At 71.7% G+C, this 114,797-nt stretch carries 103 protein-coding genes, 3 tRNA genes, 4 pseudogenes and 1 other annotated feature (2 of these 111 only partly in view); of the genes and pseudogenes, 41 read left to right on the top strand and 69 right to left on the bottom strand.

Annotated features, from left to right (window positions below; genetic code table 11):
- Positions 1-1,170, bottom strand: partial view of a M13 family metallopeptidase gene (locus QWY29_RS07805; protein ID WP_300960151.1) — the 5' portion only. It extends 774 nt beyond the left edge of the window; the window shows 1,170 of its 1,944 coding nt (coding positions 1-1,170); its start codon is at positions 1,168-1,170; its stop codon lies off the left edge, out of view.
- Positions 1,171-1,233: 63 nt separating this feature from the next.
- On the opposite strand from QWY29_RS07805, the gene QWY29_RS07800 reads away from it, so the two are divergent.
- On the top strand, positions 1,234-1,530 hold the full coding sequence (locus QWY29_RS07800; RefSeq protein WP_300960150.1) for a putative quinol monooxygenase: 297 nt from the start codon (positions 1,234-1,236) through the stop codon (positions 1,528-1,530).
- A gap of 135 nt (positions 1,531-1,665) precedes the next feature.
- Here the strand turns inward: QWY29_RS07800 and QWY29_RS07795 are convergent, their stop codons facing one another.
- Complete coding sequence (locus QWY29_RS07795) at positions 1,666-2,631, bottom strand: NADPH:quinone oxidoreductase family protein (protein ID WP_300960149.1); 966 nt, start codon at positions 2,629-2,631, stop codon at positions 1,666-1,668.
- A 9-nt stretch (positions 2,632-2,640) separates the two neighbouring features.
- Complete coding sequence (locus QWY29_RS07790) at positions 2,641-3,303, bottom strand: MOSC domain-containing protein (RefSeq protein ID WP_300960148.1); 663 nt, start codon at positions 3,301-3,303, stop codon at positions 2,641-2,643.
- A gap of 80 nt (positions 3,304-3,383) precedes the next feature.
- On the opposite strand from QWY29_RS07790, the gene QWY29_RS07785 reads away from it, so the two are divergent.
- Complete coding sequence (locus QWY29_RS07785) at positions 3,384-5,414, top strand: vWA domain-containing protein (RefSeq protein ID WP_300960147.1); 2,031 nt, start codon at positions 3,384-3,386, stop codon at positions 5,412-5,414.
- A 7-nt stretch (positions 5,415-5,421) separates the two neighbouring features.
- Here the strand turns inward: QWY29_RS07785 and QWY29_RS07780 are convergent, their stop codons facing one another.
- From QWY29_RS07780 to QWY29_RS07740, 9 genes are all read right to left on the bottom strand, one after another.
- On the bottom strand, positions 5,422-6,696 hold the full coding sequence (locus QWY29_RS07780) for a serine/threonine-protein kinase (protein ID WP_300960146.1): 1,275 nt from the start codon (positions 6,694-6,696) through the stop codon (positions 5,422-5,424).
- Positions 6,697-6,797: 101 nt separating this feature from the next.
- Positions 6,798-8,048, bottom strand: a complete 1,251-nt coding sequence (locus tag QWY29_RS07775; protein ID WP_300960145.1) for a M15 family metallopeptidase — start codon at positions 8,046-8,048, stop codon at positions 6,798-6,800.
- A gap of 80 nt (positions 8,049-8,128) precedes the next feature.
- Positions 8,129-9,520, bottom strand: a complete 1,392-nt coding sequence (locus QWY29_RS07770) for an MFS transporter (RefSeq protein WP_300960144.1) — start codon at positions 9,518-9,520, stop codon at positions 8,129-8,131.
- Positions 9,520-10,110 carry a TetR/AcrR family transcriptional regulator gene (locus QWY29_RS07765; RefSeq protein ID WP_300960143.1) on the bottom strand — a complete coding sequence of 197 codons (591 nt, stop codon included), beginning with the start codon at positions 10,108-10,110 and terminating at the stop codon, positions 9,520-9,522. The genes QWY29_RS07770 and QWY29_RS07765 overlap by 1 nt, the downstream gene beginning before the upstream one ends.
- A gap of 115 nt (positions 10,111-10,225) precedes the next feature.
- Positions 10,226-10,441 (bottom strand): ferredoxin, encoded by a 216-nt coding sequence (locus QWY29_RS07760; RefSeq protein ID WP_300960142.1) that lies wholly within the window; start codon positions 10,439-10,441, stop codon positions 10,226-10,228.
- Positions 10,441-11,889, bottom strand: a complete 1,449-nt coding sequence (locus QWY29_RS21055) for a fatty acid desaturase (protein ID WP_300960141.1) — start codon at positions 11,887-11,889, stop codon at positions 10,441-10,443. The genes QWY29_RS07760 and QWY29_RS21055 overlap by 1 nt, the downstream gene beginning before the upstream one ends.
- A gap of 105 nt (positions 11,890-11,994) precedes the next feature.
- Entirely contained in the window at positions 11,995-12,750 is a 756-nt protein-coding gene (locus tag QWY29_RS07750) for an ABC transporter permease (RefSeq protein WP_300960140.1), read from the bottom strand.
- Entirely contained in the window at positions 12,747-13,811 is a 1,065-nt protein-coding gene (locus QWY29_RS07745; protein WP_300960139.1) for an ATP-binding cassette domain-containing protein, read from the bottom strand. The genes QWY29_RS07750 and QWY29_RS07745 overlap by 4 nt, the downstream gene beginning before the upstream one ends.
- Before the next feature lie 138 nt (positions 13,812-13,949).
- Entirely contained in the window at positions 13,950-14,318 is a 369-nt protein-coding gene (locus tag QWY29_RS07740) for a hypothetical protein (protein ID WP_300960138.1), read from the bottom strand.
- A 133-nt stretch (positions 14,319-14,451) separates the two neighbouring features.
- Between QWY29_RS07740 and ppgK the strand changes: the two genes are divergently transcribed.
- Positions 14,452-15,225 (top strand): polyphosphate--glucose phosphotransferase, encoded by a 774-nt coding sequence (gene ppgK / locus QWY29_RS07735; RefSeq protein ID WP_300960137.1) that lies wholly within the window; start codon positions 14,452-14,454, stop codon positions 15,223-15,225.
- Positions 15,226-15,364: 139 nt separating this feature from the next.
- Positions 15,365-15,955, top strand: coding sequence for a hypothetical protein (locus QWY29_RS07730; protein WP_300960136.1), 591 nt, complete (start codon positions 15,365-15,367; stop codon positions 15,953-15,955).
- Between the two features lie 55 nt (positions 15,956-16,010).
- Here QWY29_RS07730 and QWY29_RS07725 read toward each other — a convergent pair whose 3' ends face one another.
- Positions 16,011-17,351, bottom strand: a complete 1,341-nt coding sequence (locus QWY29_RS07725) for an NAD-dependent malic enzyme (protein WP_300960396.1) — start codon at positions 17,349-17,351, stop codon at positions 16,011-16,013.
- A 208-nt stretch (positions 17,352-17,559) separates the two neighbouring features.
- On the opposite strand from QWY29_RS07725, the gene QWY29_RS07720 reads away from it, so the two are divergent.
- Positions 17,560-18,153 carry a TetR/AcrR family transcriptional regulator gene (locus QWY29_RS07720; protein ID WP_300960135.1) on the top strand — a complete coding sequence of 198 codons (594 nt, stop codon included), beginning with the start codon at positions 17,560-17,562 and terminating at the stop codon, positions 18,151-18,153.
- Positions 18,154-18,244: 91 nt separating this feature from the next.
- On the top strand, positions 18,245-20,569 hold the full coding sequence (locus QWY29_RS07715) for an MMPL family transporter (RefSeq protein ID WP_300960134.1): 2,325 nt from the start codon (positions 18,245-18,247) through the stop codon (positions 20,567-20,569).
- A 134-nt stretch (positions 20,570-20,703) separates the two neighbouring features.
- On the opposite strand, the gene QWY29_RS07710 is transcribed toward QWY29_RS07715, so the two are convergent.
- The 6 genes from QWY29_RS07710 to zwf all read right to left on the bottom strand — a co-directional run bounded on the left by QWY29_RS07710 (position 20,704) and on the right by zwf (position 26,660).
- The gene (locus tag QWY29_RS07710) at positions 20,704-21,189 is read right to left on the bottom strand and encodes an SRPBCC family protein (RefSeq protein ID WP_300960133.1); all 486 of its coding nucleotides are present in this window, start codon (positions 21,187-21,189) and stop codon (positions 20,704-20,706) included.
- The gene (locus tag QWY29_RS07705) at positions 21,189-21,698 is read right to left on the bottom strand and encodes a glutathione peroxidase (RefSeq protein ID WP_300960132.1); all 510 of its coding nucleotides are present in this window, start codon (positions 21,696-21,698) and stop codon (positions 21,189-21,191) included. The genes QWY29_RS07710 and QWY29_RS07705 overlap by 1 nt, the downstream gene beginning before the upstream one ends.
- A 108-nt stretch (positions 21,699-21,806) precedes the next feature.
- Positions 21,807-22,445: a hypothetical protein gene (locus tag QWY29_RS07700; RefSeq protein WP_300960131.1), complete on the bottom strand. Its 639-nt coding sequence runs from the start codon at positions 22,443-22,445 to the stop codon at positions 21,807-21,809.
- Positions 22,446-22,589: 144 nt separating this feature from the next.
- Positions 22,590-23,264, bottom strand: coding sequence for a bifunctional 4-hydroxy-2-oxoglutarate aldolase/2-dehydro-3-deoxy-phosphogluconate aldolase (eda, locus tag QWY29_RS07695; RefSeq protein ID WP_300960130.1), 675 nt, complete (start codon positions 23,262-23,264; stop codon positions 22,590-22,592).
- Between the two features lie 10 nt (positions 23,265-23,274).
- The gene (gene edd / locus QWY29_RS07690) at positions 23,275-25,176 is read right to left on the bottom strand and encodes a phosphogluconate dehydratase (RefSeq protein WP_300960129.1); all 1,902 of its coding nucleotides are present in this window, start codon (positions 25,174-25,176) and stop codon (positions 23,275-23,277) included.
- Entirely contained in the window at positions 25,173-26,660 is a 1,488-nt protein-coding gene (gene zwf / locus QWY29_RS07685; RefSeq protein WP_300960128.1) for a glucose-6-phosphate dehydrogenase, read from the bottom strand. The genes edd and zwf overlap by 4 nt, the downstream gene beginning before the upstream one ends.
- A gap of 84 nt (positions 26,661-26,744) precedes the next feature.
- On the opposite strand from zwf, the gene QWY29_RS07680 reads away from it, so the two are divergent.
- Positions 26,745-27,929: an ROK family transcriptional regulator gene (locus QWY29_RS07680; protein ID WP_300960127.1), complete on the top strand. Its 1,185-nt coding sequence runs from the start codon at positions 26,745-26,747 to the stop codon at positions 27,927-27,929.
- Between the two features lie 238 nt (positions 27,930-28,167).
- Here the strand turns inward: QWY29_RS07680 and QWY29_RS07675 are convergent, their stop codons facing one another.
- Positions 28,168-28,581 (bottom strand): lipopolysaccharide assembly protein LapA domain-containing protein, encoded by a 414-nt coding sequence (locus QWY29_RS07675; protein ID WP_300960126.1) that lies wholly within the window; start codon positions 28,579-28,581, stop codon positions 28,168-28,170.
- 188 nt (positions 28,582-28,769) lie between these two features.
- Here QWY29_RS07675 and QWY29_RS07670 point away from each other — a divergent pair, with 188 nt between their 5' ends.
- Both QWY29_RS07670 and QWY29_RS07665 read left to right on the top strand, forming a co-directional pair.
- Positions 28,770-30,917 (top strand): DUF5005 domain-containing protein, encoded by a 2,148-nt coding sequence (locus QWY29_RS07670; protein WP_300960125.1) that lies wholly within the window; start codon positions 28,770-28,772, stop codon positions 30,915-30,917.
- Positions 30,918-30,980: 63 nt separating this feature from the next.
- Positions 30,981-31,415 (top strand): DUF309 domain-containing protein, encoded by a 435-nt coding sequence (locus tag QWY29_RS07665; RefSeq protein WP_300960124.1) that lies wholly within the window; start codon positions 30,981-30,983, stop codon positions 31,413-31,415.
- Positions 31,416-31,458: 43 nt separating this feature from the next.
- Here QWY29_RS07665 and QWY29_RS07660 read toward each other — a convergent pair whose 3' ends face one another.
- Positions 31,459-32,319, bottom strand: coding sequence for an aldo/keto reductase (locus tag QWY29_RS07660; RefSeq protein WP_300960123.1), 861 nt, complete (start codon positions 32,317-32,319; stop codon positions 31,459-31,461).
- An 836-nt stretch (positions 32,320-33,155) separates the two neighbouring features.
- Here QWY29_RS07660 and QWY29_RS07655 point away from each other — a divergent pair.
- From QWY29_RS07655 to qatD, 4 genes are read left to right on the top strand one after another with little or no spacing between them, the layout of a single operon-like run.
- Entirely contained in the window at positions 33,156-35,024 is a 1,869-nt protein-coding gene (locus QWY29_RS07655) for a KAP family P-loop NTPase fold protein (protein WP_277500418.1), read from the top strand.
- Positions 35,005-35,865 carry a Qat anti-phage system associated protein QatB gene (qatB, locus tag QWY29_RS21035; RefSeq protein ID WP_336621832.1) on the top strand — a complete coding sequence of 287 codons (861 nt, stop codon included), beginning with the start codon at positions 35,005-35,007 and terminating at the stop codon, positions 35,863-35,865. Before QWY29_RS07655 ends, qatB begins: the two co-directional genes overlap by 20 nt.
- Positions 35,862-37,139 (top strand): Qat anti-phage system QueC-like protein QatC, encoded by a 1,278-nt coding sequence (qatC, locus tag QWY29_RS07645; RefSeq protein ID WP_277500421.1) that lies wholly within the window; start codon positions 35,862-35,864, stop codon positions 37,137-37,139. Before qatB ends, qatC begins: the two co-directional genes overlap by 4 nt.
- A complete protein-coding gene (gene qatD, locus QWY29_RS07640; protein ID WP_277500422.1) occupies positions 37,136-37,930 on the top strand; it encodes a Qat anti-phage system TatD family nuclease QatD in 795 nt (264 codons plus the stop codon). Before qatC ends, qatD begins: the two co-directional genes overlap by 4 nt.
- Before the next feature lie 999 nt (positions 37,931-38,929).
- On the opposite strand, the gene QWY29_RS07635 is transcribed toward qatD, so the two are convergent.
- The 9 genes and pseudogenes from QWY29_RS07635 to QWY29_RS07595 form a co-directional block, all read right to left on the bottom strand.
- Positions 38,930-40,099 (bottom strand): serine/threonine-protein kinase, encoded by a 1,170-nt coding sequence (locus QWY29_RS07635; RefSeq protein ID WP_277500423.1) that lies wholly within the window; start codon positions 40,097-40,099, stop codon positions 38,930-38,932.
- A complete protein-coding gene (locus tag QWY29_RS07630) occupies positions 40,096-40,590 on the bottom strand; it encodes a hypothetical protein (protein WP_300960122.1) in 495 nt (164 codons plus the stop codon). The genes QWY29_RS07635 and QWY29_RS07630 overlap by 4 nt, the downstream gene beginning before the upstream one ends.
- 588 nt (positions 40,591-41,178) lie before the next feature.
- On the bottom strand, positions 41,179-41,841 hold the full coding sequence (locus QWY29_RS07625) for a DUF6338 family protein (RefSeq protein ID WP_277500425.1): 663 nt from the start codon (positions 41,839-41,841) through the stop codon (positions 41,179-41,181).
- Between the two features lie 770 nt (positions 41,842-42,611).
- A complete protein-coding gene (locus QWY29_RS07620) occupies positions 42,612-43,709 on the bottom strand; it encodes a BtrH N-terminal domain-containing protein (RefSeq protein ID WP_179516883.1) in 1,098 nt (365 codons plus the stop codon).
- 133 nt (positions 43,710-43,842) lie between these two features.
- Complete coding sequence (locus QWY29_RS07615) at positions 43,843-44,454, bottom strand: TetR/AcrR family transcriptional regulator (RefSeq protein WP_277500426.1); 612 nt, start codon at positions 44,452-44,454, stop codon at positions 43,843-43,845.
- 64 nt (positions 44,455-44,518) lie between these two features.
- The gene (locus tag QWY29_RS07610) at positions 44,519-45,286 is read right to left on the bottom strand and encodes a lysophospholipid acyltransferase family protein (RefSeq protein ID WP_300960121.1); all 768 of its coding nucleotides are present in this window, start codon (positions 45,284-45,286) and stop codon (positions 44,519-44,521) included.
- A 62-nt stretch (positions 45,287-45,348) separates the two neighbouring features.
- On the bottom strand, positions 45,349-46,551 hold the full coding sequence (locus QWY29_RS07605; protein ID WP_277500427.1) for an NAD(P)/FAD-dependent oxidoreductase: 1,203 nt from the start codon (positions 46,549-46,551) through the stop codon (positions 45,349-45,351).
- A gap of 5 nt (positions 46,552-46,556) precedes the next feature.
- Positions 46,557-47,954 (bottom strand): annotated as a pseudogene (locus QWY29_RS07600) (cytochrome P450); the annotation flags it as partial.
- Positions 47,955-47,970: 16 nt separating this feature from the next.
- Positions 47,971-48,291 carry a 2Fe-2S iron-sulfur cluster-binding protein gene (locus QWY29_RS07595; RefSeq protein ID WP_068121188.1) on the bottom strand — a complete coding sequence of 107 codons (321 nt, stop codon included), beginning with the start codon at positions 48,289-48,291 and terminating at the stop codon, positions 47,971-47,973.
- 165 nt (positions 48,292-48,456) lie between these two features.
- On the opposite strand from QWY29_RS07595, the gene QWY29_RS07590 reads away from it, so the two are divergent.
- Positions 48,457-49,428 (top strand): helix-turn-helix domain-containing protein, encoded by a 972-nt coding sequence (locus tag QWY29_RS07590; RefSeq protein WP_277500430.1) that lies wholly within the window; start codon positions 48,457-48,459, stop codon positions 49,426-49,428.
- An 11-nt stretch (positions 49,429-49,439) separates the two neighbouring features.
- Here the strand turns inward: QWY29_RS07590 and QWY29_RS07585 are convergent, their stop codons facing one another.
- Together QWY29_RS07585 and QWY29_RS07580 are read right to left on the bottom strand one after the other, a co-directional pair.
- Positions 49,440-50,126 carry a transglutaminase-like domain-containing protein gene (locus QWY29_RS07585; protein ID WP_277500431.1) on the bottom strand — a complete coding sequence of 229 codons (687 nt, stop codon included), beginning with the start codon at positions 50,124-50,126 and terminating at the stop codon, positions 49,440-49,442.
- 778 nt (positions 50,127-50,904) lie between these two features.
- Positions 50,905-52,002 (bottom strand): BtrH N-terminal domain-containing protein, encoded by a 1,098-nt coding sequence (locus QWY29_RS07580; RefSeq protein WP_068124011.1) that lies wholly within the window; start codon positions 52,000-52,002, stop codon positions 50,905-50,907.
- 100 nt (positions 52,003-52,102) lie between these two features.
- On the opposite strand from QWY29_RS07580, the gene QWY29_RS07575 reads away from it, so the two are divergent.
- From QWY29_RS07575 to QWY29_RS07560, 4 genes are all read left to right on the top strand, one after another.
- Entirely contained in the window at positions 52,103-52,714 is a 612-nt protein-coding gene (locus tag QWY29_RS07575) for a TetR/AcrR family transcriptional regulator (RefSeq protein WP_179516878.1), read from the top strand.
- Position 52,715: 1 nt separating this feature from the next.
- On the top strand, positions 52,716-53,210 hold the full coding sequence (locus tag QWY29_RS07570; RefSeq protein WP_179519313.1) for a PaaI family thioesterase: 495 nt from the start codon (positions 52,716-52,718) through the stop codon (positions 53,208-53,210).
- Between the two features lie 224 nt (positions 53,211-53,434).
- A complete protein-coding gene (locus QWY29_RS07565) occupies positions 53,435-54,022 on the top strand; it encodes a TetR/AcrR family transcriptional regulator (RefSeq protein WP_068124016.1) in 588 nt (195 codons plus the stop codon).
- 58 nt (positions 54,023-54,080) lie between these two features.
- Positions 54,081-54,716 (top strand): hypothetical protein, encoded by a 636-nt coding sequence (locus QWY29_RS07560; protein WP_277500432.1) that lies wholly within the window; start codon positions 54,081-54,083, stop codon positions 54,714-54,716.
- 575 nt (positions 54,717-55,291) lie between these two features.
- Here the strand turns inward: QWY29_RS07560 and QWY29_RS07555 are convergent.
- A complete protein-coding gene (locus tag QWY29_RS07555; protein ID WP_277500433.1) occupies positions 55,292-57,610 on the bottom strand; it encodes an MMPL family transporter in 2,319 nt (772 codons plus the stop codon).
- A 29-nt stretch (positions 57,611-57,639) separates the two neighbouring features.
- Entirely contained in the window at positions 57,640-58,239 is a 600-nt protein-coding gene (locus QWY29_RS07550; RefSeq protein ID WP_181642504.1) for a TetR/AcrR family transcriptional regulator, read from the bottom strand.
- Between the two features lie 623 nt (positions 58,240-58,862).
- Here QWY29_RS07550 and QWY29_RS07545 point away from each other — a divergent pair.
- The gene (locus QWY29_RS07545) at positions 58,863-60,041 is read left to right on the top strand and encodes a cytochrome P450 (protein WP_179516874.1); all 1,179 of its coding nucleotides are present in this window, start codon (positions 58,863-58,865) and stop codon (positions 60,039-60,041) included.
- Between the two features lie 51 nt (positions 60,042-60,092).
- Here the strand turns inward: QWY29_RS07545 and QWY29_RS07540 are convergent, their stop codons facing one another.
- Positions 60,093-60,395, bottom strand: coding sequence for a DUF2243 domain-containing protein (locus QWY29_RS07540; protein WP_218848686.1), 303 nt, complete (start codon positions 60,393-60,395; stop codon positions 60,093-60,095).
- A 56-nt stretch (positions 60,396-60,451) separates the two neighbouring features.
- Between QWY29_RS07540 and QWY29_RS21260 the strand changes: the two genes are divergently transcribed.
- The 3 genes and pseudogenes from QWY29_RS21260 to QWY29_RS07530 all read left to right on the top strand — a co-directional run bounded on the left by QWY29_RS21260 (position 60,452) and on the right by QWY29_RS07530 (position 62,700).
- Positions 60,452-60,745: a transposase gene (locus tag QWY29_RS21260; protein WP_218848685.1), complete on the top strand. Its 294-nt coding sequence runs from the start codon at positions 60,452-60,454 to the stop codon at positions 60,743-60,745.
- A 296-nt stretch (positions 60,746-61,041) separates the two neighbouring features.
- Positions 61,042-61,407 (top strand): annotated as a pseudogene (locus QWY29_RS21255) (transposase); the annotation flags it as partial.
- 52 nt (positions 61,408-61,459) lie between these two features.
- A protein-coding gene (locus QWY29_RS07530; RefSeq protein WP_277500435.1) for an IS3 family transposase occupies positions 61,460-62,700 on the top strand; the annotation gives its coding sequence in 2 pieces (ribosomal slippage) (positions 61,460-61,742 and positions 61,742-62,700; 1,242 coding nt in all).
- Positions 61,741-61,869: a sequence feature (AL1L pseudoknot), on the top strand. It overlaps the preceding gene by 129 nt.
- Before the next feature lie 8 nt (positions 62,701-62,708).
- On the opposite strand, the pseudogene QWY29_RS21250 reads toward QWY29_RS07530, so the two are convergent.
- The 5 genes and pseudogenes from QWY29_RS21250 to QWY29_RS07510 all read right to left on the bottom strand — a co-directional run.
- A pseudogene (locus QWY29_RS21250) lies at positions 62,709-62,870 on the bottom strand (ISL3 family transposase); the annotation flags it as partial.
- A 98-nt stretch (positions 62,871-62,968) separates the two neighbouring features.
- A complete protein-coding gene (locus QWY29_RS07525; protein ID WP_277500436.1) occupies positions 62,969-63,157 on the bottom strand; it encodes a hypothetical protein in 189 nt (62 codons plus the stop codon).
- Positions 63,158-63,199: 42 nt separating this feature from the next.
- Positions 63,200-64,449 (bottom strand): IS3 family transposase gene (locus tag QWY29_RS07520; RefSeq protein ID WP_277501680.1). Its coding sequence is split into 2 segments (ribosomal slippage): positions 63,200-64,176 and positions 64,176-64,449, totalling 1,251 coding nucleotides; the frame shifts between segments, so codons are not numbered across the junction.
- A gap of 34 nt (positions 64,450-64,483) precedes the next feature.
- Entirely contained in the window at positions 64,484-65,824 is a 1,341-nt protein-coding gene (locus QWY29_RS07515; RefSeq protein ID WP_277500507.1) for a tyrosine-type recombinase/integrase, read from the bottom strand.
- 108 nt (positions 65,825-65,932) lie between these two features.
- A tRNA-Leu gene (locus QWY29_RS07510) sits at positions 65,933-66,016 on the bottom strand.
- Positions 66,017-66,207: 191 nt separating this feature from the next.
- Between QWY29_RS07510 and QWY29_RS07505 the strand changes: the two genes are divergently transcribed.
- The 7 genes from QWY29_RS07505 to pknB are packed head-to-tail and all read left to right on the top strand — an operon-like array spanning position 66,208 to position 75,113.
- A complete protein-coding gene (locus QWY29_RS07505) occupies positions 66,208-66,936 on the top strand; it encodes an FHA domain-containing protein (RefSeq protein ID WP_300960120.1) in 729 nt (242 codons plus the stop codon).
- A complete protein-coding gene (locus QWY29_RS07500; protein WP_300960119.1) occupies positions 66,929-67,414 on the top strand; it encodes an FHA domain-containing protein FhaB/FipA in 486 nt (161 codons plus the stop codon). The genes QWY29_RS07505 and QWY29_RS07500 overlap by 8 nt, the downstream gene beginning before the upstream one ends.
- Positions 67,411-68,862, top strand: coding sequence for a PP2C family protein-serine/threonine phosphatase (locus tag QWY29_RS07495; protein WP_300960118.1), 1,452 nt, complete (start codon positions 67,411-67,413; stop codon positions 68,860-68,862). The genes QWY29_RS07500 and QWY29_RS07495 overlap by 4 nt, the downstream gene beginning before the upstream one ends.
- A complete protein-coding gene (locus QWY29_RS07490) occupies positions 68,862-70,265 on the top strand; it encodes an FtsW/RodA/SpoVE family cell cycle protein (protein WP_300960117.1) in 1,404 nt (467 codons plus the stop codon). Before QWY29_RS07495 ends, QWY29_RS07490 begins: the two co-directional genes overlap by 1 nt.
- Positions 70,262-71,734, top strand: coding sequence for a peptidoglycan D,D-transpeptidase FtsI family protein (locus tag QWY29_RS07485; RefSeq protein WP_300960116.1), 1,473 nt, complete (start codon positions 70,262-70,264; stop codon positions 71,732-71,734). The genes QWY29_RS07490 and QWY29_RS07485 overlap by 4 nt, the downstream gene beginning before the upstream one ends.
- On the top strand, positions 71,731-73,353 hold the full coding sequence (locus QWY29_RS07480) for a serine/threonine-protein kinase (protein WP_300960115.1): 1,623 nt from the start codon (positions 71,731-71,733) through the stop codon (positions 73,351-73,353). The genes QWY29_RS07485 and QWY29_RS07480 overlap by 4 nt, the downstream gene beginning before the upstream one ends.
- Positions 73,354-73,409: 56 nt before the next feature.
- On the top strand, positions 73,410-75,113 hold the full coding sequence (gene pknB, locus QWY29_RS07475; RefSeq protein ID WP_439117412.1) for a Stk1 family PASTA domain-containing Ser/Thr kinase: 1,704 nt from the start codon (positions 73,410-73,412) through the stop codon (positions 75,111-75,113).
- Between the two features lie 43 nt (positions 75,114-75,156).
- On the opposite strand, the gene QWY29_RS07470 is transcribed toward pknB, so the two are convergent.
- Positions 75,157-75,963, bottom strand: coding sequence for a DUF881 domain-containing protein (locus tag QWY29_RS07470; RefSeq protein ID WP_300960113.1), 807 nt, complete (start codon positions 75,961-75,963; stop codon positions 75,157-75,159).
- An 86-nt stretch (positions 75,964-76,049) separates the two neighbouring features.
- On the opposite strand from QWY29_RS07470, the gene QWY29_RS07465 reads away from it, so the two are divergent.
- Positions 76,050-76,511 carry a cell division protein CrgA gene (locus QWY29_RS07465; RefSeq protein ID WP_300960112.1) on the top strand — a complete coding sequence of 154 codons (462 nt, stop codon included), beginning with the start codon at positions 76,050-76,052 and terminating at the stop codon, positions 76,509-76,511.
- Positions 76,512-76,887: 376 nt separating this feature from the next.
- Here the strand turns inward: QWY29_RS07465 and QWY29_RS07460 are convergent, their stop codons facing one another.
- Both QWY29_RS07460 and QWY29_RS07455 read right to left on the bottom strand, forming a co-directional pair.
- Entirely contained in the window at positions 76,888-77,829 is a 942-nt protein-coding gene (locus QWY29_RS07460; RefSeq protein WP_300960111.1) for a rhomboid family intramembrane serine protease, read from the bottom strand.
- Positions 77,830-77,886: 57 nt separating this feature from the next.
- A complete protein-coding gene (locus QWY29_RS07455; RefSeq protein WP_300960110.1) occupies positions 77,887-78,393 on the bottom strand; it encodes a peptidylprolyl isomerase in 507 nt (168 codons plus the stop codon).
- A 206-nt stretch (positions 78,394-78,599) separates the two neighbouring features.
- On the opposite strand from QWY29_RS07455, the gene QWY29_RS07450 reads away from it, so the two are divergent.
- On the top strand, positions 78,600-79,361 hold the full coding sequence (locus QWY29_RS07450; RefSeq protein WP_300960109.1) for a hypothetical protein: 762 nt from the start codon (positions 78,600-78,602) through the stop codon (positions 79,359-79,361).
- Between the two features lie 30 nt (positions 79,362-79,391).
- Here the strand turns inward: QWY29_RS07450 and QWY29_RS07445 are convergent, their stop codons facing one another.
- The 16 genes and pseudogenes from QWY29_RS07445 to QWY29_RS07370 form a co-directional block, all read right to left on the bottom strand.
- The gene (locus tag QWY29_RS07445) at positions 79,392-80,435 is read right to left on the bottom strand and encodes a 1-acyl-sn-glycerol-3-phosphate acyltransferase (RefSeq protein WP_300960108.1); all 1,044 of its coding nucleotides are present in this window, start codon (positions 80,433-80,435) and stop codon (positions 79,392-79,394) included.
- Positions 80,436-80,449: 14 nt separating this feature from the next.
- Entirely contained in the window at positions 80,450-81,310 is an 861-nt protein-coding gene (locus tag QWY29_RS07440; RefSeq protein ID WP_300960105.1) for a patatin-like phospholipase family protein, read from the bottom strand.
- A 7-nt stretch (positions 81,311-81,317) separates the two neighbouring features.
- The gene (locus QWY29_RS07435) at positions 81,318-81,734 is read right to left on the bottom strand and encodes a DUF3817 domain-containing protein (RefSeq protein WP_300960395.1); all 417 of its coding nucleotides are present in this window, start codon (positions 81,732-81,734) and stop codon (positions 81,318-81,320) included.
- Complete coding sequence (locus QWY29_RS07430) at positions 81,734-82,486, bottom strand: SURF1 family protein (protein WP_300960104.1); 753 nt, start codon at positions 82,484-82,486, stop codon at positions 81,734-81,736. Before QWY29_RS07430 ends, QWY29_RS07435 begins: the two co-directional genes overlap by 1 nt.
- 322 nt (positions 82,487-82,808) lie before the next feature.
- Positions 82,809-83,741 carry a hypothetical protein gene (locus QWY29_RS07425; protein WP_300960103.1) on the bottom strand — a complete coding sequence of 311 codons (933 nt, stop codon included), beginning with the start codon at positions 83,739-83,741 and terminating at the stop codon, positions 82,809-82,811.
- A gap of 1 nt (position 83,742) precedes the next feature.
- Positions 83,743-83,815, bottom strand: a tRNA-Ala gene (locus tag QWY29_RS07420).
- Positions 83,816-83,865: 50 nt separating this feature from the next.
- Positions 83,866-83,991 (bottom strand): DLW-39 family protein, encoded by a 126-nt coding sequence (locus QWY29_RS07415; protein ID WP_300960102.1) that lies wholly within the window; start codon positions 83,989-83,991, stop codon positions 83,866-83,868.
- A gap of 50 nt (positions 83,992-84,041) precedes the next feature.
- A tRNA-Ile gene (locus tag QWY29_RS07410) sits at positions 84,042-84,115 on the bottom strand.
- Positions 84,116-84,225: 110 nt separating this feature from the next.
- Positions 84,226-84,744: a DUF3566 domain-containing protein gene (locus tag QWY29_RS07405; protein ID WP_300960101.1), complete on the bottom strand. Its 519-nt coding sequence runs from the start codon at positions 84,742-84,744 to the stop codon at positions 84,226-84,228.
- Complete coding sequence (gene gyrA / locus QWY29_RS07400; RefSeq protein WP_300960099.1) at positions 84,744-87,530, bottom strand: DNA gyrase subunit A; 2,787 nt, start codon at positions 87,528-87,530, stop codon at positions 84,744-84,746. The genes QWY29_RS07405 and gyrA overlap by 1 nt, the downstream gene beginning before the upstream one ends.
- Positions 87,531-87,603: 73 nt before the next feature.
- The gene (gyrB, locus tag QWY29_RS07395; RefSeq protein ID WP_439117401.1) at positions 87,604-89,748 is read right to left on the bottom strand and encodes a DNA topoisomerase (ATP-hydrolyzing) subunit B; all 2,145 of its coding nucleotides are present in this window, start codon (positions 89,746-89,748) and stop codon (positions 87,604-87,606) included.
- A gap of 249 nt (positions 89,749-89,997) precedes the next feature.
- Positions 89,998-90,588: a DciA family protein gene (locus QWY29_RS07390; protein ID WP_300960098.1), complete on the bottom strand. Its 591-nt coding sequence runs from the start codon at positions 90,586-90,588 to the stop codon at positions 89,998-90,000.
- Positions 90,581-91,735, bottom strand: coding sequence for a DNA replication/repair protein RecF (gene recF / locus QWY29_RS07385; RefSeq protein ID WP_300960097.1), 1,155 nt, complete (start codon positions 91,733-91,735; stop codon positions 90,581-90,583). Before recF ends, QWY29_RS07390 begins: the two co-directional genes overlap by 8 nt.
- Before the next feature lie 10 nt (positions 91,736-91,745).
- Positions 91,746-92,753, bottom strand: a pseudogene (gnd, locus tag QWY29_RS07380) (phosphogluconate dehydrogenase (NAD(+)-dependent, decarboxylating)); the annotation flags it as partial.
- A 49-nt stretch (positions 92,754-92,802) separates the two neighbouring features.
- A complete protein-coding gene (dnaN, locus tag QWY29_RS07375; RefSeq protein WP_300960095.1) occupies positions 92,803-93,948 on the bottom strand; it encodes a DNA polymerase III subunit beta in 1,146 nt (381 codons plus the stop codon).
- Between the two features lie 455 nt (positions 93,949-94,403).
- Entirely contained in the window at positions 94,404-94,829 is a 426-nt protein-coding gene (locus tag QWY29_RS07370) for an organic hydroperoxide resistance protein (RefSeq protein WP_300960393.1), read from the bottom strand.
- 43 nt (positions 94,830-94,872) lie between these two features.
- On the opposite strand from QWY29_RS07370, the gene QWY29_RS07365 reads away from it, so the two are divergent.
- Positions 94,873-95,319 carry a MarR family winged helix-turn-helix transcriptional regulator gene (locus QWY29_RS07365; protein ID WP_300960094.1) on the top strand — a complete coding sequence of 149 codons (447 nt, stop codon included), beginning with the start codon at positions 94,873-94,875 and terminating at the stop codon, positions 95,317-95,319.
- Positions 95,320-95,391: 72 nt separating this feature from the next.
- On the opposite strand, the gene dnaA is transcribed toward QWY29_RS07365, so the two are convergent.
- Entirely contained in the window at positions 95,392-96,912 is a 1,521-nt protein-coding gene (dnaA, locus tag QWY29_RS07360) for a chromosomal replication initiator protein DnaA (protein ID WP_439117411.1), read from the bottom strand.
- Positions 96,913-97,471: 559 nt separating this feature from the next.
- On the opposite strand from dnaA, the gene rpmH reads away from it, so the two are divergent.
- From rpmH to QWY29_RS07320, 8 genes are all read left to right on the top strand, one after another.
- Positions 97,472-97,609 carry a 50S ribosomal protein L34 gene (rpmH, locus tag QWY29_RS07355; RefSeq protein ID WP_011758123.1) on the top strand — a complete coding sequence of 46 codons (138 nt, stop codon included), beginning with the start codon at positions 97,472-97,474 and terminating at the stop codon, positions 97,607-97,609.
- Between the two features lie 38 nt (positions 97,610-97,647).
- Complete coding sequence (rnpA, locus tag QWY29_RS07350; RefSeq protein ID WP_300960090.1) at positions 97,648-98,010, top strand: ribonuclease P protein component; 363 nt, start codon at positions 97,648-97,650, stop codon at positions 98,008-98,010.
- Complete coding sequence (yidD, locus tag QWY29_RS07345) at positions 98,007-98,261, top strand: membrane protein insertion efficiency factor YidD (RefSeq protein WP_300960089.1); 255 nt, start codon at positions 98,007-98,009, stop codon at positions 98,259-98,261. Before rnpA ends, yidD begins: the two co-directional genes overlap by 4 nt.
- Before the next feature lie 3 nt (positions 98,262-98,264).
- Positions 98,265-99,260, top strand: coding sequence for a membrane protein insertase YidC (gene yidC / locus QWY29_RS07340; protein WP_300960087.1), 996 nt, complete (start codon positions 98,265-98,267; stop codon positions 99,258-99,260).
- Positions 99,257-99,805, top strand: coding sequence for a Jag family protein (locus QWY29_RS07335; RefSeq protein ID WP_300960086.1), 549 nt, complete (start codon positions 99,257-99,259; stop codon positions 99,803-99,805). Before yidC ends, QWY29_RS07335 begins: the two co-directional genes overlap by 4 nt.
- Positions 99,806-99,922: 117 nt before the next feature.
- Positions 99,923-100,609 carry a 16S rRNA (guanine(527)-N(7))-methyltransferase RsmG gene (rsmG, locus tag QWY29_RS07330; RefSeq protein WP_439117400.1) on the top strand — a complete coding sequence of 229 codons (687 nt, stop codon included), beginning with the start codon at positions 99,923-99,925 and terminating at the stop codon, positions 100,607-100,609.
- A gap of 155 nt (positions 100,610-100,764) precedes the next feature.
- Positions 100,765-101,718, top strand: a complete 954-nt coding sequence (locus QWY29_RS07325; protein ID WP_439117399.1) for a ParA family protein — start codon at positions 100,765-100,767, stop codon at positions 101,716-101,718.
- On the top strand, positions 101,715-102,728 hold the full coding sequence (locus QWY29_RS07320) for a ParB/RepB/Spo0J family partition protein (protein ID WP_300960083.1): 1,014 nt from the start codon (positions 101,715-101,717) through the stop codon (positions 102,726-102,728). The genes QWY29_RS07325 and QWY29_RS07320 overlap by 4 nt, the downstream gene beginning before the upstream one ends.
- A 220-nt stretch (positions 102,729-102,948) precedes the next feature.
- On the opposite strand, the gene QWY29_RS07315 is transcribed toward QWY29_RS07320, so the two are convergent.
- Both QWY29_RS07315 and QWY29_RS07310 read right to left on the bottom strand, forming a co-directional pair.
- The gene (locus tag QWY29_RS07315; RefSeq protein ID WP_300960081.1) at positions 102,949-103,716 is read right to left on the bottom strand and encodes a lysophospholipid acyltransferase family protein; all 768 of its coding nucleotides are present in this window, start codon (positions 103,714-103,716) and stop codon (positions 102,949-102,951) included.
- A gap of 56 nt (positions 103,717-103,772) precedes the next feature.
- Positions 103,773-104,987, bottom strand: coding sequence for a pyridoxal phosphate-dependent aminotransferase (locus QWY29_RS07310; protein ID WP_300960079.1), 1,215 nt, complete (start codon positions 104,985-104,987; stop codon positions 103,773-103,775).
- Positions 104,988-105,041: 54 nt separating this feature from the next.
- Between QWY29_RS07310 and QWY29_RS07305 the strand changes: the two genes are divergently transcribed.
- Positions 105,042-105,713, top strand: a complete 672-nt coding sequence (locus QWY29_RS07305) for a GNAT family N-acetyltransferase (RefSeq protein WP_300960077.1) — start codon at positions 105,042-105,044, stop codon at positions 105,711-105,713.
- 6 nt (positions 105,714-105,719) lie between these two features.
- Here the strand turns inward: QWY29_RS07305 and trxA are convergent, their stop codons facing one another.
- The 7 genes from trxA to QWY29_RS07270 form a co-directional block, all read right to left on the bottom strand.
- Positions 105,720-106,049 (bottom strand): thioredoxin, encoded by a 330-nt coding sequence (trxA, locus tag QWY29_RS07300; protein WP_300960076.1) that lies wholly within the window; start codon positions 106,047-106,049, stop codon positions 105,720-105,722.
- 115 nt (positions 106,050-106,164) lie between these two features.
- Complete coding sequence (gene trxB, locus QWY29_RS07295) at positions 106,165-107,181, bottom strand: thioredoxin-disulfide reductase (protein ID WP_300960075.1); 1,017 nt, start codon at positions 107,179-107,181, stop codon at positions 106,165-106,167.
- 127 nt (positions 107,182-107,308) lie between these two features.
- A complete protein-coding gene (locus QWY29_RS07290) occupies positions 107,309-108,103 on the bottom strand; it encodes a hypothetical protein (protein ID WP_300960074.1) in 795 nt (264 codons plus the stop codon).
- On the bottom strand, positions 108,100-108,846 hold the full coding sequence (gene sigM, locus QWY29_RS07285; protein ID WP_300960072.1) for an RNA polymerase sigma factor SigM: 747 nt from the start codon (positions 108,844-108,846) through the stop codon (positions 108,100-108,102). Before sigM ends, QWY29_RS07290 begins: the two co-directional genes overlap by 4 nt.
- Entirely contained in the window at positions 108,843-110,774 is a 1,932-nt protein-coding gene (locus tag QWY29_RS07280) for a protein kinase family protein (RefSeq protein WP_300960070.1), read from the bottom strand. Before QWY29_RS07280 ends, sigM begins: the two co-directional genes overlap by 4 nt.
- 77 nt (positions 110,775-110,851) lie before the next feature.
- Positions 110,852-112,570, bottom strand: a complete 1,719-nt coding sequence (gene murJ / locus QWY29_RS07275; RefSeq protein WP_300960069.1) for a murein biosynthesis integral membrane protein MurJ — start codon at positions 112,568-112,570, stop codon at positions 110,852-110,854.
- A protein-coding gene (locus tag QWY29_RS07270; RefSeq protein WP_300960067.1) for a DUF6049 family protein crosses the window boundary here: on the bottom strand, positions 112,567-114,797 show its 3' portion. It continues 1 nt past the right edge of the window; 2,231 of the gene's 2,232 nt are visible here — the last part of the coding sequence; the start codon is cut by the window's right edge — 2 of its three bases fall inside, at positions 114,796-114,797; the stop codon is at positions 112,567-112,569. Before QWY29_RS07270 ends, murJ begins: the two co-directional genes overlap by 4 nt.

The following is a 114,797-nucleotide window of genomic DNA, read 5'->3' as shown; positions in this document are numbered from 1 at the left end:
GGGCCGGAAGGTCGCGAGCTTCTCGTAGGCCCGCTCCTTGGTCTCCTCGGTCATCCAGTCCAGCGTGGAGATCGACTCGCGGTAGGCCGCGAGCAGGTTGGCGACCAGGTCGTCCATGAGCGCCTTGGAGGTCGGCGGGAAGTGCCGCGCGACGTACTCCTTGCCGACCGCCTCGCCGATCGCGCCCTCGACGAACGCCACCCCGCGCTTCCACCGCGCCCGCAGCTCGGGGGTGCCGTTGAGGGTGCGGCCGTAGAAGTCGAAGTTGGTCTCGACGAAGTCGTCGGTGAGGTACGCCGCCGACGACCGCAGCACGTGGCTGAGCATCCACGGGCGCCACGCGTCGATCGGCACCTCGTCGAGGACGGTGGAGAGATGGCCGAGGTACGACGGCTGGCGCACGCACGCCTCGGCGAGAGTCTCGTCGGTACCGCCCAGGTTGGTGACGTAGGCGTCCCAGTCGAACGCCGGGCACAGCGCCTTGATGTCGTCCAGCGTCAGCAGGTTGTAGGTCTTCTGCACGTCGCGGGTCGCGGCCCGCTCCCAGTGGCCGGCCGCGAGGCGGGTGTCGATCTCGAGCACGGTGCGCGCGGCGGCCGCGGGGTGCGGGTGGTCGGCGAGGGTGAAGAGCCGTTCGAGGTAGGCGACGTACGCGTCGCGGATCTCGGCGAACTTCTCCTCGCGGTAGTACGACTCGTCGGGCAGCCCGAGCCCGCCCTGCACCAGATGCATGAGGTAGCGGTCGGAGCGGCGGTCGTCGGTGTCGACGTACGACCCGAACAGGCCGTGGCCGCCGACGCGCTCGAACTCGCCCAGGAACGCCGCGAGGTCGCGCACGTCGCGCAGCCCCTCCACCGCGTCCAGCAGCGGGCGGATCGGGCGGGTGCCGCGCCGGTCGATCGCCTCGGTGTCCATGAAGGAGGCGTAGAGGTCGCCGACCTTGCGGGCGTCGTCGGTCATCGTGGCGGGGTCGCCGGCGGCCAGCCCCTCGATGATCTCCTTGACGTGCGCCTCGGCGGCGTCGGCCAGCTGGACGAACGGCCCCCAGCTCGACCGGTCGTCGGGGATGTCGGTCTCCTCCAGCCAGCGCCCGTTGACGTGTCCGAACAGGTCGTCCTGCGGACGGATGTCGGGGTCCATGCCCGGGCGGGCGTCATCCAGGATCGTCACGGGACGACACTAACCGCCGCGACCCACTGCGCCCGGCCGCGCAGCACCGCTACGTTCGGCGCCATGAGCAACCCGATCCGCGTCGTCGCGACCCTGCCCGTCCAGCCCGACCAGGCCGACGCCGCCCGCACCGCCCTGGCCGCCCTCGCCGCCGCCTCGCTCGCGAACGACGAGGGGTGCGTGCAGTACGACGCCTTCGAGTCCGCCACCGCCCCCGGCACGTTCATCACCATCGAGGCGTGGGAGTCCCAGGCCGCCATCGACGCCCACATGGCCGCCCCGCACGTCGCCGAGGCCTTCGGCGTGCTCGGCCCGATCCTCGCCGGCGAGGTCGGGCTGCACCCGCTCCGCGCGGTCTGAGCGCGGTCTGAGCGCGGGCGGCGAGCCGGCTTGTAACGCGACGTTCGCCGCGGTGTAGGCACGCTGCAGCGTGCCTACACCGTCGGGAACGGGCCGACAGAGCAGGGAACAGCGCGTTACATGCGAGCCGCCGGGTCAGCCGCGGACGCGGACGACCGACTTGCCGAGGGTCTTGCGGGCGTCCATGTCGAGGAGCGCCTGGGAGAAGTCGGCCAGGTCGTAGGTCGCACCGATCGGGGGCTTGACGACGCCGGAGGTCATCATCGGGACGAGCCGCTCCCACTGCTGGGCCATGAAGCCCTCGCGGACCATCGCGTAGGCGCCCCAGCCGACGCCGCGGACGTCGATGTTGTTGAGCAGCAGCCGGTTGACCTTGACCTGCGGGATGCCCTGGCCGGCCGCGAAGCCGACGACCATCAGCCGCCCCTGCGGCGCGAGCGAGCGCAGCGAGTCGGTGAACAGGTCGCCGCCCACCACGTCGACGACGACGTCGACGCCGACCCCGCCGGTGAGCTCCTTGACGGCGTCCTTGAACCCGTCGACCAGGACGGCCTCGTCGGCACCGGCGTCGCGGGCGACCTGCGCCTTCTCCTCGGTGGAGACGACGGCGATCGTCCGCGCGCCCATGCCCTTCGCGACCTGGATGGTCGCGGTGCCGACGCCGCCCGCGGCGCCGTGGACCAGCACGGTCTCGCCCTCGCTCAGGCCGGCGCGGTCGTGCAGGGTGAAGTCGGCGGTCAGGTAGTTCATCGGCAGCGCTGCGCCCTCGTCGTACGACACCTCGTCGGGCAGCGCGAAGACGAACCCGGCCGGGTTGGCGACGAGCTCCGAGGCCCCGCCCCAGCCACCGACGCCGGCGACGCGCTGGCCCGGCTCGAAGCCCGGCCCGGAGACGACGGTGCCGGCGAAGTCGACGCCGAGGGTGAACGGCGGCTCGGGCTTCATCTGGTACTCCCCGCGGCTCAGCAGCAGGTCGGGAAAGGACACGCCCACGCTGTGGACCTCGACGAGCACGTCGCCCGGGCCGGGCGTCGGCTCGTCGACCTCCTCGACACGGACGTCGGCGGGACCGGTGGTGGCGAGGACTCTGGCTGCACGCATGAGGGGAGGTTACCGAGCGTCCGCTCGGTCCTCCAGGAGGACGTCCACGCCGACCTGCACCTCGCCGCCGCCGATCACGTCGACCACCACGCCCGCGCAGCCGCCGTTGACCCGGGTGACCTCGGCGAGCACGTCGGCGCCGACCATCACGCACCGCGGCATCGGCCCCCGCACGCGCAGCACCGCCCCGCCGACGCGCACCTCGCGCCCGACCCAGCCGTCCTCGGCGAAGGCGGCCAGCCCCGGCGCGTCGACCACGAGGTTCGCCCGCAGCGTCGGCCCGTCGGTGCCGAGGCGGGCCAGGGTCGCGGTGGTGACCAGGTGGAGCGGCCCCTCGTCGTGGTGCGCGACGTCGGCCTCCCGCGCGAGGGCGACCGGCCGGCCGACGTACGCCGTCAGGGCCGCGTCGAGGTCGGCGTCCGGACCGCGCCACGACCGGCCGTCGGGGAACGAGACCACCGGCACCACCCCGTCGTACGCCGCGTGGAGCTCGAGCAGGCCGGCCATCCGCCGGAAGCGGCGGGTCGACTTGCCGCTGCCGAGCTTCCCGTCGGGCTCGCGCAGCGCCCACAGCCGGTCCCCGTCGAGGCCCCGGGGGCCCACGTCGGCCCGGTCGAGCGACTCGCCGTGGAGGGACTTGACCGGGTACCGGTGGACCGCGACGACCCGCACGTGCCGACCGTAGCCGGGTTTCCGCCCGCCCGCCGCGGGGAGGGTGGGGTGACCGCCTGTGCTGTCCGAGGAGCTCGTCCATGGGGACCACCATCCGTTCGCTGCCTGCCCTGCTGGCGCTCGTCGCCCTGCTGCTGGCCCCGGCGCCGGCGACCACCGCAGCACCCGCGCCCGCCGCCGCTGGCGCTGCGGCTCCGGCTGCCGCTGCTGACGACGAGGAGGACCTCGGCCAGCTGCTGCTCATGCTCGACGCGTCCGGCTCGATGAAGGAGCCCGACCCGTCGGGCACCACCAAGATGGTCGCCGCCAAGCGGGCCCTCACCTCGGTGGTCGACACGCTGCCGGAGGACGCCACCGTGGGCCTGCGCGTCTACGGCGACCGCTCCGACTCCTGCCGCGACTCCCGCCTCGTCGCACCGCTGACCACCCTCGACCGGCCGGCCCTGCGCTCCGCGATCGAGCGGACCAGGCCGACCGGCGAGACCCCCATCGCCTACTCCCTGAAGCAGGCGGTCGAGGACCTCGGCCCCGAGGGGCGGCGCACCATCGTGCTGGTCTCCGACGGCGAGGAGACCTGCGCGCCCGACCCGTGCAAGGCCGTCCGCGCCCTCGTCGGCTCCGGCGTCGACCTGCGCATCGACACCGTCGGCTTCGGCGTCGGGGCCCCGGCCCGCAGCCAGCTGCAGTGCATCGCCGACGCCGGCGGCGGCACCTACTACGACGCCGCGGACGCCGAGGCGCTCACCGCGTCGCTCGCGAAGCTCTCCCAGCGCGCCACCCGGCCCTTCACCGTCACCGGCGAGCCCGTCGAGGCCACCGAGCTGCCCGAGGAGGCGCCGGTGCTGGAGCCGGGTCAGTACACCGACCGCTTCGCCACCGGCTCCCCCGTCCGCTACTACCGCCTCGCCCGCCAGCCGGGCTCCACGGTCCGGCTCTCGATGACCTCGCGCCCGCTCGCGACCGCCGGCAGCTTCGACGTGGAGGACGTCGACGTCACCGTCACCACCGAGTCCGGCGAGTCCTGCCAGACGGGCACCGCGACCCGCTTCGACCCCGTCGGGCTCGGGCAGGTGCTCGTGCTCACCGTGCAGGTGCCGGGCGCCACCCCCGAGGCGCTCGAGGCGGCCCGTGCCTCGGCCAGCGCCGAGGCGAGCCCGCCGCCCACCGACGCGACCCCGGAGGAGACGCCGACGTCCACCGAGAAACCGGTCGAACCCGCCGACGCGTGCGCGACCGCCGAGGAGCTGCTCGTGGGCGTGACCCGCACCCAGGGCGGCGCGCGTCCCGTGCCGTTCGAGGTGGTCTACCTCGAGGAGCCGGTCGTGACCGACCGGGCCGACCTGCCGCCCCAGCTGACCGGCGTACCGCCCGAGCCCACGCCCGTCCCCGCCGAGGGGAAGGGGACGCGCGTGGTCGGCGGCGGCGGGTTCTCCGACGCGCTGGAGCTCGAGGACGGCACCTACCGCGAGACGCTGCTCCCCGGCGAGCAGATCTTCTACCGGCTGCCCGTCGACTGGGGGCAGGTCGCGACCGTGACCCTCGACGTCCCCGCGCCGGGCCAGGCGCTCGCGCTGTCGCCGACCACCTACATCAACGTCCAGGCCGACCTGTTCACCCCCGACCGGGTGCGGGTGGGCAACTACGCCGCCATCCCGGCGATCAGCGACTACAACCGCGCGACCCAGACGACCCGGACCATCCCCGAGGTGCGCTACCGCAACCGCGAGGCCGAGCCGACCAACGACCCCGGCTGGACCTACGCCGAGCTGCGGGCCTCCGCGCTCGCCGGCGACCACTACCTCGCGCTGTCCCGCGAGCAGGCCGAGCCGGGCACCCCGGAGGCGCAGCCCCTCGACATCCGGTTCCGCGTCGCCGTCACCGGCGAGCCGACCGGCGCCCCGTCGTACGACGGCGCCGACCCGACCGCGGAGGAGTCGCCCGCGGCCGAGGACACCTCCGCCCCGGACTCGTCCGCGGCCGACGGGTCGGACGGGTCCGACGCGGACGCCGACGACGGCTCGGGGTCGGCGCTGCCGTGGATCCTGGGCGGCGTGGGGCTCGTGGTCGTGCTGGCCGTGGCCGCCTTCGCGCTGGTGCGCCGCCGGACCTGAGGTCGCGTCAGCCCGCCCGGCGCCAGGCCGGGTCGCCCCCGCCGGCGGCCGCCCGGCACACCACGTCGACACCCGTCAGCGTGGTCTCGGCGAGCCCCAGCTCGGCGGTCTCGCACGGCTGGCCGACCCGGGTGACCACCCGGCCGACCTCGACCGACCCCGACGACGGCGCGGCCGGGGTGGACGGCGTGGACGGCGTGCCCGTCGCCGGCTCGGACGGCGACGGTGCGGACGAGGCGGCGGGCGAGGCGGAGGGCCGCGGCTCGGCGTCCTCCTGGACGACCGGCTGGTCCCAGGGCCGCCACAGGGCGAGCACCAGCGCGACGGCGGCGCCGGCGACGAGCGCGGTCAGCAGCGCGACGAGCACCGCCGGCCGGCCACGCCGGGCGGGCAGCTGACGGACCCGCGTGGGCTCCGGGGTGGTCGACCGCTCCGCGGCGCGGGTCGCAGGGCCGAGGGGCGGGGTGACGGCGTCGAGGCGGACCTCCCCGAGCGCGTCGGGGTGCCAGGTGAGGGCGGGGTGCCGCAGCCGGTCCAGCGCCTCGGCGGCGGTCGGCCGGGCCCCGGGGTCGGCGCGGAGCAGGTCGGCGAGAAGGGCCCAGAGCGGCTCGGGCACGCGGTCCGGACGCGCCGGGAGCACGGCCGGGACGGCCGAGGGGGCGCCGGTGAGCAGGTGCAGGGCGACCTGCCCGGCGGCGTACAGGTCCGCGGAGGCGGCCGGGCCGGCGCCGCCCGCGGCCTCGGGGGCGAGGTAGCCCGGCGTGCCGACGACCGCGCCGGTCTCGGTCAGCCGCGGCCCGGCGAGGTCGACCGCGACCCCGAAGTCGGAGAGCAGCAGGTGGGGGCGGTCGGCCCCGGTCGGGCGGAGCAGGAGGTTGGCCGGCTTGACGTCGCGGTGCACCACGCCGGCGTCGTGGACCGCGCCGAGCCCGGCGAGCAGCTGGCGCAGCAGCTCGGCGACGAGCAGCGGCGGCAGCGGTCCGTGGCGGCGTACGACGTCCTCGAGCGACCCGCCCTCGACGACCGGCATCGTGAACAGCACCAGGTCGTCCTCGCCGGCCCAGCCCAGCGGGGTGAGCACGTGCGGGTGCTCGACGCGGGTGGCCTGCTCGCGCACGAACCGCAGCAGCGAGGCCGCGTCGGTCTGGCGCAGCACCTTCGCCGCGACCACCCGCTGCTGGCGCTCGTCGACCACGCGCCAGACCGTGCCCATCCCGCCCTCGCCGAGCAGGTCGAGCAGCCGGTAGCGGCCCGCGAACACGGTCGTCGGCGCCGGCTCCATGCCGGGCAGGCTAGACGAGGGGTGGCCGGGCGCGGCCCGGTCCGGGGCGTCGACGGCCCCCAGAAGGCGACCAGCCCGAGAAGACGACGGCCGAGGAGCGCTCAGGTCCGCGGCTCGACGATGGCGACCATCTCGAAGTGCATGGGGTCGGTGTAGCGCCAGTCGCCGCCCCAGCCGAAGCCCCACTTCTTGAAGATCGCGACGACCGTGCGGTCCATCTCGCCGACGGTGCCCCGCAGGTTGCCGGGGACGTTGAAGTCGAGGGCGAGCCCGAAGGAGTGGTTGGACAGCTTGGTGGAGCCGGCGATGAAGCGCGGGTAGTAGCAGCCGGCGTACTCACCCGGGTTGATCTCGGCCGCGAGGCCGCGGTCGACGACCTCCTGGAGCGCGGCGCGCAGCTGCGGGAAGATCGCCTTGTTGCAGGTCACCGAGCCGAGGATCGGCACCGGCTCGGTGCGGATGTGCTCGGTGACCCACGCGGGGTCCGGCGCGATCCGGCCGCCGCCGAGCACGGTGTAGTTGAAGGTGCCGACGGCATCGGCGACGCTGCCGACGAGGAACGCCGTCTGCTGCACGCTCGTGTCGAGGTCGGGGCCGAGGATCTGCACCGAGGCGTCCGTGCCGGCGATCCGCTGGATCGGCTTGCGCAGCGCCTGCGGGGCGGTGATGTCGGTGGAGACGAGCAGGGCGTTGCCCGGCTTCATCCCGAGCGCGTCGCGCCACTTCTCGTTGACGACGGCGTCGACCTGGGGCACCTGCGCGACGTACGCCCCGACGTGCGCCTTGGGCGCCGCGGTCGCGTTGCCGAGGGAGAGGAAGCCCTGGTCGTCCATGGGGATCTTCTTCCTCATCCCCGGCAGCACCGCGATCTCGCCGGCCGCGACCCGCTTCCACGCCTCGAGCAGGCGGGCGCTGGCGAGGTCGGGCACGAAGCGGCGGTACGTCGCCGGGTCGACGGCCGCGAGGTTGATGACCTTGTCCTCGACCGGCACCTGCGCCATCGCCATCGGTTCGACCGCGTCGACGCCCTCCAGCCCGGAGATCCGCTCCACCATGTCGTCGCTGAGCGAGTCCTGGCTGTAGACGAGCATGTCGGGGCCCTCCAGCGTGCTGCCGCGCAGCGGGCCGGGCGGCTCGACGGCGAAGTCGCCGACCGGCTTCCCGGTGCTGGCCGACCCTGACGCGGAGGCCGACGACGCGGACCCGGAGGGAGACGTCGAGGAGGTGGGCGACCCGGCGGCCGGGGTGGTCCCGGGGTCGGGCGAGGCCGAACCGCCGCAGCCCGCGAGCGCGGCGGAGGCCAGCAGCACGACGGCCGCCACCAGCGGCGTCCGGGCACGCGTCGGTCCCACAGGTCCTCCTCCCCGAGCTCCCGCGTCCAGGGTAGGCGCGACCCGCAACGCCCGCCGGCGAACCCCGACGGTCCCGGGCGTCACTGCTCGAGCACGTCGGGGCGCACGGCGAACCACGAGACCGCGCCGCCCAGCACGAGCAGGGCGGCGCAGGCCACCATCGCGGAGCGGTACGCCGCGTCGAGGGCCAGCGGGTCGGCGTACTGGTCGCCGCCGAGCCCGACCGCCACCGGCAGCGCCGCGACCGCGAGGAGCGACCCGGCCCGGGCGACGGCGTTGTTGACCCCGCTCGCGAGGCCGGCCTGCTCGTCGGGGGCGGCCGCCAGCACGGTCGCGGTCAGCGGGGCGACCATCAGCGCGAGGCCGAGGCCGAAGACGGTCAGCCCCGGGAGCACGTCGCGCACGTAGACGACGTCCTGGCCGACCGCGAGGAGCAGCAGCACGCCGCCGGCCATCACGACCGGCCCGACGCTCATCGGCACCCGCGGCCCGATCCGCGCGCCGAGCGCGCCGCCGCGGGCGGCGAGCAGCAGCATGCAGACGGTGACGGGGAGGGTCGCGGTGCCGGCGGCCAGCGCGGCGTACCCACCGACGGTCTGCAGCTGGAGGACGAGGAAGAACATCACCGCGCCGAGAGCGGCGTAGACGAGCAGCGTCATCGCGTTGGCGGCGCTGAACGTGCGGTCGGTGAACAGGCCCGGGTCGAGCATCGGGTCGGCGCGGCGCCGCTCGACGACCACGAAGGCGACGAGCGCGAGGACGGCCACGACCGCCGAGGGGAGGGCGAGGGCGTCGCCCCACTGGATGAGCGCGTAGGTCGTGCCGGCCAGGCCGAGGGTCGCCAGGGTGGCGCCGGCGAGGTCGAGGCGGCCGGCCTCGCGCGGGTCGCGGGTCTCGGGGACCGCCCGGAGCGCGACGGCCACCGTCACCGCCGCGAGCGGGAGGTTGACCAGGAAGATCCAGCGCCAGCTCGCGTGGTCGATGAGCACCCCACCGACGAACGGGCCGACTGCGGTAGCGATCCCGCCCAGGCCCGACCACGCGCCGATCGCCCGGGGCCGGTCCTCGGCGACGAACGCGCCCTGGATCATCGCCAGCGAGCCGGGGGTGAGCAACGCGCCGCCGACGCCCTGGAGCACGCGGGCGGCGATGAGCGTCTCAGCGGTCGGCGCCAGCCCGCAGGCCAGCGACGCGAGCGCGAACCAGACCGTGCCGACCACGAAGACCCGGCGCCTGCCGAACCGGTCGCCCAGCGACCCCCCGAGCAGGATCAGGCTGGCCAGGGACAGCAGGTAGCCGTTGGTGACCCACTGCAGCTGGGCGAGCGAGGCGTCGAGGTCCGCGCCGATCCGGACCAGCGCGACGTTGACGACCGTCCCGTCGAGCAGGGTCATCCCCGACCCGAGCGTCGCGGCCGCGATGACCGCGCGGCCAGTGGGCGTGCCGAGCCGGACCGCCGCCGGTCCGACCATCAGGCCGGGACGCGCAGCACGCGCTCGACGAGCCAGGCCAGGCGGTCGGCGGTGTCGGCCGGGCTGCCGGAGGGCTGCATCACGTGGCTGAGCACCACCCGCACGACCATGTCGATGGCGGCGTCGACCTGGTCGGCGGCCAGCCCGACGTCGTACGGCGCCACCCGCTCGGCGACGACCGCGTGGGCGGTCGCGAGCAGGTTGTCGGCCTGGGTGGTCAGCAGCGGCAGCAGCTCGGTGTCGGCGCCGTGGGTCGCGCTCACGACGGCGTGCAGCAGGGGGTTGTCCTGGGCCACCTCGAGCACGGCCCGGGTCGCCTCGCGGATCCCGGCGACCAGGTCGTCGGGATGGGCGTCGAAGGAGACGGTCACGACGCCGAGGAAGCGCTCGAGCTCGCGGGCGACCATCGCCTCGGCGAGGCCGGCCTTGGTGCCCATCTCGTTGTAGACGGTCTGCCGGCTGACCCCGACCTCGTCGGCCAGCCGCACCATCGTCACCCGCGCCCAGCCGAGCTCGATGGTCATCCGCACCGCCGCGTCGACCACCCGGTCGCGCGTCGTGGTCGGCGCTGCGCCCGGGGAGCTCGTCATGGCTCCAGTCTAGGAACCGGGGTGGGCGGGCAGGCCGCGAACCGGCGCCCTGACGGCGGGGGGGACCACCGGGCGCCGGCCCGCGACCAGGCATGGGTGCCCTCTCGGGCGCGGGTCATACCGGGTCGAGCGCGAGCGCGAGCACCGGGCAGGCCTCGACCGCGGCGTGCACCCGGCCGCGGTCGGCCTCGGCGGGCGTCTCCTCCAGCACCGTCATCACCTCGTCGTCGTCGAGCTCGAAGTAGTCCGAGGCCATCGCCTCGCACATGCCGAGCCCCTCGCAGCGGTCGCGGTCGACGCGGATCCGCACCGGGCCGGTCGGCGCGCCCATCAGGCGTCCGCCCGGGCCAGCGGGACGAAGTCGACCTTCTCGCGCACCCCGCAGTCGGGGCAGCACCAGTCGTCGGGGATGTCGGCCCACGCCGTGCCGGCCGCGAACCCCTCGTGCTCGTCGCCGGCCTCGACGTCGTAGACGTACTCGCAGCTCGGGCAGCGGGCCGCGAGCACCTCCTCGACCGCGCCCGGGGTGGCGTCGGCGCGCTCGGCGGCGGTGGGCTCCACGACCGGGGTGGGGTACGCCGCCAGGACGGCGTCCCGCTTGCCGGGCTGGATGTTCGCGCGGCTCATGTCGCCGCCGAAGTGGCCGTGCACGCGGGGGTCCATCACCCGCCGCCACAGGGGCGGGAACAGCGCGAGCACGATCATGCCGGCGTACCCCGTGGGCAGCACCGGGGACTCCTCGAAGTCGCGGAGCGTCTGGTAGCGGCGGGTGGGGTTCGCGTGGTGGTCGCTGTGGCGCTGCAGGTGGTAGAGCAGCACGTTGGTGGCGATGTTGTTGGAGTTCCACGAGTGCGAGGGGTCGACCCGCTCGTAGCGCTGCCGCTCGCCGACGCCGACCTTCTGGCGCAGCATCCCGTAGTGCTCCATGTAGTTGACGACCTCGAGCAGCGAGAAGCCGATGACCGCCTGCAGCACGAGGTAGGGCAGCACGACCGGGCCGAGCCACACCACGACCGCGGCCCACAGCACCGCGGACATCACCCAGGCGTTGAGCACGTCGTTGCCGAGGCGGAAGGGGTGCTGCTGCTTGCGGGCGTAGCGGCGCTTCTCCAGGTTCCACGCCGAGCGGAGCGAGCCGCCGACCGTGCGCGGCCAGAAGCGGTAGAAGCTCTCGCCGACGCGGGAGGACGCCGGGTCCTCTGGGGTGGCGACGCGGACGTGGTGGCCGCGGTTGTGCTCGATGTAGAAGTGGCCGTAGAAGCTCTGCGCCAGCGCGATCTTGGACAGCCAGCGCTCGTGGCTCTCCTTCTTGTGGCCCAGCTCGTGGGCGGTGTTGATCCCGATGCCGCCGATGCAGCCGATCGAGACCGCCAGGCCCACGGCCTCCCAGACGGCCAGGTCACCGCCGCCACGGCCGACGCCGGAGAGGGGGTCGCCCGCGGCGATGAGGTACATCGCGCCGAGGAAACCGGCGTACTGCACCGGCAGGAAGAGGTAGGTGATCCACCGGTAGTAGCGGTCCTCCTCGAGCGCCTCGATCACGTCGTCGGGCGGGTTGGAGCGATCCAGGCCGGCGACCAGGTCGATCGCGGGGACGACCACGAGGATCACGACCGGGCCGAGCCAGAAGAAGCCGCCGAAGCCCGTCAGCTTCCACCCGGCGTACGCGAGGAACGCCAGGGACGGCACCACCAGGCCGATCAGCCACAGGTAGCGCTTCTTGTCGGTCCACTGCTCGGTCGAGCCCTCGGGGACGGTGCTGTGCGGGATCGCGGTCATCGTCGTGCCTCCTGCCGATGCGGTTGACAGAACCGTACGGTCTGTCAACCTCCTTGACAAGAGGTACGCCGATGTAAACCTTCTCGGCCGCCGTCCGGCGTGGGGTCAGGCGTTCTCGCGGCGGAACACCGCGGTCCCCCACCAGACCGCCAGCCCGAAGAGCAGCACGGTCCAGCCGACGCCCCAGCCCATCGTCGAGGCGTCGAAGTCGCCGAAGAACGCCCCGCGCACCGCGTCGACGACGTGGCGGATCGGCATGAAGTCCGCGAGCGTGTCGAGCCAGGCGGCGCCGAAGCTCATCGGCAGCAGGATCCCCGAGAGCAGCAGCACGGGCATCATCACCAGGTTGATGACCGGCGCCATCACGTCCTCGCTCTTGACCGTGAGCGCGAACGCGTTGGACGCCGCCGCGCACGCCCCGCCGAGCAGGATCGTCAGCACGACGCCGAGCAGGATGCCGCCGGGGTTCCACTCCATGCCCATGACCAGGCCGAGCCCGACGAGGATCAGCGCCTGGACGAGCAGCTGCAGCAGGTCGCGCCCCAGCCGGCCCATCAGCAGCGCGGACCGGCTCGCCGGGGTGACCCGCTCGGCCTCGATGACCCCCTCGCGCCACTCGCCGATCAGGCTGAAGCCGGCGAAGAACGCGCCGAAGATGCCGAGCTGGACGAGCATCCCGGGGACGAACCAGGTGTACTGGTTGACCCCGAGCTGGCCGATGACCGGCTCCAGCAGCGGCCCGAAGAGCAGCAGGTAGAGCACCGGCTGCAGCATGCCGATGATCACCCACGCCGGGTTGCGCAGGTTCATCCGCAGCTGGCGGTTGAAGACGATCGAGGTCTCGCGCAGGAAGGTGCTCATCGGGTGGCTCCCGTCGTGGTGGGGACGACCTGGTCCGGCGCGTCGCCGGGCGGCCCGTCGCCGTCCGGCGCGCCCGCCCCCGCGCCCGCCCCCTCGGTCGCGGCCTCGGCGTCGCGCAGCGAGCGACCGGTCAGGGTCAGGAAGACGTCGTCGAGGGTCGGCCGGGCGACCTCGATCGAGTCGAGGGCGACCCCGGAGGCGTCCAGGTCGCGCAGCAGGCCCGGCACGGCGCGGCCGGCGCGGGAGACCCGGCCGCGGACGTGGCGGCCCTCGACGGTGACGTCGGGGGCGAGCGAGCCGAGCTTGTCCCGGGCGACCGCGACGTGCTCGTCGGCGCTGACCTCGAGGTCGACCAGGTCGCCGGCGACCTGCGCCTTGAGGTTGTCGCTGGTGTCGCTGGCCACGATGCGGCCGCGGTCGATGATGATGATGCGGTCGGCGAGGGCGTCGGCCTCGTCGAGGTAGTGGGTCGTCAGGAACACCGTCGCGCCCTGGTCGGTGCGCAGGCCCGCGATGTGCTCCCACAGGTTGGCCCGCGCCTGCGGGTCCAGCCCCGTCGTCGGCTCGTCGAGGAAGACCAGCGACGGGGAGTGGATCAGCCCCATGACGATGTCGAGGCGGCGCTTCTGCCCGCCGGACATGTTCTTGGGCATCCGTCGCCACAGCCCGTCGAGCTGGAGCCGGTCGAAGAGCTCCTGGCCCTTCGCGACCGCGTCCTTGCGCGACATCCCGTAGAGCATCCCGTGGTCGACGACCTCGTCCCCGGCGTAGGCGCCGGAGAAGGTCGAGCCGACCTGGCTGCAGTAGCCGATGCTGCGCCGCACCTGCACGGGCTGCGTCGCCACGTCGTACCCCGCGACCGTCGCCGTGCCCGCCGTCGGCCGCAGCAGCGTGGTCAGCATCCGCAGGGTCGTGGTCTTGCCGGCGCCGTTGGGGCCGAGGAAGCCGACCACCTCGCCCTCGCTGACGTCGAGGTCGACGCCGTCGACGGCCTGCACCGCCGTCTTCTCCTTGCCACGGCCGGTGGAGAAGGTCTGCACGAGTCCTCGCGCATGGATCATCCGAGCTCCTTCGCTGGTCCGGTCGGTCCTGCCCCGGTCCGGGCAGTCTCCCGACCCGCGCCCGCCGCCGTCGAGGCGATTTCCTCCGGCGCTGTGCGCGCAGGGTGTCCGACCGCCCGGCGACGCCGGACTCATCGGTCAGGCGCGCCGCGATCCCGGCACGAGCAGCGGGGCGACCAGCTGTGCGAGCGCCGGGGCGCCCAGGCAGCGGAACGACACGACGTGGCGGGTGGTGCGCACCCGCAGGACCTTCTGCACCAGACCGGCGCCGACCTCGACGCCGGCGAGCTCCCGCACGGCCAGGTCGAGCATCGCCGTGCCGCGCCCGGAGCGGTGCGGGATGAAGGAGACGTGCAGCCGGGTCAGCGTCAGCCGGCCCGGCACCCAGGCGCCGCCCCACACCTCGTGGAACCGGTCGAGCGCCGCGTCCGCCTCTCCGCCCCCGGCGACACCGGTCGCCTCCACCAGCAACGTGGCGGAGCGCGAGGCGAGCACGCCGTACGACATGGCCCCCACCGTCCTCCTGCGCCGCGGGGGTGTCACGCCCGACCGGACCACCCGACCGGACCACCCGACCGGACCACCCGACCCGCCCACCCGCTCCGGACCCGCCCTACCGCTGCCGTGGTGGGATGGCCCGATGAGCAGCACCCCCACGACCACCTCGACCGACGCCGGCGCCCCGGTCGGCATCGACTTCGGCGGCACCGGCATCAAGGGCGCGCCGGTCGACCTCGCGGTCGGCGACTTCGCCGCCGAGCGGGTCCGTGTCCGCACGCCCCAGCCCTCGACCCCGGCGGTCGTGGCGGCGGTCTTCCGCGACCTGTTGGCCGCCTTCCCCGACGTGCAGGGCCCGGTCGGCGTCACGGTGCCGGGCATCGTCCGCCACGGCGTGATCGGCTCGGCCGCCAACATCGACCCCGCCTGGATCGGCACCGACGCCGACGCGCTCTTCACCGAGGCGACCGGCCGCGACGTGCACGTCGTCAACGACGCGGACGCCGCCGGCCTGGCCGAGGTGCGGTACGGCGCGGCGCGCGGCCGCCAGGGGCTGGTCATCGTCACCACCCTCGGCACCGGCATCGGCTCCGCGCTGGTCCACGACGGGCGGCTGGTCCCCAACAGCGAGCTCGGCCACCTCGAGCTCGACGGCCACGTGGCGGAGAAGCGGGCCGCCAACAGCGCCCGCGAGCGGGAGAAGCTGCCGATGGCGGCGTGGGCCGAGCGGCTCACGGCGTACTACCGCCACCTCGAGCGACTCTTCTCCCCCGACCTGTTCGTGGTCGGCGGCGGGGTGAGCAAGCGGTCCGAGGAGTTCCTGCCGCTGCTGCGCCTGGACACCGAGATCGTCCCCGCCACCCTGCGCAACAAGGCCGGCGTGGTCGGCGCCGCGCTGCACGCCACCGGCGGCTGACCCCCTCCCCTGCTGATCTCCGGCTCGTCCAGGGCTCGTCCAGGGCTCGTCCGGGGCTCCCAGGCCCTTCCCAGGCGGGGACCCCAGGGGGCACGATGCCGGGGACGGCCGCTCGCGGGGTCGGGCGAGGAGGTCTCCGATGGGACGCACGACGCTGGTCGTCGCACCGCTCCTGGTCCTGCTCGTGGTCGCCGGCGCGACCGGGGCCCGCCTGCTGCTGGCCGAGCCGGAGCGCGCGGACGCCTCGGGTGCGGTGACCTGCTGGGACGGCTCGAGCGCCTCACGCGTCGCCGACTGCAGCCGGCCCCGCGGCCTGGCCGGCCTGGCCTGGGTCTTCCCCTCCGCCGACCTCGACGACCCGGCCTGCCGCGGCGGCGAGCGCAGGGGCGGGGCGCGCTGGCGCTGCACGCTCACGGTCGGGGGCACCCCGGTGGAGGTGGTGTACGCCGGGGCGCGCGACGCCCGCAGCACCCTGCGGCGCGTCGAGCGGACCTACGCCGGTGGCGACCGCGCCGCGGCCCGCGCGGCCGACGGCACCGTCAACCGCTGGGTCTGGCGGCTCGCCGAGCCCGACGCGACCGGGTCGTGGGTGGTGACCTCGGTCTACCGGCAGCACCCGTGGTCGGTCACGGTCGCCGCCGGCACCCGGCGGGCCCGCGACCTGGCGCTGCGCACGCTCGTGGAGCAGCGCGACGCCGCCGAGGTGCGCGGCGCCCCGGCCGCCGGCTGAGCACCAGGTCCAGCACCAGGTCCAGCGCCGGGTCCAGCGGCGGGCCCGGCTGGGCTCAAGCCCCCCGGACGGCCGCGGCGACGGCCTTCGGCACGTCGGGGTGGAAGACGGTCGGGATGATGAACGAGGGGTTCAGCTCGTCGTCGCGCACGACGTGGGCGATCGCGTCGGCCGCGCGGAGCAGCATCTCGACGGTGATCTCCGAGGCGCGCGCGTCGAGCAGGCCGCGGAAGACCCCGGGGAACGCCAGCACGTTGTTGATCTGGTTGGGGTAGTCCGACCGGCCGCTGGCCACCACCGCGGCGTACTTGTCCGCCTCGACGGGGTCGACCTCCGGGTCGGGGTTGGCCAGCGCGAAGACGACCGGGTCGGTGGCCATGTCCTTGATCCACTCCGGCTGCAGGATGCGCGGGGCGCTCACCCCGATGAAGACGTCGGCTCCGGCGAGCACGGTGTGCAGGTCGCCGGTGGCGCGACGGGGGTTGGTGACCTCCGCGAGCTGGCGGTGGGCGCCGGCGAGGGTCTCGTCGTCGGCGCAGAGCGCGCCGGCGCGGTCGACGACGACGACGTCGCTGACGCCGGCGGCGAGCAGCAGGGTCACGATCGCGGTGCCGGCCGCGCCGCCGCCGGAGACGACGATGCGGACCTTCGACATCTCCTTCTTCACCACGCGCAGGGCGTTGGTGAGCGCGGCGAGCACGACGATCGCGGTGCCGTGCTGGTCGTCGTGGAAGACCGGGATGTCGAGGCTCGCGCGCAGGCGGCGCTCGATCTCGAAGCAGCGGGGCGCCGCGATGTCCTCGAGGTTGATGCCGCCGAAGCCGGGGGCGATCATCTCGACCGCGCGGACGATCTCGTCGGTGTCCTGGGTGTCCAGGCAGATCGGCCAGGCGTCGATGTCGGCGAACCGCTTGAACAGCGCCGCCTTGCCCTCCATCACCGGCAGCGCCGCGCCGGGGCCGATGTTGCCCAGCCCGAGCACGGCCGAGCCGTCGGTGACGACCGCCACGGTGTTGCCCTTGGTCGTCAGGCGCCAGACGTCCTCGGGGTGCTCGGCGATCGCGCTGCTGACCCGGCCGACGCCCGGCGTGTAGGCCATCGAGAGGTCGTCGCGGTTGCGCATCGGGACCTTGGAGGTGACCTCGATCTTGCCGCCGAGGTGGAGCAGGAAGGTGCGGTCGCTGGTCTTGTGGACCGTGACGCCGTCGATCTCGTCGACGGCCTGCTCGAGGACCTTGGCGTGGTCGGCGTCGCTGGCCGAGCAGGTCACGTCGACGACGAGCCGCTCGTGGCTGGACTCCGAGACGTCCATCGCGGTCACGATGCCGCCGGCCTGGCTGATGGTCGTGGCCACCGCACCCACGACCCCGTGGTCCGGGGCGGTGTGCAGCCGCATGGTGATGGAGTACGACGAGGTGGTGGCGGCTGATCGGTTGGTCACCGGCCCACTCTCCGCGCGTGCAGTGGTTACCGGCAAGTCACCTGGGGCCGATCGGGTGTGAGGTTCGTCGGCCTCCTCCCGACGCCGCTGCGCACGCGGTTACCGCCTCGTGACGGCGGTCACATTTCTGCACTTCTTGCACGCGCGTGCAACACTGCACTCCGTGACTGGAAGTGCAACCGAGCTCTCGCGCCGCGACGCCAAGCGCCGCGACACCGAGGACCGCATCTCCGACTCCGCCCAGCGGCTCGTGGAGCAGCACGGGCTCGACGGCTTCACCATGGAGGACCTCGCCGCCGCGGCGGACGTCTCCCGCCGCACCCTGTTCAACTACTTCCCGAGCAAGCTCGACGCCGTCCTCGGCAACGTCCCCGAGATCCCCGCGGACGTGCGCGCCGCCTTCGTCGCCGGCGGCCCCCACGGCGTGCTCGTCGACGACCTCGCCGTGCTCGCCCGGTCGATCCTGGACAGCCACCGGGTCCACCGCGACCAGGTGCGCCGCCTCCAGCACATCCTGCAGGTGACCCCGCGGCTGCTCATCGCCGTGCACGCCCGCTTCGAGGAGGTCTGCGCCGACATCGCCGCGCTCGTCGCCCAGCGTGATCCCTGCCTCGGCGGCGTGCGCGCACGCTTGCTCGTCCGGCTCCTGGTCACCGTCTTCGACAGCGTCATGGCGGCGTACGCCGACGGCGACGACCGCCCGCTCGCCGACCAGTTCGACGAGCACCTCGCCGCCGCCCGGCTGCTCCTGTCCTAGCGGACCACCGGCGCCCCCAGCTCGACGCACCAGCCCCACACCTGCCCGACACCTGCCCGACACCACAGCCCGACACCACTGAAGGAACCCCATGGCCACCCTGTTGCACCGCCTCGGACTCACCGCCTACCGGCGGTGGCCCCTCGTCATCGCCACCTGGGTCGTGCTGTTCATCGCGCTCGGTGCGTCCGTCGCGGCGTTCTCCAAGCCGATGAGCGACTCGTTCTCCATCCCGGGCATCCCCTCGGAGAAGGCTGCCGACATGCAGGCCGAGCTCTTCCCCGGCGCCCCGGACCCGTCCGAGCGCGCGACGGTCAACGTCGTCGTGGCCGCGCCGGCGGGCGAGGAGCTGGCGGACCGGGAGTGGACGAAGGCGACGGGCGCGCTGGTCGAGGAGCTCTCCGGCCTCCCGCAGATGCCCGACACCCCGCTCGCCGACCCGGTGACGGCGGCCGAGCAGCAGCGCCAGCAGATCGTCGAGGCGGCGAAGGAGGCCGGCGGTGACGTCGAGACCGCCGAGGCCAACGCCGCCGCGCTCTCGCCGCTGTCCGACGACGGCCGGGTCGGCACCATCACCTGGGACTTCGCGGTCGAGTCGGTCGCCGACGTCAAGCCCTCGACCATCGAGGCGCTCGAGGACGTCATGGCCGAGGCCCGCGACAGCGGCCTGACCGTCGAGGCCAACGGCTCCGGCAGCGCCGGCATCCCCGAGATCGGCGGCTCCTCGGAGCTCATCGGCATCGCGGTCGCCCTGGTCGTGCTCGTGCTGACCTTCGGCTCGCTCGTCGCGGCCGGCCTGCCGATCGTCACCGCCGCCGTGGGTGTCGGCTTCGGCGTGACCGGCATCAGCCTGATGACCGCGTTCACCGACATCGGGTCGACCACCCCGCTGCTGGCCACGATGATCGGCCTCGCCGTCGGCATCGACTACTGCCTGTTCATCCTGGCCCGATTCCGCGCCGAGATGGAGCACACCTCCGACCGGCAGGACGCCACCGGCCTGGCCGTCGGCACCGCCGGATCCGCGGTCGTCTTCGCCGGCCTGACCGTGCTCATCGCGCTCGCCGCGCTCTCGGTCGTCCGCATCCCGTTCCTCACCTCCATGGGCATCGCGGCCGCCGGCACCGTGCTCGTCGCCGTGCTCGTCGCGCTGACCCTGCTGCCCGCGCTGCTCGGCATGCTCGGCTCCAAGGTGTTCGCCGGCACGATCCGTCGCTACCGGCCCGCCCGCGACCACGACGGCCGCATCCTCAACAACGGCGTCCGCTGGGCCCGCCTCGTCGGCAAGCAGCCGCTCGCCGTCGTCGCGCTGGTCGTCATCGCGCTTGGTTCGCTCGCGATCCCGATGAAGGACCTGCACCTGGCCTTCCCGACCGACAGCACCGCCTCGCCGGCCACCACCCAGCGCCAGGCCTCCGACCTGGTCGCCGACGCGTTCGGCCCCGGCCGCGACGCCCCGCTGCTGCTCGTGGTCGACGGGCGCGACGTGCCCGTCGACGAGCGCCAGGCGGCGTACGGCGAGGTCGTGGCGTGGGCCGCCGGCCAGGACGACGTCCGCAACGCCCAGGTCGCCGGCCAGAACGAGGACGGCTCCGGCGCCCAGGTGCTCGTCACCCCGGAGACCGGCCCCGAGGACACCGCCACCGAGGACCTGCTCACCAACCTGCGCGAGGGGCAGGCCGACATCGAGCAGAGCACCGGCGCCGAGATCGGCGTGACCGGCACGACGGCGATCTTCACCGACGTCTCCGAGCGGCTCAGCGACGCGCTGCCGATCTACCTGCTCGTCGTCATCGGCCTGGCGTTCATCCTGCTGATGATCGTCTTCCGCTCGATCCTGGTGCCGCTCACCGCGACCCTCGGGTTCCTGCTGTCGGTGCTCGCGACCCTCGGCGTGACCGTGGCGGTCTTCCAGGAGGGCACCTTCGGCCTCGTCGAGGGCCAGCCGATCGTCAGCTTCATGCCGATCTTCCTCATCGGCCTGGTCTTCGGCCTGGCGATGGACTACCAGGTCTTCCTGGTGACGCGGATGCGCGAGGCGCACGTGCACGGCATGTCCACCCGCGACGCGGTCGTCGACGGCTTCCGCAACAGCGCCCGCGTGGTCGCGGCCGCCGCGGTCATCATGATCTCGGTCTTCGCCGCGTTCATGCTGATCGACGAGCCGATCGTGAAGTCGATGGGCTTCGCGCTCGCCGTCGCGGTCTTCCTCGACGCGTTCGTGATCCGGATGGCGCTCGTCCCGGCCCTGCTCTACCTGATGGGCGAGAAGGCCTGGTGGCTCCCGGCCTGGCTCGACAAGCTCCTGCCGAACGTCGACGTCGAGGGCGAGAAGCTCCAGCGCGGCACCGGCGGCGAGCTCGTCCCCGACGAGGCCACCCCCGGCAAGCACGCCGCCGACCGCCAGCCGGTCTGACGCACCTCCGGCGTACGTCGCGGCTCTCCCCGCGGCGTACGTCGGGGTAGTAACGGTCGGAAACGTCCGTCACGGTCACCGTGGCGGACGTTTCTGTCTGTTACTACCCCCGGAACCGGCCCCGAGGCTCGGGATCAGCGTTCGGAGACGCCGAGGTGGGCGAGCAGGTTCCTGGAGAACCGCTCGCCCATCTGTCCCATCACGCCCCGCATGGCGGCGGTGACGGCGGGCGAGGACAGCCTGGGCAGCGGCAGGTCGAGCGTGATGTCGAGGCTCGTGGCCAGGTGCGTGCCGCCGCCCTCCGACTCGGGCACCTCGGTGAGGACGTACCAGCCCTCGACGCCCGCGCGCTCGTCCACGCCGACCGGCGGCTCGTGGACGAAGTCGATCCGCTCGAGGTCGCGGTAGCTCATCCGCTCGGTGAAGGTCGGCTTGACCTTCACGCCGAGCACGTCGATGCCGGTCATGTGCCAGGTCCAGTGCTCGCCGTCGGCCTCGATCCGCTGCAGCAGCGGGGTCAGCTCCGCGACGAGGGCGGGGTCGGTGAGCACGTCCCAGATCGCCTGCCGCGGCGCGAGGACGACCGCCTCGGCCTTGGTGCCAGAGGTGAAGCGCGCCATCAGGCCGGCGCCTGCCCGTCGGGGACCGGGGCGGCGAGGGCGGCCTCGACGTCGGCGGCGATCTTCTCCGGCTTGGTCGTCGGCGCGTAGCGGTCGACGACGCGGCCGTCGCGGCCGACGAGGAACTTGGTGAAGTTCCACTTGATCCGGTCGCCGAGCACGCCACCCTTCTCCGAGCGCAGGTGCTCGAAGACCGGGTGGGCGCCGGGGCCGTTGACCTCCACCTTGGCGAACAGCGGGAAGGTCACCCCGAAGTTGCGCTCGCAGAAGCCCGAGATCTCCTCGTCGCTGCCCGGCTCCTGCCCGCCGAACTGGTCGCACGGGAAGCCGAGCACCGCGAAGCCGCGGTCGGCGAACCGGTCGTGCAGCGCCTGCAGGCCCTGGTACTGCGGGGTGAACCCGCACTGCGAGGCGGTGTTGACCACCAGGACCACCTGGCCGGCGTACGCCGCGAGGTCGACGTCGCTGCCGTCGATGCCGCGGGCGGAGAAGTCGTGCAGGGTCGTCATGGCCGCCAGCATGGCAGCCCGCCGGTTGCCCCCGGGCCGAGTCCGGGCGGGTCCGGGGCGAGTCCGCGGCGAGTCCGGGTCGGGTCCGGCGGCGGCCGTGGCGGGTGCTCAGCCGAGCAGCCGGCCGGTGACCCGCGCGGGCTGCTGGTGGCCCACGGGGTTGGCGTGGCCGCCGAGCAGCACCTCCACGCGGCGGTCGCCGAGGTCGAGCACCAGCGCGTCGTCGCCGATCTCGAGCACGTCGCCGCACGCGACGTACCGGTCCTCGCCGACCTGCTCGAGCGAGGCACCCGGCGGGCAGCGCTCGACGTCGCGCACCGCGACCATCCGCACCTGCGGGTCCCGGCGGCCGCGGAAGTGCCACAGCAGGCCGAGCATCAGCACGAGCGCCGCGTCGGTCAGCAGCACCACGACCAGCCCGACGCGGCTGCGGACCTCCCCGGCGACGCGGTGGGTGCTGGGCTCGTCGGGCAGCAGGCGCACCTCGACCTCGCCGGTGCGGACCGCAGCCTCGTAGACGTCCTCCTCGACGTCGGCGACGTAACCCGAGCCGGCGACGACGTAGTCGAGCAGGTGCCGCCCGCCCGCCTCGCGGTGCGCCTCGACCCGGACGGACCGGTCGACGCCGTCGGCGGCGAGCTGCCGGTCGAGCACGACGCCGTGCAGGACGGGGAGGTTCACCAGCGCTGCCACGAGGACCACCGGGAGCACCGGCACGCGGCGCGGCCGGCGGCAAGGGGCGGTCACCCCGTCAGTATCCCGGGCCGCGCCCCCGGCCGCCCCGTGCGGACGTCCCCGCCCTCCCCCCACGGTCGAGCGGGGACGCCGTGCCCGGCGGGCTCGAGACCTGCAGGGCGAGCACACAGTAGGGCGGGCGACCCCCGCGGTCCATCACCCCGCGAGCTGGTCCTGACCGGGCGCGCGCAGGGCGGCGGTCGCCCCGGCCAGGGCGGTCACGCGGGCCCAGTCGCCGGCGGCCAGCGCGTCCTTCGGGGTGAGCCAGGAGCCGCCGACGCAGGCGACGTTGGGGAGCGCGAGGTACGCCGCGGCGTTGCCGGGCGTGATCCCGCCGGTGGGGCAGAAGCGCGCGGTGGGGACCGGCGAGGCGACCGAGCCCAGGAAGCCCGCCCCGCCCGACGCCTCGGCGGGGAAGAACTTCATCTCGGTGCGGCCGGTCTCCAGCACGGCCAGCACCTCGGAGACCGTCGCGGTGCCGGCGAGGAACGGCAGGCCGGTGGCGTCCATGGCGGCCAGCAGGCGGGGGGTGGCGCCGGGCGAGACGAGGAACTGCGCACCTGCGGCCCGGGCCTGCTCGGCCTGGTCGGGGGTGACGACGGTCCCGGCGCCGACGAGCACCTCGGGCACCTCGGCGGCGATCGCGCGGATCGCGTCGAGGGCGACCGGGGTGCGCAGGGTCAGCTCGACGACCGGCACGCCGCCGGCGGCCAGCGCCCGGGCGACCGGCACGGCGTGGGCGAGGTCGTCGACGACGACGACCGGCACGACCGGGGCGCGCTCGGCGAGGGCGTCCAGCAGGGACTCGGCCGGCGACACGGCCGGCGACACGGCCGGCGACTCAGACGGGCTGGACAACGGGCACCTCGCGGGGGGTCGGCTGGACGGGGGCGTCGTAGGAGGGGAAGACGCTGGCCCCGGCGTCGGCCGGGCCGACGGTGGCGCGGAAGGCGGCGAAGAGCTCGCGACCGGTCCCCGCGATGGCGCCCTCGCCCTCCGGCGCGCGGCCGGTGGGCTCGCGGGAGGCGAGGTCGGCGCCGTCGTGGGTCTCGATCGACAGCAGCCCGCGCTCGGCGTCGACGGTGACCAGGTCCCCGTCGCGGACCCGGCTGAGCGGTCCACCGAGCGCGGCCTCCGGGGTCACGTGGATGGCGGCCGGGACCTTGCCCGAGGCGCCGGACATCCGCCCGTCGGTGACGATCGCGACCTGCTGCCCGCGGTCCTGCAGCACGCCGAGGGCGGGGGTGAGCTTGTGCAGCTCGGGCATGCCGTTGGCGGCCGGGCCCTGGTAGCGCACGACGGCGACCAGGTCGCGCCCGTCGAGCAGGCCGTCCTGGAAGGCCTGGAGCAGGTCGGCCTGGTCGTCGAAGACCATCGCCGGGGCGCGGACGACCCGGTGCTCGGGACCGACCGCGGAGGTCTTGACCACGGCCGTGCCGAGCGGGCCGTGCAGCACCTCGAGGCCGCCGGTGGCCGAGAACGGGTCGTCGGCGGGGCGCAGCACGTCGAGGTCGAGGCTGGTCTTCGGACCCTCCTCCCAGGTCAGGTCGCCGGTCTCGCCGTCACCGCGCAGCACCGGCTCGGTCGTGTAGTGGCGCAGGCCGCGGCCGGCGATCGTCCACACGTCCTCGTGCAGCAGCCCCGCGCGCAGCAGGGTGTGGACGAGGAAGGCGATGCCGCCGGCGGCGTGGAAGTGGTTCACGTCCGCGGCGCCGTTGGGGTAGACCCGGGCCAGCAGCGGCACGACCGCGGACAGGTCCGCGAGGTCGTCCCAGGTCAGCGTGATGCCGGCGGCGCGGGCGATGGCGACCAGGTGCAGCGTGTGGTTGGTCGACCCGCCGCTGGCCAGCAGGGCGACGCAGGCGTTGACGACCGCCTTCTCGTCGACGACCTTCGCGATCGGTGTCGGCTCGCCGCCCTGGCGGGTGATCTGCACCGACCGGGTCGCGGCGGCGCGGGTCAGCGCCTCGCGCAGCGGGGTGCCGGGGTTGACGAAGGACGAGCCGGGCAGGTGCAGCCCGAGCACCTCCATGATCAGCTGGTTGGAGTTGGCGGTGCCGTAGAACGTGCAGGTCCCGGCCGAGTGGTACGACGCGGCCTCGGCCTCGAGCAGCTCCTCGCGGCCGACCTTGCCCTCGGCGTACAGCTGGCGCACCCGGGCCTTCTCGCCGTTCGGCAGGCCCGACGCCATCGGCCCGGCGGGCACGAAGACCGTCGGCAGGTGGCCGAAGGACAGGGCGCCGATGAGCAGGCCGGGGACGATCTTGTCGCAGACGCCGAGCATGAGCGCGCTGTCGAACATGTCGTGGGCGAGCGCGATCGCGGTCGACATCGCGATCACGTCGCGGCTGTAGAGGGAGAGCTGCATGCCGTCGCGGCCCTGGGTGATGCCGTCGCACATCGCCGGCACGCCGCCCGCGACCTGGGCGACGCCGCCGGCGCGGACGACCGCCTTCTTCAGCACCGGCGGGTAGGTGCCGAAGGGCTGGTGGGCGGAGAGCATGTCGTTGTAGCTGGTCACGATCGCGACGTTGGGCTTGACCCGGCCGCGCAGCGCGGCCTTGCCGGCCGGCTCGGAGGCGGCGAAGCCGTGCGCGAGGTTGGCGCAGGCCAGCCGGTGGCGGGCGGGGGCGCGGTCGGCGGCCTGCTCGACGCGACGGAGGTACGCCGCGCGGCCGGCGGCGCTGCGCTCGGTGATCCGCGCGGTCACGGCCGCGACGGTGGGGTGCATCTGCTGGCTCACTGGTCGGTCTCCTGCCAGGTGCGGCCGTCACGCTCGACGAGGTCGGCGGCGGCGGTCGGTCCGGACGAGCCGGCGGGGTAGGTCTCGGGGCGCTCCTCGAGCTCGGCGGAGCGCTGGGCCCAGCGGGCCAGGATCGGCTCGACCCAGGTCCAGGCGGCCTCGACCTCGTCGCGACGCATGAACAGCGTCGGGTTGCCGCGGACGACGTCCATGAGCAGCCGCTCGTAGGCGTCGGGCGAGCGCTGGTCGAAGGCGGTCGCGTAGGAGAGGTCGAGCGAGACCGGCCGCAGCCGGATGCCGCCCGGGCCGGGCTCCTTGGCGGTCAGGTGCAGCTTCATGCCCTCGTCGGGCTGGACCAGGATGTGCAGCCGGTTGGGCGCGGTCGTGCCCTCGCTCTGCGGGAACATCGCGTGCGGCGGCTCCTTGAAGACCACGACGATCTCCGAGGCGCGCTGGTCCATCCGCTTGCCGGTGCGCAGGTAGAACGGCACGCCGGCCCAGCGCCAGTTCTGCACCTCGGCCTTGAGCGCCACGAAGGTCTCGGTGCGGGAGTCGGGGTGGTCGACCTCGTCGGCGTACCCCTCGTAGGCGCCGCGCACGGTGTCGCGGTCGACGTCGGCGGGGGTCAGCGGCTTGAGCGCCTGGAGGACCTTGAGCTTCTCGTCGCGGACGGTCTCGCGACCGACGTACGTCGGGGGCTCCATCGCGACCAGGCACAGCAGCTGGAGCAGGTGGTTCTGCACCATGTCGCGCAGCGCGCCGGCGTTGTCGTAGTAGGGGCCGCGCCCGCCGACGCCGACGGTCTCGGCGACGGTGATCTGCACGTGGTCGACCCAGCGGCTGTTCCACAGCGGCTCGAGGAAGGCGTTGGCGAAGCGCGTGACCAGCAGGTTCTGCACGCTCTCCTTGCCCAGGTAGTGGTCGATGCGGAAGACCTGGTGCTCGGCGAAGACCCGGCCGACCGCGTCGTTGACCGCTCGCGCGGAGGCGAGGTCGTGGCCGATCGGCTTCTCCATCACCACGCGGGAGCGCTCGTCGACCAGGCCGAGCTCGTCGAGGCGCTCGCAGGTGGGGCCGAACAGGCCCGGCGCGACGGCCAGGTAGTAGACGCGGACGGTCTGGTCGGCGCCCGGGCGGTCCTTGAGCAGGCCGTGCAGCTCGTGCCAGCCCTCGGGCTGGTGGGCGTCGAGCTCGAGGTGGTGCAGGCGGGAGAGGAGCCGCTCGACCGCGGCCGGCTCGAGCTCGCCGGCGGGGACGTGGGTCTCCAGCGCCGAGCGGACCAGCGAGCGGTAGCCGTCGGTGTCGAGGGCGCTGCGGGAGACGCCGACGATGCGGTGGCCCGGGAGCAGCTGGCCCTCGCGGTCGCGGTGGTAGAGCGCGGGGAGGAGCTTGCGCAGGGCCAGGTCGCCGGTGCCGCCGAAGACGGTGAAGTCGCAGTGCTCCGGGAGGGCCGCGTGCGGGGACGGGCTGTCGGAGGCGTTCATGGGTCCACGGTCTCAGGACTTTTGGATCGATACAACCCCACTTGGGACTTTTCGTGGACAAAGTGCCCGTGCTTTCATCTGCAGGTGAGCACCTCCCCCGGTCCCGTCGAGACCACCGCCGGCGGCCTGCTGTCCCTCGTCCGCGGCGGCGAGGCGACCACCCGCGCCGACCTCGGCCGCGCCACCGGGCTCTCCCGCACCGCCGTCTCCCAGCGCGTCTCCGCCCTGGTCGGCGCCGGCCTGCTCGTCGAGGGCGGCGGCCTGGCCTCCACCGGCGGCCGCCCCGCCGGTGCGCTCGCCTTCAACGTCGACGCCGCGGTCGTCGTCGGCATCGCCGTCGGCCGCTCCCGCACCCAGGTCGGCGTCTTCGACCTCGAGGGCCGCGAGATCGTCGGCGACACCCGCGACCACGAGGTCGGCAGCGGGCCCGACGAGGTGATGACCGGCGTCGCCGAGCGGCTGCGGACGCTCCTGGTGGGGATCGAGCCGCCCGTCCTCGGGATCGGGCTCTCGCTGCCCGGCACGGTCGACCCCGAGCGGCGGGTCAGCGTCGACGCCCCGGTCATGAAGGGCTGGGACGGCGTCGCGCTGGCGCCGTACCTCACCGACGCCTGCACCGCCCCCCTCCACCTCACCAACGACACCTCGGCGCTCACCCGGTCCGAGCTGTTCGGCCCCGCCCCGCTCGGCAGCGACGTGCTCGTGGTCAAGGCCTCCACCGGCCTCGGCATCGGCGTCATCGCCGACGGACGGCTGGTCAACGGCTCCCGCGGCGTCACCGGCGAGCTCGGCCACACCCGCGTCGAGGGCGCCGACGAGCTGCTGTGCCGCTGCGGCGCCCACGGCTGCCTCGAGACCGTCGCCGCCGGCTGGGCCATGGTCAACCGGCTCGTCGAGGGCGGCGCCGAGGCCCGCCACGTCCGCGACCTCGTCGCCCTCGCCCTCGACGGCGACCCCGTCGCCCGCAGCCTGCTGCGCGAGAGCGGCCGCCGCGTCGGCGAGGTGCTCGCCGTCGCCGTCAACCTGCTCCACCCGCAGACCGTCGTCGTCGGCGGCGACATGGGCTCCGCCTTCGACCTCTACACCGCCGGCATGCGCGAGTCCGTCTACGCCCGCGCCGCCGGCTCGGTCACCCGCGACCTGCGCTTCGCCCCCGCCGCCCACGGCGACTCCGCCGGCCTCGTCGGCTGCGCCGCCCTCGTCATCGACCACGAGCTCTCCCCCGCCGCCGTCGACGCGCGCCTCCGCGCGGCCCGCGCGGAGGCCTGAGGCGGGGGGTGCAGGCGTACCACCTATAGGTGGTACGCCAGACCTTCTGGGGTGATGCATCGGCCCAGAACGTCCTGCGGAGGCCCAACACCTCCGCTTCGGATACCCCATGGGGGTACCTACGTGGCGCGCACATCCCACGTCAACTTGGGATGCTCACGCTTCGCGGCCATCGCATCGGCCGCGGAGCGGGAGGGATGGCCGTGAAGTGACGGCCGACTCTTGACGCGGGCGGGCGTCAGCGCCGGGCGCGCTTGGTCTCGCGGCGGACGCGGCGGCGGACCTGCCACAGGCGCAGCGTGCCGGCGAGGGCGGTGAGCAGCAGACCGGCGGCGACGGCGATCAGCAGCGCGACGGCCAGCGGGGTCTCGCCCTCGAAGCCGAGGAACCGGACGAGCACGGGCTCGGTGTTCTGCGCGATGAAGACCACGAGCAGCACCAGCACGAGGCCGAAGGCGACGAGCGCCGCCCAGACCCCGCTGGTCAGCGAGCCGCGGAGCGGGTCCCCGCCGCGCGACGAGGGCGCCTGGGCGGCCGGCTGGCCAGCGGGCTCGGTGGCCGGGGTGGCGGAGGTGGCCGGGGAGGTCGGCTCGGGACCGGTCCCCGCGGGGGTGCTCGGGCCGGTCGCAGCCTCGTCGGGCGTGTGCGTCATGACGTCCCGGTACCCACCCAGGACCCCCGCGCGTGGCGTACGGCTGAGGGGCGCCCTTCCTCGCCTGCACCGCCGCGTGGCTGCTCGCGGCCGTGACCACCGGGCTCGTCCTGCTTGCACGGGTGACCCGAGGGTGACCGGGTGACCGGGGGTGAGCGGCCACCGGGTCGAGTGGGCAGACTGGCCCGGTGAGCACTCGGCGGCGCCTGCGCACGATCGCCGGCCTGGTGGTCCTGCTCGCCGCGCTGGTGGCCGTGCTGCCCGTCCTCGACGACGCCGCGGCCGGCCGCACGCACCGGGCGCCGGTGCTCCTGGTCGGGCCGGAGGTCGTGGTCGGACCGCTCGCCGGCGACGTCGACGCGCTGCCCGGCGCGCCCTTCGACGCCGCGCCCGAGGGCGACCGGGCCGAGGCGGAGCGGGCGCTGGCCGACGGCGAGGTCGTCGCGGTCGTGGTCGTCGACCTGAGCAGCACCGAGGACACCCTGCTCCTCCCCCGCCTGCGCACCCCCGAGCTCGACCGCGCCGTCGTGGCCGCGGTCCGGGCCGCCGAGGAGCGTCGGGGCCGGACGGTGTCGGTCGAGCGGGCGGGAGCGGGGGCCGGGGCGGTGCGCGACGCGCCGGCGTACGACGTGCTGGGGCTGGCCGCTGCCGGCGGCGGGTTCGTCCTGGTGCTGGTCGTCTCCCTGGTGTGGGGGCCGTTCGCGCGCACGCTGCCGCGCGGCCTGCTCCGGCTCGCGGCGGTCGGCGCGCTCGCGATGCTCGCGGTCGGGGTGACCCCGCTGCTGCCCGACGTGCCCGGCGGCGCGGCGACCGAGGTCGCGACGGTGCTGGCGCTGGGGGTGCTCGCCGCGGGCTTCCTGACCCTGGCCCTCGAGGCGCTGCTCGGGCTGGCCGGGCTGCTCATCGGCGCTGCGGGCCTGCTGGTGCTGCCCGCGCCGCTGCTGGTGGCCGACGACCCGCTGCTGCTCCCCGGGCCGTGGGCCGACCTGGTGCGGTGGACCAGCGCCGGGGCGGCCGCCGACGGGGTCCGGGACGCGGCGGCCGGCGGCGGGGCGGGCCGCGCCCTGTGGTTCCTCGGTGCCGTGGTGGCCACGGGCCTGCTCGTCCTGGCGCTCACCCGGTTCGACGGCGTGCGGCACAGCCCGGCGGCGGCCGGACCGTCCGGCGTGGCCGACGACGTGCCCACGAGCGGTCGCTGGCGGCTGCAGCTGGTCGCGGTGCTGGCCGCGCTGGCGGCCGGGACGGTGCTCACCGTGACGCTGCTCCCCGGGTCGGACGACGCGGCGGCGTACCCCAGCCTCGCCTCGGCCAGCACCTGCGAGCCCACCGGACCCGTCCGCACGGTCGACGACCTCAACCGGATCACCGAGCTGCGCGGCTCGCCGCAGTTCCGCGGCGGCGACGTCGGCGCGCAGGCCGGGCTGCAGGACGGGCGCAACATCTGGGTCTTCGGCGACACCCTGCGCGGCGGCGAGGGCGATGAGCGGTTCGTGCGCAACTCGATGCTCGTCGTCGAGCCCGGCTGCCTCCAGGTCGTGGTGCCGGCCGGCGGCGGCGCGGTCGTGCCGGACCGCGACCGCGAGGTCGGCTACTGGCCGATGTCGGTCGTGGCGAGCGGCCGGCCCGGCTACGACCTCGTCACGGTCACCGCCCAGCGGGTCCGCTCGACCGACCGCGACGACGCGTTCGGCTTCGAGAACGTCGGCCCCGCGGTCGCCCTCTTCGTCGTCCCCGAGGGCGGTACGCCGCAGCTCGTCGACCGCGTCGACGTCGGCCCGGACTCCGCCGACACGACCCGGCCGATGTGGGGCGCGGCGACCGCGCTGGAGGGCGGGTGGCTGTACCTCTACGGCACCGCGCGGCCCGACGACGGGACGCCGACCGGCTTCTCCCTCCGCGTCGCCCGCGTGCGGCCCGACGACGTGCTCGACCCCGACCGGTGGCGCTACTGGGACGGCGCCGGCTGGGTGCGCGACCCGGCCGCGGCCGCGGAGCTCGTCGCCGCGGCCGGCGGGACCTCCCAGACGCTCAGCGTCTTCGAGCGCGACGGCCGGTGGTACGCCTTCAGCAAGCGCGACGAGTTCCTCGGCTCCGACCTCGTCTTCTGGACCGCCCCCGCCCCGACCGGGCCGTTCACCGCCCAACCGCCCGTCGCCGACCTGCCGTCGGACAGCTCGACCGGCGAGCTGCGCTACATGCCGCTCGCCCACCCCGACCTGCTCCCCCGGCCGGGGTCGGTGGTCGTGTCCTACAGCCGCAACCGCACCGACGTCGGCGAGGTCCTCGACGACCCGCTGCTCTACCGGCCGCGGTTCCTCCGCCTGCCGCTCCCCTGACCCAGACGCTGACCCTGCCGCTCCCCTGACCCGGCGCCACCACGGCGGTGGGAGGGTCGTGGCATGGAGCGCGGAGGCAGGGAACGGGACCGCAACGCCCACGGCCGGGCCGAGCAGGCGCGTCCGCGGGACGAGCTGGGCCGCCCGCTGCCCTACGGCCGACCCGGCGTCGAGCCGATCTCCGAGGAGCCGCTCCCGGGCGCGGAGACCGTCTCCTACGCCCGCGAGCTGCTCGACCTCGGTCGCCCCTTCGCCGCCCACGAGGCGCTGGAGGTCCGGTGGAAGTCCGGCCCCGAGGCCGAGCGACCGCTGTGGCAGGGACTCGCGCAGCTCTGCGTCGGCCTGACCCACGCCGCCCGCGGCAACGCGGTCGGTGCGGGTCGGCTGGTCGAGCGCGGCGCCGCCAACCTGGCGACGTACGCCGCCGGTGACGGCCCGGCCTACGGGCTCGACCTGGTGGCGGTCGTCGCGTGCGCCCGGTCCCGGGTCGACGCCTGACCCCTGACGGGACCGGCGCGACCGGGGCCGGGACCGGGCGAGGTCAAACGGCCGCCTCGAGAGCGGCGAACTCCTCGTCGGTCAGCTCGATCGACGCCGCCGCCATGTTGTCCTCGAGGTGCGCGACGCTGGAGGTGCCCGGGATCGGCAGCATCGCCGGCGAGCGACGCAGCAGCCAGGCGAGCGCGAGCTGCGAGGCCGACGCGCCCTTCTCCTCGGCGATCGCGGTCAGCGGGCTGCCGGGGCCGGACAGCTGGCCGGTGGCGAGCGGGAACCACGGGATGAACCCGATGCCCTCCGTCGCGCAGTGGTCCAGCAGCTCCTCGGCGGAGCGGTTGGCGAGGTTGTAGAGGTTCTGCACGGTCGCGATGTCGGCGACCTTCCGCGCCTGCTCGACCTGCTCGACGGAGACCTCGGACAGGCCGATGTGGCGGACCTTGCCCTCCTCCTGCAGCTTCTTCAGCTCGCCGACCTGGTCCTCCAGCGGGACGTCGGGGTCGACGCGGTGCAGCTGCATCAGGTCGATCCGCTCGACGCCGAGGTTCCGCAGCGAGAGCTCGGCCTGCTGGCGCAGGTACGCCGGTCGGCCGACCGGCGTCCACACGTCCGGGCCCTGCCGGGTCAGACCGGCCTTCGTCGCGACGACCAGGTCGTCGGCGTACGGGTGCAGCGCCTTCCTGATCAGCTGCTCGGCGACGACGGGGCCGTAGGAGTCGGCGGTGTCGATGAAGTTCACGCCCAGCTCGACCGCGCGGCGCAGCACGCGGACCGCCTCGTCGGGGTCCTTCGGGTCGCCCCACACGCCCGGGCCGGTCAGCTGCATCGATCCGTAGCCGAGGCGGCGGACCTCCAGGTCGCCGCCGATGGTGAAGGTGCCGCTCTGCTCTCCGAGTGTCGTGGTCATGGGGACCCCAACAACGATCGGCTGCAGGCATTCCACCGACGCCCCACGAGCACGGGAACGACGAAGCCCCGGAGAACGACGAAGGCCCCGGGGTGACCCGGGGCCTTCGGTTGCTCGACGTGCGCGAGGGGGGAGTTGAACCGTAAGACCAACACGCTCGATCACGCGTGAACGACCGTTCTGAGCGTGAAACCGGCGTCCGTTGCCTCCAGTTGCCTCCCGTTTCCTCGGGTCCGTGCACCCCCGGGGTGCACCAGCCAGTGTTCAGTTGAGCGAGCTCCAGTTGCTCGCCTCACCCTACGTGTCATGGCGCGGAGTTGAGGCGCGGAGTTGAGGCGCGGCCGCCGGAATCCCTGAGGTTGCGAGCATCGACCTAACGCGAGCTGACCAGTGCGGCACCAGGTTCGTCCGGGTCGCGCAGGCGCCTCGGCGAGCGTGACCGCGGAGAGCCACCACTGTGCTTCTGAGGCCGCGATGGCGTAGGGGTGGTCGCCCGGCGACCAGTGACCAGGGGACGCGTCGTTCATCAGCCGTTCTACACCGCCGCGGCATCTAGATCTCCGCGCATCAAAGTCCATCCAGATTCCCAGATTCAAGGCCGACGGCACTGGCCCTGCCGACGGACGACACGCCAGGCGGACCTTCGATCCGACCCGAAAACGCCTTCCGACCATCGGTGCGGGATCTCCGCAGTCCCGAGTTGCATGCATGGTGAAACAGGGCGGTCGGGCGACGAAAGTGCGGTCCATGGCCTTGGGTCTTCGTAGAGTGGTGACTCGGGTGTCAGAGCTCGGTTGTCCAAGGTGTAGCCGTCGCGGGGAGGGAGCCGGATCTCGATGTGGCCGGACAATGAGACGGACCGCGATCTGCTGAACTTCGATGGCGTCGCGGCCACCGTCGCCGAGCTCGTCGCGCAGGCGAGCGGTCGACCAGTCTCGATCGGCATCTCCGGTGCCTGGGGCGTCGGCAAGTCATCGATGATCAAGCTGACCAAGGTCGCCTTCGATCGGCACCAGCCGAAGGAGGGGCCTAGCAGGTACGTCTTCGTTGAGTTCAACGCGTGGCTCTACCAGGGCTACGACGACGCTCGGGCCGCGCTGCTGGAGGTGATCGCGGCCAAGCTTGCCGAAGAGGCGCAGGCGCGCAAGACCGGCCTGGACAAGGTCAACGACTTCCTCAAGCGGGTCCGCTGGCTGCGACTGATCAAGCTGGTGGCCGCTCCGGCTGCCTCGCTGGCGCTGGGCCTCCCACCCGTGGGGCTTGCCGGGCCGGTCGCTGGCCTGGTGAAGGAAACCCTTAGCGGAGACCTCGACGCCACGGAGCTCGCCGCCGGCGATCAGGCAGCCGGGGAGCTGGCCGCCGCCGCATCCGGGCTGCTCGACCCCAAGCAGAGCTCCACGCCGCCCAAGGAGATCCAGGCTCTGCGCGACGACTTCGAGGCCGCGCTGGAGGCACTTGGGATCACCCTGGTGGTCCTGATCGACGACCTCGACCGCTGCCTACCGTCGACCACGATCTCGACGCTGGAGGCCATCCGGCTCTTCCTGTTCCTGCAGAACACCGCGTTCGTGATCGCGGCGGACGACGACATGATCAGGTACGCGGTGCGTCAGCACTTCCACGGCCTGCCGGACGACTCGTTGGTCACCAACTACTTCGACAAGCTCATCCAGATTCCGATCAAGGTTCCAGGGCTCGGCACCCAGGAAGTCCGCGCGTACCTGATGATGCTGTTCGTCGAGAACAGCACGCTGAGCCTGCCGGACAAGAACAAGATCCGGGACGCGGTCGCCCAGCAACTGAAGCGGGCGTGGCAGGGCAAGCGGGTCGATCGAGGGTTTGTCCAGGGCCTGGGGGTGACCCTTCCGGCGGACCTGGTGGCCCGCCTCGACACCGCCGACCGGCTGGCACCGCTGATGGCGACGGCCACCGGGATCGCCGGGAATCCGCGACTCATCAAGAGGTTCCTCAACGCCCTGTCCATCAGGATGGCCATCTCCGCGGCCCAGGGCGTGGGCGTGAATGAAGCGGTGCTCACCAAGTTGCTGCTCTTCGAGCGGCTCGCACCGGCCGGGGTCTACTCAGAGCTGGTGGCCGCGGTGAGCAGCAGCGACCGAGGCACACCGAACTTCCTGGAGCCCTGGGAGACCGCTGCAGTCGCTGGGGAGGAGCTCAACCTTGAGGGCGGCTGGAGCGACCCACCGCTCATCGAGTGGCTCGCGCTCCCGCCGGCGCTGGCCAACGAGGACCTGCGTGGCGCGCTCTACGTCAGCCGGGAGCATGCGCCCCTGGTGTTCCCCGAGGACCGCCTCTCCTCGGAGGCAGCCGAACTCCTGTCGGCCTTGCTCGAGCACCCGGACATGGCCCATTCGCTCGGTGACCGGCTCGCCCCGCTGGCGCCGGCGGACACCTCGGTCATGATGCGCCGGTTGCTCGATCGCGCCGGCCAGGAACAGGAGTGGGGTGCACCACCGATCCTCGATGCCTGCCTGGCCCTCGCCCACAGCGAACCCATGCACGCCGACAGCCTGGCCGGCTTCCTCATCGAGCGACCACCCAACCAGATCCAGGCCAGCATCGTGCCCAAGATCGGCGACCAGCCTTGGGCAGGCCAAGTCTTCACCGCCTGGCGATCCAAGGGCGTGAGCGGGCCCGTCAAGGCGGCCATCACTCGTCAGGAGACCCGTGGGAACCTCGCAAAGTAGCTCTGGGCCGGGTGCAGGTGTTGCCCTTGTTCCGCCATGGGCCGCCGACCTGCCACCCGAACCCGAGCCCGAGCCGGACTCGCCGTCCCCGGATCCCAGCGACACCGAGCCCGGTGATGCGGAGCCCAGCGACACCGACGATTCACCACCGGGACCCGCCACCTCTCCCGTGGCTGTTCCTGGCAGGTTCCGCGACGCCCGACGCTCACTAGGCAGCTTCGCCCGCCGCGGCGACACCGTCGACCTACGGCGAGCGGTCGGCCACTACGTCAGCAGTGGGTACGGCGGAGCCAGCACCATGGGCCGCCGCCTCGCAGCCACCTCCGCGACGGCGAGCCGACTCGGCGGCGTCGTCACGTCCGGGCAGAGCCCCGACGGCACCGACCTGCGCGACCAGGTCCTTGCCTCCGGCGCTGACGCCAACCAGATCGTGGACGCGATCGTCGAAGCCGTGCGTCCCGTCGACGGCACCCAGGACGCCGAGGCGTCACGCCGCGCCGTGCGCGATGCACTCTCCGACCTCCTCGAGCAGTTCCCAGACGCTGACCCCCTCGCCTTGGACGCAGCCCAGCGAGACTTCGTCATCGAGCGCTACACCGCTCTCGACGTCTACAACCGGTTCGCCCTCGACATGCAGCGCACCGTCATCGAGAAGGCACCCGACGCCACCACCGCCCTGTCGCGGATGAAGCAGATCCAGGCCTACATCAGGGAGCAGGTCGCGGCCGGCTTCCGACGAGTCCGCGATCGGGGAGCGACCCCAACCTCGCGGGGCGTAGCCGCGATGGTGCGATCGGCGCTCGCCGAGACGTTGTTGATTTTCGAGGAGTACCTGGGATGAGGTTCGAATGCGGTCCCCGCGCGGTCGCCGAGAGCGCTGCCGATGGAGCAGTGGGCATCTGCCTCTTCGACGGCGCTCCGGGTGCTGGCCTGGCCGGGGCCGGCGGTGCCGCGAGCGCGCGCATCCGGAGTCGCAAGCTCGCCCCCGCAACGTTGGCCTGGGACTTCGCCTCGCTCGCTCTCGCCGCCGTCGTGGCCGACACCACCGCCTACCGCTCCAGCAGCCCCGACGGATGGACCCGCGAACTGGAGTTGAACGTAGCGGTCTCGGATCCTGAACTGTGGAACAGCGTGACCCAGCCCCTCACCGGGGCGCTGAACTTCCTCACCACCGACCGGTGGAGCCTGCACTTCACCGGCGGTGCACAACATCCCTCGACGCCGGCGAAGGTGCATCGCCCCGACGCAGACGCGGTCACCTTGCTCTCGGGAGGCCTCGACAGCCTGATCGGGGCCATCGACCTCACCGCGGGAGGTCAGTCGCTATTGGCGGTCAGCCAGACGGTCCGCGGCGATCGCAGCACCCAATCGAAGTTCGCCGCCAGCATCGGCGGCGGCGTCGAGCACCTCGCGCTGAACCACAACGCCACCCCGCATCGGCCCGGGAAGGAGACCTCTCAGCGAGCACGATCACTGGCGTTCATCGCGTTCGGCATCCTCGCGGCCTCCTCCACCGCACGGTATTACGCAGGCAAGGACGTCACGCTGTACCTGTGCGAGAACGGCTTCATCGCGATCAACCCGCCCCTCACACCGGCACGGCTGGGCAGTCTCAGCACGCGCACCGCCCACCCGCAGTTCCTGGGCGCCATCCAAGAAGTCCTCCAAGCCGTCGGTCTCGAGGTCGTGATCGAGAACCCCTTCCGCGAGCACACCAAGGGAGAGATGCTGCGCGACTGTTCCGACCAGCCACTGCTGTCCTCGCTCGCTGGCGAGTCGACCAGCTGCGGGCGATTTCAGCGCTTCGGGTACCGACACTGCGGCCGCTGCGTGCCCTGTCAGGTCAGGCGCGCAGCCTTCCTCAAGTGGGGCACCCCCGACTCCACCGATTACGTCTACAGCGACCTGGGGCGCCGCGACGAGGACCACGCTGCCTTCGACGACGTGCGGTCAGTCGCGATGGCAAGAGCATCAGTAGACGCCGATGGCATCGACCGTTGGATCGGCCCGTCGCTGAGTAGCCCCTACATCGAGGACCGCGAGGCCATCCGGGCGATGCTCGGCCGCGGAGTCGACGAACTCGCTGCACTCCATCGACACCTCGGAGTCTCGTGATCGACTTCCACTGCCACCTCGACCTCTACCCCGACCCGCACAAGGTCGCAGACCGAGTCCAACACGAGGGCATCGGGATCGTCTCGGTGACCACGACTCCGTCCGCATGGCCAGGAACCAAGGCACTCGAGAACGGCAGGCCATGCGTCCGGACAGCGCTAGGGCTTCACCCAGAGTTGGCAACGGCGCGGCGTGCCGAGCTCGACCTGTTCGAGACCTACCTCGCCGACACTGCATTCGTCGGCGAGGTGGGCCTCGACGGAGCAGCAGCCCAGAGCACACGGCACGATCAGCTCGATGTGCTCGAACACGTTCTCACCACCTGCTCGCAAGCCGGAGGAAAGATACTTTCGATCCACAGCCGGCGAGCCGCCAGCCCCGTCCTAGAAGCACTTCAGCGACACCCAGACTCCGGCGTGCCAATTCTGCACTGGTTCTCCGGCTCCATGTCGGACCTCGACCAGGCGATAGACCTGGGCTGCTGGTTCAGCGTTGGACCAGCAATGCTTGCCGGCGCGAAGGGACGCGCGCTCGTCAGCAAGATGCCGCGGGCACGCATGGTCCTGGAGAGCGATGCGCCTTTCGCGCGTGTGAAGACCGATCCCATCCACCCGTGGGACCTCGAGTCCGCAGCCGTCACGCTTGCCGGAATCTGGGACATCCCCGCCCAGGCCGCGCGAACCCAGCTGGAGCAGAACGAACGCGAACTCAGCTCGAGCGTGGCCGATGTAGGGAGCACGGACCGCCGTGATTTGGGCGCGCACCCACCCAGTTGCACTGATAGCTCCTGACAACGTCTGACGTGAGGACCGAGCCTGGTCCTGCCGCGGTCCTGACCGCCTCCCTCTCTAGGTTGCATGCTGCCTGCTCCGGAGAACCCCGAGAAGGAACCTAGACACGTCTACGGCTGCCACGAACGCGAACTTGAGGGTGTTCCAAGCGAAGAGCAGCAAGAGGACGTTGAGGTCCCCGGGTCCTCCACGCTGAAGGACCGTGGCACAGATGCTCATGGCGAGCGGAGCCTTGACGGCCGGGCGTCAAATGCTAGTCGTACTGGCCGGGGACCAGCGCTGGGCCTCACACCTAGCCCGCAGTACGCGGACCTGGCCGGTGCTTCCGGAACAGTAGGACGTCGCCCTCAACCTCGACATCACCCAGTGGTGCCTCCCGAACCAACGCCGTTCGATACCTCTGTAGAAGGTCCCTTAACTCGTCACCCGAAGGATCAGCGCCGAGGAGGAGCGCCGCTAGCAGCTCACGCCGGCTGGTGTTCTCGCCAACCGAATCAGCACGGCCGAGCAGGTCATCGAGACGTTGATCTAGCGCGATCGGCCACCGAATCGAGACCTGCTTGTCGGCAGAGTCACGCAAGCGCTCATCTGGGTTCACTGAGTGTCGCTCGCGGGTCACGCCGGTGCCATCTCGTAGAATCGAAATATGTCTTTCAGAGGTCTGTCTGACCTCATCGTCACCATGATGGCGGCCGGTGGAGTCCGTGCGCTACTCGCTCACGACCAGCAGCTGCTGCACCGTGAGCTCGCGGCTCTCGCCGGCGACGACACCCCCGCGGCAGAGCGACTCTGGACCCGAGTCGGCGGACGCCCCAAGGTGGTGAGTTCCGAGAGCAAAGTGCGCGGACTCCCCGCGACCCTCTGGTCGGCGGTGAACTCCGGTGCCATGACCGCGACCGAGTACGCGGACGGCTCTGGCGCGTACGTGCTCACCCACGCTCAGCAGGTGGCCGGACGTCGGCTGTTGCTCTCCCTGCCCGCCGACGAAGCCGAACTCGTCTACCGGACTGGCGCTGCCTGGGCCGCCTCCTCGACGACACGGAAGAACCGGGCGAGCGCTGCTGAGTCTCCTCGCGCGACCCGCCGGTCGAGCCTCGCATAGCGTCGCCACGTCCCCGGACCCGGACCACGCCACGAGGCCTGCAGCTTGACCTGCCCTGCGTACCGGCCCTTCTCGACCGGCGCCGCCGTGATCCGCACCGTGCGAAGTTGCCGGGCGCGCGCACCCGGCGGCCAGGTGCCCTCCCAAACCCCGAGGAGACCCGTCCCGTCGACCCGACTCCAGTCGACGTACCGCGCGTCGTCCAGACGCCGGCGCGCCTCGGCAGCTGAGCCAGGACGACGGCCAGGGTCCGGGTCAGTCATCGCGCGCGCAACGGTTGCGACGGCAGGCGGCACCCACGGCGCCAGCTTGTAGAACTTCTGCGGCAGTGCTCGCTTGCTGCTGTCGACGTTGGCCTCCATCTTGGCCTCGTCGACGCTCTCCCAGTCGTAGGGCCCGTTGAGCATTTCGATTAGCACCATGCCGGTCGAGTACACGTCCGAGCACGGGTGGAGCTCCCCCGCCGCGCTCTCCGGCGGCAGGTAGGCAAGCGTTCCAGCCCCTGCGGGCGAACTCCCGTCGGTCAGCGCGGCCACGCTCCCCAGGTCGCCCAGGAAGCCGGTCGTCCGGGAGCCGTCGAGCATCACGTTGCCGGGCTTGACGTCGCGATGCAGCAGCTCGTGGTCAAGGTGCATGTAGTCGAGCGCGGCGAGCACCTGCGAGCAGATCGTCACGGCCTCCCGGATGGAGAAGACGTGTCCCTCCTCGAGGGCGGTGAAGACGCTCTGCCCCTCGCAGTAGTCCGTGGTGAACGTGACCACCTTGAGCGCAGGGTCCATGTCCGGCGTCCACTGCGCCTCCCGTACCGTCAGGAGGTTGTCGTGCTTGAGGTTCTTGAGGAGCTGAGGCTCGGTGAGTGAGCCAGGGATCCCGAACAGTGCCACGGTCTTCGCGACGACGTCGTGCTCGAAGACCTCGTGGCGGTACCGGTAACACTCCCCAGCCGCACCCTCGTTGATGCTCTGCAAGAAGGTGTACGAGGGCTTCGCCAAGTACTGGCCGTGAAGCTCCGGGGCCTCGCTCGCCGTCTGGAGGCTCGCCTCGGCGGCTCCCAGCTCGGCGCTCACTGTGAGTCCTGCAGCTCGCTGAGCGCAGCCAGAACGGTCGCCACGGCTAGGTCACGCTTGTTCGGTCCCCAGTTGGGCGTGATCTTCTCGGGGACCAGTTCGACGGCGATCTCCTGCAGCTTGCCGCTGTCGTAGCCAAGGCGGGACCGCACGGTCTCGCGCGCCACCCGGCGGAACTCGACGTCCTCCTCCGCGGCGGCGAACGCGACAACCGTCTCCATGGTGATCCGCGGAACAAGCGCGTGGTAACCCTGCTTGAAGCGCTTGTCGTACTCGGCCGACAGCAGCCAGACCAGTCCGATGTCGTACGCGCGCAGGACCCGACAGATGTCCTTGCGGGCGATAATCAGCGCCTGGCCGGTGTCCAACCCTTTGGGCAGGTCGAGCCGATAAGCGTTGCCGAGATCGATCAGCGTCCCGTCGGGCTCGACAGCCGCGAACCAGAGCACATCGCTCGCAGCGTGCACACCCAGCGCCCGCATCCGGTCCACCTCCCCGCCCAACCCATCAGCACCAATCCTAGTTGCCGTCAGGTTCTGAAGCGGGCTACTTGGACTTGGATCCGCCACCCTCGCCAGACGGCGGGACGGGAGGCCTGACGGGCGGCTTGGGCGGCTTTGCCGAGGAAGCCTTTGCCCGGTAGCCGTGCTCCAGGCCGTCACCGTTCATCGCGGAGCCGCTCAGGGTGCCCTTGGCAGGACGGCGCTCGGAGTCGGTCACCAGAGTTACGCCTTCTTTGAGCCGCCGCCCTGGCCAGACGGTGGGGTCGGGGGCTTGGCGACGGGTCGGGCCGGCTTGTGAGCGGTGGGCTTATAGCCGTGGGTCTCGCCGCTGGAGACCATCTTGGTGGTGGTCGGGACTGCCTTGGTCACTCGGCGGTCAGTCACTGTCCTGGTCCTTCTTGGAGCCGCCGCCTTGCCCCTTAGGTGGCTTTGGGAGCTTGGTATACGCACCGGACTTGGCGCTCCGCGAGACGGTCGTGGTGGAGCCAGACGCTCGGTAACCGCTGTGGCGCGGTGGCAGGGTCTTCGAGCTCGTCATCTAGGCCCTCCTCGTCATCTTCCGGATTCCATTGTGCCTCACTCGTCGGAATCCGGCCCGGGGAGCAGCAGTTCGACCAGGACCGCGTCGGTGCAATCGATCACGGCCCCGTTCGAATTCTCGACCGCTTGACCGAGGGTGCCGTTGTCGTCGACATGGAAGCTGACCTCGACATAGAGCGATCGCGGGTCGGGCCACGACGATGCGTATGAAGCTTTCCCGAACCAGCCGGCGTACCAGCCGCCGTCATTCATCCTCACGCGAACGAAACAGGGAGAAAGGTCCGCGAACGCGACGTCCCAACCGGAGGGTCGGGGGTCGATCCGGTTCCATCGCTGGTCAACCCACGAGTCCCTGAACTTGTCCTGAAGCCACCCCCAAGTGCTGATCCAGTAGTAGAGCCCGGCCGCCACCGCTGGGATAACGAACGCGGCAAGGAGGGCGAGGAGGGCGTACTTCTGCAGATGGTTGAGTGCCTCGTCCGGATTCTGGTTCGCGAGCGCCTCGATCTGCGGTCCCGCGATAGCCAGATAGACGAGCGCAAAGACGGTGCTTGCGACGATGGCACGCATCAGGCGGGAGGAGAGGTCAGCGTCGGCGGGCGTGCGGCCCCGGAGCCGGACCAGAACACCGAGGAACACGAACCCCGGGACGATCAGGACCAGCGTGATCAGCAGCTGGGTCGCTGAGCTCGGGATCATGTTGTCGATCTTGTCAGGCCGAGGCCGCGGTGTCGGCCAGGCTTCTGTGAAAGCCACGGACTCGTCGGCAGGCGAGGGGTTGTGGACGATGTCGCCGGCGCGGCTGACGAGGTCTTGCAGGCGGTGCGCGAGCAGCCAGAGGCCACTCGATCCGCAGGCCGTGCACCCTGGGGGTGCACGGCCGGTCCAAATTCTCCATTCGCCTCAGAAAGTTGCCGCAGATTGATCGCCCGCGGGCACGGCCAAGACTTTGGTGACTGAGACGAGCACCAGCAACCGAAACGAGGAGGACGACGCCGCGGCCACGGCGGCAACCGAACATCGGGCATACCGCCCTCGCCGGGCGAGTCCGAAATGGACGAAGCCCCGGATCTGGAACCCGGGGCCAGTCACTACGTGCGCGAGGGGGGAGTTGAACGTAGGAACACCACGCCTGATCACGCGCGACCGCCGTCCTGAGCGTGAAACCGGCGTCCCGTTACCTCCGGTTGCCTCCCGTTTCCTCGGCTCCGTGCACCCCAGGGGTGCACCAGCCGTATTCAGTTCGCCCCAGCCTACGTCTCGAGCCCGATCCTCTGGGTGACGAGACCTCAGATCTCGGGGAAGTCGAAAGGCGAGATGGCTCCAAGAGGCGTTCGTCAGCACGGCGGCGCAGCGATGGCAGAAACAACAGTCAAGGTCGATGGACCTGGGAATGCCTGGACTGCCCCAAGCACGGAGCCTCGGCGGTGGTGCTCGCGTGCTGCGTCCGCTGACTTGCCTACGATTGGTCACCCATCCCTGAGTTCGCCCGCCGCTTTGCGCATCTGAGAGATGGCATGGTCTTCATCGCTGGGGAGCGTCGCGGCGAGCTCATTCACCCGTCGCCAGCGGTCGAACGTCGCTCCGTCTCTACGGCCGGCCGCAGCCAGAGCCGACCACGTGTCCGCGCAGCGCAGGAGCGCGGTTCCGGCCTTGGCCATCTCAGCGGACCCCGTTAGCCGCGCCACGTCGGCACAGAACTGTGCCTGCAACCGGCGGAACAGGCCGCCGCCGGTCCCTGCCTTCTCCACAAAGGCGTGGAGTGAACGCAGTGCGACGTCCAGTTCCGGTTCGGGCATGAGTCCCGGCCACCGGTCGACATCTTCGGCGAAGACCGCGACCCCGCTGATCCCGGCAGCCGCCACGGCATCCGGTGGCAGCGCCGAGGTGTCCGGGATAATTGCGGTTACCGCCGCTTGCATGTTCTCGACCGAGGCGACGAGGGCCGAAGCTGCGGTCGGGCGGAGATCGGGGAGGGTCTGGGGCCAGTTCACGAAGTACGTGGTGTGCCTCGTGGGCACAGGGAAGGACCGTGACGCGCGCGCCCGCGCAAGAGCATCGTAGGGGACTTCCTGCACGTCGGCTCGGTCGTTGTCCACGACGAAAGCCGCCTCGGTGTCGTCGTCGTAACCGATCACGACGATGTCATGCCGACTCATCTGAAGGCGGACATTGAGGTAGGGCAGTTCAGCGATGTCCGCCCACATCAGCACGGGACGGCCTTGCTGAAGCTCGCGGCGGACCCAGCCCCAGCCGGTCACGGGGTCGTCGGTGCCACGGACGTCGACCTCGGCACCCAGCCTCGAAAGAAGGTCGACCTCGAGGTCACTGCTACGCCCGACGCTGTAGATGGGCGGGGTGAGACCGGGCATCCGCAGGTAGGTGAAACCCAGACCACCGCCCATTCCGAAGACCAGACCTTCGCTCGGTACCTCCTCCCAGCCGAGACCGGCCCACTCCAGGAGGTCTCTCAGCGCTCCGGAACCGCAATGACCGGCCTCACGGTGGGGATAGTCCAGCAGGATCCGCCGCGGCTCCGGTTGTCGGGGCAGGATCTCAGCTGACATGGCAACTCCTGAACCGGCTCGCAGCGCTCTGTGCGTACGCCGGTGGGTCGGGCGCGGTGGGTTCCGCGACTCTACATTTAGCTCAGGCACGCAGGGGCTCGCGGTCGACGGCGGTTGTGACGGCTGGTGCAGGTCACGATTCGAGGGAGAGGAACCGTACGGCGACTTCGGAGATCTTGCTCGCCGTCGCGGTCCGGTCCCACTTGGGCAGCGCCAGATGACTGACCGTCAGGCGCACCATGGTGTCGGCCGCGTCGACGACGTCGTCTGGGGGAAGGCTCGGGTAGCTCTCCGCCACCCATCCGGCCAGGGTGTCGGAGGCGAGGTCGAGAAGCCGCGCGGATGTCGTGAGCAGCGGGAGCATCCCCGTGGACGCCTGACTGCCCGCATCCAGGTCGCGGTTGGAGATGAGCACTGCCTTGAGCAGGGGGCTGCGTTCGGCCTCGTTCAAGGTGTAGTCGACGGCTGCTGCGATGCCGCGTTTCGCATCGCCGATGTGTGCCTCCAGCGCCTTCTGGATGCCCTCCAGGAAGCGCGAGGCCTCGCGGAGTACGACGGCTTCTCCGAGGCCGGCCTTGTCACCGAACTCCTTGTAGAGCACCGCCCGGGACACCCCGGCACGATCCGCGACCTCCCCCATACGCACCCGGTCCCAGCCGCGGTCGACGATCAGGTCGTGGGCAGCCTCGAGGACAGCGGCGCGCATGTGCTGCCTGAACCGTTCGCGCATGGACGGTGCCCGCATGACAGAGAGGTTAGCGATGTGTCTCGCGACCGACTCGCGTCCCTGACCTGGACACGCCCGCACGCTACCTAGCGTGCTCGTCGGCCAGTTGGTCGACCATGGCGGCGAGGGTGTCCTGGAGTCTCTGCACCCCTACAGTCACTGCCGTCGCCCTCGGAAAATTTCGGAGGTCCTCGAGTGGCACCGGGTCCCCGACCAGCAGGGTGACCCGACGACGGCGGCGGCGGCCTAGCACTACCCTCCCTTCGTAGGCTGGCACGATCGCCTGCACGCCCCATTGAGCGACGGGAATCAGTGGAGCTGACGTCTCCAGCGCGATGCGAACAGCACCTGACCTGAGCGACATCAGGCGCCCATCCGGTCGCTTCGTGATCGATCCTTCCGGATACACGACGACAAGAGCGCCACGCTCCACGGCTTTGACCGCGGCACGGATCCCAGACCGGCCGTCGGACCGATCGACCTCGACGTGGCCGGCCGACCGGAACCACCAGCCGACTGCTCTACGGTGAAACAGGCTCGCCTTGGCCATGAACCGGGGGGTCCGGCCCTGGGCGAGGATCATCTCCCCCAGGAACAGCGGGTCGGCCTGGGAGACATGGTTGGCGGCGAGCACCGCGCCTCCCGACCCGGGCAGGCGTTCGGTGCGGCGCCAGTCCGCTCTCCTGCCCAGCAGGAGCAGCGGTTTACAGACGAGCAAGGCCAGCCACCACGCAGGCCCGCGGGCGTCTCCGGGGACGCGTCTCTCACCCGCGGGCCGACGCGAGTCACGCAAGTCCGGAGCGATATGCAGGACTCTCACCGCCGTCCAGACCGTCGACCTCCAAGCCATCCTTGCTCAGCTCGGCGGGCGATGGCTCGGTGGTGACCACGACCAGCGGTTACTGCGGCTTCTCACACCGCCACCTCCGCTTTCAGTGCGGCCATGTCGATCGCGGTCCCCTGGGTGAGCATGCGTTTGGTGGCCATGAAGTCGCGGGGACGGTTGACACAGTCAGCGGCTATCGGCTCGCCCTTCCGGAGGTAGTAGCAGGTGAAGTGGCGGTCACGGGTCGGGTCACCGCTCACGACGATGTCGTCATAGCCGGTGTTGAGTCCCGCGATCTGGAGCTTGAGGTCATACTGGTCCGACCAGAACCACGGGAGCGCCGCCAGCTCCTTGTCCTTTCCACAGATGGTCGCTGCTGCCACCTTGGCCTGCTCCACTGCGCTCGGGACCGACTCCAGCCTGATTCGTCGGCCGTAGCGGGGGATGTCCTGCGACGTGCAGTCCCCGGCCGCCACGATGTCAGGGTCACTGGTGCGGGCGTGGGCGTCGATGAGGATCCCGTCGTCCACGACCAGGCCGGCTGCCTCGGCGAGCTCGGTGGTCGGCTCGATACCGATGCCGACGATCACAAAATCGGCTCGGACCGATTCGCCGCTGGCCAGGACCACCTCTCGCAGGCGGGTGTCGCCGACCAGGGCCTCGACCGAGGCGTCCGTCCGCACGTCGACGCCCTCTTCTTGGTGGATCCGCGTGAAGAAGGCCGACACCTCAGGGGCGGTGACCCGCTCGAGGACCCGGTCTGCGGCCTCGAGGACCGTGACGTGGAGGCCCGACGAGCGCAGCGAGGCAGCGGTCTCCAGCCCTATATACCCACCACCCACTATGACGGCGTTGCGTCCGGGGATCGCGTCCTCGCGAATCCGCTCCACGTCCGACGACCGACGCAGGTAGTGCACCCCGTCGAGGTCGGCACCCTCGGCACGGAGACGTCGGGGGTGCGCTCCCGTGCAAAGAGCAAGAGCGTCATAGGACAGGCGGTCCCCGGTGCCGAGCACGAGCTCGCCCGCCGACCGGTCGATCGACTGCACGCTGGCAGTCAGGGGCTCGACGTCCTGCTTGACGTAGAAGTCCTCAGACCGGATGGCCAGCTCCTTCAGCGAGCACTTCCCGGCCAGATATCCCTTCGACAGCGGAGGTCTTTGGTACGGCAGCGCCGACTCGTCACCGACCAGCACGATGTCACCCGACCAACCCTCCTGGCGGAGGCTGGTGACCAGCTGTACCCCGGCATGGCTGGCGCCGACCACCACCGCGCGTTCCGTGCTCATCCGGCGCCCTTGGGGGTGAGCTCGACCATCAGCTTGCTGATGCCGCGAACGAAGTTGGACTGCACGTACTGCGGCTCCCCGACCACATCGATCCTCTCGAAGCGCGGGAGCAGCTCCTCCCAGAGGATCCGCAGCTGCAGCTCGGCCAGCCGGTTGCCCATGCACCGATGCACGCCGAAGCCGAAAGCAATGTGGTTGCGGGCGTTGGGCCGGTCGATGATCAGCTCGTCCGGTCGCTCGAACACCGTCTCGTCGCGGTTGCCGGACGCGTACCACATGACCACCTTGTCGCCCTTGCGGATGAACTGGCCGTTCAGCATGGTGTCGGTCTTGGCGATCCGCCGCATGTAGGCAAGGGGGGTTTGCCAGCGGATGATCTCAGAGACCATGTTCGGGATCAGGTCCGGGTTGGCCTTGAGCTTCTCGAACTGGTCGGGGTACTGGTTCAGCGCGAGAACTCCGCCGCTCATCGAGTTGCGTGTGGTGTCGTTGCCGCCCACGATCAGCAAAACGAAGTTGCCGATGAACTCCATCGGACGCTTGATCAGGTCCTTGGTGCTCTCATCGCTCTGCAGCATCGTGACCAGGTCGAACCCGGGCTCTTCGCCGGCCGCGAGCCGGGCGGCCTTGGCGTGCCAGAGTTCCGTGAGTCCTCGCGCCATCTCGAGCATGCCGCGGAACAGCTCGTCGTTGTCGGTAGTGGCGGGGCCGCCGTTGGTCTGCTCCATCGAGGTTGCCAGGTCCGACCACTCGACGAGCTTGTGCCGCTCCTCGAAGGGGAAGTCCAGCAGCGTGGCCAGCATGCGGGCGGTCAGCTCGATCGACACCGTGCTCACCCAGTCGAACGGTTCGTTGACGGGCAGGTTGTCCAGGACGTCCCTGACGCGCTCGCGAATGAGGTCCTCCATCTCATGGAGGTTCTTCGGCGCAACGACACCTTGGACGGCGCGACGCTGTATGTCGTGTTTGGGTGGGTCCATGGCGATGAACATCGCGACGTCCATGAACCGCGGGGGTGTTCCGATGACGATGAGAGGCTCGGCGGAGAAGACCTCGTGGTTCTTGTCCACCGCCATGATGTCGGCGTGACGCGTCACCGACCAGAACGGGCCGAAGGGACTGTGGGGCTGGTAGTGGACCGGAGCCTCGTTGCGCAGACGTTCGAAGTAGGACGCCCACCGCCCCTGTCGGTAGAGGAACGGGTTGCTGAGGTCGATGTCGGCGAGGGGGACCTCTTCGACCGGCGGGATCGGGGCCTCGACGAACATCGGCCCGTTCGCGCCGGTGAGCCACCGCCGGCCCTTGTCGTAGAGGCGCGCGCCCTGGATCTGTCGCTCCAGGGGGATGGCGGACTCGACCTTCGTCTTCACTGTTTCTGGGATCTTGACTTCTGGGAACTTCATCTGGCTTGACCTCCTGCTACATCTGGAACTCGGGCAACTGCACGGTCAAGCCATCCCACGATTCGCAGACTTTGACTTGGCACGACAGGCGAGACGTCGGCTGTCGCTCGGGGTTCATCGAGAGCATCTCCTCCTCCTCGGGACCGGACCGGCCGACCTTGTCGGCCCAGGCGGGATCAACGATCACGTGACAGGTGCCGCATGCGGCCTCGCCGCCGCAGTCGGCATCGATGCCCGGGATGGCGTTGTTCGTCGCCACCTGCATCAGCGAACTGCCCTCCTCGAGCGGGGCCTCGTGCTGCTCCCCGTCGTGTGACATGAAGGTGACCACTGCCATCGACAATTCTCCTGACTTTGCCTACTGGATGGACGTTCTGGCGATGATTGTTGTCGGCGGTCCGCTGGCAAAGCCATGTCGTATCGTGTCAGTATGTTGTGAATTCGGATCACGTGAGGGTTGCCTGTGTGGACAGACGAGCCAGGCGTCCCGTCGCTGGCCTTCGTGCAGCTGCTGAGCAGTCCGGCGATCGACGAGGACGCCGTCGAGCGTTTTCGCGTCGTCATGGCGCGCGAGGGAACCGGTGAGCTGACTCTCATCCAGACCCAGGGCGAGGCACCGCTGCGGTGGTTCCGCGAGGTCTATCCCGACCTCGACGGCGAGCAGGCCACCCGGCTCGGGATCGCCTGCGCAGAACACGCACAGCTCACGTCCTTCGGACCGTTGAGTGTCCCGTTGGTCAGCGCGTGCACCGTCGCAGAGGTCGTGGAGCTGCTGACCTACCTGCCCTTGATCACCAAAGCGGTCACCACGCAGTTCCATCCGCGGCAGGACGACCTGACGATCAGGCTGTTGGGGAACGCAGGCGACCCCGATCTCGACTGTCTGGTCGTCACTTACTGCGGACTGGCACTCATGCGGTTGATCGACCTGCTGGTCGGCGAGCCGTCGGAGGCGACCATGCACAGCCACTGGCCGGAGCCGAGCGGGCTACCCCGAGAGGCCGAGAGCCGGTCCCGACTCGAGTTCGACGCCCCCTTCTCCTACCTGCACATGCCCGCGAGGACGCTTCGTGCTGCCTGCCGCTTCCCCGACCCGATCACCTACGGACTCGCCGTCACCGAGCTCCAGCAGGCGCTCGCGCGCCGAGCCGGCACCCCGGAGTTCGCCCGCAGGGTCCGGGCGTTGCTCGACGACGGGCCCGGGGCGAGGACGATCCAGTCCGTCGCAAACGAGTTCTCGATGTCCTCGAGCACCCTGAAGCGCCGCCTCGCCGCTGAGGGGACCAGTTTCCGGGAGCTGCTGCAGCAGTCGATGGTCGACCGCGCCAGGAAGCGGCTTCTCGACCCCTCCACGTCGGTCAGCGAGGTCGCCAACGAGCTCGGCTACAGCGATCTCACCAACTTCTCGCACGCCTTCAAGAGATGGACCGGCAGCTCACCGAGCCACTTCCGAGGTGAGCACGAGCACCGATGAGGCGAGAGTGCTCAGTCCGAGCTCACCGACGGGTTCACGGCTGCATGCTCGGTGGCCTCCCCGGTGTCGGCAGGAGCAGCGAAGGTGTCGTCCGCAACCCCTAAGCCGGGGGTCATGCGGCCGTAGGCCTGGTCGAGGGCCGTCAGGGTCCGGTCCAGCGAGAGGTCGTCGAAGCTGTCGAAGTCCATCGGGGCACGTCGAAGCTCTCGCACAGCTCGCCATTGAAGGCCGGCGTCGCCTTCAACCATCGGTCGTCGAGGTGGACGCTGCAGTACCCGTGGTACACGAACAGGTCCGCGCCACCCATGAGGGCCCGCAGGTTGTCGGTCCGCAGGTGGTTGAGGAAGTCGGCGAAGCCCACCCGGGCAGGGATGCCCACGGCCCGCAGCGCTGCGGTCAGCAGCACCGGCCTTGGGAACGCTGTAGGCGCGGCCTGCCTCGAGCACGTAGCTGGCCCGGTAGTGCTCAGGGTCTCGGGGCACCGAATGGGGGTCGTACCAGACTCTGTCCCGGACCGCTGCGAAGAGCAGGCTCGCCCGCTCACGCGGCGTCGATGCGCCGGCGACCACCTGCTGCGTGAAGTCGCGCACCGCAGCGCTGTCGTGATCGAGGAAGAAGGCCGACTCAAGGTGCGGTCCCGCCGTCGGCGTCATCGCCACCGCCAGGTGGTCGTCGGCCTTCCCGACCTCGACGACCATGCGTCGGCCTCCTCTTCCCAACGCGGCTGCGCACAGTGCGCGCCGTCCACACGCTGGAGCGGTCCTCATCGGACGCTCAAGTAGCTGTCGTCGTCGAAGCCGAGCCCGACGCTGTCAGCGAGATTGCGCGGGTCAACCACACCTGGTGTGCGATCCGGGCGACGACCTCGTCGTGCGACTCGTCGTGGTAGTCGAGCCAACAGATGGTCCCAGCATCGACCGGGTGCCCATCAGCCCCGCCATGACGCCGTCCCGGAAGGTCGACCTCGGGGTTGCGCAGGTACGCCCGACGCGGCGGCCACCAACTCCCCCGGAACCGCGTGCGCCCCAAGCCTGGCCCGACGCATCTCCCTGTTCTGCTGGCGCACTGCCATGAAGCGATCGAGGGTCGGATGCTCGGCCGCCCAACCGAGTGCAGCCCCGATGGCACCCGGATGATGGCAGGGCCGGTGCCACTGACCTGCATCGCGGGCCGAAGGGTGGTCGATGACCTGGTCCGCCGCGCACCGCAGCACCTCGCCGACGAGATCTTCCTTGCTGCGAAGTGGCGGTAGACGTGGGGCCGCGCATGCCTGCGCGTTCGGCGATCTGAGCGGTGCCGACCCCGGCGCCGTGATCCTCGATCGCGTCAGCCGCCGCCACTAGCTGTTCGCGCCGCGGACCTCGATGGGAGACGAGTCGAGATGACTCGGCGATCGGCTTGGAATGCTTAAGCTGTGGAGCGGGGATCGTCGGCGGTGGTGTTCGCGTATTGCGTTCGCCGACCGGCCACGATCGGTCACCCACCCCGGAGTTCGCCCGCAGCAGTGCGCATCTGGGAGATGGCATGGTGCTCGTCGCTGGTGAGAGTCGCGGCGAGTTCATTGACGTGTCGCCAGCGAGCGAGCGTCGATCCGTCGCTACGGCCGGCGGCAGCTAGAGCCGACCATGTGGCCGCGCAGCGCAGGAGCGCAGTTTCAGCCTTCGCCATCTCAGCGGACCGCGTTCGCCGCGCCACGTCGGCACAGAACTGCGCCTGCAACCGGCGGAACAGGCCGCCGCCGGTCCCTGCCTTCTCCACGAAGGCGTGGAGAGAGCGCAGCGCGACGTCCAACTCAGGTTCGGGCATGAGTTCCGGCCACCGGCCGACATCTTCCGCGAAGACCCCGATTCCATCGATCCCGGCACCAGCAACGGCATCCGGCGGCAGCACCGAGGTGTCCGGGATGATCGCGGTCGCCGCCGCTTGCATGTTCTCGACGGAGGCGACGAGGGCCGAAGCCGCGGTCGGGCGGAGATCCGGCAGGACCTGGGGCCAGTTCACGAAGTAGGTCGTGTGCCTGGTGGGCACGGGGAAGGATCGTGACGCGCGCGCCCGCGCAAGCGCATCGTAGGGGACCTCCTGCACCTCGGCTCGGTCGTTGTCAACCACGAAAGCGGTCTGGGTCTCGTCGTCGTAACCGATCACGACGATGTCGTGCCGACTCATCTGGAGGCGGACATTCAGGTAGGGCAACTCAGCGATGTCTGCCCACATCAGCACGGGACGACCTTGTCGTAGTTCCCCACGGACCCAACCCCAACCGGTGGCGGGGTCGTCGGTGTGCCGGACGTCGACCTCTGCACCCAGCCTGGCAAGAAGATCCACCTCAAGGTCACTGCTACGCCCGACGACGTAGATGGGCGGGGTGAGACCAGGCACCCGCAGATAGGTGAAGCCGAGCCCACCGCCCATTCCGAAGACCAGACCTTCGCTCGGCACCTCCTCCCAGCCCAGGCCGGCCCACTCCAAGAGGTCTCTCAGCGCTCCGGACCCGCAATGACCTGCCTGACGGTGGGGATAGTCCAGCAGCACTCGACGCGGCTCCGGCCGAAGCGCAGCGACCTCAACTGACATGGGAACTCCTGGAGTAGTCGGAGCACTCTGCGCGAGCGTGTGCCCGTCAAACGGTGGGCGCGAATCTACATGCATTCATGCACGCATGTAGACTCAGGCTGTGCCGCTGAAGCTAGGACGACAAGAAGACCGCTCGGCTGCTACCCGTCGGGCATTGCTGGACGCGACGGTCACATGCCTTGCCGAGCTCGGCTATACGGGGACAACCAGCGCCGCGGTCGCGGCTCGAGCGGGCCTTTCTCGCGGCGCGCAGCTGCACCACTTCGGGACACGCGACCAGTTGGTCGTGGCGGCGGTTGAGCACTTGGCGCAGCAGCGCCTGCGCCGCGTCCGAGAGCAGATGGCCCAGCTCGAGCTCCGTGACGCCGAGGACGGGGGGGCGACCGACCACAGGAGGCGAGGGACGGCGCTCCGCCTGCTATCAGATGCGCTGTCGGGGCCCTTGTATGCGGCGAGCCTCGAACTGTGGGTGGCCGCCCGCGCTCACGAAGAGCTGCGGGCAGAGTTGGTCCCCACCGAAGACCGCGTGAACGCGGAGCTCGCCGAGATGTGCCGCACCTACGTCACACAGGACCCCATCGAAATCCGACTCACCCTGGATCTCCTTCTCGGTCGAGGGGTTAGCGGTCTGCTCGCTCCTCATTCCCATGAACGGCAGAGCGAAGTCTTGGCTGCCTGGGCGCAGCGCCTCCAGGGCGGTCCTCGTGGCTGACATGCAAGCGCTGCTGGCCATGTGGGCGGAGAAGTTCACCGTCTACCCGGACGGGGCTGAACTCCCGACTCACCACGACCACTGCCTGGGGTGCGGCCCGAACAATCCCCATGGGCACCACCTCCGGGCCCTGCGGCACGGGGATGGTGTGCAGGCTTGGCACACGTTCGACAATCGTCACGTAGGCGCACCGGGCATTGTCCATGGCGGCGCAGTCGCCACCGTTGTCGATGACCTTTACGGTTGCCTGCTTTTCCTCGAAGGAGGCCCTGCCGTCACCCGCCAACTGACGATCGAGTATTTGGCACCGGTACTCATCGGAGCGGAGTACCGACTCCAGGCCGATGTCGTCCGGCGCGAAGGGCGCAAGCTGTTCGTCGCTGCCCGTGCAACCGAGCCAGCCGGTCGCGCGGTCATCACTTCTACGGCCGTGTTCGTGAAAGTGTCTGTCGAGCACTTCGCTCAGGGCAGTCCACCTGGCGTGCCTGCGGATTGACCGCGCCCGTCCTTGCAGGGCCGCCTCGGGCCATCGCTCGCGGCCTGCGGCCTGCGCCTCCAATCCGGGCATCCGCTGACGCTCACACCCGGGATCGGGACCACTCGAGCGGCTCGCCAATCCGGCCCCGACCCCGGGCCGTCGGCTGACGCGGTCAGTTGTGCAGATGGACGCCATGTTTGTACTCTCGGTACAAGCCCAGCACAGCGAAGGGATCCACGTCGGTGCGTACTGTCCCGGCTCACACGGCGGTCAAACTCAGCGTCGCAGCGGAGCTGTTCGCCGATCACGGTGTCGAGCAGACCAAGATCGAGGACATCGCTGCTGCCACTGGGATTCCCAAGGCGACGTTGTACTACTACTTCGCCGGCAAGGAGGAGATCCTTGCCTTTCTGTTCCGCGACACCTTGAACCGCGTTGCGGATGAGGTGGCCATCGCCGTCGAGTCGGAAGGGTCGGCAGCGGCCCGGCTCGCCGAGGTGATTCGAGCGCAGTTGCGGGTGATGGCGGAGCAGCCGGCGATCTGCCGGGCTTTGGTGGGTGAGCTAGGACGTGCGGGCCGTATCCCTGAGATCGCAGCGATGATTCATGCGGCCTACTACCAGCCCGTACAGTCGCTGATCGAGGACGGCGTGACTGAGGGCTCGCTGCGGCAGGTGCCCGATCCGGAGTCGGGTGCCATGGCGGTCTTCGGTGCGGTCACCATCAGCGCCCTGTCCTACCTTGTCACCGACCAGGCCCTGGACCAGGAGCGCATCGCGAGCGCCGTGACGACCCTGGTCCTCGACGGCCTGCGGCTGCGTCAGCGCTGACCCCGACCGCGCGGCCGCAAGCGACGGTGCCGGTCCCGACAGACGAGGATCTTACGACGTGCTAAACCAAGCCCTGCCGATCTGGGCAGTCCGCGTACTGACCGCTGTCCTCGCACTGGCACTGTTCGTCCTCACCGTTGCGGTCGCCCTGCTGCTGCCGCACATCCCCCGGCTGGTGCGGGCGGCCTCCGACATGCCGGCGGCCCTAGAAGTGGTTGACCGAGCGCCGGACACCCTGGACCAGGTAGAGAGGATCGACCGCAATGTCGAGAGCCTCACTCCCCCTGTGGCCACCGCGACCGAGGACCTCTCCGCGGTCGCGCCGCACATCGAAACCCTCGCCGGCCAGATCAACCAACTCTTGGATGACCTGGCGGCCCTGCAGCGGACCTCCAAGCCGCTCGGCGAGGCCGCCCCCAAGATCGCGGCCCTCTCCGGGCAGCTCGAGGGCCTCCAGACCTCGCTACGTCGGCTCGATCGCGACCTCGTCGAGCCACTGACGGAGGTGAGGAGGCCGATGCGGAGGCTCGCAGACACCGCGGGGCCACTCCCCGAGAGCCTGGAACGTCTCAACCGGAGCACCGCCGTGCTCGAGCAGCTACCCGGGTACTTCGACCGACTGCAGCGAATCCTCGTACGTGTCGCGCGGCATGTGCGAAATCTCGATGAGAAGACAGGCCCGAACCTCTGGTGATCCGGGTGGCCGAGCGCTACCCACTCGTGACGGACTTACGTGCATGCACGACGGCATGTAGCGTGCTGCCATCCGGACGCTTCTCTCTTCCCGTTCGCGTCCGTTGGGGGTGACCCAATGAACCGCGGGCCTGTCTGGCAGCCAATGGCGGACCTGCTCTCCGACGTGGTGTGGCATGCGGCGTGGTGGCTCTATGGCGGAATGGTGGCCTTCGGGAGTTGCTGGTGGTTCGGATGTGGCGGCTACCGCGAGTGGCAGCAATGGGAGCGTGACTGGCTTGAGCGGCGCGAGCAGCGACGAAGGAGCCGTATCGACAGAGACATCGCGCGCGGCCTGCGCGAGATCGAGGAATTCCTCCGGCTTCGGTGCTCCCCGCCGGTGAATGAGCCTCACGGCGGGACGCGGCCAAGGGTACGCCACGGCCGACCGAGGCCGCTTCGATAGTCGCGCGAGCGGGCGGATCCCTTCATCCCGTACGGGCCGAGCCAGGCTCGCTACATGTGCCGGTGACGCAGACCAGCACGCGCCCCGGCCACACCGCCCCCTCCTTCGCACGCGGCCGTGAGGGCGGGCCACTACTTGCCGATGACCTCAGGACGACGCGCCACCTCCGTGTCCTGACGTTCCGTGAGCATGCGCAGGAGCCTGTCGCCCTCGACATCGAGGTCGGGCAGCATCCGGTCCAGCCAACGCGGCAACCACCAGGCCTTGTCGCCGAACAGCGACATCAGCGCCGGAGTCAAGGTCATGCGGACCAAGAAGGCGTCGATGAGGATGCCGATCGCAAGCGCGAAGCCGATCTGCTTGATCATCACGTCATGGCTGAAGATGAAGCCGGCGAACACCGAGACCATGATCACCGCGGCGGCGACCACGACACGGCTGGCCTGATCGAAACCGTGAACCACGCCGGCCTCGCCGTGGTGGCCGTGGACGTGGGACTCGCGCATCGAGGAGACCAGGAAGACCTGGTAGTCCATCGCTAGCCCATAGAGGATTCCGGTGACAATGACCGGGATGAAGCTGAACAATGGCCCGCCGGTGTCGACCCCCACCATCCAGCCAAGCCATCCCCAAGAGAACACCGCAGTGGTCACCCCGAAGGTCGCCAAGATGCTGAGCAGGAACCCGAGCGTGGCCTGGATCGGTACGACGAGTGACCGGAACACCACCAGCAGAATCAGGAGCGACAGCCCCACAATGATGATCAGGTACAGCGGGACGATCTCGGCGAGCCGGTCGGACATGTCGATGCCGATAGCGGTGAAGCCAGTGACGCCGATCACGACGTCATGATCCTGGGCGACAGCCGAGCTGGGTGAACGGAGCGCCTGAACGAGGTCGGCCGTGGCATCGTCGTCTGGGCCCGAGGTGGGGATGACACTGAGGACTGCCATCTCCCCGTCCTGACTGGTGCCCACTGGCACCGCAGCGACGATCTCCTTGCGCTGCTGGAGCTGTTGGGTCACCGCGCCGAGGGTCCGAGGCGTGACGGCGGCGCCATCGGCGGACTCCACGGTCACCAGCAACGGACCGTTGTACCCCTCACCGAACCCGCGGGTGACCGCCTCGTAGCTCTGCCGCGCGGCGGTGTCGGTGTTTGCGCTGGCACCCGTCGGCAAGCCGAGGTCCATGCTCGCCGCGGGAACAGCACCCACCCCCAAGACCGCCACTACACCGAGGATCACCGGCCAACGGAACCGCACCACCGCCTTGACCCAGTGGTCGGCCACGCTGTGGCTGTCCTCCTCCCGGCGGGTATGCCCCTTCTTGCGGGCTTTGGCCGACACGATCCGCTCCCCGATCAGTCCGAGCAGAGCCGGCAGCAGGGTCAGCGCGATGAGGACAGCGAGCAGCACCGTGGCCGCGGCGACCAGAGCCATGGTGGTGAGCATGGAGATGCCAATGACGGTGAGCGCGACCAAGGCCACGATCACGGTGAGACCGGCGAAGAGCACGGCGCTGCCTGCCGTTCCAACCGCCCGGCCAGCCGCCTCGCGGGCGTCGAGGTCGCGATCGATGATCAGTCGCCGCTGCCGGTTGACCACGAACAACGCGTAGTCGATTCCCACCGCGAGGCCGATCATCAACGCCAGGACAGGGGTTGCGGTGTTCATCTCCACCGTCGTCGACAGGGCAAACGCCGTTCCCACGCCCACCCCGACCCCGACGAGGGCGGTGATCAATGGAAGGCCAGCGGCGACGAGCGAGCCAAGCGTAAGAACGAGGACCACGGCCGCGACCGCGAGACCGACCACCTCGGCGGCGCCGACCGGGATCTCGATCGCCTTCAGCGAGTCACTCGGCAGGACCCGCAGACCGGTGCCCCGCTCCGCATCCTCGACGACCGACAAGACCGCGGAGACCTGATCGTCGGTCAGCGACGTGGACGGCACGGTGAACTGGAACTGGAACAGCGCCACTGGCGCCTGAGTCGAGACCAGCACCCCCGGCACCGGGGTCCCGTCGAGGACCAGCGGCTGGTACGGCGGCGCCGTCCCCGGCCCGCTTTCCGGCTGGTCAGCCCCAGGCCCTCCCGGCGGCTGCCCCTGACCCTGGCTCAAGTCAGCCGGGTTGATGACCTGGTCCAGCTCGTAGACGTCCTGGACCGTCTCAGCGATCGCGGCCATCCGCGCGGGGGTATCCAGCCGGTCGCCGTCTGGAACGGTGAACACCACACTGGCCTGGCCTCCCGATGCCTCCGGCAGCTCCCGAGAGACCCGATCGAGAACCTGCTGGGCCTCGGTGTTGTCGATCTTCATCTCCGAGGTCACCTTCACCCCGTTGACCACCAGTGCAGCGACGACGGCAGCCAGCACCAACACCCACCCGACGATGATGGGCCAGGGCTTGCCGAAGCAACCGCGCCCGAGGCGGTACAAGAACGTGGACATGGGCTGCTCCTCAGCGAGTGATGTGCGGGTCAGAACCCGGTACGGAGGTGATTGAAGACCTCAGTCAGGAACTCGTCGAACTCCACGGCGTCGCGACTCGGCGGATCGCCAGGAAGGCGGACGTCGACGAGCCCCTCCAGCGCGGTGGAGACCATGCCGTAGACGGCGCCGACCAACAGGGTGAGGTAGGAAGCCGGATAGCGTCCGGCCGCCACGGCGGCCACCCGCTCCTCGACCTCCAACCGCATCCGGTGCTGGACGTGATAGACGTGAGGCTCCAACGATGGATGCGCGCGCGCCAACGCCAGCACCTCCCGCATCCGGGAAAGCCCCGCTGTCGTCAACTGCAGCCGCAGCACGACCTCGACCGCGTCCAGTAACGGGCGCCCATCCGACACGTCCTCGAGTGCGTCGGCGGCAGCCTCAATACCGGCGTAGGCGACCGATGCCACCGCCGCTTCCTTGCAGGGGTAGTGGTTCGCGAATGTACGACGCGAGTAGCCGGCCAACTCTGCGACCTCGTCGATCACGAACCCGTCCAGGCCGCGCTCCTTCGCCAGGCCAAAGGCAGCCTCGGCAAGCGCCTGTGCCGTCGCCGCACGCTTCCTCTCCCTCAGGCCTTGGGTCACGGCCATAGCCTCCCAGGCACTTGCCCAACAGGCAAAATTGCCTGATCTGCACATCACATTCTGGTCGCGGCCCCCCGGACCGGCCGCTGCGCAGTCGCCGGCCGCGCGACCCCTCCTCGGAGCGGCTGGTCACCGGCGCGGCACTGCTGCCGATCGCCCTGCTGGGCGGCGCCGTTCAACCTGACCCGGTTCATACCCGGCAGCTCGCCCTACGACCAGCACAGCATCCCCCAGCGGATCCTCGGAATGCCGACCGCCCTGCTGAGCCAAGACCTGATCGTCATCACCGCTGCTCTGGGCCTCGCCATGAGGCGAGCGGCGCGGCGTGGGTGAGTCCTCCGTCTGGGGTGCGCTGAGTCGGCACCGGACGACACTTTGGCGCCGCCAGGAGTCTCGACTTGAATGACGGGGTGTGCTGTACTCAGAGTACAAACTCATTGTTGAAACTGAGAGGGTTGTCTGATAGTCCACGGCCCCAGGCCGATCGCCGCCTCCTGCCGTTGCGCCCCTCGCGGCACTGCACAGGCGAACCACACGCCACACCAGATCCGGCCGTTCGAAGGTGGAGCGGCGTCGAGGGCGCCTGGGAACGAAGCAGACGATGAAGCCACCTGGAGATACCGATGAGCAACCAGCAGCTGACCTACAGCCCGTTCGATCCCGACATCATCGCTGACCCTTACCCGGTCTACCGGCAGCTGCGCAGTGAAGTCCCCGCCTACTGGTCGGAGCAGGCGAACACCTGGGTGCTCAGCCGATACGTCGACGTCTGCGCGGCGCTCGCCGACCCGGCGACCTACTCCTCTGCGTCCGGGATCTTCCCGACCCCTCCCGGGGTGGACATGACCCAGTTGTTCTTGCCCATGCTCATCATGACCGACCCACCGCGACACACCGCGCTGCGCAAGATCGTCAGCAAGGCGTTCACCCCCCGGCGAATCGCCGCACTCGAACCCCACATCCACTCCATCGTGGACGATCTGCTCGATGATTCACCGAAGTCGGATGGGTGGGACTTTGTCTCTGGGTTCTCCGGACCGCTGCCGGCCATCGTGATCGCCGACATGCTGGGCGTGCCGCGGGCAGACCGTGACCGTTTCCGCACGTGGTCCACCACTCTCATACAGTCCAACCCCGCCCGTGGCGAGTTCGGCCCCGGTCTGGAGGCCGCCACATCCCTCTACGACTACTTCTCAGAGTTTCTTGCTGAACGACGCGCGCGCCCTCAGGACGACCTCATGAGCGCGCTGGTCCAGGCCGACGCCGACGGCGAACGCCTCAGCGAGGATGAGCTCCTCGGCTTCTGTCTGCTGCTGCTCGTGGCCGGACACGAGACCACCACGAACCTGCTCTCCAACAGCGCGGTCGTGCTCGCTCAGCAGCCCGATAGCCGCCGGCAACTGGCGGACCGCCCAGAACTCGTTCCCGGCGCCGTCGAAGAGCTGCTCCGCTACGACTCCCCCGTCCAGGGCCTGTCGCGCACCCTTACCCGGCCGGTCGACGTGCACGGACAACACATGGCGACTGGCGAAACCGTGCTGCTGCTCTTCGGCTCCGCCAACCGAGACGACCAGGCATTCTCAGACGCCGACCACTTCGACCTCCATCGCGCTCCCGAACGGCAGGTCGCGTTTGGACGTGGGATCCACTTCTGTCTCGGCGCGGCGCTGGCGCGGCTCGAAGCGCGCATCGCGCTGCAGGCACTCCTCGCCCGCCAACCGGACTGGGAAGTCGACCTGGATTCGGCCGTTCGACTCCGCTCTGGCCCCATCCGCGGCTACCTGTCCCTGCCCCTGGAGTAGCGCAGGTCGGCGGAAGGTCCGGCGCGGGCGACAGCCACACGCAGTTCCTCTTCAGCTGCCGACCGAGGCTCGGCGTGCCACTGCTCGTGCCCGTCGCTCCATCACCGCTGAACCGCGCTTGTGCAGCAGCCACCCACTGATGACCAGTGGCACGCCGAACGCTAGGAACCCGAGATCCCACGACAGTGGGGCGCCGATGTCGTCGCGCACATGGTGAACACCGAGCAGGTGATGATTGACGATGCCCTCCAACAGGTTGAAGATCCCCCACCCCGCGAGAACCAGGCCGAAATGGAAGGACCAACTCGGAGCGAAACGGCCTCCACGCCAAGCCTTGATTGGGGACTGCTGCACGAATAGGTGACATCTGATCTGTGGTGCCGAGAGGTGCCGCTGGAAGGATGTGCACTGTGCCGAAGCCGTACCCCAAGGAGTTCCGCGACGACGTCGTTCGCGTCGCGAGGAACCGTGAGCCGGGAGTCCACCTCAAGCAGATCGCTGCCGACTTCGGCATCAGCGAGTCGTGCCTGACGAACTGGATGAAGACCGCAGACGTCGAGGATGGCGTGAAGCCGGGGACGACCGCTGCCGAGAGCGCCGAACTTCGTGAGGCGAGGAAGAGGATCCGGCTGCTGGAGCAGGAGAACGAGGTGCTGCGCCGCGCGGCGGCCTATCTGTCGCAGGCGAACCTGCCGGGAAAATGATGTACCCGCTCGTCCGCGAGCTGGCCGTGGACGGGATCCCCGTTACGGTGACGTGCCGGGTGCTCAAGATCGCGCGTCAGCCCTACTACCGCTGGCTCCAGCGTCCGGTCACCGACGCCGAGCTGGAGGAGGCCTACCGCGCCAATGCGCTGTTCGACGCCCACCGTGACGATCCCGAGTTCGGCTACCGGTTCCTGGTCGACGAGGCACGCGAAGCCGGCGAGCCTATGGCGGAGCGGACCGCGTGGCGGATCTGCTCGGACATGGGCTGGTGGAGCGCGTTCGGCAAGCCCAAGCGCGGGAAGGCGAAGAGGCCCGGCCCACCGGTCCACGACGACCTGTGCGCCACCGTCGACAAGCACGGCGTGATCCGGCACGAGTTCAATGCCGATGGGCCGAACGAGCTGTGGATCGGCGACATCACCGAACACCGCACCGGCGAAGGCAAGCTCTACCTCTGCGCGTTCAAGGACGTCTACTCCAACCGGATCGTGGGCTATTCGATCGACTCGAGGATGAAGTCCCGGCTCGCGGTCGCGGCGCTCAACAACGCGGTCGCCAGGCGCGGCGGCGTGGTCGGCTGCATCGTGCACACGGACAGGGGCTCGCAATTTCGGAGCCGGAGATTCGTCCGTGCACTCAACCGTCACCACATGGTCGGATTGAACCGCCCCGGCGAGTCCGGAGAGCTGATTCGTTGGAAGGATCACTCTCATGGCACGTCCCTCGAAGTACCCGACCGAGCTGCGTGAGCGCGCGGTGCGGATGGCGATGGAGTCCCGGCAGGACTATCCGCATGAGGCCGCGGCGATCAGGTCGGTGGCTGCGAAGTTGGGCATCACCTCGACCGAGTCGTTGCGCAAGTGGATCCGGCAGGCCGAGATCGACGGCGGGGTCCGTCCGGGCAAGACCAGCGAGGAGATCGCGGAGATCAAGTCGCTGAAGAAGGAGGTCGCCGAGCTGCGGCGGGCCAACGAGATCTTGAAGGCGGCCTCGGCTTTCTTCGCGGCGGAGCTCGACCGCCCCAACAGGTTCTGATCGACTTCATCGCCGATCACCGCGGGGAGTTCGGGGTCGAGCCGATCTGTCGCGTGCTCGCAGAGCACGGGATCAAGGTCGCCCCGTCCACCTTCTACGAGGCGGTCTCGCGGCGGCCCTCGAAACGAGTGCTGCGGGACGCGGAGCTGGTCGCGCTGATCGAGTCCGAGCGTGCCCGGCAGAAGCTGCTCGCGAGGTTCGGGGCGAGGAAGATGTGGCTGCACCTGCGCGGGAAGGGTCACGACGTGGCTCGGTGCACGATCGAGCGGCTCTACCGCGAGCAGGGCTGGGTCGGCGCGCTGCGGTTGAAGAAGGTCCGCACCACGATCGGTGACCCCGCGGCGGCACGGCCGGGCGATCTGGTCGACCGGCAGTTCTGGGCGAGCCGTCCCGACCAGCTGTGGGTAGCCGACTTCACCTATGTCGCGACCTGGTCCGGCACCGTCTACGTCGCGTTCGTCTTCAACGTCTTCTCCCGCCGGATCGTCGGATGGCGCGCAGCCACCCGGATGACCACGGACCTGGTGCTCGACACCCTCGAGCACGCGATCTGGACCCGCCAGCAGGCCGGCATCACCGACTTGTCGGGGCTGATCCACCACACGGACGCGGGGTCGCAATACGTCAGTTTCGCCTTCACCCAGCGGCTTGTCGACGAGGGTGTCGACCCGTCGGTGGGGTCGGTCGGTGATGCCTACGATAACGCGCTCGCGGAGTCGCAGATTGGGCTCTACAAGGCCGAGCTGATCCGCCCCGAGGGTCCCTGGCGCGGCGTCGAGCACGTCGAACTGGAGACCTTGAACTGGGTCGACTTCTTCAACCACGAGCGTCCCCACGAGTCCCTCGACGACCTGACCCCGATGGCCGCCGAAGAACTCCACTACGCTGCAAAGAACGAGCTCAAGCCGACCGGCTGAGCCACCAAACCCAGCCTCCGGACATGCCGGGGCGGTTCAACTCGGCACGCGAGCACGGCACGGTCGGGGCTGAGTCGTTGGCCGGTGACGACCAGGCCGAGCTCATCGAGACGAGCGAAGGTGGTCAGGTCGGGGCAAGCGAAGCCCGCCTGCGGGGTAGCGTCAGGCACGTCGAGGTCTTCCGGATGGGCAGTGTGAGAACTTCCATCCTTGGGAGACCTCGACGCCTGCCCCAGGACCTACGCGCGCCGACTACCTCACACGCCTGCTACACCCTCAACTGTGAAGAGCCGTCAAAGGGGATGCACCCGTACCCGAGGTTCAGGTTCGACAGCCGGGAGTTCGGCTCCCAGTAGTACTGCGCCTTGAGGACCTCGTTCCGCATCCGTAGGAGCAGGTAGCGAAGAATGTTGTAGCCCCGCCGCTTGCCCCGAATGATGCGGCGCGCCTCGTCCATGGCCGGAAAGATCTGTGAACCGTCACGGGTTCTCTGCCGCTTCTATACGGGGTGCGGCTCTCGGTCGAGGGCAGCGTAGTAGTCGTGCTCGTGCTCGGCTGGTGGGATCTGGCCGATGCTGGAGTGCAGGCGGCGGTAGTTCCACCAGTCGACCCAGCCGGCGGTGGCGTACTCGACGTCGACGAGAGTCTTGAACGGACCTTCGTGGAAGACGTCGGTGGCGATGGCCTCGGTCTTGTACAGGCCGATGATGGACTCCATGAGGCCGTTGTCATAGGCATCGCCGACTGTCCCGATCGAGGGCGCGATGCCCTCGAGTGCGAGGTGCTCGGTGTACCGCAGCGACGTGTACTGACTGCCCGCATCCGAGTGACAAACCAGCGTGCCGGGCTCGATCGGGTGGCCGTGGCGGTCGCGGTCCCACATCGCGATCCGCACCGGCGTCAGCACCAGGTCGGTGACCTTCGTCGTGGCGGCGTGCCAGCCCACGATCCGCTGGGCGAAGCAGTCGACGACGAACGCGACGTAGACGAACCCGGCCCAGGTGCGGACGTAGGTGAAGTCAGCGACCCACCTGGTGTTGGGCGCTGTGGCGGTGAAGTCGCGGTCCAGCAGGTCACCGGCCCGGTGCCCGTCACGGCCGGGGATGGTGGTGCGCAGTTTCTTGCCGCGGCGCACGCCGTTCATGCCGAGGTCGCGCATCAACCGGTCCACCGTGCAGTGCGCCACGTCCAGCCCTTGACGGCGCAGGTGCGCGGTCATCTTCCGCCGCCCGTAGAGCCCCTCAGGTGTCCCGACGGTGGCAAGCAGGGCGTCGACGATCATCGCGTCCGAGACGGTCCTGGCCGCGACCGGCTGGTTCGAGCGTCGCCAAGCCCTGTAGGTCCGCGCCGCGACGCTGCAGCCGTGTGCGGTGAGCACCCGGCAGGTCGACTCGACGGCGTGGCCCTCGGCTCTCATGTCTTCGATGAAGGACATGATCAGCGGTTGCGGGGGTCGAGCTCCCCGGCGAAGAAAATCGAGGCCTTGCGCAAGATCTCGTTGTCCTCACGCAGTCGACGGTTCTCGGCCTTCAGTTTCTTGATCTCAGCCGATTCTTCGCTCGTCACGCCGGGCCGGGCGCCGGCGTCGATGTCGGCCTGGACCGCCCACCGCCGCACGGTCTCCTTCCCGAGACCGAGCTGCTCGGCCACGACCTGCGCGACCGCGGTCAACGACCTGTAGTCGCCGCGGTGCTCCGCGACCATCCGAATCGCCCGCTCCTTCACAGCGGGATCCACCTTCTTAGGCATGTGCTCATCCTCCTTGACTCACAAGGAAGCGGCATCAAACCCGTGACGGTTCACCCTGATCCCGAGCCGGCTTGGTGCGCTTCTCGGACTTCTTTCCCTTGCCCTTCTTTCCCATCGACGATCCAGGGCCGGGGCGGATCGTCCCTCCGGTCAATGCAGTGTCGATGATGCCGGAGATGAGTTCGTCACCAGCTGGGAGCAGGTGGCCATAGGTGTCGATCGTCGTCGTGATCGACTCATGCCCTAACCGGGCCTGGATGTGAGGCAAGGGCGCGCCGCCAGCCACCAACCACGCGACGTGGGTATGCCGCAGGTCATGGAATCGGAATCGAGCAATGCCTTCGGCCTCGAGCGCCGTCATCAGCTTTCGCCACACGTGCGTGCTGAAGTCCCCGTTGTGCAGCGGGTATCCAGCGTTTGAAACGAACACGAAGTCATCAGCAGCCTTGCCTTCAATGCGCTTGCGCAAGACGGTGACCAGGGCGGGCGAGATGGTGATCGTCCGGCGCGACTTGGTTGTCTTGGGCACGCCCAAGTGGTGGTCGCGCATCGTGTGCTTGGGCTTCAACAGCTTGGCGAGCCACCCTGGAACGTCAGTGGCATCGTCCTCTCCGTTGCGCTTCCACGCCTTGTTGATTCGGACTGTGCGGCGCTCGAGGTCCACATCGGAAACCCAGAGAGCTCCGAGTTCGCCGAACCGCATGCCGGTGCCCACGGCCACGGTCAGGAGGTCGGCGTAGGGTCCGGCCAGCTCGACCGCACGCTGCAGTTCTCGTTCCGTAAGGAACCGCAGCTCCGGTCGTGACTGCTTCACCCTGGACATCCGTGGGGCCGTCCCGACGGCAGGGTTCGCCGACAGCCAGCCGCGCTTGACTGCGTATCCGAAGACTCCGTGGATCAGGCCGTGATAGTTCGCCTTCGTCTTGAGGGACCGGTCCCAGTCGATCAACCAGTCCTTGAGGTCTGCCTCGCTGATCGCCGTGACCGGCTTGGTGAAGATCAGCGATCCTCGGATCCTGGTTACTTCAAGCACGCGGAGGTGGCCCAGATAGCGCTTGCGCTGGCCGGGCGAGAGGTCGACGATCTGGCGGACGTATTCCTCGCCGATGTCAACGAAACGCGGCGGCTCAGTGAGCGGATCTGCCTCGCTGGCTGGTCGGACGAAGCCCTCGCCCTTCACCCAGCCGTCTGGCCATCGCTGGCCGGCAGCGTCCACCATCTTCTTGAAGCCCTCGGCCCGGGCGAGGTTCTGCGCGTCGGTGCCCGCGCTGAAGACCTCGAGCTGTACCGCGCCGTCCCGCGTGCCTCCCAGGCGCCACTTCACGCGCGCCGAGATCCCGCCGTCGGTGCGGCGCCGCTTCTCGATGTATGCCACGTCCAAACCTCTCCGAGTAGAGGCTGGTGCACCCTTCGTGCGCCCTTGGGGGCTCAGGCTAACTCCGGAAATGAGTAAAGCCCCAGGTCATCCCCGGGGCCACTCACGTGCGCGAGGGGGGAGTTGAACCCCCACGCCCTTTCGGGCACACGGACCTGAACCGTGCGCGTCTGCCTATTCCGCCACTCGCGCGTGAAGCGCCGCAAGGTTAGCCCAGCGCGTGATGTCCGACCAAACCGGGAACGGAGGGTGCGAGCCGCGGGGAGCCGACATGGTTACGATCGGTCGCGACCCGGCGGCCGGCAGGCCGGTCGGCCCTGCCCGGATGACCGTCCGGCGCGGCGGCCGAACGATCGAAGCGACCTGGAAGGAGGCGGCGGGACGTGGGCGGACTCTCCCGTCTCGAGCAGCGGCTCGAGCAGATGATCTCCGGCGCCTTCGCCAAGGCGTTCCGGTCGGCGGTGCAGCCGGTCGAGATCGCGGCCGCGCTGCAGCGCGAGGTGGACAACAACGCCCAGATCCTCTCCCGCGACCGGCGCCTGGTGCCCAACGACTTCCACGTCGAGCTGTCCGCGCCGGACCTGGAGCGGCTGGCGCCGTACGACACCGCGATGGCCGGCGAGCTGGTCGGTCAGCTGCAGGAGCACGCCGATAGCCAGGGCTACGTCTTCCCGGGGCCGGTGCACGTCGAGTTCGAGCCGGCCGACGACCTGACGACCGGCCGCTTCCGCATCCGCAGCCGCGCGCAGGCGCGGGTGACGGGCAACGCCACGCACACCCAGGTACGCCGCGCGCGGGCCGTGCTCGAGGTCAACGGCACCACCCAGCCGCTGCACCCGCCGGGCGTGGTCGTGGGGCGCGGCACCGAGGCGGACGTGCGGATCAACGACCCCGGCGTGAGCCGCCGGCACGTGGAGTTCGTCGTGACGACCGAGCGGCGGGGCGAGGACGAGACCGTCCGCGTCGAGGTGCGCGACCTCGGCTCCACCAACGGCATGCTCGTCGACGGCCAGAAGATGGGCCGGTCGGTGCTGCACGACGGCGCCCAGGTGCGCATCGGCAGCACGACCCTGACGGTCCGCGTCGTCGAGGAGGACGCCTGGGATGTCTGAGCTGACGCTCTTCCTCATCCGGGTCGCCTACCTGGCCATCCTGTGGATCTTCGTGCTCTCGGCGATCTCGGTGATCCGCTCCGACATGTTCGGAGCGCGCGTGCCCGAGGCCGCTCGCGGCGCCGCCGAGCCGCGCGGCCGCGCGCCGAGGAGCAAGACCAAGACCAAGCCGACCAAGCGCCGCGGCTCCCCGACCCACGTCGTGGTGACCGAGGGCAGCAACGTCGGCGAGCGCGCCGAGCTCGACCAGGCGCCGATCCTCATCGGCCGCGGCACCGACGCCGCGATCCGCCTCGACGACGACTACGTCTCCACCCGGCACGCGCGGATCGCCGCGTCGGGCGACGAGTGGTTCGTCGAGGACCTCGGGTCCACCAACGGCACCTACATCGGCAGCGTGCGGATCACGCAGCCCACGACGGTCACCCTCGGCACCCAGGTGCGGATCGGGAAGACCATCCTGGAGCTGCGGAAGTGAGCCTGCTCCTGCACTGGTCGGCGATCTCCGACGTCGGCCGGGTCCGCAAGGACAACCAGGACTCCGGGTACGCCGGCCCCTGGCTGCTCACCGTCTGCGACGGCGTCGGCGGCGCGGCGCGCGGCGACATCGCCTCCAGCACGGCCGTCTCGCAGCTGCGCCGGCTCGACGAGCAGCCGACCGGCGAGCCCGACGACCTCCTCGGGCTGGTCTCCGGGGCGCTGCACCGCGCGCACGACCGGATCAACGACCTGGTCGACGAGGACCCCACCCTCAACGGCACCAGCACCACCGCGACCGTCGCGCTCTTCGACGGCGCGCGGATCGGTGTCGGCCACGTCGGCGACAGCCGGGCCTACCTGTGGCGCGACGGCGAGCTCTCGCAGCTCACCAAGGACCACACGTTCGTGCAGAGCCTCATCGACGAGGGCCGGATCACCGAGGCCGAGTCGCGGGTCCACCCGCACCGCAACCTGATCCTCAAGGCCCTCGGCGGTCCCGGCGACGTCGACCCCGACCTCTTCCTCATCGAGCTGGTCGCCGGCGACCGGCTGCTGCTGTGCAGCGACGGCGCGAGTGGCGTGCTGGACGACCCGCGGCTCGGCGACATCCTCGGCAGCGGGTCGCCGGACTTCGCCGCCGTCGAGCTGGTGCGCGCCAGCCTGGAGGCCGGCAGCTCCGACAACGTCACCTGCATCGTCGCCGACGTCGTCACCGACGAGCAGGCCGGCGCCGACGCGGCGTACGCCGAGCTGGAGCCGATGCTCGTCGGCGCCGCGAGCGAGCTGCGCCGCAGGCCGGTGCGGGGCGCCAAGCCCGGCGGGCTGTTCCGCGGCCACCGCTCCGGCGACACCGGCGAGCTGGACCCGGTGCCGGCCGACGTGCCCGACGACGTCCCGTTCGCGATCCCCTCGGACCCGATCGACCCGGAGGCGGCCCGCTACGCCCCCCGTCCCCCGCGCCGGCTGGCGTGGCTGCGACCGGTCTTCGCGCTGCTCGTGCTGGCCGGCCTGGTGTGGGTCGTCGCGGCCGCGGCCTGGTCGTGGAGCCAGCACCAGTACTTCGTCGGCGAGGAGGACGGCACCGTCGTCATCTTCCGCGGCCTCAACACCGAGGTGCCGGGCGTCTCCCTCAACGAGCCCTTCGAGACCACCGACGTCACCGTCGACCGGCTCTCGGACTTCGACGCCGGCAAGGTGCGCGAGGGCATCGAGGTCGGCGACCTCGACGACGCCCGCCGCGCCGTGGACAACCTCGCCGCCAAGCAGCGCCCCGAGTCCGCCCAGCAGTCCACCCAGCAGCCCACCCAGGAGTCCGGCGCGGGGTCCGCCCAGGAGTCCGCTCGGCCCGCACCCCCGGGCCCCGCCTCGGACGACGAGCCCACGGCCACGACGAGCAGCACCCCCGGCACCGACGGGGACACCGCGGTCGGACCGGAGTCGCCCTGATGGCCGCCGGTCAGCAGGGCGCGATCATGGGCTTCGTCCACCGCCGCCGGCGGGGGGCGGAGCTGTTCCTGCTCGTCCTCGCGCTCGCCGTGGGCATCGGGGCGTACGCCGCCGTCGGCATCGGCGTCGAGGGCGAGGTGCCCGTCGACCTCCTGGGGTACGGCGGGTGGCTGGCCGGCCTGGTGGTGGCCGCGCACGTGGTGATCCGGTTCGTGGCGCCGTACGCCGACCCGGTCCTGCTGCCGGTCGTCGCTGCGCTCAACGGCCTGGGGCTGGCGGTCATCCACCGCCTCGACCTGGCCGACGGCACCACCTTCGCCCGCCAGCAGCTGACCTGGATGACGCTCGGGGTGGTGCTGTTCGTCGGCACGCTCGTGGTGCTCCGCGACCACCGGGTGCTGACCCGGTTCACCTACACCAGCGGGCTGGCGGCGATCGTGCTGCTGCTCCTGCCGCTGGTGCCGGGCCTGGGCAAGACCATCAACGGCGCGCGGATCTGGATCGGCGTCGGCCCGTTCAGCTTCCAGCCCGGCGAGGTCGCCAAGGTGCTGCTCGTCATCACCTTCGCCGGCTACCTCGTGCTCCACCGCGACGCGCTGGCCCTGGCCGGCCGGCGGCTGCTGGTCGTCGACCTGCCCCGCGGCCGCGACCTCGGCCCGATCCTGGCGATGTGGCTGGTCAGCCTCGGCGTCCTGGTCTTCCAGCGCGACCTCGGCTCGAGCCTGCTCTTCTTCGGCCTGTTCCTGGTGATGCTCTACGTCGCGACCGAGCGGCCGGGCTGGCTGGTCGTGGGCTCGGCGATGTTCCTCGGCGGCGCGCTGGTGGCCTGGCGGCTCTTCGGCCACGTGCGCACGCGCGTCGACATCTGGCTCGACCCGTTCGCCTACTACGGCGAGGGCACGTCCGACCAGAGCTACCAGCTGGTCGAGTCGCTCTTCGGGATGGCGTGGGGCGGGCTGCTGGGCCGCGGCTTCGGCGAGGGCAACCCCGAGCGCATCCCCTATGCGGAGTCCGACTTCATCATCGGCGCGATCGGTGAGGAGCTGGGCCTGACCGGCGTCATGGCCGTGCTGCTCCTCTACGGCCTCATCGTCGAACGGGCGCTGCGCGCGGCGCTGATCTCCCGCGACGGCTTCGGCAAGCTGGTCGCCACCGGTCTCGCGAGCGTCTTCGCCCTCCAGGTCTTCGTCGTCGTCGGCGGCGTGATGCGGCTGATCCCGCTGACCGGCCTGACCACCCCGTTCCTCTCCTACGGCGGCTCCTCGCTGGTGGCCAACTGGGTGATCATCGCCCTGGTGCTGCGCATCTCCGACCTGGCCCGCCGGCCCGCGCCGTCGGTCGGCGACAGCGCCGGTGAGGACGCCTCGGCCGCCGAGACCACCCAGGTGGTGCGCCTGCCATGACGATGAACAAGCCGATCCGCACGATCGCGATCTTCTGCCTGCTGCTGTTCGTCGGGCTGATGGTCAACGCGACCTACCTGCAGTACCACGCCGCCGGCGACCTCAACGACGACCAGCGCAACCGGCGCGTGATCGACGCGGCGTACTCCCGCGAGCGCGGGGCGGTGCTGGTCGGGCGCGACTCGGTCGCGGTGAGCAAGCCGTCCGAGGACCGGTTCGAGTTCCAGCGCACCTACCCCCAGCCGTTCAAGTACGCCCCGCTCACCGGGTTCTTCGCCTACCAGTACGGCGCGAGCGGGATCGAGCGCAGCCAGAACGACGTGCTGTCCGGCGAGGACTCCCGGCTGTTCGTCACCAAGCTGGTCGACCTGGTCAGCAACGACGAGTCCGAGGGCGGCAACGTCCAGCTCACGATCGACCCGGCGGCCCAGGACGCGGCGTACGCCGGCCTGACCGCGCTCGGCCAGGGCACCCGCGGGTCGGTGGTGGCGCTGCAGCCCAGCAGCGGCAAGGTGCTGGCCATGGTCTCGCTGCCGACCTACGACCCCAACAAGCTCTCCTCCCACGACTTCACCGGCGTGCGTGACACCTGGGAGCGGCTCAGCGGGGACCCCGGGCAGCCGCTGCTCAACCGCGCCATCCAGACCACGCTGCCGCCGGGGTCGACGTTCAAGGTGCTCACCGCGGCCGCCGCGATCGAGGCCGGCCTCTACACCGCCGACGACCAGGTGCCGGGCGGCGCGACCTACCAGCTGCCGCTGACCAGCGGCGAGACCGGCCTGATCGACAACGAGGGCCGCGCCTGCGGCACCGACCGGATCCCGTTCACCCTGGCGATGGAGAACTCCTGCAACACCACCTTCGCCGCGCTCGCCGGCGAGGTCGGCGCCGAGCAGATGCTCGAGACCGCCGAGGCGTTCGGGTTCAACAGCGACTACCTGCAGGACCTCCGCCCGCAGGCCCGCTCGGTCTACCCCGACGAGCTCGACGCCGCGCAGCTCGGCCAGACCGGCATCGGCCAGTTCGAGGTGCGCGCGACCCCGCTGCAGATGGCGATGGTCGTCGCCGGCCTCGCCAACGGCGGCGTCGTCATGCGCCCCTATGTCGTCGACGAGGTCCAGTCGGCCGACTACGAGGTGCTGGACAAGACCGAGCCGACCGAGCTGTCCCAGGCCGTCCGGCCGCAGACCGCCGACGAGGTGACCGAGCTGATGGTCTCCACCGTCGAGAACGGCACGGCCTCCCCCGCGGCGATCCAGGGCGTCGAGGTGGCCGGCAAGACCGGCACCGCGCAGAGCGGCGACCCCGACCGGCCGCCGTACGCCTGGTTCGTCTCCTTCGCCCCCGACGAGGACGTCGCCGTCGCGGTCGTCATCGAGAACGCCGAGATCTCGCGCTCCGAGATCGCCGGCGGCACCCTCGGTGGCCCGATCGCGAAGGCCGTCATGGAAGCGGTGATCCGTCAGTGACCGACCCGACGCAGTCGTTCGGGACCCCGGCGCCGGAGGGCGGTCGGTACGCCGACGACGCCCACCGCTACCGGCTGGTGAGCCGGATCGCCACCGGCGGCATGGGCGAGGTGTGGCGCGCCGCCGACGAGACCCTCGGCCGCGAGGTCGCGGTCAAGGTGCTCAAGACCGAGTACGCCGACGACGCGACGTTCCGCTCCCGGTTCGAGACCGAGGCCCGCCACGCGGCGTCGCTGCACCACCCCGGCGTCGCCGCCGTCTACGACTTCGGCGAGGCCGCGGCCGCCGACGGCTCGGGTGTGCCCCGGCCCTACCTGGTGATGGAGCTGGTCGACGGGCAGCCGCTCTCCGCGCTGCTGCGCGAGGGCGAGCCGCTGGACCCCGACGCAGTGCGCGACCTGCTCGGCCAGGTCGCCGACGCGGTCGGTGCCGCGCACGCGGCCGGCATCGTCCACCGCGACATCAAGCCGGCGAACCTGCTGGTGACCCCCGACCGCACCGTCAAGATCACCGACTTCGGCATCGCCCGCGCCGCCGACGGCATCGGGATGACCCAGACCGGCCAGGTGATGGGCACCCCGCAGTACCTCTCGCCGGAGCAGGCCCGCGGCAACCCCGCCACCCCGGCCTCCGACGTCTACGCCCTGGGCGTGGTCGCCTTCGAGATGCTCGCCGGGCACCGTCCCTTCCAGGCCGAGTCGGCGGTCGCGACCGCGCTGGCCCACCTCAACGACCCCGTCCCGGACCTGCCCGCCTCGGTGCCGGCCGACCTGGCCGCCGTGGTGCGCCGGGCGCTGGCCAAGGACTCCTCGGAGCGGTACGCCGACGCCTCGGCGTTCGCCGCCGCGCTGCGCGACCCGTCGACCGAGGTCCTCGCGCCGCCGGCGGCCGCCGAGCAGACCCAGGTCATCGACCCGACGGTGGTCGCGCCGCCGCTGGCCACCCCCGCGGCGCCGGCCACCGCGGCCGTGCCCGCCGCCTCGAGCGCGACCGCCGGGATCGACCCGGACATGACCGACGGCGCCGGGGCAGCGGCCGCGCGTGACGGCGGCTCCCGGCGTACCGCCCTGCTCGTGGGGCTGCTCGTCGCCCTCCTCGTGGTCGCGGGCGTCGTCGCCGCGGTCGCGCTGAACGGCGGCGGTGACGACGACCCGGCCCCGCCCACGGCGTCGGCGGGGACGATCACCATCGACGAGGACGACTACGTCGACCGCCCCGTGGGCGAGGTGCGCCGCGAGCTGGCCCGCGCCGGGCTGCGGGTGACCACCGAGGAGGTCGCCAACCCCGGCGGCGAGACCGCCGGCCTGGTGACCTCCGTCGACCCGTCCGGCCGGCTCGACGAGGGCGAGCGGGTGACCGTGCAGTACTGGGGCGACCCGCCTGTCGAGGAGCCCACGGAGGAGCCCACCACCGAGGAGCCCACGGAGGAGCCCACGTCCGAGGCGCCGACCGAGGAGCCGACGAGCGAGGCGCCCACCGAGGAGCCCACGTTCACCGAGGAACCGACCGAGGAGCCCGCCACGTCCACGCCGCCCACCCCCACGGCCCCGACCTCGCCCGAGGCCTCGCCGGCCCAGTCGACGGTCGCGCCCTCGCCGACGGCCGGGGTCACCCCGTGACCGGGCCGGTGGTCGGCGGTCGGTACGAGCTGGGCGAGCTGCTCGGCCGCGGCGGCATGGCCGAGGTCCGCAAGGGCACCGACACCCGGCTGGGCCGGGTCGTCGCGGTCAAGCGGCTGCGCACGGACCTGGCCAGCGACGCGACGTTCCAGGCACGGTTCCGGCGCGAGGCCCAGTCGTCGGCCTCGCTGAACCACCCCGCGATCGTCGCCGTCTACGACACCGGCGAGGAGATGGCGACCGACGGCTCCGGGGTCGCCCAGCCCTACATCGTGATGGAGCACGTCGCCGGCCGCACGCTGCGCGACATCCTGCGCGAGGGTCGCAAGATCCTGCCCGAGCGCGCCCTGGAGATCACCAGCGGCGTGCTGTCGGCGCTGGACTACAGCCACCGCGCGGGGATCATCCACCGCGACATCAAGCCCGGCAACGTCATGCTCACCCCGTCCGGCGACGTCAAGGTCATGGACTTCGGCATCGCCCGGGCGATCAGCGACGCCTCCTCGACGATGACCCAGACCGCGGCCGTCGTCGGCACCGCGCAGTACCTCTCCCCCGAGCAGGCCCGCGGCGAGACCGTCGACTCCCGCAGCGACGTGTACTCCGCCGGCTGCCTGCTCTACGAGCTGCTCACCGGCCGCCCGCCGTTCGTCGGCGACAGCCCGGTCGCGGTGGCCTACCAGCACGTCCGCGAGCCGGCCCGGCCCCCGTCGGACCACGACCAGGACCTCCCGCCCGAGGTCGACGCGATCGTGATGAAGGCGCTGGCCAAGCGCGTCGAGGACCGTTACCAGTCCGCGGCCGCGATGCGCAGCGACATCGAGCGCTACCTCGCGGGCCGGCCGGTGCAGGCCGCGGCCGCCCCGGCCCCGGCCACGCAGGTCGTGCCGGTCGCCCCGGCCCCGGCCACCCACCAGACCGCCGTCCGCCCGCCGCTCCCGGTGGCCGACGACGGCCGCCCCGGTCGGCGTACCGGCCTGATAGCGACCGTCGTGCTCCTGCTGCTCGCGCTCGTCGTGGCCGGCGTGGTGCTGCTGCCGCGGCTCTTCGAGTCCCCGCCCGAGCAGGTGCAGGTGCCCAACCTGATCCGCCTCGGCGACGACCAGGCCCGTGCGGCGATCCGCGAGGCCGGTCTGAGCGTCGGCAACGTCTCCTTCGCCGAGAACGACACGATCCCGCCCGGCAAGGTCGCCGAGCAGCAGCCCAACCGGGACCAGTACGTCGACCCCGGCACCGCCGTCGACATCGTCCTGTCCCTGGGCGAGCCCAAGGTGGGCGTGCCGTCCGTCGTCGGGCTGAGCCGGGCCGACGCCGCGGCGCAGCTGCGGGCCGCCGGGCTGCGCACCAACCAGGAGGAGACCGACTCCGACGAGCCCGCCGGCGAGGTCGTCGCGCAGGAGCCGGCTGCGGGCCAGGAGGTCGCCGAGGGCGCGACCGTCACGATCCTCTACTCCGACGGGCCCGAGGAGGTGCCCGACGTGGTCGGCCGCCGCCAGCGCGAGGCGGAGCGGATCATCACCGACGCCTCGTTCCGCGTCTCGGTCGTGCGGTCCTCCGACACCACCGAGCCGAAGGGCACCGTGATCCAGCAGAGCCCGCAGGCCGGGGAGACCCTCCCCGAGGGCTCGACGATCACCATCGTCGTCAGCTCCTACGAGGAGCCCACCCAGGACCCCTCGCCCACCGACCCCACGGACCTCCCGACCGACGTGCCGACGGACCTGCCGACCGACCTGCCCTCGCGGCCCGCCCGCGACTGAGCCGGCCGGGGGTCGATCCGGGGTCGGTCCCTGGTCGGTCGGGTCAGTCGATGGGCTCGGCGTAGGACATCGTGAGCACGCCGGCGTACGCCGGGGCGACCACGTCGTCCTCGACCTCGAGGTCCCAGCCGACCTCGCCGCGGGCGACCGCGGGCAGGTAGCGGGTGGTGACGTACGCGTCCGCGGCGACCGTCGCCTGCAGGACGTCCGGGTCGCCGACCGCCTCGATGACGTAGGGCTGCGGGTACGGCACGCCGTGCAGCGTCACCGCGTTCCCCTCGCACTTGATGCCGGTGGTGGTGATGACCCGCTGCCCGGCGATCGTCACCGCGGTCGCGCCGGCGCGCCACAGCGCGTTGACCACCGCCTGGATGTCCTGCTGGTGCACCACGAACTGGTCGAAGTCCGTGCCCTCCTCCGGCTGGGCCTCGACCACCTCCGGGTCGGCGTCGGACAGCGTGATCCGCAGCCCGTCGCCCCGTCGCGGGGTGAGCCCGGCGGGGTCGCGCAGCCGGTCCGCGCGCTCGCGCGCCTTGGTCACGCCGCTGTCGGAGACGGCGCCGGCCAAGCGGTCGACCTCGGAGTCGAGCTCGGCGGCGCGGCGGCGGAGCGCGTCGTACTGCGTGGCCTCCGCCTCGACCAGTGAGGCCAGGTCGGTGTAGCGCCCCGGCCGCAGGTCGGTGCCGTCGCTGTTGAGCGAGCTCGCGACGAACAGCGTGCCGCTCAGGGCGACCATCACGGGGGTGCCGATCCGCCAGCCGAACCCGGCGCGCCCGCGCGGGCGGCGCAGCCGGTCGGTCCAGCGACGCGGCGGGCGGTCCTGAGGCCGCGCGTGGGAACCGGAGGTCACGACGACTAAGGTAGCCCGCGTCCCGCGGCCGACCGGCCGTGGGCGAGCCGGCGCACGACCCCAGCACCCAGCACCAGGAGAGCCCCGTGGCCAAGCAGAAGACCGAGCGCGACCCCCTCGCCCCCGTGCGGGGACCGATCTTCTCCGTGCGGTTCATCGTCGCGCTGGTGCTGATGGTCCTCGGCATCGCCTGGATGGCGTTCTACTACAGCGCGGTCCGCGCCGACCCGACCGTCATCGGCTCCGAGCCGGGCAGCCCGGCGTTCATGGCCGACCTCGGCGACTGGAACTACCTCGTCGGCTTCGGCCTCGTCTTCCTGGGCCTGATCGTGGCCGCGCACCCCTCGACCCCGCTGGGCCGCGGCACCGGTGTCGTCGTCGGCATGCTCGGCTGCTTCCTGATCGGCCTGCTGTGGATCTGCACCTTCTACGTCTTCAGCGACGACCTCACCGACATCTGGGTCTTCAACGACCTCGGCCAGCTGAACCTCGTCGTCGGCATCGGCTTCATGGCCGTCGGCTTCACCTACGCCACGCGCTGGGAGTGAGCCCCGGCCGCGTCCGCGGCCCCGCTCGAACCACGCACCTCCGACCGCCGGTCGGCCTACGGGCCGGCCGGCGGTCGTCGTCTGTCCACAGGTTCCTCCCCAGGCTGTTCCTCCACATCGGTGGAGGAACCTGTGCAGAACTACACGCGTGTAGTTCTGCACAGGTTGCTCCACACCTGTGGACTCACGCGGCTGGCCCTCCCCCGGCCGCCCCTCCCGGCTGGCCCTCCCGGCTGGTTGAGGAGGTTCCGCTAGGAACCGTCTCGAAACCGGCCGAGCGGCAGGCGGCATACCGACGGAACCGACGGGTTTCGAGACAGGCGCTGCGCGCCTTCCTCAACCAGCCGGTCGACGAACCAGCCGAGAGGCCGGGGGCTCAGGCGAGGACGAGCGCGCGGGCGGCGATGGCGCCGAGCACGATGAGCGAGATGAGGGCGAGGCCGGCGACCTGGTAGGTGGCACGCTTCGGTCCGCGCGGGGAGTAGACGAGGACCAGGGCGACGAGCAGCCCGCCGATGAACCCTCCGAGGTGGCCCTGCCAGGAGATGCCGGGCACGGCGAAGGTGATGACCACGTTGACCGCGATCAGGATCCCGAGCTGGCGGACGTCGCCGCCGACCTTGCGGGCGAGGACGAACAGCGCGGCGAAGAGGCCGTAGACCGCGCCGGAGGCACCGAGGGTGGCTTGCAGCTCGCCGGCGAACCACAGCACGACGGCCGAGCCGGCGAGGAGGGAGAGGAAGTACAGCGCGAGGAAGCGCGCCCGGCCGAGCGCGAGCTCGAGCTGGGGGCCGAGCACGTAGAGCGCGAACATGTTGAACGCGATGTGCAGCACGGCCTGGTGGGTGAAGCCGGAGGTGAGGACCTGCCAGACCGCCCCGTCCGCGACGCCGGGCAGCCAGGTCGTGCCGGCGGCGGTGGCGCAGGTCGCGGAGTCGGGGACCTGCGGGTAGAAGAACCCGTCACCGGTCGTGCACAGCCCGCGGGCGCGCAGGGCCAGCAGGTCGGCGAGGCGGCTGGCCGCCCCGCCGGTGACCAGCACCGCCACCCAGACGGCGACGTTGACCGCGATGATCGCGATCGAGGTGCTGCCGGCCTTGGTCGGCCGGAGACCGCCGTACGCCGTCCGGGCGCTGCGCGTGGTCCGCGCACCCTCGGCGACGCAGTCGGGGCACTGGAAGCCCACGGCCGCGTCGCGCATGCAGTCCGGGCAGATCGGGCGGCCGCACCGCTGGCAGCGGATGTGCGACTCCCGGTCGGGGTGCCGGTAGCAGACGGGCACCCCGGCCTCGGGGGTCGGGTGCTGGGGCTCGGTCACGGACGGGCGCGGGTCAGCGGTGGCGGTGCTGGTCGGGTGTCGTTCGGGTGGCGCCGGTCAGCGCAGCTCGACGGTCTCGATGACCACCGGCTCCACGGGGCGGTCGCCGGGGCCGGTCTTGGTGGTGGCGATGGCGTCGACGACGTCGCGCGAGGCCTGGTCGGCGACCTCGCCGAAGATCGTGTGCTTGAAGTTCAGCCACGGGGTCGCGCCGACGGTGATGAAGAACTGCGAGCCGTTGGTGCCCGGGCCGGCGTTGGCCATCGCGAGCAGGTAGGGCTTGTCGAAGGTGAGCTCGGGATGCGGCTCGTCCTTGAAGGTGTAACCCGGGCCGCCGGTGCCGGTGCCGAGCGGGTCGCCGCCCTGGATCATGAAGCCGTCGATGACGCGGTGGAAGATCAGGCCGTCGTAGAACGGGCCGCTGCGGCCGTTGCCGGCGTCGTAGGACTTCTCGCCGGTCGCGAGGCCGGTGAAGTTCCCGACGGTCTCGGGGGCGTGGTTCGGGAAGAGGTTCAGGACGATGTCGCCCCGGTTGGTCTTCAGTACGGCCTGCTGGTCAGCCATGAGGGTCCTTACGCGTGGGGAACGGTCTTCGGTGCGAGCGCGGCGCGGGGTTCCGACAGCGCCGCGGGTGGGTACTGCACGAGGGACGGCGGCGTGGTCCGCCGTGCCCCGTCGATCCTCGCACGTGGCGCCAACCGGTCTCCCGGGTGGCCCGACCGTGCTGTGCGTGATCGAATGGCAGTGACCGAACGAGAGGAAGTGACGCGATGCGTCTGCGCCAGAAGAAGTCCCTCCTCGATCAGGCCTCGGACTACGTCGACACCGTGCGCCCCCAGGTGGAGGCCGCCGTCGCCCAGGCCCGCGAGGCCGTCGAGGAGTTCGTCGAGTCCACCGCACGACCCGCCATCGAGGACGCCAGGGTCAAGGCGGGGCCGGCCCTGGCCGACGCCAGGACCCGTGCGGCCGCCGGCATCGCCGAGGCTCGCGAGAAGGCGGGCCCGATCGTCGCCGACGCCCGCGAGAAGGCCGGGCCCGTCCTGGCCGACGCGAAGGCGAAGGCCGCCCCGCTCGTGGCCGCCGGTGCTGCCGCGGCAGGCGAGAAGGCCGCCGCCGTGCGGACCGCCGCGGAGGGCAAGGTCGCCGCGCTCGCCGGCGAGCCCCCGAAGAAGAAGCGCAGCAAGCTCAAGACGCTGCTCGTCGTCGCCGGCATCGCCGGTGCCGTGGGCGTCGTCGCCAAGCGCCTCCAGGGCGGCGGCCAGAGCGACAACTGGCAGTCCTCCTACGTGCCGAGCCCGCCGCCGAGCTCCACCGGGGCCTCGACCAGCGCCTCGACCGCCAGCCAGACCACCACCACGCCGGCCGCCCCGGTCGGTGACGCGACCGCGGCGACGCCGCTGGCCGACGAGGTGGCCGAGGACATCGGTGGCGCCTCGCCCGACGAGGCGATCGCGGACGCCGCCGAGGCCCCGCACCCGGTGACGACGCCGGACGACCCGGCCGAGGTCACCGACGTCGACGACCAGAAGTAGTCACCAGCACGCAGCAGCACCGCACCAGCATCACCGGGACCGGTCGGAGGAGACATCCTCCGGCCGGTTCTCGGCTATCCAGGCGTCGATGACCTCCCACCAGCCGTAGAGCCAGTCGATGCGCGCGTCGCGGTCGGCCGGGATCTCGGCGCGCGGCACCTGCCACCAGCGCATCGTGATCCGCTTGTCCATCGGCAGCGCCCGCCAGACGTCGGCGACCCCGTCGAGGTGGTCGAGGCCGGTGTGCGCCACCAGCACGACGTCCGCGTCCGGCGCGGCGTCCAGCGCGGCCAGCAGCCCGCCCGGCCGCGGTGCGAGCACGTGCACCATCTGCTCGGCCCGGTCCGCCATCGCGTGCAGCCCGAGCCGCCGCAGCCGCTCGATGGCCCGCGCCCGGCGCTTCGGGGTGAAGTTGCCGCCCTCGGGGAAGATCACGAACGCGTCGTTCTCGTCCAGCCCGGTCGCCAGGGCGGCGATGTGGTCCTCGACGCCCTCCCCCGGCCGCCCGGGCGTGATGAACCGCGCCGGGATCCGGTGCAGCAGCACGTCGATCGCCGGGTCCCAGGCCAGGGTGTCCTTGAGGACGACGCGGGGCTCGCGGCCGTACCAGTGCATGAGCGCGTGGACGAGCGTGAAGGAGTCCCCCGGCCCCGCGTGCCGGCAGCACACCACGACCGGCACGCCCGGGTGCGCGTCCGGCGCCGGGCCGTCGACCTCGATGGTCAGGCGCAGCACGCGCCGGGCCTCGCGGAAGAAGACCCACATGACGCCCTGCACCAGGTCGTAGTGGATCCCCTCCCAGTACGCCGTCCGCAACCGTCGTCCGCAGCCGCTGGCCAGCCACATGCCGAGCAGCACGACCAGCAGCAGCGCCTCGGTCGTCAGGTACAGCACGACCACCCAGGCCAGCCGGACCACCCGCAGGCGACCCGGCACGACCGGCGAGAGGATCGCGGCGCCGAGCAGCCACAGGGGCAGCGTCACCCAGAGGAACACCGCCAGCGCGACCACCGCCGGGGCGAGGACCAGGCGACGGAGCGCCCACGTCGCCGCAGGCGCCACCGTGCCGCGCACCGTCGTCCCGCGGCTCAGGGGCCGGCGGGCTGGTCGAGGTGCTGGTCGAGGTAGGCCACGCACGCATCGTAGGTGCGGTCGATGCGCTCCTGGACGCTGCTGAAGTCGGTGGCGGCGCGCCAGGTGTCGTCGCGCGCGGACGTCCCGCGCGCCGGCAGCACGTGCGCCTCGACCTCGGGTGGCAGCTCGGCCCACTCGCGGTGGAAGCGGTGGCGCCGGGCGATCTCGAAGGACACCCGGGCGACCTCCCACGGCCGGCGCGGCACGCGCAGCGGCCGGTCGATCCGCCCGACCTGCAGCACGAAGACCCGGTCGGCCCCGAGCCGGACGGCCCGGGCGAGCGGGACGGAGTTGACGATGCCGCCGTCGAGGTAGTGCTCGCCGCCCACCTTCGCCGGCGGGAGCAGGCCCGGCACCGCGGCGCTCGCCACGACCGCGTCGACCACGCGGCCGGAGTCGAACCAGTGCTCCGCGGCCCGCTCGATGCTCGCGGCGCACACCTGGAAGCGGACCGGGAGCTCCTCGAAGGTCACCTCGCCGAGCTCCGCGACGAGCCGGTCTTTCAGCGGTCCGGCCGACCACAGGTGGGTGCCGGTGGACACGGCGCGGCGCACCGTGCGCAGCGGCCGGTCGCCGTACACCTCGCGGGGGGTCTGCCGCGCGTCCTCCCACAGCCGCGTCATCCGCTCCACCACGTCGATCGTCGGCTCCCGCGCGACCAGGGCGCCGTTGAGCGCGCCGATGCTGGTGCCGAGCACCAGGTCGGGAGTGATGCCGCGCTCCAGCAGCGCCCGGAGCATCCCCACCTCGACCGCGCCGAGCACGCCCCCACCACCGAGGACGAACGCCGTGGTCGGCGCCCCAGCGGTGGTCACGGGTGGGTCAGCTGCCGACCGGCTCGCCGAGCTGGGCGCGGACCCGCTCGGTGGCGCGGCGCTCGGCCCAGAAGCTGACGATCGGGATCGTGCCGCACAGCAGCGTGACCAGGGTGAACTGCAGGTCCCACTCGGCCCGGCGGGCCAGCAGGAACGCCATGATCAGGAAGATCATGTAGAGCCAGCCGTGGGCGACACCGAGGTACTCGGTGATCGCGTTGCCGAGCTCCTGGGCGCCCGAACCGGCCGCGAAGAGGTCGGGAGTGCTGCCGAAGATGCCCCACATGCCGGAGCCGTCGAAGTTGGCCAGCGGGACGCCGACCAGGCACAGCACGATGAGCAGCACGCCGACGACGGTGGCCATGAAGCGGTAGCGGGTCAGCGCGCTGTTGAGCCCCGGGTCGGTGCGCTCGTCGTCGTCCATCACGACCTCGACGCTACCGCCTCGTCGGCGGGCTCCTGCTCCTGCGCCGCGGCCGCGCCGAGGTCCCGTGACCAGCGCCACCAGATGAAGGCGGCGAACGCGCCGAAGACGAACCACTCGATGCCGTAGAGGAAGTTCTTCAACCCCGTGAACGCCGACGCGCCGGCCACCTGCTCGACCTCGGCGGTCGCGAGGCCGTCGAGCGGCTCGCGGGCGATGGCGAACGCGCCGTACAGGTCCTGGTCGACGTGCTGGATCAGGTCGGCGGTGCGCACCTGCGGCAGCACGTCGTCGGAGCGGTCGGGGTCGGTGGCGTTGGTGCCCTCGGTGGCCTGGAGGTACGCCGTCACCTCGACCGGGCCGGGAGCCGGCGCGGGGGCCTCGGGCGTCGCCGACCAGCCGCGCACGACGTACAGCGCCGACCCGCCGCCGCCCTCGACCTCGAGCGGCGTGACGACCCAGTAGCCCTCCTCGCCGTCGTGCTCGCGACCCTCGACGAAGACGGTGCCGCTCGGCACCCAGGTCCCGGACACGTCGACCGGGCGGCCGACCTTCTCCCCCGGGAAGGGGTCGTCGGGGCCCATCACGTCCACGAGCGGCTCGGGCGCGGTCCGGCTGTGGTCCACGGCCTCGGCGTCGCGGTGCGCCTGCCAGGAGTCGAGCTGCCAGAGGCCGAGCCGGCCGGCCAGCAGCACCAGCACGATGGCCAGCAGATGACCAGCCCAGTAGCGGGGGTGGAGGGCGACAGGCACCCCTCCAGCGTACGGCGTGATCCCCGTCGCACCGGCCCCACCGCGGGTGAACCCACTGGTCGAGAGCGCGGCCCCGGCAGGTTTCGAGACAGGCCTTGCCGGCCTTCCTCAACCAGCCGGCGCCGGGCTGCCACCCCGGCAGGTTGAGGAGCGCGCGCTCGCGCGCGTCTCGAAACCCGCCGGCGCGGGGCTGCTACCCCGGCAGGTTGAGGAGCGCGCGCTGGCGCGCGTCTCGAAACCCGCCGGCGCGGGGCTGCTACCCCGGCTGGTTGAGGAGCGCGCGCTGGCGCGCGTCTCGAAACCCGCCGGGACCGGAGGCGGGTCAGTCGGCGCAGGCGGCGTACGGCGCGACGCGGTCGCGGACGAGCGCGGCACCGGCGACGGGGTCGACCAGCCGGTAGCCGACGCGTCCGGTCGAGGGGTCGGCCACGCCGTCGCGGAAGCCGTCGCTGAACGCACGGCCGGGCCCGTCCTCGGGCCAGGTCTCCCCGAGGCGCAGCCGCTCGAAGGCGTCCGAGCGCAGCGGGCCGAGCCAGGCCGTGGCCAGGCCGCCCTGGAGCGCGATCGACCACGCCTCGATCTCGTCGACCCGGGCGGTGTCGACGCCGGCGGGCGCCTCCACGCAGCCGCGCTCGACGTACGTCGCCTCCGCCGGCGACCCGACGAGGTCGAGGAGCGCCGGTTCGGCGGCCCACGACCGCGTCGCGTCCGGCGCCGCTCCGGAGACCACGAGGCTGTCCTCGGGGCGCACCTCGGCGCCGGCGAGCACGCCGACCCGGTCGCGGACGGCGCGCTGCACGACGGCCATGTCGATGCCCAGCCGGAACGACAGCACCCAGCCCGCGCCGTCCGGGCCGTCGAAGCGGGCCTCCCAGCGCACGTCGTCCTGGGTGAAGCCGTACTCCGCCGCCAGCCGCTCGTCGACCGGGCGGAGGAGACCGGGGGTGAGCAGCGGGGCGCGGCGCTCGGCGCGCGCCCAGAAGCCGTCGCGCTCTGTGGCCGGGGCCTGGCCGGTCAGGTCGGGGACTCCGAGCTGGAGGCGGACCCGCTCGAGGTCGGTGACCGAGAGCGACGTGGCCGAGGCCGGCACGAGCGGCAGCGCCGCGGCGGCGGCCTCGTCGCGGACGTCGAACTCCGGGACGGCCGACGCGCTGGGCGCGAGCGCCGGGGCGGGCTCCGGCGCGTCGTCGGTGCAGGCGGCCAGCGAGCCGGCGAGCAGGACGGCGGCGACGCCGAGGCCGAGCCTGCTGATCATGTGGAGCCTAGGGGACTCGAACCCCTAACCCCCTGCTTGCAAAGCAGGTGCGCTACCAATTGCGCCAAGGCCCCGTGTCCGCGCTCTAGCGCGGGAGTTGGTGGTGTGCCGCTGGGTGATGCCCTCAGGAGGCGCGGACGCTGTCGGTGGCCTCGGCCCACAGCGCCTGCTCGTGCTGGCCCTCGTCGTACTTCTTCTTCGCGAGGACCGCGCCGGCGGCGGCCAGGGCGAGGAGGACGATCTTCTTCATCGGGTGACCTCCGGTCGCTGCGGGCGGTGCGGCTGGTGCAGCCAGGTGGGTGGGCCTAACAGGACTTGAACCTGTGACCTCTTCCTTATCAGGGAAGCGCTCTAACCGTCTGAGCTATAGGCCCGCTCCGGCACGGGGCCGGCGCGGTCGCTGGCGACCGATGCGGAACACTACCCGACCTGCGAGTGCCCCCCAAAACGGGGTGGGCCGGTCGGCCGGAGCGCCCCGCACTGCTCAGTGCTGGTCCTCCGCGAGGGTGACCTCGATGCCGCCGAGCAGCGCCGCGGCCATGTTGTAGAGGAACGCCCCGAGGGTCGCGACCGCCGTCAGCAGCACCACGTCGACGGCCGCCACCAGCATGGTGAAGCCGAGCACGCGCGAGGTGCCGAGGTAGTCCTTGATGTCGAAGCTGCCGCCGTCGTCACCGCCGACGACGTCCTGCACGGTGCGGTTGATGGAGTCCCAGACGTCCGCGGCGCCGAGCACCGACCAGATCATGAACACCGAGACGACGGTGACGACCGCGAAGGCGATCGACAGCAGGAACGCCGTCTTCATGACCGACCACGGGTCGACCCGGGTCAGGCGCAGCCGGGCCCGCCGGGGTCCGCGCCCGGCCGCGGCGGGGGCGGCGGCCGGGGCTCGCGTCCCGGCGTTGGCGCGGTGCTCGTCGGCCGCGTTCGACAGCTTCGCCTGCAGGCGCTCGCCCAGACCCGGCCGTACGGCGGTCTCCTCGGTGGAGCGGTCGGACATCAGTCCTCACCCTCGCCTTCGTCGGTGGCGTCGGTCTGGTCGATTGTTGCACCCGGCCCGGAATCGGCCGTCTCCTCAGCCTCGACGTCCTGCTCGAGGTCGGCGGTCTCGACGGCGGCGGCCTCCACCGCCGGGTCGTCGACGACGGCCTCGGCGACCTCCGCGGCAGCGGCGTCCGCGGCCTCGGCGACCTCCTCCTCGACCCGGGCCTCCACCGACCGCGCGACGACCGCGACGGCGTCGCCGGACTTCGGCGTCACGAACTTCACGCCCATGGTCGAGCGGCCGGTCGGGCGGAACTGGTCGTTGATGGGGCTGCGGACGACCTGGCCCTTCTCGGTGATCGAGAGGACCTCGTCGCCGTCCTCGACGATGAACGCGCCGACCAGGCCGCCGCGCTCCTCGTTGGCCAGCGACATGGCCTTGATGCCCAGGCCGCCGCGCGACTGCAGGCGGTACTCGTGGATGCGGGTGCGCTTGGCGAAGCCGCCGTCGGTGATGGTGAAGACGTACTGCGGCTTGACCTCCTCGACCTCCTCGGCGCTCGCCTCGACGTCGGCGGAGTCGGCCGCCTGCTCGCTGAGCCCGGCGGCCTCCTCGGCGGCGACCTGCGCCGCGCGGATCACCGAGAGCGAGAGCAGCGAGTCGCCGTCGCGGAACTTCATGCCCGAGACGCCCGAGGTGGCACGGCCCATCGGGCGCAGCTGCGCGTCGTCGGCGCGGAAGCGGATCGCCTGGCCCTTGCGGGAGACCAGCAGGATGTCGTCCTCGGCGTTTACCAGCTCCGCGCCGATCAGCTCGTCGTCGTCCTCGCGGAAGTTGATCGCGATGACGCCGGCCTGCCGCGGGCTGTTGTAGTCGCCGAGGCGGGTCTTCTTGACCAGGCCGTTGCGCGTGGCCAGCACGAGGTACGGCGCCTGCTCGTAGTCCCGGATCGCCAGCACCTGCGCGATCGCCTCGTCGGGCTGGAAACTGAGCAGCCCCGCCACGTGGCCTCCCTTGGCGTCGCGCGACGCCTCGGGCAGGTTGTAGGCCTTGGTGCGGTAGACGCGGCCCGCGGTGGTGAAGAACAGCAGCCAGTGGTGGTTGGTCGTGGCGATGAAGTGCTCCACGACGTCGTCGCCGCGCAGCGAGGCGCCGCGCACGCCCTTGCCGCCCCGCTTCTGGGTGCGGTACTGGTCGGCGCGGGTCCGCTTGGCGTAGCCGCCGCGGGTGATGGAGACGACGAGGTCCTCGTCGGGGATGAGGTCCTCCATCGAGAGGTCCCCGTCGGCCGCGATGATCTGGGTGCGCCGCTCGTCGCCGTACTTCTCGACGATCTCGGCCAGCTCGTCGCTGACGATCTGCCGCTGGCGCGTGACGTTGGCCAGGATGTCGTTGAGGTCGGCGATGGTGCGCTCGATCTCGGCGAGCTCGTCGATGATCTTCTGCCGCTCGAGCGCCGCGAGGCGCCGCAGCTGCATGTTGAGGATCGCGTCGGCCTGGAGCTCGTCGATGTCGAGCAGCTGGATCAGGCCCTGGCGCGCGTCGTCGACCTCGGGCGAGCGTCGAATGAGGGCGATGACCTCGTCGAGCATGTCGAGGGCCTTGACCAGGCCGCGCAGGATGTGGGCGCGCTCCTCGGCCCGGCGCAGGCGGTACTCGGTGCGGCGCCGGATGACCTCGATCTGGTGCTCGACCCAGTTGCTGATGAACTGGTCGATCGACAGGGTGCGGGGCACGCCGTCGACGAGCGCGAGCATGTTGGCGCTGAAGTTGGTCTGCAGCTCGGTGTGCTTGAGCAGGTTGTTGAGCACCACGCGGGCGACCGCGTCGCGCTTGAGCACGACGACCAGGCGCTGGCCGGTGCGGTCGGAGGTGTCGTCGCGCACGTCGGCGATGCCCTGCACGCGTCCGGAGTCGGCGAGCTCGGCTATCTTCAGCGCGAGGTTGTCGGGGTTGACCATGTACGGCAGCTCGGTGATGACCAGGCAGGTGCGGCCGCGCTGGTCCTCGTCGACCTCGATGACCGCTCGCTGGGTGACCGACCCGCGGCCGGTGCGGTAGGCCTGCTCGATGCCCTGGTGGCCCACGATCAGCGCGCCGTTGGGGAAGTCGGGGCCCTTGATCCGCTCGATCAGGGCGTCCTGCAGCTCCTCGCGGCTCGCGTCGGGGTGCTCGAGCGCCCAGCGGGCGCCCTCGGCGACCTCGCGCAGGTTGTGCGGCGGGATGTTGGTCGCCATGCCGACCGCGATGCCGGCCGAGCCGTTGACCAGCAGGTTCGGGATCCGCGAGGGCAGGACGACGGGCTCCTGGGAGCGGCCGTCGTAGTTGGGCTGGAAGTCGACGGTCTCCTCGTCGATGTCGCGGACCATCTCCAGCGCCAGCGGCGCCATCCGGCACTCGGTGTACCGCATGGCCGCGGCCGCGTCGTTGCCCGGCGAGCCGAAGTTGCCCTGGCCCTGGATCATCGGCGCGCGCATCACCCACGGCTGCGCCAGGCGCACGAGGGTGTCGTAGATCGCGGTGTCGCCGTGCGGGTGGTACTGACCCATGACGTCGCCGACGACGCGCGAGCACTTGGAGAAGCCGCGGTCGGGGCGGTAGCCGCCGTCGTACATGGCGTAGAGCACCCGGCGGTGCACCGGCTTGAGCCCGTCACGCACGTCGGGCAGCGCCCGGCCGACGATGACCGCCATCGCGTAGTCGATGTAGGCGCGCTGCATGGAGGTCTGCAGCTCGACGGGCTCGATGCGGCCGCCGGTCGGGATGGTCGGGCCGCCGCCGTCGGTGGGCGTCTCGGTCACGATTGCTCTCTCTCGCTGATTCTACCGGATGTCTAGGACGCGCTCTAGAGAGGCCCAGAGAGGGCCAGAGCGGCTAGATGTCCAGGAAACGGACGTCCTTGGCGTTGCGCTGGATGAACGAGCGCCGCTGCTCGACGTCCTCGCCCATGAGGATCGAGAAGATCTCGTCGGCCTGCGCGGCGTCGTCGAGCGTGACCTGCAGCATCAGCCGCTGGTCGGGGTCCATCGTGGTCTCCCACAGCTCCTTGGCGTTCATCTCGCCCAGACCCTTGTAGCGCTGGACCGGGTTCTCCTTGGGCAGCTTCTTGCCGGCCGCCTGGCCCTCGCGCAGCAGCGCGTCGCGCTCGGAGTCGGAGTAGACGAACTCGTGCTCGTGCGGCTTGTTCCACCGCAGGCGGTACAGGGGCGGCTGGGCCATGTAGACGTGGCCGTGGTCGATGAGCGGCTTCATGAACCGGAACAGCAGCGTCAGCAGCAGGGTGTTGATGTGGTGGCCGTCCACGTCGGCGTCGGCCATCAGCACGACCTTGTGGTAGCGCAGCTTCGCCAGGTCGAAGTCCTCCTGGATCCCCGTGCCGAGCGCGGAGATGATCGACTGCACCTCCTGGTTGCCCAGAATCCGGTCGATGCGCGCCTTCTCGACGTTGAGGATCTTGCCGCGGATCGGGAGGATCGCCTGGATGCGCGGGTCGCGGCCCTGGCGGGCCGAGCCGCCCGCGGAGTCGCCCTCGACGATGAAGACCTCGCACTCGGCGGGGTTCGTCGACTGGCAGTCCGAGAGCTTGCCCGGCAGGCCGGCCTTGCCGAGCAGGCCCTTGCGGTCCCGGGCGAGGTCGCGGGCCTTGCGCGCGGCGGTGCGGGCCTGCGCGGCGGCCTGGGCCTTGCGGATGATCTCGCGGCCCTCGGCGGGGTTCTGCTCGAACCACGCGCCGAGCTGGTCGTTGACCACGCGCTGGGTGAAGCCCTTGGCCTCGGTGTTGCCGAGCTTGCCCTTGGTCTGTCCCTCGAACTGCGGCTCGGCCAGCTTGATCGAGATGATCGCGGTCAGGCCCTCGCGGATGTCCTCGCCCTTGACGCGGTCCTCGGCCTTCTTCATCAGGCCCCAGTCCTCGCCCCAGGAGTTGACCAGGGTGGTGAGCGCCGCGCGGAAGCCCTCCTCGTGGGTGCCGCCCTCGGCGGTGTTGATCGCGTTGGCGAAGGTGTGGACCGACTCGTTGTAGGTCTCGGTCCACTGCATCGCGACCTCGAGCGACATGTGGTTCTCGACCTCGGCCGGGGACTCGGCCTCGAAGGAGATGACGGTCGGGTTCGACGGGGTCTTGGTGCGGTTGAGGTGCGCGACGAAGTCGACGAGGCCGCGCTCGTACTTGAAGACCTGCTCCAGCGCGCCCTCGGCGCGCGTCGGGGCGTCGGCGGTGCCGTCGACGGCGTCCGCGACCGTGTCGTCCTCGACCGCCTCGGCGACGGCCTCCGCGCCCTGGCGCTCGTCGCGCACGACGATCTCCAGGCCCTTGTTGAGGAAGGCCATCTCGCGGATGCGGGAGGTGATCGTCTCCAGCGAGTACGTCGTGGTCTCGAAGATCTCCTCGCTCGCCCACCAGGTGATGGTCGTGCCGGTGCGCTCGCCCGGCTCCATCGGCCGGACCTGCTCCAGGGGGCCCTCGGGCACGCCGAGCAGGAAGGTCTGGCGCCACAGGTGGCCGCGGTTGCGGACCTCGGCGACCAGGCGGGTCGACAGCGCGTTGACGACCGAGACGCCCACGCCGTGCAAGCCGCCGGAGACCTTGTAGCCCCCGCCGCCGAACTTGCCACCGGCGTGCAGCACGGTCAGCGCCAGCGTCAGGGCCGGCAGCTCTTGGCCGGCCGCGGTGTCGGTCGGGATGCCGCGGCCGTTGTCCTCCACGCGCATCGCGCCGTCGGCGCAGAGCGTGATCACGATGCGGTCGCAGTAGCCGGCCATCCGCTCGTCGACCGCGTTGTCCACGATCTCCCAGATGAGGTGGTGCAGGCCGCGCTCGCCGGTGGACCCGATGTACATGCCCGGGCGCTTGCGGACCGCCTCGAGGCCCTCGAGGACCTGGATGGCCGAGGCGTCGTAGTCGCCCTCCACCCGGGAGGAGGACAGCACCGCCGCGACCTGCTCGGCCTGGGCCTCGGGGTGAGCCGCGGCCTGCTGCTCTGCCTCGGACTGGGCGGGGGAGAGGCTGTCCTCGGACACGGCCACCAACTTCCTCGAGCATCGGGGCGGGCCGCCTGGACGGCGGCCCGGCACGGAACAGGTCGCGCGCACGCGACCCGTCGGCCATGGTACCGCCTGACGGGCCCCAGGACACGCGACGACCCCCGGCACGAGGGAGGATCGTGCCCTCGATGAGCCCCTAGGCGGCTCGCAACCGGCGTCAGGAGCCGCGACCAGGGGGTCGGACAGGGGCGGGTACGGCTGCGGGGCTCCCAGATCGCCAGAACGTCAGCCGTAGGTGTCGCGCGGTCCGCGGCCGTCCCTGGCCGAGCGGGGACCCTTCTTCCAGCTCGGTCCGTGGGGGCCGAGCACCTCGATGACGGTGACCGTCCCGTGGCCGAGCTCCTCGTTGAGCCGCCGCACGACGGCGGGCGCGAGCAGGCGCAGCTGGGTGGCCCAGGCAGTGGAGTCGGTGCGCACGACCAGCCGCCCGTCCTCGAAGGTCTCCGGCGTGGAGTGCGCCGCGACGTCGCTGCCGACGAGCTCGCCCCATCGGCCGAAGACGCCGTGCACGCGCAGGTCGAGCTCCCAGCCGCGCTCGGCCACCAACCGGCCCAGGGTGTTGTCGATCAGCTGGGGGTCGCGGTCGTCGGGGTGCGACCCGGTCACCCGGGTCCCGCGCGGCCGCTCGGTCCACGGTCGTCGGCGTCGCGCCCGCGGTGTGGAGCCGGCGGTCGCCCGGGTCAGGGCGCGCGCGAGGTCCAGCCCGTCGTCGCGGTGCTCAGGCCCGGGTGCGTCGGGCGCGGCGGGGGCGCCCGGGCTGTCGGGGGTGCTGGGAGAGGTGCTCGGGGAGCCGGCGCCGTCGGGCTCGTCAGCCATCGCGGCGTACCTCCCCTCCGGCGACGGTGAACCGGGCGCCGGCCAGTGCCTCGGGGACGTCCGCGCCGACCGCGGCGGTGACCAGCACCTGCTCCGCGTCGGCCACCAGCTCGGCGAGCTGGGCCCGTCGCTCGGCGTCGAGCTCGGCGAAGACGTCGTCGAGCACCAGGATCGGGTCGTCGCCGTCGGCGCGCAACAGGTCGTAGGACGCCAGCCGCAGCGCGAGCGCGAAGGACCACGACTCCCCGTGCGAGGCGTACCCCTTCACCGGCAGCTCCTGCTCGCCCCCGCCGTGGGCCAGGGTGAGGAGCAGGTCGTCGCGGTGCGGGCCCACCAGCGAGATCCCGCGGTCGATCTCGTCGCCGCGCCGCCGCTCCACCTCCGCGAGGAGGCGCTCGGCCAGCCCGGCGGCGTCGCGCGCCTCGCCGAGCTCGAAGGAGGGCCGGTAGGCGATCCGCGCGTCGTCGCGGCCGGCGCCACGGGCGACGGTCTCGTAGGCCTTGCCGACGTACGGCGCGAGCCGCTCGACCAGGTCGAGGCGGGCCGCGAGGAGCTCGGCGCCGGTCCGCGCGAGGTTCTCGTCCCACACCGCGAGCGTCGCGAGCGCGGCCTCCTGCGAGGAGCTGCCCCGGCGGGCGGCGCCGATGGTCTTCAGCAGCGAGTTGCGCTGCTTGAGCACCCGGTCGTAGTCCGAGCGCACGCCGGCCAGCCGCGGCGCGCGCAGCACCAGCAGGTCGTCGAGGAACCGCCGCCGGTCCGAGGGGTCGCCCTTGACGAGGGTGAGGTCCTCGGGGGAGAAGACGACCGTGCGCACCAGGCCGACCAGCTCGCGGGCCCGGGGGAGCGGGGAGCGGTTGACCCGCGCCCGGTTGGAGCGGCCCGGGTTGATCTCGACCTCGAGCACCGCGGTGCGGCCGTCGCGCACGACCGCCGCGCGGACGACCGCCTTCTCGGCCCCCGCCCGCACGAGCGGGGCGTCGCTGGCGACCCGGTGCGAGCTGAGCCGCGAGAGGTAGTCCACCGCCTCGACCAGGTTGGTCTTGCCCTGCCCGTTGCGGCCGACGAACGCGGTGACGCCCGGACCGAGCTCGACGTCGACGGAGGCGTAGGAGCGGAAGTCGTGCAGGGTGAGGTGGGAGACGTGCACGTGGGTCCGGCTAGCTCTCCGCGGGCGCCGAGCCGTCGCCGGACCCGGCCTCGCGCGCCGAGCCGGCCTGGTCGGGCGCACCCGCGTCGGCGGCGGTGCCCGCCGCGTCCCCGCCCTTGGGGGCGGCGGTCTGCATCGCGTGCCCGCCGAACTGGTTGCGCATGGCCGCGACGGCCTTCATCGCCGGCGAGTCGTCCTGGCGGGACACGAACCGCGCGTAGAGGGCCGCGGTGATCGCGGGGGTCGCCACCGCGTGCTCGATGCCGGCCTCGACCGTCCACCGGCCCTCGCCGGAGTCCTCGGCGTAGCCGCGGATGCCCTCGAGGCCGGGCTCCTGGTCGAGCGCGGCGACCAGCAGGTCGAGCAGCCAGGACCGGATGACCGTGCCCTCGCGCCAGGAGCGCATCACCTCGGTGACGTTCTCCACCATGTCGACCTTCTCGAGCAGCTCCCAGCCCTCGGCGTAGGACTGCATGATCGCGTACTCGATGCCGTTGTGGACCATCTTGGAGAAGTGGCCGGCGCCGACCTTGCCGGCGTGCACGGAGCCGAAGTCGCCCTCGGGCTTGAGCGCGTCGAAGACCGGCTGGGCCTTCGCGACGTCGTCGGGGTCGCCGCCGTACATCAGGGCGTAGCCGTTCTCCAGGCCCCAGACACCGCCGGAGACGCCGCAGTCGACGAAGCCGATTCCCTTCTCGGCCAGCTGCTCGGCGTGCGCGAGGTCGTCGGTCCAGCGGGAGTTGCCGCCGTCGATGACCAGGTCGCCCTCGTCCAGCAGCCCGGCCAGCTCGGTGACGGTGGCCCGGGTCGCCTCACCGGCGGGGACCATCACCCAGACGACCTTGGGGGAGGGCAGCCGGGAGACCATGTCCTCGAGCGACGAGGAGTCGCTCACGTCCGGGTTGCGGTCGTAGCCGACGACGGTGTGGCCGGCGCGGCGCAGGCGCTCGCGCATGTTGCCGCCCATCTTGCCGAGGCCGACGAGTCCGAGGTCCATCTGCTTCCTCCTGTGAGGGCTGGGGGGATCAGGCCGTACGTCGGACGGTACCCACCCCCGCGGCCGGGTCTCAGGACAGGAGTCGTCGCGGCATCAGCAGGTAGCGGAAGCCCGGGTCGGCCGCCTCCGCGCCCTCGGGTGCGGCCCCGCTGATCACCACCGGCTTGGACGCCTGGGTGAAGGCGAGCTCGACGACCGGCTGGTCGATCGCGGTCAGCCCGTCGAGCAGGAACTGCGGGTTGAAGCCGGTCGTGATGTCCTCGCCGTCGACCTGCGCCTCGATCGACTCCGAGGCCTGCGCCTCGTCGCCGGAGCCCGCGTCGAGGGTGAGCACGCCCTCGCTGAAGGCCAGCTGCACCGCGGTGTTGCGCTCGGCGACCAGGGCGACGCGCTTGACCGACTCGACCAGCGCGGCCTTCTCGACCCGGGCGACCGTGAGGTGCTCGTTGGGGAAGAGGCTGCGGACCTTGGGGAACTCCCCGTCCAGCAGGCGCGTGGTGGTGCGTCGTACGCCGCCGGGCGCGTTGCCCTCGAAGCCGATGATGCCCTCGCCGGAGCCGGTGGCCGCCAGCGCGATGGTGACCTCGCTGCCGGCGGTCAGCGACTTGGCGGTGTCGCCGAGCACCTTGGCCGGCACGAGCGCGGCGGCGGTCTCGTCGGGGGTGCGCGGGTCCCAGCCCAGCTCGCGCTGGGAGAGCCGGAAGCGGTCGGTGGCCAGCAGCGAGATCGTCGAGCCGTCGATCTCGATCCGCACGCCGGTGAGCACCGGGAGCATGTCGTCGCGGCCCGCCGCGGTCACGGCCTGGGCGACCGCGTGGGCGAACTCGTCGCTCTGCACCGTGCCGGTCGCCGCCGGCATCTCCGGGAGCGAGGGGTAGTCCTCGACCGGCATCGTCTGCAGGCTGAAGCGCGCCGAGCCGCAGGTCAGCGAGACGCGGGCGCCGTCGAGGGTCATCTCGACCGGCTTGCTCGGCAGGCTGCGGCAGATGTCGGAGAGCAGCCGGCCGCTGACCAGGGCCCGACCCTCGTCGCTGACCTCGGCGCTCAGCGTCGCGCGGGCCGAGGTCTCGTAGTCGAAGGTCGAGAGCACGAGGCCGTCGTCCGTCGCGTCGATGAGCAGGCCGGCGAGCACCGGAACGCTCGGTCGGACCGGCAGGCTGCGGGCAGCCCAGGCGACGGCATCCGCGAGCACGTCGCGGTCGACGCGGAACTTCACGATTCGTGGTCCTTCAGGTCAGGGGCAGGACGGGATGCGCATCCTGCCACGTGGGGTCGGGGCGCGGGAGGTTCGGTGTGGTTTGCCCGCGGCCCCTGCCTGTGGAGCCGGGCGGTCCTGGATCCGGGCTCGTCGCTCGTCGTCCCCAGGGTGGAGGGCCGGGTGGAGTTCCACGGGGGATCGAGATGTCTGGAGGTAGGGAGGAGTCATAGGTGCGGTGGAAACTGTGGATGGAGCGCGTTGTCGCAGGTCGTGCGGTGCACTCGAGACTCACAGGGGCTGTGGATCCACGCGCGACGGCCGGGCTCCTGGTGTGGAGCCCGGCCGTCGGTGCGTGCGGGTCCGCCCGGTTGTCCCCAGATCCTCCCCGTGTAGTTCGGGGTGTCGGGGCGGGCTGGTCCACAGCGGGAACGACAAGGACGTCGCTCCGTCGCCTGTGGAGGAGGCCTGTGGGATCAGGCCACGGTGAGGGTGACCTCGACGTTGCCGCGGGTCGCGTTGGAGTAGGGGCAGACCTGGTGGGCCTGCTCCACGAGCTCGCGGGCCCGGTCGCCGTCGACCTGGGGCAGGGTCACCTCGAGCTGCACCGCGAGGCCGAAGCCGCCCTCGTCGTTCGGGCCGATTGAGACGTCGGCGACGACCTCGGAGTCGGTCGTGTCGGCGCCGGCCTTGCCCGCGACGAGCTTGAGCGCGGAGTGGAAGCACGCGGCGTACCCCGCGGCGAAGAGCTGCTCGGGGTTGGTCGCCCCGCCCGGGCCGCCCATCTCGGTGGGGGTGCGGACGTCGGTGTCGATGAGGCCGTCGGTGGACTGGACGTGGCCGTTGCGGCCGTCCCCGGTCGCGGCGGCGCTGGCGGTGTAGAGAGTCTTCATGTGCACCAATCTATTGTGCACAATCGAATTGCACAAGGGGTAGCCTGGTCCCGTGACCGACCACCCCCAGCTGGCCCTGGACGAGCAGCTCTGCTTCCCGCTGTACGCCGCCACGCGCGCCGTGACGCAGCGGTACGCCGACCTGCTGGCCGACGTGGGGCTGACCTATCCGCAGTACCTCACGCTGCTGGCGCTGTGGGAGGCCGACGGCCCGGTGAGCGTCGGCGACCTCGGGCGACGCCTGCGGCTGGACTCCGGGACGCTCACGCCGCTGCTGAAGCGGTTGGAGGCCGCCGGGCACGTCTCGCGCCGGCGCGACCCCGCCGACGAGCGCCGGGTGCTCGTCGAGCCCACCGCCGCGGGCCTGGCCCTGCGCGACCGGGTCGCCGACGTCCCCGGCCGCCTGCTGGAGGGGATGGGGCTCTCGGTCGAGGAGCTGCTGCGGCTGCGCCGCGACCTGGGCACGCTGCTGCGCGGGCTCGACGCCTCGGCCGGCTGACCCGGGCCGGAGCCGGCCGGTGAGTGGCCGGTGAGGTGGCCGGTGGCCGGTCGCCGGGTGGGCGGTCGGCCGTCAGCCCTGGCGGGCCTGCATCTTCACGCGGTTGGTCAGCTCGCTGACCTGGTTGAACACCGCGCGACGCTCGGCGAGCAGCTGGTTGATCTTGCGGTCGGCGTACATCACGGTCGTGTGGTCGCGGTTGCCGAACTGGGCGCCGATCTTGGGCAGCGAGAGGTCGGTGAGCTCGCGGCACAGGTACATCGCGATCTGGCGGGCCATCACCAGGTGCCGGCCGCGGCTGGGCCCGGTGAGCTCGTCGATCGAGAGCCCGAAGTAGGCCGCGGTCTGGGCGATGATCAGCCCGGCGGTGATCTCCGGCTCGCCGCCCTCGGGGATCAGGTCCTTCAGGACGATCTCGGCGAGGGTCATGTCGACCTCCTGCCGGTTGAGGTTCGCGAAGGCCGTGACCCGGATCAGCGCGCCCTCGAGCTCGCGGATGTTGGTCTGGATCTTGGAGGCGATGAACTCCAGCACGTCCGGCGGTGCGGTGAGCCGGTCCATCGCGGCCTTCTTGCGCAGGATCGCGATCCGCGTCTCGAGGTCCGGGGGCTGGACGTCGGTGATGAGCCCCCACTCGAAGCGGTTGCGCAACCGGTCCTCCAGGGCCTCGAGCCGCTTGGGCGCCCGGTCGGAGGTCAGCACGATCTGCTTGTTGGCGTTGTGGAGGGTGTTGAACGTGTGGAAGAACTCCTCCTGGGTCTGGGTCTTGCCCTCCAGGAACTGGATGTCGTCGATCAGCAGCACGTCCACGTCGCGGTAGCGCCGCTTGAACCGGTCCTGCCGGTCGTCGCGGATCGCGTTGATGAACTCGTTGGTGAACTCCTCGCTCGACACGTAGCGCACCTTGGCGCCGGTGTAGAGGCTCCGGACGTAGTGCCCGATCGCGTGCAGCAGGTGGGTCTTGCCCAGCCCGGAGTCGCCGTAGACGAGCAGCGGGTTGTAGGCCTTGCCCGGCGCCTCGGCGACCGCGACGGCGGCGGCGTGGGGGAACCGGTTGGACGAGCCGATGACGAAGGTCTCGAAGGTGTACTTCGGGTTGAGCCGGGTCTCCAGCGCGGTCGGCCGCCCGTGGTCGCCGCCGGCCGGTCCGCTGTGCGCGCCGTGCCCGGGGAAGTTGTCGCCGAGGTAGCCGCCCTCGCCGGGGTCGCTGCGGCGCACCGCGCCGCCGGTGGCGTCGGCCGCGGGGTCGCCGAGCCGCGGGTCCAGGTCCGGGCGCAGGGGCTGGACGTTGGCGAGCGGGTCGTGTCGAGAAGTCGACAGATCGACATCGGAGTGGACGACCAGCGGGTCCGGCTCGGCCGGGGGCGCGACGGGCGCGGCCTCGAGGTCGAGCGCGGGGTTCACGGTGACCGCGATCCGGATCTCCCGGCCGAAGGCCACGGTCAGCGCGTCCTCCAGCTGGCCGCGCAGCCGCCCCTCGAGCTGGCCGCGGGTGAAGTCGTTGGGCACCGCCACGATCGCGGTGCTCTCGTGCAGGGTGACCGGCTCGCTGGCCGTCAGCCAGGCCCGCTGGTGGGGCTGGAGGTCGTCCACGACCTGCCGCCAGGCGGTGCCGAGGTCCGGCGTGCTCTGGTCCACGATGGGTGGGTCCCCTTCTCTCTGCTCGCGATGTTCCACAGCTTTGTCCACAGGTTGTGAACGCGACCCGCTCGCTGTGGAGGAGTCTGGTCGAGACCCGGCCGGATTCGTGGCGAATCGCTGTTTTCCCAGGTCAGACGCTTGTTGACAACATCCGTGACCCAGGTCACCACCGCGGGTCAGGAGCATCCGCGGCCGGCCGGAGGGGAATCTCGACGGCCCTGAACCTAACCCCGGCCTCACGCCACCGGCAAGCCGTCATCCACAGGCCCGTACGCTGGCTCCGACGGAGTGCTCCAGGCTCCGCTCGCCGGTTTGACCCTGGGATTCGGCTCCGCGTACCGTTGGCCGGTCGCCCGGTGTCGACCGGTGCCGCACGTCCACGGGAGCCCGAGTCTCGCGTGGGTGGGCGGTGCCAGCCGAAGAAGGTCACAGAACGTGGCAGCACGATCCGTGACGGCACTGCCGATCCCGCCGGGGTCGATGTCCCGAACCACCACCGAAGGAAGAGCTCGTGAGCAAGCGTACGTACCAGCCGAACAACCGTCGCCGTCACAAGGTGCACGGCTTCCGCCTGCGCATGCGCACCCGTGCCGGTCGCGCCATCCTCTCCTCGCGCCGCCGCAAGGGCCGCAAGAGCCTGGCCGTCTGACGGCCGCCGCCGCACCGCCGCCCAGCTCCGACCCCGCTGTGCTCCCCTCGGCGCACCGGCTGGTCGACGCGGACTCGTTCCGCGTCGCCGCCCGTGCCGGGGAGCGAGCGGGGTCGCGCACACTGGTGGTCCACCTGTGGACCCCCGGTCCGGGCCACGACGACCCGCCCCGTGTGGGCTTCGTCGTGAGCAAGGCGGTCGGCGACGCCGTCACCCGCAACCGCGTGAAGCGCCGTCTGCGACACCTGGCCCGGGAGCACGTCTCGTCGCTCCCGGGCTCTGCTGTGCTCGTGGTGCGCGCGCTCCCCGCGGCCGCCGGGGCGTCGTACGACGTCCTGGGCGCCGACCTGGCGCACGGACTGCGCAAGGTGCTGGCGCGGACGGCCCCGGTGCCGGCGTGAAGCACGTGCTCATCGCGCTGCTGCGTGCCTACCGGGCCGTGATCAGCCCGCTCTACGGCCAGGTCTGCCGCTACCACCCGTCCTGCTCGGCCTACGCGCTGGAGTCGGTGACGGTCCACGGGAGCATCCGTGGTTCGTGGATGGCGGTGCGGCGGCTCGGGCGGTGCCACCCGTGGGCCGCCGGCGGCTACGACCCCGTTCCTCCCCGCACCAGTGCGGGACCCTCTCCCTCACCGAACCAAGGAGCCTGACCCATGGGATTTCTGGGCGACATCGGCAACTTCATCATGACGCCGCTGTACTACGTGATCTCGGTGGTCCTGGTCGGCTTCCACACGCTGCTCGGCAAGGTGCTGCCCGCCGACGGCGGCATGGCGTGGGTGCTGTCGATCGTCGGCCTGACGCTGGTGATCCGGGCTGCGCTGATCCCGCTGTTCGTCAAGCAGATCAAGTCCAGCCGGAACATGCAGCTGATCCAGCCCAAGGTCAAGGAGCTGCAGAAGAAGTACGGTCACGACCGGGAGCGTCTCGCCCAGGAGACGATGAAGCTCTACAAGGACGCGGGCACCAACCCGTTCGCCTCCTGCCTGCCGATCCTCCTGCAGATGCCGATCTTCTTCGCGCTGTTCCGGCTCATCGACCAGGCGGCGGACGGTCGGGCGCACGGCGTGCTCACCGAGGCGCGCGCGGAGAGCTTCGGCGGTGCGGAGCTCTTCGGGCGCATCCCGATCGCCGACACCTTCCTCAACGCCGACGGCCACATCGGCGTCATGCTGCTCGCGGCCGTGCTGGTCGTGGCGATGACGGCGACCACGTTCCTCACCCAGCGCCAGCTGATGAGCAAGAACATGCCGGCCGACGCCCTGACCGGCCCCTACGCCCAGCAGCAGAAGATGCTGCTCTACGTGCTGCCGGTGGTCTTCGCCGTCGGCGGCATCGCGTTCCCGATCGGTGTGCTCTTCTACTGGACCACCTCGAACCTGTGGACCATGGGCCAGCAGTTCTACGTCATCCGCAACAACCCCGCCCCGGGCACGCCGGCGTTCGCGGCGAAGCAGGAGCGCGACCGGGCGAAGGCTGCCCGCAAGGGTGAGCCGGTCGAGGCGACTGCGGTCGAGGCCGCGCCCGAGCCCGAGGAGCGGCGCCCCACGCAGCGGCAGCAGCCGCGCAAGCAGACCCGACAGCAACGCAAGTCCGGCGGCGGGCAGCGCCCGTCCGGCGGCAGGACCGAAGGTGGGAAGCAGAAGTGAGCGAGACCAGCGAGCAGATCGAGGTCACCCCGGACGCGCCGGCGACGGAGCAGGCCGAGGACGGGTCGACCGAGGCCCGGCCCTCGCGCGTCGAGCAGCTCGAGGCCGAGGGCGACATCGCCGCGGACTACCTCGAGGAGCTGCTCGACATCGCCGACCTCGACGGTGACCTCGACATGGACGTCGAGGGCGACCGTGCGGTGGTCTCCATCGTCGGTGCGGAGCTGACCCAGCTGGTCGGCCGCGACGGCGAGGTCCTCGACGCCCTGCAGGAGCTGACCCGGCTCGCGGTCTACCGCGAGACCGGCGAGCGCTCGCGGCTGATGCTGGACATCTCCGGCTACCGCGCGCAGAAGCGCGAGCAGCTGGTGGCCCTGGCCGCGGAGACGGTCGCCCGGGTGAAGGAGTCCGGCGCGCCGGTCTCGCTCGACCCGATGTCGCCCTTCGAGCGCAAGGTCGTGCACGACGCGGTGGCCGCGGCCGGTCTCGCGTCGGAGTCCGAGGGCGTCGAGCCCCGGCGGCACGTCGTCGTGCTCCCGGCGTGACCCTCCCCCGGCGATGACCGTCCGACCCGCTGACCCCCGCCGATCCTCGGCGAGCACTGAGCGATGAGCGACGACGTTTCACGTGAAACACCCTCCGTGCCCGACGAGGCGCGGAGGGTGTTCGCATCGGGCCGGTTGCCGCTGGCGGAGCGGTACGCCGCCCTGCTCGCCACCGACGGGGTCCTCCGGGGCCTGATCGGTCCTCGCGAGGCCCCCCGCCTGTGGACCCGACACGTGCTCAACTGCGCCGTGCTCGGCGAGTGGGTGCCGGAGGGCGCCGCGGTCGCCGACATCGGCTCGGGCGCAGGACTGCCCGGCATCGTCCTGGCCGTCGCACGCCCGGACCTCTCGGTGACCCTGATCGAGCCCTTGCTGCGGCGCACGACGTTCCTCACCGAGGTGGTCGAGACGCTCGGCCTCGACCGGGTCGAGGTGGTCCGCGGTCGGGCCGATGCGCTGCACGGCACGCGACGGTTCGACGTCGTCACCTCCCGTGCGGTGGCGCCCCTCGGGCGCCTGCTCGAGTGGTCCATGCCCCTGGTCGACGCCCGCGGCGCGCTCGTCGCGATGAAGGGCGCGACGGTCCACGAGGAGATCGTCGAGGCCGAGCCGGTGCTCCGGCGGCTCGGGTGCGCCCCGCCGGAGGTGCGCGAGCTGGGCGTCGGCGTGCTGGCGGAGTCGACCGGTGCCGTCCGGGTTTCGTGGGCCGATCCGGCGTCGGTATCGTGGCCGCCGGCCACAGCGGCGGACGCCCCACGCGGTCCTGCCGGCAAGCGCGGCCGGTCCTCGCGGAAGCGACGCTGACCGGTAGCGGGATCCCCGTCCCCAGAGTTATCCACCGCTCGAACGACCTCGCTGAGCGTGGCTGTCCACAGATCCACCGAGTTTGTCCACAGGAGCCGTCCGTGCCGGACCCCAGCGACGTTTCACGTGAAACAACCCCTGCACGTGGTTTCACGGTGCGCACCGCCGCCGACCTCGCGGCGTACGGCACGGGGTTCGAGGACGACCAGACTCCCCTGGCCAAGGCGGCTCAGCACAGCATCATCGCGCGTCAGGGCGCGCGCAGCCGGCCGTCCGTCCCCCGTCCGGACGCCACCCGGGTGTTCGTGGTGGCGAACCAGAAGGGCGGCGTCGGCAAGACGACGTCCACGGTGAACGTCGCCGCCGCGCTGGCCCAGCTCGGCCAGCGGGTGCTGGTCATCGACCTCGACCCCCAGGGCAACGCCTCCACCGCGTTGGGCATCGACCACCGTCGGGGCACGCCGTCGACGTACGACGCGCTCGTCGACGGCGTGCCCCTGGACGAGGTCATCGCGCCGAGCGAGGAGCTGAAGGGCCTCTTCGTCGTCCCGGCCACCATCGACCTGGCTGGTGCCGAGATCGAGCTGGTCAGCGTCGTCGCCCGGGAGGGCCGCCTGAAGAAGGCGATCACCGGCCACCCGCTCGTCGGCACCGCCGAGGAGGCCGGCGAGGAGCGCTTCGACTACGTGATCGTGGACTGCCCACCCTCCCTGGGCCTGCTGACGCTGAACGCGCTGGTCGCGGGCGACGAGATGCTCATCCCGATCCAGGCGGAGTACTACGCGCTGGAGGGTCTCGGGCAGCTGCTCGAGACGGTGGAGATGGTCAAGGCACACCTCAACCCGGGCCTGGACGTCTCCACGATCCTGATCACGATGTACGACGCCCGCACGCGGCTCGCCGCCGGCGTGGCCGAGGAGGTGCGCGAGCACTTCGGCCCGCAGGTGCTGCGCACGGCGATCCCCCGCTCGGTGCGGGTCTCCGAGGCGCCGTCGTACGGCCAGACCGTGATGACCTACGACCCCGGCTCCCCCGGTGCTCTCAGCTACCTCGAGGCCGCCCGGGAGATCGCGACCAAGCCTCGGACGACCCAGGGAGCCCGCGCGTGACCACCAAGCCCCCTGCCCGTCGGGGCCTCGGCCGCGGCCTGGGCTCGCTGATCCCCACCGGACCCGCTCCGGCGGACACCACGGTGGGCGCGGACGACACCGCTCCCCCGCGCACCACGGGAAACACCGGCTCTGGAGCGGCTGCGACGGCTGCTGACGTCACGGGACCCGCGGGCGAGGCGCTGGCGCCCGTCGCGGGCGCCTACTTCGCCGAGGTCCCGGTCGAGCAGGTGACGCCGAACCGCGTGCAGCCGCGCCAGGTCTTCGACGAGGACGCGATGGCCGAGCTGGTGCACTCGATCCGCGAGGTCGGCCTGCTCCAGCCGGTCGTCGTGCGCCGCACCGGGCCCGAGGCCTACGAGCTGGTCATGGGCGAGCGCCGCTGGCGCGCCTCCCAGGAGGCCGGCCTGGAACGGATCCCGGCGATCGTCCGCGAGACCGAGGACATCGACATGCTCCGGGACGCGCTCCTGGAGAACCTCCACCGCTCCGAGCTCAACCCGCTCGAGGAGGCGGCGGCGTACGCCCAGCTGCTCGAGGACTTCGGCTGCACCCACGAGGAGCTCGCGCAGCGGATCGGCCGCTCGCGGCCGCAGATCAGCAACACGCTGCGGCTGATGCGGCTCAGCCCTGCGGTGCAGAGGCGCGTCGCGGCGGGCGTGCTGTCGGCCGGCCACGCCCGGTCGCTGCTCGCCGTCGACGACGCCGACCTCCAGGACCGGCTCGCCCAGCGGGTGGTCGCCGAGGGCATCAGCGTCCGTGGGCTCGAGGAGATCGTCGCGGTCGGCGAGACCGGGTCCCCCAAGCGTGCCTCGCGCGCGTCCGCGCGTGCGACCGCCGCCGACGTCGACGACCTGGTCGAGCGGCTCTCGGACCGGCTCGACACCCGGGTGAAGATCGACGTCGGTCGCACCAAGGGCCGGATCACGGTGGAGTTCGCCTCGGTCGAGGACCTGCGCCGGATCGCCGACGTGATGGACCCGCGCAACCGCCAGGACCGGGTGATTTGACGTTACATCGCTTTGTCAGTTTGTCGACAAAGCGATGAAGTGACTGTCATCGGGTCGTCGACCGCTGCGCAATCGCGCGGTTTCGGTGCTGTGGGAGGCGATCTGAGCGCGACAGCCGCGCCATTGCGTAGACGTTGACGCCCCGACTCTGCTCAGAATCGCACCTGGACAACCCGGAAACGGCCCGGCGAACCGACGAGACGGGTCGGTCGAGGTCGGGTCAGCCTTGGGCGCGCTTGGCGGCGCGGCGAGCGGCGCGCTCGCGCTTCTCCGCCGCGTCGAGGCGGACCGCCTCGTCGAGCGTGGGGGCCGATCCGCCGTGGCGGGCGGGGAGCCACCAGCTGCCCGGGGGCTGCTCCTCGGCGGGGTACGCCGCGATCGTCTCGTCCAGCAGCGCCGACATCGCCGCGTGCAGCTCGGCGGTCTCGGCGACCGGGTCCTCACCGGTGGGGTGCAACGGCTCGCCGACGTGGATGGCGATCGTCTTGCCGCGGCTGAAGTCCTTGGGGTGGTCCTTGGTGAAGATGCGCTGCGTGCCCCACAGCGTCACCGGGATCAGCGGGACCGACGCCGCAGCGGCGATGCGCGCGGCCCCGGTCTTGATCTCCTTGACCTCGAAGGACCGCGAGATGGTCGCCTCGGGGAAGATGCCGACGACCTCGCCGGCACGCAGGTAGTCCACGGCCTGGTGGTAGGAGGCCAGGCCCTCGCCGCGGTCGACGGCGATGTGGTGCATCGACCGCATCACCGGACCGCCGACGGAGTGGTCGAAGATCTCCTTCTTCGCCATGAAGCGCACCAGGCGGCCCGACGGGTTCGCCGCGAGGCCGCCGTAGATGAAGTCGAGGTAGCCGACGTGGTTGCACGCGAGCAGGGCACCACCGGTGGTCGGCACGTGCTCGGTCCCGCTCAGCTGGAACCGTTGCCCGAGCAGGCGGAACGCGGCCTTGGCCGACCAGATGATGGGCGGGTAGCTGATGTCGCGCATGCGGTGAGCGTAGGGGGCGGCCCCACGCCGCGCCGCACCGGACAGCGGCGCCGGGCTCAGCGGCGTACGGCGAGGAAGTCGGCGATCCGGCTGATCGCCTCCTCCAGCACGTCGACCGCGGGCAGCGTGACGAGCCGGAAGTGGTCGGGCTCGGGCCAGTTGAAGCCGGTGCCGTGGGTGACCAGCAGCTTCTTCGCCCGCAGCAGCTCGATGACGAAGGCCTCGTCGTCCTCGATCGGGTAGACCTCGGGGTCCAGGCGGGGGAAGCAGTAGAGCGCGCCGCGCGGCTTGACGCTGCTGACGCCCGGGATCTCGTTGAGCATCCGGTGGGCGAGCATCGCCTGCTCGTAGTAGCGCCCGCCGGGGCCGATGAGCTCCTCGACCGACTGGTAGCCGCCGAGGGCGGTCTGGATCGCGTGCTGGGCCGGGACGTTGGCGCACATGCGCATGTTGGCGATGAGCGTGAGGCCCTCGATGAAGTCCTCGGCGAGCTCCTTGGGGCCGGAGATCATCACCCAGCCGGCGCGGTAGCCGCAGACCCGGTAGGCCTTGGAGAGGCCGCTGAAGGTCAGGCACAGCACGTCGCTGCCGGCGTACGTCGCCGCGTGGTGGTGCACGGCGTCCTCGAAGAGGATCTTCTCGTAGATCTCGTCGGCCATCACGACCAGGTCGTGGCGCCGGGCGATGTCGACGAGACCCTTGACGGTCTCCACGCTGTAGACCGCGCCGGTCGGGTTGTTGGGGTTGATGATCACCAGGGCGTGGGTGTTCTCGGTGATCTTGGCCTCGATGTCGGCGAGGTCGGGGTTCCAGTCGTCGGCCTCGTCGCAGCGGTAGTGCACCGCCGTGCCGCCGGCCAGCGTGACCGCTCCGGTCCACAGGGGGTAGTCGGGCGCCGGCACGAGGATCTCGTTGCCGTCGTCGACGAACGCCTGGAGCACCATCGAGATGAGCTCGGAGACGCCGTTGCCGATGAAGACGTCGTCGACGCGGACGTCGCGCAGCCCGCGGGACTGGTAGTAGTTCATCACCGCGGTGCGCGCCTCGTAGATGCCGCGCGAGTCGGCGTACCCCTGGGAGTCCGGCAGGTGGTGGACGATGTCGGCGACGATCGCCTCGGGCGCCTCGAAGCCGAACGGCGCGGTGTTGCCGATGTTGAGCTTCAGGATCCGGTGGCCCTCGCTCTCGAGGCGCTGGGCCTCGACCAGGATCGGACCGCGGACGTCGTAGCGGACGTTGCGGAGCTTGCGGCTCTGGCGGATCTGGCGCACGTCGCCCATCCTCGCAGGCTGCGCGCCTAGCATGGCCCGCAGGAGGTGCATCCTGTGTCCCGCAAGGTCGTCCGGCTCACGCTCGACCACCTCGACGCGCTCACCGCACCGTGCCGCTCCTGCCTGTTCTGGGAGCTGGACCCGGTCACCCGTCGGCGCGTGGAGGACCCGGTGGCCGAGAAGCGGGCCTGGCTCTCGGAGGTGCTGCGCGAGTGGGGCTCGTGCGGCCAGGTGGTGCTGGTCGACGGCGACCCGGTCGGCCACGTCGTCTACGTCCCGCCGGCCTACGCGCCGGGCGCGGGCGGCATCCCCACCGCCCCGGTGAGCCCGGACGCGGTGCTGCTGACGACGGCGTACGTCGATCCGCGGCACGCGGGCGGGGGGTTGGGGCGGGTGCTCGTGCAGGGCATGGCCCGCGACCTGATCCACCGTGGCGGCATCCGCGCGGTGGAGGCGTTCGGGACGGCACTGCCCGGCCGGCTGGCCGACGTCGCGGCACCCTGCCTGGTGCCGGTCGGGTTCCTGGCCGGGGTCGGCTTCGGGACCCAGCGCGCGCACCCCACCAACCCGCGGATGCGGATGGAGCTGCGCTCCGCGCTCACCTGGCGCGACGAGGTCGAGGCCGCCGTCGAGAAGCTGCTCGGCGCGGTGCGACCGGCCCCGAAACCGGTGCGGCCCCCGACGCCGTCACGAGGGACGGTGTCGAGGGCCGCGGATCGGACCTGAGGGGCCTCAGGCCGAGATGAACTCGGAGAGCTCGTTGAGCAGCGTCGCCTTCGGGCGGGCGCCGACGATGGTCTTCACGACCTCGCCACCCTGGTAGACGTTGATCGTCGGGATGCCGGTGACCCGGTAGGACGACGGCGTCACGGGGTTCTCGTCGACGTTCATCTTGAAGAAGGAGATCTTGTCGCCGTGCGCACCGGCGATCTCGTCGAGGATCGGGGCGACCTGGCGGCACGGACCGCACCACTCGGCCCAGAAGTCCACGAGGACCGGCTTGTCGGACTTGAGGACCTGCGCCTCGAACTCGGCGTCGGTCACGGCTGCGATGTTGCCCACGTGAGGATCCTTCCCTGGAGTGTGTCTGCTGCTGCTGGTTGCTGCTGAGGAGTGAACACCGGCCCACCGACGGTTTGTTCCGGGGCCGGGGCGGCGGCCGCTGCGGGGGAGCGGCTCAGGCGCCGGCGGTCTGCACGGTCTCCACGGCGACCTCGGCGTCGACGCGGGCCTGCGCCTCGGCGGGGGTGTCGGAGACGGTGTCCAGCGCGGCGAGGTAGCGCTCGGCGTCCAGCGCTGCGGCGCAGCCGGTGCCGGCGGCGGTGATCGCCTGGCGGTAGTGGTGGTCGACCAGGTCGCCCGCGGCGAAGACGCCCGGCAGGTTGGTGCCGGTGGAGGGGTGCTCCACGACGACGTACCCGTTGGGGTCGAGGTCGACCTGGCCGCGCAGCAGCTCCGAGCGGGGGTCGTGGCCGATGGCGATGAACAGGCCGGTGGCGTCCATCCGCCGGGTCTCGCCGGTGACGGTGTCCTTGAGCGTGATCCCCTCGAGGCGGTCCGCGCCGTGGATCTCGTCGACCACGGAGTTCCACTCGATCTCGAGCTTGGGGTCGGCGAACGCGCGGTCCTGCATGATCTTGGAGGCGCGCAGCTCGTCGCGGCGCACGATGAGGGAGACCTTGGAGCCGAAGCGGGTCAGGAACGTCGCCTCCTCGATCGCGGAGTCGCCGCCGCCGACGACCGCGATGTGCTGCTCGCGGAAGAAGAAGCCGTCGCAGGTCGCGCACCAGGACACGCCGCGGCCGGAGAGCTCGTCCTCCTTGGGCAGGCCGAGCTTGCGGTAGCCCGAGCCGGTCGCGAGGATCACGGACCGCGCGGTGAAGGTGCCGGTGGCCGTGCGGACGACCTTCGGCTCGGCGGTCAGGTCGACCTCGACGACGTCGTCGGAGACCAGCTCGGCGCCGAACCGCTCGGCCTGGGCGCGCATCTCGTCCATCAGCGCGGGGCCCATGATGCCGTCGCGGAAGCCGGGGAAGTTCTCGACCTCGGTGGTGTTCATCAACGCGCCGCCCGCGGTCACCGAGCCCTCGAAGACCAGCGGCTGCAGGTTGGCGCGTGCGGCGTACACCGCTGCGGTGTAGCCGGACGGGCCGGACCCGATGATGATGACCTGACGGGTTGCGGTGTCGGACATGGAGTCGACGTCTCCTCGCGGTGCGGTGGCTGCCGGCGTCGCTCCCGCCGGCGGGGGACGGACCCGGGGTGCCCCGGGGTCCTTCGATGTCAACCGATCGTAGGCGAGGGTTGTTCCGCGCGCGGGGTCAGCCGGCGGGCAGCGTCGTGGAGCGCAGGATCTCGCCGGTTCCGCACTGGAGCAGGTCGGCGACCTGGCTGTCGCCGGCGGGGGCGCGGAAGACCAGCACGTGCGGCTCGTCGTCGTAGAGCACCGGCACCGCGACGCCCGGTCCCCAGTCGGCCGGGGTGCACTCGAAGAACGTCTGCTCGCCGTCGCGGCGCTTCCCGCCGCCGGGCCGGCCGCGGTCGGTGTCGCGGCCGCCGTCGACCACGTCGCGGGCGCGGAGGGCGTCGGCGGCGAACCGCTCCGGGCGCACGCGCACCGGCCGGCCGGGCGGGGTGACGAAGGCGTCGAGGGTGGTGGCGGCCTCGGGGACCGCGGCGCCCGCGGCCAGGCCTTCCCCCTTGCCCTCGTTGGCTGCGGAGCCGCCGCCCGCACCGTCCCCGGGCTCGGCCGCGGCACTCTCCTTGGCGGCGGTGCTGCGACCGGCGGCGTCGCGGTCGAGGCCGGCGACGCTGTCGGCGGCGGAACCGGAGTCGTCGCTGCCGCCCGAGCCGGGGAGCACCTGGCCGAGCCCGAGGCCCGCGACGGTCACGACCGCGGCGGCCGCGAGCAGGCCGGCCGCACGACGGCGTCGGCGCACCGCGAGCTCGTCGACCGACGACGGGACGTCCTCGCCCGCGGCGAGCTCGGCCAGCACGCGGTCCAGCCGCCCGGCCACGTCGACCGGGACGGGCTCGACGTGGCGGGCGTCGGCCAGCCGGCGGCGCACCTCCTCCTCACGGGGGTCGAGCTGGTCGTCGGTGCCGGGACGGCTCACGGTGCACCTCCTCCGGTGTGGTCGCGGGTCGGGTCGCGGGTCGGGTCGTGGGGCAGCTGCTCCGCCAGGTCGGCGGGGGCGGGGTCGGCCGCAGATCCTGTCAGGTCGGCCGGTGCTGGGACGGGCGAGGTCCCGCGCCGGTTCCCGCCGCGTGGCCCGGGTCGCACGGGCCGCTCGATCTCGAGCAGGTCGGCCAGGCGGGCCCGGCCCCGCGAGCAGCGCGACTTCACGGTCCCGACGGCGCAGTCCAGCACCTGGGCGGCCTCGGCGACGGAGTAGCCCTCCATGTCGACCAGTACCAGCGCGGCACGCTGCTCGAGCGGCAGCGTCGCCAGGGCCGCGAGCACCGCCCGGCGGCGCTCGCCGCGCAGGCTGGCCTCGGCGGGGTCCTCGGCCTCGGGGGTGGCGGAGGCGCGCGAGCCGCGGTCGCCGTACTCCTCCAGGTCGTCGGGGAGCGTCTCGGTGCGCCGCACCCGCATGGCGCGCAGCCGGTCCAGGCAGGCGTTGACGACGACGCGGTGCAGCCAGGTCGTGACCGCCGCGTCGCCGCGGAACGAGCCGGCCCGGCGGTACGCCGCCACGAGACCGTCCTGGAGGCCGTCGGCCGCGTCGTCACGGTTGCCGGTGGTGCGCAGCGCGACCGCCCACAACCGGTCGCGGTGGCGCTCGACCAGCTCGCCGAACGCGGCGTGGTCGCCGGCGACGTGGGCGGCGAGCAGCTCGGCGTCGGTCCGGGCGCTCACCCGCGCACCACGACCTCGGCCACCTCGCCGCGGTAGCCGCCGTCGACCGCCGGGAGCGAGGTCAGCCAGACGACGACGTACCGCCCGGTGACCGGGTCGTCGAGCGGCACCCGCCCGCGCTCCTCGAGCGTGTCGGAGCCCGCCACGGCCAGGTCGCGGACGGCGGTCGGCTCGGTCTCGGAGACGTAGACCGTCACCTCCGTCGGCGCGCCGGCCAGGGTCAGCTCGACCTCGGCGACCTCCTGCGACGAGCCGAGGTCGAGCACGAGGCCCACGCCGGTCTTCAGGCCGCCGGGACCGAGCTGCTGCTGGTAGGTGGCCGTGCGCCAGGTGGTCGCGGGGTCGCCGTCGGCGGCGAGCGGCGCGAGGTCGGGATTCTCCTCGCCGTCGCCGCCCTGCGGGTCGAGGTCGGTGACGCCCCGCACCTGGACCGGCGTCGGGGGCGTCGCCGTGGGCGAGGCGCTCGTGGTCGGGTCCTCCCCGGCGGTGCCGAGGGGACCGCGGCCGCGGCCGAGGTTGACCGCCACGACCGTCACGAGCAGCACGGCGGCGAGCACGCCGAGCGCGATCGCCAGGCGCATCCAGCGGCGACCGGGCACCTCGTCGAGCTGCCCGGTGTCGTCGCCGACGACCGGCAGCGAGGCGCCCGTGCCGCGGCCGTCCCCGGTGTCCCAGGGCCAGTAGGTGCCGTCGGCGCCCGGGCCCGGACCCGGGGCGTCGGCGAACGCGTGCGGGCCGGCGTCGCCGTGGTTCACGCCGGGCCGCGGTCGGCGGGCCGGGGCCCCGTCGGTCGGGTCGGGGGCGAAGAGCGGCCGGCTGGGCGGCTCCTCGAACGGCGGCGGGGGCGGCACCGGTTCGGTGCGCCGCTCCAGCCACGACACGTCGTCGGTCTCGTCGTCGAAGATCGGCAGGCCCGCCTCGGTGGGCAGCTCGCCCGACCCGGCGGGCCCGGTCTCCCCGGTCTCCCCGGTGGGCTCGGGCCTCGGGAGGGGCTCGACGACGACCGTCGGCTCGGGCTCGGGCTCGGGCTCGGGCTCCGGCTCGGGGTCGGGGTCTGGCTCGGGCGCGTCGTGGGGGAGCAGGTCGGGGATGGGCGGCAGCACGATGGTGGAGGGCCGGTGCACCTGCGGGGTGGAGGCGGCCAGCGCCTCGGGGACGCCCGCGGGGTCGCCGACGAACTCCTCGAGGTACGCCGCCACGCCGCGCGCGGTGGTCACGTCGAGCAGGTCGCGCCGGGCGGCGTAGGGGTTGAGCAGCGCCTCGCACAGCGCGTCGAGCGGACGGGGGACACCGGCCCGCACCTGCCGCGGCCGCAGCACGTGGCCGTGCTCCTGCGGCGCCGGCGGGACCGCGGACGGCGAGACGCCCGCCCACCGGCCGGTCAACGCGGCGTACAGCAGGCCGGCGAGGTCGGTGACGTCGGCCGAGGTGCCCTCGGCGGGCAGGCCGTGGAGCGCGGCGTCGACGCACAGGCCGATGACGCGGACGTGGCCGCTGCGCTCGACGAGGACGTTCTCGGGGACCAGCCGGCCGTGGGCGACCCCGGCGGCGTGGGAGGTGGCGACGGCGTCGGCGACCTCCCCGACCAGCCAGGCCGCCTTGCGGGGGCTCAGCGGCCCGCTGGTGGCGAGCAGGATGTCCAGCGAGGTGCCTGAGCCCCACTCGTTGACGACGTAGCAGACGCCGTCGAGCCGCTCGGCGTCCAGCACCCGCAGCACGCGGCGGTCCAGCACGGTGGCCGAGCGGCGCGCGGCGTCGATCAGCCCGGGGGCGCGCTCGTCGGCGGCGTCGATGACGTGCAGGGCGACGTGCCGCTCCAGGACGCGGTCGTGGGCCCGCCAGAAGCGCCCGCCGCGGCTCTCGGAGAGCAGGTCGACGAGGCGGTAGCGGTCGGCGAGGACGTCTCCCGGGCGTGCGGTGTGCGGCACGGCCTCCTCATCCCCTTCGACCTCGGAGCCCCGGGTGGAGCAGACACCGTCCCGGGGGTCCGGCCATCGTAGGACCGTCAGCGACCGCGGGGGAGCGGAAGCCGCCGGGTGAGCGTCTCGACGACCGAGGTGACCTCGGTCAGCCGCAGCACGCGGGCAGCGGCGAGGAACACGGCGACGTCGACGAGCACCACGACGAGCGCCCGCAGCACCGCCACGGCGTACGACGACTCGTCGCCGAGCACGTCCAGCAGCAGCGCCGCGCCCCAGGCCGCCGCGGTCGACACGCCGACGGCGATCGCCATCCGGACCGCGAACCGCACCAGCGTCGGCGTGCGCAGGCCGCCGAGCCGACGACGGAGGACGGCGTAGGAGAGGGCGGCGCCGACGCCGTACGCCGCGGCGTACGCCGTCGCGAGGGCGGGCGCGGTGCCGGCGTCGTCGGTCGCGTGGACCAGCACCAGCGCGGCGAGCACGTTGGTCACGCCGACGCCGCACTGGACGTAGAAGACGGTGCGGGTCTGCTCGAGGGCGTAGAAGCCGCGCAGCATCAGGTAGTGCACGGTGAAGAGCACGAGGCCGGGGGCGAAGGCGGCGAGCGTGCCGATGTAGTTCTCGTAGGTCGCGGCGGCCGCGCCGAGCGAGATCACCCGCGCCAGCTCGGGGGCGAGCACGGGCAGCAGCGCGGCGAAGGGCAGCACGACGGCCAGGGCGGTCCGCAGGGTCGAGCTGAGCGAGCGCGCGAGGCCCGGCAGGTCCGCCGCGGCCGCGCGCCGGGACAGCGTCGGGAGGATCGCGGTCGCCAGCGAGACGGTGATCACCGAGTGGGGGACCATGACGATGAGGAACGCCGCGGAGTAGACGGAGTAGCCGGTCGCCTCGGAGCCGCCGCCGGCCGTGCCCTGGGAGGCGAGGCGGACCACGACGGTGTAGGCGACCTGGTTGACGATGACGAACAGCACCGTCCACACGCCCAGGCGCAGGGTGTGGCCCAGGCCGGTGCCGCGGAAGTCGAAGCGCGGGCGGTAGCGGAACCCCGCGGCGCGCAGGTAGGGCACGAGGATCGCCAGCTGCGCGACGATCCCCAGCGTCGAGCCGAGGCCGAGCACGAGCTCCTGGTCCGCGTCGAACCCCGCGGTCAGCTCGGCGCCCTTCGCGGTGCCGTAGAGGAGCAGGTAGAGGCCGAGGACCAGCACCGAGATGACGTTGTTGGCGATCGGCGCCCACATCATCGGGCCGAAGCGGCCGCGGGCGTTGAGGATCTGCCCGACCAGCACGAACATGCCGTAGAAGAAGACCTGCGGCAGGCACCAGCGGGCCAGGTCGACGACCGACTCGCGGGCGTCGGCGGGGACGTCGGGGTCGACGTACAGGTCCATCACCCAGGGCGCGGCCACCACCAGCAGCACCGTCACCGCGCCGAGGAACAGCGCGGCGAGCGTGACGACCCGGTTGGTGTAGGCGTCGCCGCGGTCGGCGTCGTCCTTGGCCGCGCGCACCAGCTGCGGGACGAGCACGGCGTTGAAGACGCCGCCCGCCAGCAGGATGTAGAGCATGTTCGGGATCGTGTTGGCGATGTTGAAGACGTCGGCGTGCAGCAGGTTGCCGAGCGCCGCGGCCAGCAGCAGCGTGCGCGCGTAGCCGCTGAACCGGGACACGATCGTCCCGGCGGCCATCACCGCGCTGCTGGAGAGGATCGAGCGCTGGTCCTGCTCCTCCGCGGCCCGGCTGCTGGTCCGGTCGTCGGTGGGATCGCTGGTGGAGCCGCTGGTGGGTCGGTCGGTCGGTCCGGTCATGCCGTGCCCTCCTCGCGCCGGGCGCGCAGCACGCTGCGGACCAGGCGCAGCGCGATCGTCCCGAAGAGCAGCACGGCCCCGGCGCCCATGATCACCCAGATGATCCCGCTGGCCTGGATCGATCGGATGGAGAGCTCCTCGGTCGAGCCGAGGGGGGTGTGGGTGTCCTCGGGGTCCTCGGTGTGGTCGGTCAGCACGAGCCGGACGCGGTGCACGCCGGGCTCGCGGGTCGAGGCGTCGAGCAGCACCGAGACGCGCTGGCCGGCGCCGACCTCGACGGTCTCGGGGCCCTCGATGGAGATCGCGTCGGGGTCGTCGGTGACGGCCTGGATGCTCACCTCGACCGGCTCGTCGAGGGCGTTGGCGACGGTGGCGCCGAAGCGGCCGGTGGCGCTGGAGAGCGCGACGCCCGAGGGCGCCTCGATGGTCACGCCCGACAGGCGGTCCTCGATCCACCGGCGGGAGCGGGCGAGGGCGATGCGGGTGTCGGAGAGCCGGCCGCGGGAGGAGTACGACACCGCGGCGAGCGCCTCGTCGGCCACGTCGGCGGCGACGCCGGTGTTGTCGCGCAGCACGTGCTGCAGCACCTCGCCGGCACCGATGAGGTCGGCGGCGGCCTCGAAGGTCGAGGGGTCGACGCGACGCCGCACCTGGCGCTCGGGCAGCTGCAGGTCGGCCAGCGACACCGCGGTGCCCTCGCGGTCGGCGGCGTCCTCGACGGTGCCCAGGTCGATCCAGTCCTCGTCGAGGCCGTCGACGAAGCCGGTGGTCGCGCCGGGGGCCCACCCGGTCGGCAGCTGCACCACGAGCGGCTTGCGGCCCGGGTTGAGCAGCCGCACGGCGGCCTCGGCGAGCACCCGCTGGCGCAGCGCGACCGCACCGAGCCGGTCGTCGGGCCCCGGTCCGCCCGAGGCGGCGCCGGAGGAGGTCACCACGAGGCGGCGCCCCGAGACCGTGGCCACCCCGGGGGCGTCCGGGCCGAGCATCCGGTCGGTGACGAGGATCGTGTCGCCGGCGTCGGTCGAGCGCAGCACCTGCGGGTCGAGGTACCCGGTCGGCGAGCCCAGGGCCGGGCTGGTGCCGACCTCCCACGGGCCCGTCGCCTCGATGCTGCGCGCCCGCGCACGGGGCAGCAGGGCGGGGTCGGCGTCGACCGCACCGGCCACGTCGAGGTCGCCGTACGGCAGGGCGAGCACCTCGTCGCCGGACAGGGCCGCGCTGAGCCGCCCCAGCCAGGCCGAGGCGACCTCGGCGGCCGCCACCTCCTCCGCGGTGGGCTCGTGGTCGCCCGACCCGGGACCGTCGCCGCCCTCGCCGTCCTGGTCCCCGCCGTCGCCGTCCTGGTCGCCCTCGGCGCCGTCCGACTCCCCGGCGGCGGGCGAGAAGGCCACGTCGGGCGGGTCCGAGGGGGCGATCGGGCGGCCGTCGGTCGTGGGCGCCAGGGACCGCGGCGGGTTGCCGGCGGCGAGGTCGCGGACCGCGTCGACCAGGGCGGGGTCGACCAGCCAGGTCATCGGCTGGTCGCCGGCCGAGGCGCCCAGGTCGACCAGCGTCCGGAGCGAACCGTCGGTGTCGAGGGTGCGGGTCCACGCCTCGACGTCCGCCAGCGAGCCGTCGTCCTCGCGGGCCAGCGAGCGGCGCAGCGGGATCACGACGGCGGTGGGGACCTGGCCGCGCGTGGAGCGGGGGACCAGCGGGAGGAAGGTGCGGGCCCGGCCGTCGGCGCCGTCGATGCGGCCCGCGGGGGACTCGCCGAGCGCGTGCACGCCGAACCAGTAGACGCCGGCCGCCGTCACCGGGATCCGGTTGCGCGGGAGGACGAGCCGGAACTGCGCCGACTCCCCCGGCGCCAGCTCGTCGACGTCGTCGCTGACCTCGACGATGCGGCCGCCCACCTCGATGTCGGCGGGGACCCCGGAGGCCTCGGCCAGCTGGTCGGCGGTGGTGATCGGGGTCGAGCCGACGAACGGGTAGAGCCGGATCGCCGACCACGTCTCGGTGCTGGTGTTGGTGACCTCGCCGGCGATGCGGATCGGGCCGCGCCGCGGGATCGCGCCCGGGGTCAGCGAGCTGATGGTCACCGTCAGCGGAGCGTCGTCGTCGGCCGCGGCCGGAGCGGCCGCGGCCGCCGGCGGGAGGGTCGCGACCACCCCGGGCACCGCCGTGGAGACCCCCAGCACGAGGGCCACGGCCGCCAGGGCAGGCCGCAGCGACCGGGGGCGAAGCA

The organism is Nocardioides abyssi, from assembly GCF_030412915.1.
GTDB classification, from domain to species: domain Bacteria; phylum Actinomycetota; class Actinomycetes; order Propionibacteriales; family Nocardioidaceae; genus Nocardioides; species Nocardioides abyssi.
The sequence above is the reverse complement of the archived record's forward strand: the minus strand, read 5'-3'. Positions and strand labels throughout refer to the sequence as shown.

Bases quoted from the DNA above. Each gene is read 5' to 3' on its own strand.
- QWY29_RS07800 (WP_300960150.1), top strand. From the start codon at position 1,234: ATGAGCAACCCGATCCGCGTCGTCGCGACCCTGCCCGTCCAGCCCGAC.
- QWY29_RS07795 (WP_300960149.1), bottom strand. From the start codon at position 2,631: ATGCGTGCAGCCAGAGTCCTCGCCACCACCGGTCCCGCCGACGTCCGT.
- QWY29_RS07785 (WP_300960147.1), top strand. From the start codon at position 3,384: ATGGGGACCACCATCCGTTCGCTGCCTGCCCTGCTGGCGCTCGTCGCC.
- QWY29_RS07780 (WP_300960146.1), bottom strand. From the start codon at position 6,696: ATGGAGCCGGCGCCGACGACCGTGTTCGCGGGCCGCTACCGGCTGCTC.
- QWY29_RS07770 (WP_300960144.1), bottom strand. From the start codon at position 9,520: ATGGTCGGACCGGCGGCGGTCCGGCTCGGCACGCCCACTGGCCGCGCG.
- QWY29_RS07765 (WP_300960143.1), bottom strand. From the start codon at position 10,110: ATGACGAGCTCCCCGGGCGCAGCGCCGACCACGACGCGCGACCGGGTG.
- QWY29_RS07760 (WP_300960142.1), bottom strand. From the start codon at position 10,441: ATGGGCGCGCCGACCGGCCCGGTGCGGATCCGCGTCGACCGCGACCGC.
- QWY29_RS21055 (WP_300960141.1), bottom strand. From the start codon at position 11,889: ATGACCGCGATCCCGCACAGCACCGTCCCCGAGGGCTCGACCGAGCAG.
- QWY29_RS07750 (WP_300960140.1), bottom strand. From the start codon at position 12,750: ATGAGCACCTTCCTGCGCGAGACCTCGATCGTCTTCAACCGCCAGCTG.
- QWY29_RS07745 (WP_300960139.1), bottom strand. From the start codon at position 13,811: ATGATCCATGCGCGAGGACTCGTGCAGACCTTCTCCACCGGCCGTGGC.
- QWY29_RS07740 (WP_300960138.1), bottom strand. From the start codon at position 14,318: ATGTCGTACGGCGTGCTCGCCTCGCGCTCCGCCACGTTGCTGGTGGAG.
- ppgK (WP_300960137.1), top strand. From the start codon at position 14,452: ATGAGCAGCACCCCCACGACCACCTCGACCGACGCCGGCGCCCCGGTC.
- QWY29_RS07730 (WP_300960136.1), top strand. From the start codon at position 15,365: ATGGGACGCACGACGCTGGTCGTCGCACCGCTCCTGGTCCTGCTCGTG.
- QWY29_RS07725 (WP_300960396.1), bottom strand. From the start codon at position 17,351: ATGCGGCTGCACACCGCCCCGGACCACGGGGTCGTGGGTGCGGTGGCC.
- QWY29_RS07715 (WP_300960134.1), top strand. From the start codon at position 18,245: ATGGCCACCCTGTTGCACCGCCTCGGACTCACCGCCTACCGGCGGTGG.
- QWY29_RS07710 (WP_300960133.1), bottom strand. From the start codon at position 21,189: ATGGCGCGCTTCACCTCTGGCACCAAGGCCGAGGCGGTCGTCCTCGCG.
- QWY29_RS07705 (WP_300960132.1), bottom strand. From the start codon at position 21,698: ATGACGACCCTGCACGACTTCTCCGCCCGCGGCATCGACGGCAGCGAC.
- zwf (WP_300960128.1), bottom strand. From the start codon at position 26,660: ATGAACGCCTCCGACAGCCCGTCCCCGCACGCGGCCCTCCCGGAGCAC.
- QWY29_RS07675 (WP_300960126.1), bottom strand. From the start codon at position 28,581: ATGACGCACACGCCCGACGAGGCTGCGACCGGCCCGAGCACCCCCGCG.
- QWY29_RS07665 (WP_300960124.1), top strand. From the start codon at position 30,981: ATGGAGCGCGGAGGCAGGGAACGGGACCGCAACGCCCACGGCCGGGCC.
- QWY29_RS07660 (WP_300960123.1), bottom strand. From the start codon at position 32,319: ATGACCACGACACTCGGAGAGCAGAGCGGCACCTTCACCATCGGCGGC.
- QWY29_RS07655 (WP_277500418.1), top strand. From the start codon at position 33,156: ATGTGGCCGGACAATGAGACGGACCGCGATCTGCTGAACTTCGATGGC.
- qatC (WP_277500421.1), top strand. From the start codon at position 35,862: ATGAGGTTCGAATGCGGTCCCCGCGCGGTCGCCGAGAGCGCTGCCGAT.
- QWY29_RS07625 (WP_277500425.1), bottom strand. From the start codon at position 41,841: ATGATCCCGAGCTCAGCGACCCAGCTGCTGATCACGCTGGTCCTGATC.
- QWY29_RS07620 (WP_179516883.1), bottom strand. From the start codon at position 43,709: ATGTCAGCTGAGATCCTGCCCCGACAACCGGAGCCGCGGCGGATCCTG.
- QWY29_RS07615 (WP_277500426.1), bottom strand. From the start codon at position 44,454: ATGCGGGCACCGTCCATGCGCGAACGGTTCAGGCAGCACATGCGCGCC.
- QWY29_RS07610 (WP_300960121.1), bottom strand. From the start codon at position 45,286: ATGGCTTGGAGGTCGACGGTCTGGACGGCGGTGAGAGTCCTGCATATC.
- QWY29_RS07605 (WP_277500427.1), bottom strand. From the start codon at position 46,551: ATGAGCACGGAACGCGCGGTGGTGGTCGGCGCCAGCCATGCCGGGGTA.
- QWY29_RS07595 (WP_068121188.1), bottom strand. From the start codon at position 48,291: ATGGCAGTGGTCACCTTCATGTCACACGACGGGGAGCAGCACGAGGCC.
- QWY29_RS07585 (WP_277500431.1), bottom strand. From the start codon at position 50,126: ATGGTCGTCGAGGTCGGGAAGGCCGACGACCACCTGGCGGTGGCGATG.
- QWY29_RS07580 (WP_068124011.1), bottom strand. From the start codon at position 52,002: ATGTCAGTTGAGGTCGCTGCGCTTCGGCCGGAGCCGCGTCGAGTGCTG.
- QWY29_RS07570 (WP_179519313.1), top strand. From the start codon at position 52,716: ATGCAAGCGCTGCTGGCCATGTGGGCGGAGAAGTTCACCGTCTACCCG.
- QWY29_RS07555 (WP_277500433.1), bottom strand. From the start codon at position 57,610: ATGTCCACGTTCTTGTACCGCCTCGGGCGCGGTTGCTTCGGCAAGCCC.
- QWY29_RS07545 (WP_179516874.1), top strand. From the start codon at position 58,863: ATGAGCAACCAGCAGCTGACCTACAGCCCGTTCGATCCCGACATCATC.
- QWY29_RS07525 (WP_277500436.1), bottom strand. From the start codon at position 63,157: ATGGACGAGGCGCGCCGCATCATTCGGGGCAAGCGGCGGGGCTACAAC.
- QWY29_RS07500 (WP_300960119.1), top strand. From the start codon at position 66,929: ATGTCTGAGCTGACGCTCTTCCTCATCCGGGTCGCCTACCTGGCCATC.
- QWY29_RS07490 (WP_300960117.1), top strand. From the start codon at position 68,862: ATGGCCGCCGGTCAGCAGGGCGCGATCATGGGCTTCGTCCACCGCCGC.
- QWY29_RS07485 (WP_300960116.1), top strand. From the start codon at position 70,262: ATGACGATGAACAAGCCGATCCGCACGATCGCGATCTTCTGCCTGCTG.
- pknB (WP_439117412.1), top strand. From the start codon at position 73,410: ATGGCCGAGGTCCGCAAGGGCACCGACACCCGGCTGGGCCGGGTCGTC.
- QWY29_RS07455 (WP_300960110.1), bottom strand. From the start codon at position 78,393: ATGGCTGACCAGCAGGCCGTACTGAAGACCAACCGGGGCGACATCGTC.
- QWY29_RS07450 (WP_300960109.1), top strand. From the start codon at position 78,600: ATGCGTCTGCGCCAGAAGAAGTCCCTCCTCGATCAGGCCTCGGACTAC.
- QWY29_RS07435 (WP_300960395.1), bottom strand. From the start codon at position 81,734: ATGGACGACGACGAGCGCACCGACCCGGGGCTCAACAGCGCGCTGACC.
- QWY29_RS07425 (WP_300960103.1), bottom strand. From the start codon at position 83,741: ATGATCAGCAGGCTCGGCCTCGGCGTCGCCGCCGTCCTGCTCGCCGGC.
- QWY29_RS07415 (WP_300960102.1), bottom strand. From the start codon at position 83,991: ATGAAGAAGATCGTCCTCCTCGCCCTGGCCGCCGCCGGCGCGGTCCTC.
- QWY29_RS07405 (WP_300960101.1), bottom strand. From the start codon at position 84,744: ATGTCCGACCGCTCCACCGAGGAGACCGCCGTACGGCCGGGTCTGGGC.
- QWY29_RS07390 (WP_300960098.1), bottom strand. From the start codon at position 90,588: ATGGCTGACGAGCCCGACGGCGCCGGCTCCCCGAGCACCTCTCCCAGC.
- yidC (WP_300960087.1), top strand. From the start codon at position 98,265: ATGGGATTTCTGGGCGACATCGGCAACTTCATCATGACGCCGCTGTAC.
- QWY29_RS07315 (WP_300960081.1), bottom strand. From the start codon at position 103,716: ATGCGCGACATCAGCTACCCGCCCATCATCTGGTCGGCCAAGGCCGCG.
- trxB (WP_300960075.1), bottom strand. From the start codon at position 107,181: ATGTCCGACACCGCAACCCGTCAGGTCATCATCATCGGGTCCGGCCCG.
- murJ (WP_300960069.1), bottom strand. From the start codon at position 112,570: ATGACCGGACCGACCGACCGACCCACCAGCGGCTCCACCAGCGATCCC.